The sequence below is a fragment of the Phreatobacter sp. genome (assembly GCF_027532945.1).
In the GTDB taxonomy this organism is placed as follows: Bacteria; Pseudomonadota; Alphaproteobacteria; order Rhizobiales; family Phreatobacteraceae; genus Phreatobacter.
Genome location: NZ_JAPZTZ010000009.1, coordinates 1 through 111,482 on the forward strand (window position 1 = coordinate 1; position 111,482 = coordinate 111,482).

Sequence of the window (111,482 nt, forward strand, 5' to 3'; positions counted from 1 at the left end):
GAGATGGTGATGCCGGGCGACAACATCGCCATGACGGTGAGCCTGATCGTGCCGATCGCCATGGAGGAGAAGCTGCGCTTCGCCATCCGCGAGGGCGGCCGCACCGTCGGCGCCGGCGTCGTCGCCTCCATCATCGAGTGACCTGTCATCCCGAGGACGCGCGGGAAACCGTGCGTCCTCTGTCGCTTTGCCTTTGAAGGGGCGAACCCATGAACCAGAACATCCGGATCCGCCTCAAGGCGTTCGACCATCGGGTCCTGGACACCTCGACGCGCGAGATCGTCAACACGGCGAAGCGCACCGGTGCCCAGGTCCGCGGGCCGATTCCGCTGCCGACGCGGATCGAGAAGTTCACGGTGAACCGCTCGCCGCACATCGACAAGAAGTCGCGCGAGCAGTTCGAGATCCGCACCCACAAGCGGCTTCTCGACATCGTGGACCCGACCCCGCAGACCGTGGACGCGCTGATGAAGCTCGACCTGGCCGCCGGTGTTGACGTCGAGATCAAGCTCTGAGTCCTGCGACAGGCCGATGACGGCCTGGCGAAAAGTGTCCCGATGCCCCGCAAGGTGCATCTCAAGTTGAACCCGGGTCCTCTCCGGTCCGCCAAGTCGGTCACGGACGACCCCAAAACGAGGAATGCGCGCGATGCGTTCCGGTGTGATTGCCAAGAAGATGGGGATGACCCGCATCTTCAACGACGGTGGTGAGCACGTCCCTGTGACGGTGCTTCTGCTCGACGACTGCCAGGTCGTCGCCCACCGCACGGCCGAGAAGGATGGGTACACCGCCCTGCAGCTCGGTGCCGGCCTCGCCAAGGTCAAGAACACGTCCAAGGCGCAGCGTGGCCACTTCGCCATCGCCAAGGTCGAGCCGAAGCACGAGATCGTCGAGTTCCGTGTCGACGACCAGGGCGTGGTGCCGGTGGGTGCCCGCTTTGCCGCAGACCATTTCGTCGCCGGCCAGTTCGTCGACGTGACCGGCACCAGCCAGGGCAAGGGCTTCGCCGGCGCCATGAAGCGTCACAACTTCGGCGGTCTGCGTGCCACCCACGGCGTCTCGGTCTCGCACCGCTCGCATGGTTCGACGGGTAACCGCCAGGACCCCGGCAAGGTGTTCAAGAACAAGCGCATGGCCGGCCACATGGGTGTCGTGCGTGTCACCACGCAGAACCTCAAGGTCGTCCGCACCGACGTCGAGCGCGGCGTGATCATGGTCGAGGGCGCCGTTCCCGGCTCCAAGGGCGGCTGGATCCTCGTTCGCGACGCGGTGAAGAAGCCGCTGCCGAAGGATGCGCCGCTGCCGGGCAGCTTCAAGCTGCCGGGTGCCGAGGCTGCTCCGGCTGCCGCCGAGACTTCGGAGGGTTGAACATGAAACTGACCATCAAGACCCTCGACGGCGTCGACGCCGGCTCCGTGGATCTCTCCGACGAGATCTTCGGCCTGGAGCCCCGCGCCGACATCCTGCACCGCGTGGTGCGCTGGCAGCTCGCCAAGCGCCGCGCCGGCACCCACGACGTCAAGAACCGCGCCGAGATCCATCGCACCGGCAAGAAGATGTACAAGCAGAAGGGTACGGGTTCCGCCCGTCACTCCTCCGCTCGTGCCAACCTCTTCCGCGGTGGTGGTCGCTCCTTCGGTCCGACCCCGCGCTCGCATGAGCACGATCTGCCGAAGAAGGTCCGCGCCCTCGGCCTGAAGCATGCCCTCTCCGCCAAGGTGAAGGCCGGCTCCATCGTGGTGCTCGAGAAGGCGTCCACCGAGGCCGCCAAGACCAAGTCGCTGAAGGCGCAGTTCGAGAAGCTCGGCTTCAAGAGCGTGCTGGTCATCGACGGCGCCGAGGTCGACAAGAACTTCGCCCTCGCGGCCCGCAACATCCCGCTCGTCGATGTCCTGCCGATCCAGGGCATCAACGTCTACGACATCATGCGCCGGAACACCCTGGTCCTGACCAAGGCGGCCGTCGACGCACTGGAGGCGCGCTTCAAATGAGCACGGTCGATCCGCGTCACTACGACGTCATCAAGGCGCCGCTGATCACCGAGAAGGGCTCGGTGGTTGCGGAGCATAACCAGGTCGTCTTCAAGGTCTCGGCGGACGCCACCAAGCCGCAGATCAAGGCGGCGGTGGAGAAGCTCTTCGACGTCAAGGTCAAGAGCGTCAACACGCTCGTCCAGAAGGGCAAGACCAAGCGTTTCAAGGGCGTTCTCGGCCGTCGGTCGGACGTGAAGAAAGCGATCGTGACCCTCGCCGAGGGCCACTCCATCGACATCACGACCGGTCTGTGAGGCGAGGGGTAAACCATGGCACTCAAGACCTTCAAGCCGATCACGCCGGGCCTTCGTCAGCTCGTCCTGGTCGACCGTTCGGACCTCTACAAGGGCAAGCCGGTCAAGACGCTCACCGAGGGCAAGTCGTCCACGGGCGGCCGTAACAACCTCGGCCGCATCACCTCGCGCTTCCGCGGCGGTGGTCACAAGCGTTCCTATCGCCTCGTCGACTTCAAGCGTCGCAAGCTTGACGTCGCCGCGACGGTGGAGCGGATCGAGTACGATCCGAACCGCTCGGCCTTCATCGCGCTCATCAAGTATGTCGATGGCGAGCTCTCCTACATCCTGGCGCCGCAGCGCCTGGCGGTCGGCGACACCGTCATCGCCGCCGAGAGCGCCGACGTGAAGCCCGGCAACGCCATGCCGATCGCCAACATCCCGGTGGGCACTATCGTGCACAACGTGGAGCTGAAGATCGGCAAGGGTGGCGCGGTCGCCCGCTCCGCCGGCACCTACGCCCAGATCGTCGGTCGCGACGAGGGCTACGTGATCCTTCGCCTGAACTCGGGCGAGCAGCGTCTCGTCCACGGCCGGTGCTTCGCCTCGATCGGCGCGGTGTCGAACCCGGACCACATGAACGTGTCGATCGGCAAGGCCGGTCGTAACCGTTGGCTCGGCTGGCGCTCGCATAACCGCGGCGTCGCGATGAACCCGATCGACCACCCGCACGGCGGCGGCGAAGGCCGTACTTCCGGCGGCCGTCACCCCGTCACGCCCTGGGGCTTCCCGACCAAGGGCAAGAAGACTCGTTCGAACAAGCGGACCGACAAGTTTATCGTGTCGAGCCGTCATTCGAAGAAGAAGTAACAGAGGCCCGTCATGGCACGTTCCGTCTGGAAAGGTCCGTTCGTCGACGGATACCTCCTGAAGAAGGCCGAGGCAGCCCGCTCGTCGGGCCGTCACGATGTCGTCAAGATCTGGAGCCGTCGCTCCACGATCCTCCCGCATTTCGTCGGACTGACCTTCGGCGTCTACAACGGTCAGAAGCATGTCCCGGTGCAGGTCACCGAGGAGATGGTCGGCCACAAGTTCGGCGAGTTCTCGCCGACCCGCACCTTCTACGGCCATGCGGCCGACAAAAAAGCGAAGCGGAAGTGAGCCATGGGTAAGCCCGCAACACCCCGCGCCCTCGGCGACAACGAGGCCAAGGCGGTCGCGCGCATGCTGCGCGTTTCGCCCCGCAAGCTGAACCTGGTTGCCGCGCTCATCCGCGGCAAGCCGGTCGACACGGCGCTCGCCGATCTGGAGTTCTCGCGCAAGCGGATCGCCGGCGACGTCAAGAAGTGCCTCGAGAGCGCCATCGCCAACGCCGAGAACAACCATGATCTCGACGTCGACGACCTGGTGGTCGCCGAGGCCCATGTCGGCAAGGCCTTCGTGATGAAGCGTTTCCATGCCCGTGCCCGCGGCCGCGGCGCCCGGATCGAGAAGCCTTTCTCGCACCTGACGATCGTCGTTCGTCAGGTCGAGGCGGCCAAGGCCTGAGGAGAGAGCGATGGGTCAGAAGATCAATCCGATCGGTTTTCGCCTCGGCATCAACCGCACCTGGGATAGCCGCTGGTTCGCCAACAAGGGCGAGTACAGCAAACTGCTGCACGAGGATCTCAAGATCCGCCGTGAGCTGATGAAGCTGCTGAAGCAGGCGGCGGTCTCCAAGATCGTCATCGAGCGTCCGCACCGGAAGTGCCGCGTCACGATCCACTCGGCTCGCCCGGGCATCGTCATCGGCAAGAAGGGCGCTGACATCGACAAGCTGAAGAAGGCCGTCTCGCGGATGACCGACGCCGAAGTCGTCATCAACATCGTCGAGATCCGCAAGCCCGAGACCGACGCGACCCTGGTGGCCGAGTCGATCGCTCAGCAGCTCGAGCGTCGTGTCGCCTTCCGTCGCGCCATGAAGCGGGCCGTCCAGTCCGCCATGCGCCTCGGCGCCGAGGGCATCCGCATCAACTGCTCGGGCCGCCTCGGTGGCGCCGAGATCGCCCGCCTCGAGTGGTATCGCGAAGGTCGCGTTCCGCTGCACACCCTTCGCGCCGACGTCGATTACGGCACCGGCACCGCCTACACGACCTACGGGACGTGCGGCGTGAAGGTGTGGATCTTCAAGGGCGAGATCATGGAGCACGATCCCATGGCCCAGGACAAGAAGATGTCCGAGGGCGAGGGTTCGACCCGCCGTTCGCGCGGCCAAGACCGCGACGCGGCGTGAGGATGAAGGTCTAGAACCATGCTTCAGCCCAAGAAGACCAAGTTCCGCAAGCAGTTCAAGGGGCGCATTTCCGGCGCTGCCAAGGGCGGCACGGACCTGAACTTCGGCCAGTTCGGCCTGAAGGCCCTCGAGCCGGAGCGCATCACCGCGCGCCAGATCGAGGCCGCCCGCCGTGCCATGACGCGCGAAATGAAGCGCGCCGGCCGCGTCTGGATCCGCATCTTCCCGGACGTCCCGGTGTCGAAGAAGCCCGCCGAGGTCCGCATGGGCTCGGGTAAGGGCGGCAACGAGTACTGGGCCGCCAAGGTGGCTCCGGGCCGCATCATGTTCGAGCTCGACGGCGTTCCGCTGGACGTCGCCAAGAAGGCGCTCGAGCTGGCGGCTGCCAAGCTGCCGATCAAGACGCGCTTCGTCCAGCGCATCGCCGAGTGAGGAGAGGGGTCATGAAGGCCGAAGAGATCCGGACCAAGACCCTCGACGAGCTCGAGGGCCAGCTCGGTGAGCTGAAGAAGGAGCAGTTCAACCTGCGCTTCCAGAAGGCCACCGGCCAGCTGGAGAACGTCGCCCGCGTCCGCCAGGTGCGCCGCGACATCGCCCGCGTGAAGACCGTCGCCGCGCAGAAGCGCGGCGAGAAGAAGTAAGGAGAGGGCATATGCCGAAGCGTGTGCTCGAGGGCATCGTCGTCAGCGACAAGCAGGACAAGACGGTCGTGGTGAAGGTGGAGCGTCGCTTCACCCATCCGCTGCTCAAGAAGACGGTGCGCCGCACCAAGAACTATCACGCCCATGATGAAGGCAACGCCTTCAAGGTGGGTGACGTGGTGAGCATCGAGGAGGGCAAGCCCTTGTCGAAGCTGAAGCGTTGGGTCGTGCTGCCGAAGGCGTGAGCCCTCGGTGATCGTTAGAACAGCGCGCCGCCGTCGGGGAGACCCGAGACGGGCGCGAAAGGAAGAGGTTGCGTCATGATCCAGATGCAAACCAATCTCGACGTGGCGGACAATTCGGGCGCACGCCGCGTCATGTGCATCAAGGTGCTCGGCGGCGCGAAGCGTCGTTACGCCCATGTGGGCGACATCATCGTCGTGTCGGTCAAGGAAGCGATTCCGCGTGGCCGCGTGAAGAAGGGCGACGTCATGAAGGCGGTTGTCGTTCGCACGGCGAAGGACATCCGTCGCCTGGACGGTTCGGTGATCCGCTTCGACCGCAATGCGGCCGTGCTGATCAACAACCAGAAGGAGCCGATCGGCACCCGTATCTTCGGACCGGTTCCGCGCGAGCTGCGCGCCAAGAACCACATGAAGATCATCTCGCTGGCTCCGGAGGTGCTGTGATGGCCGCCAAGATCAAGAAGGGTGACAAGGTTGTCGTCCTTGCCGGCCGCGACAAGGGTCGCACCGGCGAGGTCATCCAGGTCATGCCGACCGAGGGCCGTGCCCTCGTCCGCGGCGTCAACATTGTGAAGCGCCACCAGCGCCAGAGCCAGACGTCGGAAGGCGGGATCATCTCGAAAGAGGGCCCGATCCACCTGTCCAACCTGGCCTATGCCGATCCGAAGACCGGCAAGCCGACCCGCGTCGGCTTCAAGATCCTCGCCGACGGCACCAAGGTGCGCGTGGCCAAGAAGTCCGGGGAGACCATCGATGGCTGAGGCGGCCCACACCCCGCGCCTCAAGGCGCATTACGACAGCGTGATCCGGCAGCAGCTGGTGACCCAGTTCGGCTACAAGAACCCGCTCGAGATCCCGCAGATCGAGAAGGTCGTGGTCAACATGGGCGTCGGCGAGTCCACCGCCGATTCCAAGAAGGCCTCCGTCGCAGCGGCCGACCTCGCCCTGATCACCGGCCAGAAGCCGGTCATCACCCGGGCCCGGCAGGCCATCTCGAACTTCAAGGTTCGCGAGAACATGCCGCTCGGCTGCAAGGTCACGCTGCGCAAGCAGCGCATGTACGAGTTCCTGGACCGCCTGGTCACGATCGCGCTGCCGCGCGTCCGCGACTTCCGCGGCCTGAACCCGAAGAGCTTCGATGGCCGTGGCAACTTCGCCATGGGTCTGAAGGAGCATGTCGTGTTCCCCGAGATCTCCTATGACAAGGTGGATCAGATGTGGGGCATGGACATCATCGTGTGCACCACCGCGAAGACCGACGAGGAAGCTCGCGCTCTCCTCAAGGCCTTCAACTTCCCGTTCCGGCAGTGAGCCGGGTTTCTCAAAGCTAGAAGCCCGTCTCAGACGCGGAAACCAGGAGAATCCGATGGCGAAGAAGAGCTCCATCGAAAAGAACAACCACCGCCGTGCCCTGGTCGCACGGGACGCCAAGAAGCGCGCCGCGCTGAAGGCGACCGTGATGGACCAGTCGCTCTCCATCGAGGAGCGTTTCGCGGCCACCGTGAAGCTTGCGAGCCTGCCGCGTAACGGCGCCAAGGTCCGCATCAAGAACCGTTGCGAAGTGACCGGTCGCCCGCGGGCGTTCTACCGCAAGCTCGGCATGAGCCGCGTGGCACTGCGTGACCTCGGCAACAAGGGGCTCGTTCCGGGCCTCGTGAAGTCGAGCTGGTGAGAGGAGACAGATCATGGCTCTCAACGATCCGCTCGGCGATATGCTGACCCGCATCCGCAACGCGCAGATGCGCCGCAAGACCCGCGTCCTGACGCCGGGTTCGAAGCTGCGCGCCCGCGTCCTCGACGTGCTCAAGTCGGAAGGCTACATCCGCGATTACATGACCGTCACGCACCCGAACGGCCGTTCGGAGTTCGAGATCGAGCTCAAGTATTTCGACGGTGAGCCGGTCATCCGTGAGATTGCCCGTGTGTCGAAGCCCGGCCGCCGCGTTTACGCCGGCGTCGGCAACACGCCGCGCGTCTCCAACGGCCTCGGCATCACCATCATCTCGACCCCCAAGGGCGTGATGGCGGACCACGAGGCTCGTGAACAGAACGTGGGCGGGGAGGTGCTCTGCACGGTCTTCTGACCTGGCAGAGCTCCCATTCGACAAAGGACGACATCCAATGTCTCGTATCGGTAAGAAGCCGGTCGACCTGCCGCAGGGCGTCACTGCCCAGCTGTCCGGCCAGACCGTCAAGGTGAAGGGTCCCAAGGGTGAGCTGTCGTTCACCTGCCCGGACGACGTCATCGTGAAGATCGACGGCAACGTCATCAAGATCGACCCGCGCGACCAGGGCAAGCGCGCCCGCTCCATGTGGGGCATGGCTCGCACCCGCGTCGCCAACCTCGCCGTCGGCGTGACCAAGGGCTTCGAGAAGAAGCTCGAGATCACCGGCGTCGGCTATCGTGCCGCGGCTCAGGGCAAGGTTCTGAACCTCGCCCTCGGCTTCAGCCACGATGTCAACTATTCCGTCCCCGAGGGCATCACCATTGCGACCCCGAAGCCGACCGAGATCCTCATCTCCGGCATCGACAAGCAGCAGGTGGGTCAGGTCGCCGCCGAGATCCGCGAATATCGTGGTCCGGAGCCCTACAAGGGCAAGGGCGTCCGCTACGCGGGCGAGTTCATCTTCCGCAAGGAAGGCAAGAAGAAGTAAGGCGGAGGCCCCGGCTACGGGGCCTCACCGTCTACCGGGGCGCGGGTCCGTCCGGCACCGCGCCGATCAAAGGAGCTGGCTATGGCCAAATTCAAGGATGCAACGGAGCGTCGCAAGGCGCGTGTCCGCCGTGCCCTGCGCACTGCGGCAAATGGGCGTCCGCGGCTGAGCGTCTTCCGTTCGTCGAAGCATATCTATGCGCAGATCATCGACGACGCGAATGGCGTGACGGTTGCGAGTGCCTCGTCACTGGAGAAGGACCTGAAGTCTTCGCTGAAGACCGGTGCCGATCAGGCCGCGGCGTCTGCCGTCGGCAAGCTCGTCGCCGAGCGCGCAGTGCAGGCTGGGGTGTCCGCCGTGGTGTTCGACCGCGGTGCCTATCTCTATCACGGGCGCGTCAAGGCGCTCGCCGACGGCGCCCGCGAGGGCGGCCTGAGCTTCTAACGGATACGGGCGGCTCCGCCGCCGAAAGGACAGAACATGGCTCGGGAACGTGAACGCGAGCGCAACCGCGAAGAGCGCGACAGCGAATTCACCGACAAGCTCGTGCACATCAACCGTGTCTCCAAGACGGTGAAGGGCGGCAAGCGGTTCGGTTTCGCCGCGCTCGTCGTGGTCGGCGACCAGAAGGGCCGCGTCGGCTTCGGCCACGGCAAGGCCCGTGAGGTGCCGGAGGCGATCCGCAAGGCCACCGAGGCTGCCAAGCGCGGTTTCATCCGCGTGGCGCTGCGCGAGGGCCGCACCCTCCATCATGACGTGCACGGCCGCCACGGCGCCGGCAAGGTCATCCTGCGCGCCGCTCCGGCCGGCACCGGCATCATCGCCGGCGGTCCGATGCGCGCCGTCTTCGAAACGCTCGGCATGGCCGACGTGGTCGCCAAGTCGATGGGGTCGTCGAACCCCTACAACATGGTGCGCGCCACGTTCGACGCGCTGAAGAACCAGGACAGCCCGCGCTCCGTCGCGGCTCGCCGTGGCCTCAAGGTGTCGGTCCTCCAGGCCCGCCGCCAGGAGGAAGGCGAGGGCGACGCGTAAGGATCGGATCCATGGCCAACAAGACTGTCACCATCGAGCAGGTCGGCTCGCCGATCCGCCGGGAGAAGTCGCAGGAAGCGACCCTCATCGGCCTCAAGCTCAACAAGCTGCACCGCCGCGCCACGCTGGAGGACACCCCGAGTGTCCGCGGCATGATCGCCAAGGTCGCTCACCTCGTGAAAGTGGTGGATTGATCCCATGAAACTCACGGACATGAAGGACAATGCCGGCGCGACGCATCGCAAGATGCGCGTCGGCCGTGGCATCGGTTCGGGCAAGGGCAAGACCGCCGGTCGCGGCGTGAAGGGCCAGAAGTCCCGTTCGGGCGTCGCCATCAAGGGCTTCGAGGGTGGCCAGATGCCGCTGCATCGGCGCCTGCCGAAGCGTGGCTTCAACAACATCTTCCGCCTCTCCTATGTCGAGGTCACGCTCGCCCGCATCCAGCGCGCGATCGACTCCGGCAAGCTGCAGGCCGGCAAGGTCGACGAGGCTGCCCTGGTGTCGAGCGGCGTCGTCCGCCGCGCCCGTGACGGCATCCGTCTCGTCGCCACCGGCGAGCTGAAGGCGAAGCTCGAGCTGACCGTCTCCGGCGCCTCCGCCGGCGCCGTTGCGGCCGTCGAGAAGGCCGGCGGCTCGGTCACCGTGCTGAAGGCGAAGGACGAGGCGGCGGCCTGACGGCCGGCGCATCGCTCTCCCGACACGACGATCACAGCTTCAAGGGGGCCGGTTCGACGAGGACCGGCCCCTTTGCATCGATAGACAGCCCTCCCGCCTGCGACGTCGGGGGGCTGGCGAAGGCGGCCCCAGGCCGTTAAGTGAAGGCGACTTTTCCGGATGGACCCGTTCCGTCCCTGAGGCATCGGAGCCACCATGGCATCGGCAGCGGAACAACTGGCAGCCAACCTGAATTTCGGGGCTTTCGGCAAGGCCGAGGACCTCAAGAAGCGGCTGTGGTTCACCCTCGGCGCGCTGCTGGTCTATCGCCTCGGCACCTATATCCCGCTGCCGGGAATCGATCCCGAGGCCCTGCGCCAGGTCTTCAACGCCAACCAGGGCGTTCTGGCCATGTTCAACGTCTTCGCCGGCGGCGCGGTCTCGCGCATGGCGATCTTCGCGCTGAACATCATGCCCTACATCTCCGCCTCCATCATCATCCAGCTGCTGACCGCCGTCGTGCCGGAGCTGGAGAAGCTGAAGAAGGAAGGCGAGCAGGGCCGCAAGCAGATCAACCAGTACACCCGGTACCTCACCGTGGTGCTGGCGCTGTTCCAGTCCTGGGGCATCGCGGTTGGCCTCCAGTCCTCGGGCTCGGTCGTCGCCAACCCCGGCCTGTTCTTCATCATGTCGACGGTCATCACGCTGACCGGCGGCACCATGTTCATGATGTGGCTCGGTGAGCAGATCACCCAGCGCGGCATCGGCAACGGCATCTCGCTGATCATCTTCGCCGGCATCGTCGCCGAGCTGCCGAGCGTGCTGGCGCAGGCCTTCGAGCTCGGCCGCCAGGGCGTCATCTCGACGCCGCTGCTGCTCGGCCTGCTCGTGCTCATCGGCGTGACGATCGTCATCATCGTCTTCTGCGAGCGTGCCCAGCGCCGGCTGCTGATCCAGTATCCAAAGCGCCAGCAGGGCAACAAGGTGTTCGAGGGCAACTCCTCGCACCTGCCGCTGAAGATCAACACGGCCGGCGTCATCCCGCCGATCTTCGCCTCGTCGCTGTTGCTGCTGCCGACCACGGCCCTGTCGTTCCAGACCAATCCGTCGGAATGGCTGCGCCTGACCGCCCAGCTCCTCGGGCATGGGCAGCCGCTGTTCATGGCGCTCTATGCGCTGCTGATCATCTTCTTCTGCTTCTTCTACACGGCGATCGTGTTCAATCCGACCGAAACCGCCGACAATCTGCGCAAATATGGCGGCTTCATCCCCGGTATCCGCCCGGGCGAGAAGACGGCGCAGTACATCGACTACGTCCTCACCCGCATCACCGTCCTCGGCGCGGCCTACATCACCATCGTCTGCCTATTGCCCGAAATGCTGATTTCGCAGCTCGGCCAAAGCTTCTATCTGCTGGGAGGCACCTCGCTGCTGATCGTCGTCACCGTGACGCTCGACACGGTGGCGCAGGTTCAGGGGTACCTGTTGGCCCATCAGTATGAAGGGCTGATCAAGAAGTCGCAGCTCAGGGGGAAACGTCGATGAAGCTGATTCTGCTCGGGCCTCCCGGGGCGGGGAAGGGGACCCAGGCACAGCGGCTGGTGGAGCGTCACGGTCTCGTGCAGCTCTCCACCGGTGACATGCTCAGGGCCGCGGTGAAGGCCGGCACGCCCATCGGCCTGAAGGCCAAGGACGTCATGGCGCGCGGTGAGCTCGTCTCCGATGCCATCGTCGTCGGCATCATCGCCGACCGCATTGCCGAGCCGGATTGCGCCAAGGGCTTCATCCTCGACGGCTTCCCGCGCACCGTCGCCCAGGCCGAGGCGCTCGATGCCATGCTGGCCGAGAAGGGCATGAAGCTCGACGCGGTCATCGAGCTGAAGGTGGACGAGGGCATCCTCGTCGGCCGCATCGAGAAGCGAGTCGCCGAGATGACCGCCCGCGGCGAGCCCGTGCGCGCCGACGACAATGCCGAGGCCCTGAAGAAGCGCCTCGACGCCTATCGCGAGCAGACCGCGCCCGTTTCCGGCTACTACGCGTCGAAGGACGCGCTGAAGACGGTGGACGGCATGGCGCCGATCGACGACGTGACCAAGGCCATCGCCGCTCATCTGGGCGTGTGAGGCGAATTCGGCCCTTTCGGGCTTGACGCAGGGACGAGGGCGGGCTATGCGGCCAACCTTCGTCCAAAAGACGGTTGAGCCGGTCCGTCTGCCGTGCAGGCGGGCCGCTCCGTTTCGAGGACATCCGTGCAAGGGCCGACCTCCACCGGACGCACGGTTTCATCATCTCCCGCGGCGACGCGGACCACATGGAGACGAGACATGGCTCGTATTGCGGGTGTCAACATCCCGACCAACAAGCGCGTGGTTATCGCGCTGCAGTACATTCACGGCATCGGCCCGAAGTTCGCGGCCGAGATCTGCGACAAGGTCAAGATCCCGGCCGAGCGCCGCGTGAACCAGCTGACCGACCAGGAAGTGCTCACCATCCGCGAGACCATCGACCGTGACTACATGGTCGAGGGCGACCTGCGTCGCGAAGTCTCGATGAACATCAAGCGCCTCATGGACCTCGGCTGCTACCGCGGCCTGCGTCACCGCAAGGGCCTGCCCGTCCGCGGCCAGCGCACCCACACCAACGCCCGCACCCGCAAGGGTCCGGCGAAGCCGATCGCCGGCAAGAAGAAGTAATCCGGACGGGGCGCCCCAGCCGCGCCCCTTGCCGTTTCCCGAGCGCCTGGCACGACGGGCGCGCCTGAAGGACAAGGATTAGAGAATGGCCAAGGAAGCCACCCGCGTTCGCCGCCGTGAGCGCAAGAACATCGCCTCCGGCGTCTGCCACGTGAACGCGTCGTTCAATAACACGATGATCACCATCACCGACGCTCAGGGCAACACCATTGCCTGGTCGTCGGCCGGCACCATGGGCTTCAAGGGTTCGCGCAAGTCGACCCCGTATGCTGCCCAGGTCGCTGCCGAGGACGCCGCCCGCAAGGCCTCCGAGCACGGCATGCGCATGGTCGAGGTCGAGGTGTCGGGTCCCGGTTCGGGCCGTGAGTCGGCGCTGCGCGCCCTCCAGGCTGCCGGCTTCACCGTCACCTCCATCCGCGACGTGACGCCGATCCCGCACAACGGCTGCCGCCCGCGCAAGCGTCGCCGCGTCTGAGTTTCATTGTTTCTCGCAATCGCGGGCCGGCCTGTGGCGGCTCGGGATTTTCCGCCTCTCGCCGCAAGGCGAGGGACACCGGTCGTCAGGGTCCTGCAGGGGACGAGACAGCGGCCAGATTGAAGCGAAGGTAACACCCGTGATCCAGAAGAACTGGCAGGAACTGATCAAGCCGGAGAAGCTCAACATCGTTCCCGGCGATGACCCGAAGCGTTTCGCGACCGCGACCGCCGAGCCGCTCGAGCGCGGCTTCGGCGTGACGCTCGGCAACGCCCTGCGCCGCGTCCTCCTGTCCTCGCTCCAGGGCGCCGCCGTCTCGGCCGTCCAGATCGATGGCGTCCTGCACGAGTTCTCGTCGATCCCCGGCGTGCGTGAGGACGTCACCGACATTGTCCTGAACATCAAGGACATCTCGATCAAGATGCAGGGCGACGGTCCGAAGCGCATGGTCGTGCGCAAGGAAGGCCCGGGCGTGGTCACCGCCGGCGACATCCAGACGGTCGGCGACGTCACCGTGCTGAACCCCGAGCTGGTGATCTGCACCCTCGACGAGGGCGCCTCGATCCGCATGGAGTTCACCGTCAACACCGGCAAGGGCTACGTCCCCGCCGAGAAGAACCGTGCCGAGGACGCGCCGATCGGTCTCATTCCGGTCGATAGCCTCTACTCGCCGGTCAAGAAGGTCTCCTACCAGGTCTCGCCGACCCGCGAGGGCCAGGTTCTCGATTACGACAAGCTGACCCTGACGGTGGAGACCAATGGTTCGGTCTCGCCCGAGGACGCGATCGCCTATGCGGCGCGCATCCTCCAGGACCAGCTCGAGATCTTCGTGAACTTCGAGGAGCCGCGGAAGGAAGTCGTCCAGGAGTCGATCCCGGATCTCGCCTTCAACCCGGCACTGCTGAAGAAGGTCGACGAGCTCGAGCTCTCGGTCCGCTCGGCGAACTGCCTGAAGAACGACAACATCGTCTATATCGGCGACCTGATCCAGAAGACGGAGGCGGAGATGCTCCGCACGCCGAACTTCGGCCGCAAGTCGCTCAACGAAATCAAGGAAGTGCTTGCCCAGATGGGCCTCCACCTCGGCATGGAGGTCACGGGTTGGCCGCCGGAGAATATCGAAGAGCTCGCCAAGCGCTTCGAGGACCACTACTGAGTTTTCATCCTCGCCGACCGTGAGGTCCGCGAGCCACCGGAGGACAAGGCGATGCGTCACGGCAAAGCCCACCGCAAGTTCAACCGCACGGCCGAGCATCGTCAGGCGATGTTCGCCAACATGTGCGCCGCGCTCATCAAGCACGAGCAGATCGTCACCACCCTGCCGAAGGCGAAGGACCTGCGTCCGATCGTCGAGAAGCTGGTGACGCTCGGCAAGCGCGGCGACCTGCACGCCCGCCGCCAGGCCGTGTCGCAGATCCGCGACATCGCCATGGTCAAGAAGCTGTTCGAGGTCCTCGGGCCCCGCTACCAGGCGCGCCAGGGTGGCTACACCCGCGTCCTGAAGGCCGGCTTCCGCTATGGCGACAACGCGCCGATCGCGGTCATCGAGTTCGTCGATCGCGACGTCGACGCCAAGGGCAAGGACTCCGGTCCGGTCCAGGCGAAGACAGCCGAGGCGGCCTGATCAACGGAAAGTCGGGGCCGTCCTGCGGGGCGGACCCTTTGCAGGGGCGGCCGTGAGGTCGCCCTTTTGCGTTGACCGGCGGCCGTGAGGTCGCCCTTTTGCGTGTCCGCGTGGCTGTCAGGGGGCGGCGCGGGGCGCCATACGCGCGGTCGCGAGTTCGAGCGCAAGGCCGCTCGCGATGATGGCCCCCGCCAGCGAGAAGACCAGCGCGTGACTGCCCGTCGCGGCGAGCAATGCCGTGAAGCCATAAGCCGCCCCCGCCTGGATGATGGCGAAAGCCACCGTCTGCAGCGCCCAGGCGGCGGTATGCGCCTCCGGGCCGACGATCTCGCGGGTGCGCCCGGAGGTCGATGATCCAAGCCCGATCATCAGCCCGCCCGCCATCATCGCCGACAGCGTCAGCAGCACGAGATTGTGGGTCAGGGCTGGCAGGGCGGCGCCGATCGCCATCAGCGCCACGATGATGCGCAGAACCGGCCCATAGCCGAAGCGGTCGGCGGCGACACCCGCCACCATCGGCGCGAGGACGGCCGTGATGCCGGCGGCGACCCAGATCCAGCCGCCGATGGCGAGGCCGAAGCCGAGGTCGCGGGCGACGTGGTCGACGAAGAAGAGGGTGTGGGGCACATAGCCCGCCGCCGCGCCGCCATAGGCCGCAGCGAGGCCGAGGAAGGCCGGCGCACGCCGCCAGGCAGGCGAGGGAGCGCCGCGCTCCGCCGCCACGGGCGGGGCCGAACGCGGCAGCAGCGCCATCATCACGACGCTGGCGACTGCCAGCGCCGTTGCCAGCGCCAGCCAGGCCGCGGCAGGTCCGGAGGCGGCGAAGGCCGGCACCGCGGTTCCCGAAAGGACGAAGCCCGTGCCGACCCCGGCAAAGGCGAGACCATTCGCCCGGCCGCGATGGGAGGGGGCGACGACATTCGCCACCACCGGCGGGATGACGATCATCAGGATGCCGCCGGTCGCCCCCGAAAGGGCGCGGAGCGCAATGAAGGCCGGGGCGGGCAGGGGCACGGCCGAGGCGGCGAAGGCGAAGACGGCAAGCGCCGCAGCGAGCGCGATGGCCGGCCTGACGCCCATCAGACGCGCCCCCGCGAGGGCCGTGCTGGCGCCGAGGATATAGCCGGCGAGGTTGAAGGCGCCCGCGAGGTGAAGCGTCGTAGGTGTCGCCCAGCCGGCCTCGACCATGGCCGGGATGAGCGGCGGATAGCCGAAACGGCCCATGCCGACGCCGATGAGCAACCCGCAATAGCCGGCGAGGATGGGCCCGAAAAAGCCCTGCCAGCGCCCGAGCGGCGATGCGCTCACAGGCTGCGCTCGACCGCGACGCTCCGGCAGTCCATCTCGTAATCGAGGCCGATCACCGGCGGGCGGTTGTAGTGCCAGGTGATGCCGGCCCGCGCCGCACCGCGCCGGACGATCTCGTCGGCGAGGAAGGGGTGGATGTCGTGGACGCAATAGACCTGCGCCGCGGTCGTGTCGGCCCAGCCATGGCCGAAGGCCGCCATGCGCTTCTCCATCTGCTCCAGCACGAAGACGCCCTTTTCGCGCAGGCCGCCGGGGCTGGTGTCGTTGAGCCGGACGATCCGCTCGGCATAGGCGCCGGCGCCCTCGCGCGCCTCACCCGAGCCGGCGATGACGAATTGCGGCGCCCCGCCTGCATCACCCTCGACGACGAAGGAGAAGGCGTGGAAGGAGGGCTCCGGCGGCCCGCCGATCTCCGGACAGACATTGGAGCGCGCCACCGGATTGGCCTTGGTCTCCGCATTGTAGATGCCCCAGGCCGCCAGCGTGCCGACATAGACCTCGTTGAAGGCCTTGAAGCCGGCATCGTCGAAGGGGGCGGGCGAGCGCAGCTCGCAGGCGCAGAAGGCGGTGAGCGGGCGTCCCGCGCCCTGGATCAGTACGGCGATACGCTCAAAGCCGTCCTTCAACGGCACCGGCTTGCGGAACATCACCCGCTGGATGTGATAGCCGGGCAGGGCGGCGGCGCCGGCCGAATACTGGAAGACGCTGGGCACATAGCGGTAATTGCCGGGCAGGAAGTCGGTGGTGGCCATGGGCGTGTCCTCGGGTCGTTTTGACGGAGCGTCACCGCTCGCCCCCGCCCGGTCAACCGCCGCGGGCGCATCGGGCGCCTGCCTTCCCTTCCGGGCTCGGGGTAGCGCGCCTATATTGCCGCCATGACCAGATTCACCGCCTTCGCCACCGCCGCGGCCGTCGCGCTCCTCTCGGCCGCGCCCGCCCTTGCGCAGGCGCCCCGCCAGGCACCTGCGACCCGCGCCGAGGTTCAGCTCTCGTTTGCTCCCGTGGTGAAGCGGGCCGCGCCCGCCGTGGTCAATGTCTATGGCTCGCGCGTCGAGCAGGTCCAGGCCCATCCCTTTTTCGATGACCCGATCTTCCGCCGGTTCTTCGGCGACCGGGGCGGGCAGGGCCGCCAGGGCGGGCCGCAGCGCGCCGAGGTCGCCCGCTCGCTCGGCTCCGGCGTCATCGTCGAGCGGTCCGGCCTCGTCATCACCAACAACCACGTCGTGGAAAACATGACGGAGGTGAAGGTGGCGCTCGCCGACCGGCGCGAGTTCGAAGTGGACATCGTGCTCCGCGATCCCCGCACCGACCTTGCGGTCCTCAAGCTGCGCAACCCCCCGCCGGAACTGGCGGTGATCGAGGTCGGCGATTCCGACGCCCTTGAGGTCGGCGACATCGTCCTCGCCATCGGCAATCCCTTCGGCGTCGGCCAGACGGTGACGCAGGGCATCGTCTCGGCGCTCGCCCGCACGCAGGTCGGCGTTGCCGACTACCAGTCCTTCGTGCAGACGGACGCCGCCATCAATCCCGGCAATTCCGGCGGCGCGCTGGTCGACATGAGCGGCCGCCTCATCGGTGTGAACACCGCCATCTTCTCCCGCTCCGGCGGCAGCCACGGCATCGGCTTCGCCATTCCGACCGCGCTTGTCCGCCTCGTCGTCGAATCGGCCAAGGCCGGCAGCCAGACCGTCCGCCGGCCCTGGTTCGGCGGCCGGCTGCAGAACGTCACCGCCGATGTCGCGGAGAGCCTTCGCCTCGCGCGGCCCACCGGAGCGCTCGTGGTCTCGGTGGTCCCCAACTCGCCCGCCGCCCGCGCTGGGCTCCGCGCCGGCGACCTCATCACCGCCGTCGACAATCAGGCGGTCGAGGATCCCGACGGCTTCGGCTACCGCTTCGGCGTGAAGCCCATCGGCGGCATGGCGAGCATCGCCGTCACCCGCAACGGCCGTGCCCTCGTCGTTCCGGTGGCCCTCGAGCCGGCCCCGCCCGGCGGCCAGGACGCCATCACCATCACCGGCCCGTCGCCCTTTGCCGGCGCCCGCGTCGCGACGCTGGCCCCGGGCATGGCGGACGAGCTGCGGGTCAGCCATCGCAGTGATGGCGTCGTCGTCATGGCCGTGGAGCCCAATTCCGCCGCGGCCCAGGTCGGCCTCCAGCCCGGCGACGTCGTGGTCGGCGTCAATGGCCGCGAGATCGCAAGGCCTGACGACCTACGCGAGGTCACCGCCCAGCGCGCCCGGCTCTGGCGCTTCCAGATTGACCGCGGCGGCCAGATCATCTCGTCGATGCTGGGCGGCTGAAGGTGGACCTCTTCGAGGCCGCCGGCCCCGACCCCAAGGCGCCGCGGCCGCTTGCCGACCGCCTGCGGCCGCAGACGCTGGCCGAGGTCGCCGGACAGGAGCACCTGACCGGCCCCGACGGGGCGCTGACGCGGCTCCTGCGCTCGCGCTCCCTCGGTTCGCTGATCTTCTGGGGACCGCCGGGCACGGGGAAAACCACCGTGGCGCGTCTGCTCGCCGGCGAGACCGATCTCGCCTTCGACCAGATCTCGGCGATCTTCACCGGCGTCGCCGACCTGAAAAAGGTGTTTGAACAGGCCCGCTCCCGCCGCATGCAGGGCCGCGGCACGCTGCTCTTCGTCGACGAGATCCACCGCTTCAACCGCTCGCAGCAGGACGCCTTCCTGCCCGTGGTCGAGGACGGCACGGTGACGCTCGTCGGCGCAACCACCGAGAACCCGTCCTTCGAACTCAACGCCGCGCTGCTCTCCCGCGCCCGCGTCCTGACCTTCCGCGCCCTCGACGACGAGGCGCTGGAAAAGCTCCTCGCCCGCGCCGAGGTGCTGGAGGACAAGCCGCTGCCGCTCGATTCCGAGGCGAGGGCCGCGCTGGTCCGCATGGCCGATGGCGACGGCCGCGCCATCCTGACACTCGCCGAGGAGGTCTGGCGCGCGGCGGGCGAGGGCGAGGTCTTCGACACGGCCGGCCTGTCGGGCGTCGTCCAGCGGCGCGCGCCGATCTACGACAAGGCGCAGGAGGGGCACTACAACCTCATCTCCGCGCTCCACAAGACGGTGCGCGGCTCGGATCCGGACGCGGCGCTCTACTATCTCGCGCGGATGCTCGACGCCGGCGAGGACCCGCTCTTCATCGCCCGCCGCGTCGTGCGCATGGCGGTGGAGGATATCGGCCTCGCCGATCCGCAGGCGCTCGTCGTCGCCAATGCCGCCAAGGACGCCTATGACTTCCTCGGTAGCCCCGAGGGCGAACTCGCACTCGCCAATGCCGTCGTCTATGTCGCCACCGCGCCGAAATCCAATGCCGCCTACACCGCCTGGAAGGCGGCGCAGGCGCTGGCCAAGGAGCGCGGCAGCGTCATGCCGCCGAAGACCATCCTCAACGCCCCGACCAAGCTGATGAAATCCGAGGGCTATGGCGAAGGCTATCGCTACGACCACGACGAGCCCGACGCCTTCTCCGGCCAGAATTACTGGCCGGAGGCCATCGGCCGGCAATCGCTCTACAGGCCGGTGGAGCGCGGCTTCGAGCGCGAGATCGCCAAGCGCATGGACTGGTGGGCGAAACTCCGGAAGGAACGCGGCCGCTGACGCTTCACGGCCGGCGCGCCATCCGCTACGCCTTCATCCATGACCAAGGTCCTCCTCGTCTTTATCGGCTCCGGCATCGGTGGTTCGCTGCGCCACGGCGTCAACATCTGGTCGCTCAAGGCCTTCGGACCGGGCTTTCCCGCCGGCACGCTGATCATCAATGTCGTCGGCGGGCTGCTCATGGGCCTGATCGCGGGATGGCTCGCTTTCCGCGCCGAGATGGCCTGGAGCCAGGAGCTCCGCCTCTTCCTCACCACCGGCATCCTCGGCGGCTTCACCACCTTCTCCGCCTTCTCCCTCGATGCCATGACCCTGGTCGAGCGGGGTGACTATGCCGGCGCCGCCCTTTATGTCGGGGCCTCGGTGGTTCTCTCGATCGCGGCCGTCGCGGTCGGCCTTGCAGTCATCAGGAGCTTCTCATGAAGGGCAGGGGCAAACCGCCGGGTCGCGGATCGAAGCCGGGAGCGCCGGCAGGTCCGCGCGGACCCGCCCGCGCCGGGTCCGGGCGTCCGCCCGCCAAGGGGGGCAAGCCCGCCTTCGCCAAGGAGGGCCGCCCCGCCGCCAAGCGCCCGCCGCGCAGCCCCGAGGAGGCCGATAGCCGTCCGCGCCGCGGCCCCGAGGGCGAGGCCGGCCGCCGCGACGAACGCCGCCCGCGCTTCGACGGTCCTGACCGCGCCGAGCGTCCCGCGCGCCGCGAGCGGCCGGACCCATCGGAGCTCCGCTCGTTTGACGGATCGCCGCGTCGCGGCCGCGCCGATGACTGGGACCTGCCCGAGCCTTCCTGGTCGCCGGAGGCGGATCTCGACATGGTCGGCTTCGAGGAAGAGCGCCCGAGCCGCCGGCCGGCGCGTCCCGCCCGCGACGAGCGTCCCTCGCGTCCGGATCGCCCGTCCCGTGCTGCGCCTCGCGAGAGCCGTGCCGAGAGGCCGGTGCGGTCCGCCCCGTCCGAGGATCGTCCGGCCCCGCGCCGCGAGCGCCCGGCAGCCCCGCCGCCGGCGGGTCCCACCCGCGCCGAGCTGAAGGCCGCCGCCACCGAGACATTGCAGACCGGCGTCCAGACCCTCACCGTCACGGATGACGAGGCGGACATGCGCGTCGACCGCTTCCTCGCGGCGCGCTTTCCCCAGCTCTCGTTCAGCTACATCCAGCGCATCGTCCGCAAGGGCGAGCTGCGCGTGAACGGCCGCCGCGTCGAGACCAAGGACCGGCTCGAGGCCGGCCAGGCCGTGCGCGTGCCGCCGCTGAAGCTCGACCAGGCGCGCCCCATGTCGGCCAAGGTCGGCGAGGATGTCGCCGGCTTCCTCGCCTCCATCACGCTCTATGAGGATGCCGACGTCCTCGTCCTGTCGAAGCCGGCGGGCCTCGCCGTGCAGGGTGGCTCCGGCACCAAGAAACATCTCGACGGGATGCTGGCGGTGCTCACCGACGAGGACGGCCAGCGTCCGCGCCTCGTCCACCGCCTCGACAAGGACACGTCGGGCTGCCTGCTCGTCGCCAAGAGCCGCTTTGCCGCGGCCGCGCTGGCGAAAACCTTCCGCACCCGCGCCGCCCGCAAGATCTACTGGTCGGTGGTGGCCGGCGTGCCGAAGCCCCGTCAGGGCCGCGTCTCCACCTATCTTGCCAAGGAAGAGCGCGAGGACGAGAGCTTCATGCGCATCGCCAAGCACGGCGAGAAGGGCGCCAGCCACGCGGTGAGCTACTACGCCGTCATCGACACCATGGCGCAGAAGCTGTCCTGGCTGTCGATGAAGCCGGTCACCGGCCGTACCCACCAGCTGCGCGTTCACGCCGCCGAGATCGGCCATCCCATCATCGGCGACCCCAAATATTTCGACGTCGAGAACTGGGAGATCCCCGGCGGTATCCAGCACAAGCTGCATCTTCATGCCCGCCGTCTTGTCGTGCCGCATCCCCGCGGCAAGGGCACGATCGACGTCTCGGCGCCGCTGCCGCCGCACATGGAGCAGACCTTCAACCTCCTCGGCTGGGATGTGTCGCGCTACGATCCCATCGTCGAGGCGCCGGAGGAGTGATGTCCCTGACGGGCTGGATCTACGTCACCGCAGCGGCCCTTTTCGCCATCCTCGCACTCATCGTCATGGTGACGCGGCGGGTGATCCGCACCGTGCCGGGCGGCGATCGCGCCATGGCCGACCTCGTCGCCGAACTCCGCCGGGCCAACGACCTCGCCGAGCGGCGCATCGCCGCTCTCGAGACCCGTGTCGAGACGCTGGAGCGCGAGCGCCGCTGAACGGCGGATTCAGGTGAGGTTCAGCAGGCAAGGCCGACAAGCGGCCATCACCCCGCTCTGGAGACCTCCCATGATCCGCTCGACATCAGGCCTTCTGCTCGCCGGCCTCCTCGGCCTCTCCGCCATCGCGCCAGCCAGCGCCCAGCCCTTCGGCTATGGCCCCGGTCCCGGCCGCGGCAATCCCGAACTGCGCGCCGAGCGCTTCGAGTGCCGGCAGGAGGCCCGCGCCCGCGGCTATCGCGGACCCGCCGTCCGCGCCGCCGTCCTCGACTGCCTGCGCGCCCGCCGCCCGGATCTCGCCCGCATCGTCGAGTGCCGTCAGTCCGTCCGCGCCCATGGCTACATCCCGCGCACGCCGGAGTTCCGGATGGCCGTGCGGTCCTGTCGCTTCGGCTGACCCGTTGATCTTCGTCGCGCGACAGCCCACAAGGCGCTCCGGTTCCCCGGAGCGCCTTTCGTGAAGCTCGTCATCTTCGACTGCGACGGCACCCTCGTCGACAGCCAGCACCTTATCGTCGCCTGCATGGATGCGGCCTTTCTGTCGCTAGGCCGCACCCCGCCCAGCCGCGAGGCGACGCTCTCGATCGTCGGCCTGTCGCTGTTTGAGGCTTTCGCGGTCCTGACCAGCCCGGACGATGCCGACATTCCCGCGCTGATCGAGGCCTACAAGGGCGCCTTCCATGCCGAGCGGCAGAAGCATGGCCATGCCGAGCCGCTCTATCCCGGCTGCCGTGAGGTGATCGAGTGGGTGGCGGCTGAGAAGGCGGCCCTCGGCATCGCCACCGGCAAGTCGCAGCGCGGCGTCCGCATCGTCATGACCCATCACGGGCTCATCGACCACTTCGCCACCATCCAGACCGCCGATGACGCGCCGTCGAAGCCGCATCCCGGCATGATTCTTCAGGCAATGGCCGAGGTCGGCGCGGTCCCCGAGGACACGGTGATGATCGGCGACACGACCTATGACATCGACATGGCCCATGCGGCCGGCGTCGGCTCCATCGCCGTCACATGGGGCTACCATGCGTCGGAGGCGCTGCTCCGCTCCCGCCCAAACGCGATCGCCGGAACCTATGGAGAGGTCCCGGCGATCCTGAAGCGTCTATGGGGCGTGTGAGGCTGGACTCGGCTGCGCTCAGGCCTTGTCAGCCTTCGCGGCCTCGCCGGCGAGGAACTTCTCCAGCCAGTGGATGTCGTAGTCGCCGGCGATGATCGAGGGGTTGCGCACGAGGGTGCGGAACAGCGGCAGCGTTGTTTCGATCCCGTCCACCACGAACTCGTCGAGGGCGCGGCGCAGGCGCGCCAGGCACTCGGCCCGCGTCCGGCCATGGACGATCAGCTTGCCGACCAGCGAGTCGTAATTCGGCGGGATCGTGTAGCCCTGGTAGGCGTGGCTGTCGACGCGCACGCCGATGCCGCCGGGCGTATGGAACAGGTTGAGCTTGCCCGGCGAGGGCCGGAAGGTCGCGGGGTTCTCGGCGTTCACGCGGCACTCGATGGCATGGCCCTCGATGACGATGTCCGACTGCTTGACCGAGAGCTTCTGGCCCGAGGCGATCTTGATCTGCTCGTTGACGAGATCGACACCGGTGATCATCTCGGTCACCGGATGCTCGACCTGGATGCGGGTGTTCATCTCGATGAAGAAGAACTGCCCGTCCTCGTAGAGGAACTCGATCGTGCCGGCACCGACATAGCCCATATCGGCCATGGCCTTGGCGCAGATGCCGCCGATCTCGGCCCGCTGCTCCGGCGTGATTACCGGGGAGGGGCCTTCCTCCCAGACCTTCTGGTGGCGGCGCTGCAGCGAGCAATCGCGCTCGCCGAGATGGATGGCATTGCCCTGGCCGTCACCGAGGATCTGGATCTCGATGTGGCGGGGCTTGCCGAGATATTTCTCGATATAGACCGCGTCGTCGCCGAAGGCGGCCTTGGCCTCGGTCTTGGCGGTCTGCAGGGCGACCTCCAGCTCATCGGCCGAGCGGGCAACCTTCATGCCGCGCCCGCCGCCGCCGGCAGCCGCCTTGATGATGACGGGGAAGCCGATCTCGGCGGCGACCTTGCGGGCCTCCTCGTCGTCGGAAATGCCGCCTTCCGAACCCGGGACGGTCGGGATGCCGAGGCGCTTCGCCGTGCGCTTGGCCTCGATCTTGTCGCCCATGATGCGGATATGCTCGGACTTCGGCCCGATGAAGGTGATGCCGTGGCTCTCGAGGATCTCGGCGAAGCGGGCATTCTCGGAGAGGAAGCCGTAGCCGGGATGGACGGCCTCGGCGCCGGTGATCTCGCAGGCCGCAAGCAGCGAGGGAATGTTGAGATAGCTCTCGCGGGCCGAGGGCGGGCCGATGCAGACGCTCTCGTCGGCGAGCTTCACATGCATCGAATCGGCATCGGCCGTGGAATGGACGGCGACCGTGGCGATCCCCAGCTCCTTGCACGCCCGAAGGACGCGCAGGGCGATCTCACCACGATTGGCGATCAGCACCTTGTTGAACATGGCGCTGCGCTCACTCGATGATCATCAGCGGCTCGCCGTATTCGACCGGCCGGCCGTCGTCGAACAGGATGCGCGTCACCGTGCCGGAGCGCGGCGCGACGATGTCGTTGAAGGTCTTCATCGCCTCGATGAGGCAGATGCGCTCGCCCTCCTTCACCACCGAGCCGATCTCGACGAAGGGCTTGGCGTCCGGCGAGGCGCGACGATAGGCGGTGCCGACCATGGGCGAGGGCACGGCGCCGGGATGCTTGCGCGGATCCTCGCCCGAGGCCGCAGGAGCCGCGACGGCGGCGGGGGCCGCAGCGGCCGCCACCGGAGCCGGCGCGGGGGCTGCGGCCACCGGCGCCGCCACTGTCGCATGGACGGTGACCTGGCGGGCGACGCGGATCTTCAGCGCCTCGAGCTCGATCTCGATCTCGGTGAGGTCCGTGTCGGCCAGCACCTGGGCCAGCTCACGAATCATCGCCGTATCGATGGAGGATTTGCCTTTGTTCATGGTGGCCTCTTGGGGCTCGGCGCGGCGGGGGCCGCTCACGCCTTGGCCGGAAGCGCCGCGACGGCGGCGATGGCGAGCGCGTATCCCATGGGGCCGAGCCCCACGATGATGCCGCGCGCGACGGGTGAAAGGAAGGAATGGTGCCGCACCGCCTCGCGCGCGTGCACGTTGGTGATGTGCACCTCGATCATCGGCACCCCGGTGCCGCGGACGGCATCGGCGAGGGCGAGCGAGGTGTGGGTATAGGCGCCGGCATTGAAGATGACGCCCTTGAGCGTGCCGGCGGCAAAAGCGCGGCCGGCCTCGTGCAGCCAGTCGATGAGCACGCCCTCGTGGTTGGACTGGCGGAAGTCCGAGGTCAGGCCGTGCTTTGCCGCCTCGTCCCGGCACATCACCTCGACATCGGCGAGCGTCGTCGCGCCGTAGATGGCCGGTTCGCGCGTGCCGAGGAGATTGAGGTTCGGGCCGTTGAGGATGAGGACGGTGCTCATGCGCCGGGGTCTTGGATCCGCGTCGAGGGTCCGTGGCGCGACCGGGCCGGCGGGCCGGAATCGATCACGCGCCCTGCGGCGGAAGCCGCGTCACGGGCGGGCCCTTATAGGCGCAACGGCGGCGGAAGCAAAGCGAGGGTGTGGATGGGCGGCCCGGCCTCACGCCGGCCTTGCCAGTGCCGCCCCCGGCCAGACCTTCTTGGCGACCCGGGCATATTGCGGCGGATAGGTCAGCTCGACGCCGAGCTCCTCGGCCGCGTGCCAGCCCCAGCGCGGGTTGTCGAGGAGACCGCGGCCGATGGCGACCATGTCGGCGGCACCCGAGGTGATGACCTCCTCGGCCTGGCTCGGCGTGTTGATGAGGCCAACCGCGCGGGTGCCAATGCCGCTGCCGGCCTTCACCGCCGCGGCAAAGGGCACCTGATAGCCCGGCTTCACGGCGATGCGGATGCGCGGGGTGACGCCGCCTGAGGAAACGCAGACGAAATCGAGGCCGGCGCCCTTGAGCTCGGCGGCGAGCGCCACGGCGTCGGCGACCTGCAGGCCCTCATCCGTCCAGTCCTGCCCGGTGATGCGGGCGCCGAGCGCCACATGGGCGGGCAGCGCCGCCTTAACCGCCGCGGCGATGGACAGGGGCCAGGCAAAGCGGTTGTCGCGGCTGCCGCCGAACCCGTCGGTTCGGGTGTTGGAGATCGGGCTGATGACGGAGTGGAGCAGATAGCCGTGGGCCATGTGGAGCTCGACCGCGTCGAAGCCGAGGCGCACGGCGCGCTTGGCGGCATCGACGAAGGCCTGGGCGATCCGCAGCTTGTCCTGCGCGGTCATCTCGCGCGGCATGTGCCAGCCCTCGTCGAAGGGGATGGCGGAGGGCCCGACCGTCGCCCAGGGGTCGGCATTGTCCTTCAGCGGGCCACCGCCCTCCCAGGGGCGCTCCGACGAGGCCTTGCGGCCGGCATGGCCGATCTGGATGCCGAATTTCGTGCCGGGCAGGGCCACCGCCCGTGCCGCGTCGAGGACACGTTTCAGTGCCCGCTCGTTGGCGTCGTTGTAGAGGCCGACGCAGCCATGGGTGATGCGGCCGAGCCGCTCCACCGCCGTCGCCTCGACGACCACCAGCCCGGCGCCGGACATGGCGAGGTTCATGAGGTGCTGCAGGTGCCAGTCGTTCATGCAGCCATCGTCGGCCGAATACTGGCACATTGGTGCCACGACGATGCGGTTCGGCAGGGTGACGGGGCCCATGGCGAAGGGCGTGAAGAGCTGGCTCATGATGGTCTCTGGCGGCGGCTGGGAGGCGAGGGGACCTGAAAGGCCCGGCGCCCGCAACTAGCTGGGGCGCAGAGCTCGTCTGCCAAGGGTGACGCATGGGGAGCTGCGGGCGGTGCATTTGCCGCATGTGCTGGGCGCAGCCCTCTCCCTCCTTCGATCCGATGGCAGGTGGGGCCAAATCACACTAGAGAACCATCATCTGTCCCTGGCTTGTCCGGGAGATCGTCTCTCCTGCGGTGCCCCGCATGGCGATCCGATCGTCCCGCCCCGCGTGATGCCCATGACCGCCATGACCTCCGACGCCGACGCCATGGGCGACCGCCTCGCGCGGCGCAACGCCGTCATCCTCGCAGTGGCGACCGCGCTCGCGGGCGCCAACACCACAGTGATGTTCGCGACGGGCGCCATTGTCGGCGCGCAGCTCGCCCCGGTCCGGTCGCTGGCCACGCTGCCGATCTCCATCTTCGTCGTGGGCCTCGCCGCGGCCTCGCTGCCCGTCGGCATGCTGGTGCGCCGCTATGGCCGCCGCACCGCCTACCAGCTGGCGACCTTCGCCGGCATGCTCACCGGCCTGTTCGGCTATCTCGGCGTCACGCTGGCAAGCTTTCCGATCTTTTGCATCGCGACCTTCTGCGCCGGGTTCTACGCCTCCGCCGCCCAGAGCTATCGCTTCGCCGCCGCCGATACCGCTTCGGATGCCTTCCGGCCCAAGGCCATTTCCTGGGTGATGACCGGCGGCGTCATCGCCGGCGTGGTCGGTCCTCAACTCGTGGTCTGGACAAAGGACGCCCTGCCGCCGGTCCTTTTTGCCGGCACCTATATCGGCCAGGCCGTGGTGGCGCTGCTCGCCGGCGTCATCCTGTCCTTCATCGACATTCCCAAGCCGAAGCCGGCGCCGGCCGGCACGGTGTCGCGCCCCACGATCGAGTTCTTCAAGAACCCCGCCTTCCTCACCGCGGTCATCTGCGGCGCGGCCACCTACATGCTGATGAACTTCGTCATGACGGCCGCCCCGCTCGCCATGATCGGTTGCAACCATTCGATCGACGATGCGGCCTACGGCATCCAGTGGCACGTCATCGCCATGTATGCGCCGAGCTTCTTCACCGGCAGCCTCATCGCCCGCTATGGCGCACCGCGCGTGGTGGCGGTCGGCCTCGTCCTGACCGCGCTCTCGGCGGTGGTGGCGCTTCTCGGGATCACGGTGCCGCATTTCTATGTGGCGCTCGTTCTGCTCGGGCTCGGCTGGAACTTCGGCTATATCGGCGCCAGCGCCATGGTTGCCGCGACCGCGCGGCCCGAGGAGCGCACCCGCGTTCAGTCGGTCAACGATTTCTGCGTCTTCGGGGTGATGGCCATCGGCTCGTTCTCCTCGGGCAAGATCGTCACGACCTATGGCTGGGACATGGTCAATTGGGTGGTCTTCCCCATCGTCGCGGTGGCCGCCGTGGCCCTTGTTGTCGGCGCTCGCCGGCAGCCCGTCCCGGCCTGAGCCGGCGCTTCGACCTCTAATCGTTCCAAATCCCTGCATAACCGCCGAAAGGACGAGCCCAGGAGCCCCTGGGCGCGTTGCTTCGCCGCAGGGACTTTGGCAGAAATGTGCCCGGACTCGCGGTGAGGTCGGCTGTCAGCCGTCCCGCCTCAAAACAAGACGAGCAGCCAACTCCGCCCCCCGAGGCAGGACGGCGGCCCCCATGGGCCGACGGGACAGAGGAAACATCGATGAATACAGCTTTGTGGGTCATCATCGGCTGCGGACTGTTGTCCGTGGTCTATGGCGTCTGGGCGACCAAGTCGCTCATGGCCGCCGACGCCGGATCGGCGCGCATGCAAGAGATCGCCGGTGCCATTGCCGAAGGCGCCTCCGCTTACCTGAAGCGACAGTACATCACGATCGGCATCGTCGGTGCGGTGATCCTCGTCCTGGTCGGCTGGCTGCTCGGCACGATCGTCGCCCTCGGCTTCCTGATCGGCGCGGTTCTGTCGGGCGCTGCCGGCTTCATCGGCATGAACGTGTCGGTGCGCGCCAATGTCCGCACCGCACAGGCGGCCTCCCAGTCGCTGGCCGCGGGCCTCGACATCGCCTTCAAGGCGGGCGCGGTCACCGGCCTCCTTGTTGCCGGCCTCGCCCTGCTCGGTGTTGCGGTCTACTTCTGGGCCCTGACCGGTCCCGGCGGCTACGCCCCGACCAGCCGCACCGTGATCGACGGCCTTGTCGCCCTCGGCTTCGGCGCCTCGCTCATCTCGATCTTCGCCCGTCTCGGCGGTGGCATCTTCACCAAGGGCGCCGATGTCGGCGCCGACCTCGTCGGCAAGGTCGAGGCCGGCATCCCCGAGGATGACCCGCGCAACCCCGCCACCATCGCCGACAATGTCGGTGACAACGTCGGTGACTGCGCCGGCATGGCCGCCGACCTCTTCGAGACCTATGCGGTGACCGTCGTCGCCACGATGGTTCTCGCGGCGATCTTCTTCGCCGGCACCTCGGCCCTGCAGTCGGCGCTGATCTATCCGCTCGCCATCTGCGCGGTCTGCATCGTCACCTCGATCGCCGGTACCTTCTTCGTGAAGCTCGGCGCCGACAACTCGATCATGGGCGCCCTCTACAAGGGCCTCATCGTCACCGGCGTGCTGTCAATCGGCGGCCTCGCCATCGCGACGCAGTTCGTCACCGGCTGGGGCCCGATCGGCACCGTCGGCGGCAAGACGATCACCGGTTCGGCCCTGTTCGCCTGCGGCCTCATCGGCCTCGTCGTCACCGGCCTGATCGTCTGGATCACCGAGTACTACACCGGGACCGGCAAGCGCCCGGTGGTCTCGATCGCCCAGGCCTCCGTCACCGGCCACGGCACCAACGTCATCCAGGGCCTCGCGGTCTCGCTGGAATCGACGGCGCTGCCCGCCATCGTCATCGTCGGCGGCATCATCTCCACCTTCCAGCTGGCCGGTCTCTTCGGCACGGCGATCGCGGTGACCACCATGCTCGGCCTCGCCGGCATGATCGTCGCGCTCGACGCCTTCGGCCCGGTGACCGACAATGCCGGTGGCATTGCCGAGATGGCCGGCCTGCCGAAGGAAGTGCGTCACTCCACCGACGCGCTCGACGCGGTCGGCAACACCACCAAGGCCGTCACCAAGGGCTATGCGATCGGTTCGGCCGGCCTCGGCGCCCTCGTTCTCTTCGCCGCCTACAGCTACGACCTCAACTACTTCATCACCGAGGCCAACAAGGCGGGCTCGACGGCCTACAGCTACTTTAAGGGCATGACGCCGGTCTCGTTCGACCTGTCGGACCCCTATGTCGTCGCCGGCCTGATCTTCGGTGGTCTCATCCCCTACCTGTTCGGCGGCATCGCCATGACCGCGGTCGGCCGCGCCGCCGGCTCGGTGGTGGAAGAGGTCCGTCGCCAGTTCAAGGAGAAGCCGGGCATCATGGCCGGCACCGACAAGCCGGACTATGCCCGCGCCGTCGACATGCTGACCAAGGCGGCGATCAAGGAGATGATTATCCCCTCGCTGCTGCCGGTCCTGGCCCCCATCGTCGCCTATTTCGCGGTGTTGGCCATGTCAGGCTCGAAGGCTTCGGCCTTCGCGGCCCTCGGCGCCTCGCTGCTCGGCGTGATCGTCAACGGCCTCTTCGTCGCCATCTCGATGACGTCCGGTGGCGGCGCCTGGGACAATGCCAAGAAGAGCTTCGAGGACGGCTTCGTCGACAAGGACGGCGTCCGGCACCTGAAGGGCTCCGACGCGCACAAGGCCTCGGTGACCGGCGACACTGTCGGCGACCCCTACAAGGACACGGCGGGTCCCGCCGTGAACCCGGCCATCAAGATCTGCAACATCGTGGCGCTGCTGCTCCTGGCGATCCTCGCCCACTGAGCCTCGCCCCGGCGTGACATGCGAAGCCCCGCGGGAGCGATCCCGTGGGGCTTTCGTTTGGCTGGCGTGGCAGGGGATTTTCCCCACGAAAAAGCCCCGCCGAAGCGGGGCTCGACCGAACCAGCGGATCTGTCCGCCGTCAGGTGCGCGGGCCAGAGATGATCTGGCGCAAAAGGTTCGCCTCCTCGCCGCCGGTGACCGTCGAGCGCGAGATGAAGTCGAAGACCTTGCCGTCCTGCAGGCCGTAATTGGCGATGCGCTCGACCTTCCGCTGGCCGTTGAAGTAGACGGCGAGGACGTTGCGCTCCACCGTCTGCGGGGTCTGGAAGGTGAAGGTGCGGGTCTGCTTCTCGGAGATGTAATAAAAGACGTCGCCATTGATAGTGGAGATCGTCGTCGGCGTTCCGAGCGCGATCATCACCTGGTCCTGGCTGTTGCCTTCCTTCACCTGCGCGAGGGCTTCCTCGTTAGGAACATAGCCGCGGTTGAAGGTCTCGCCGACCCGGAACTGCGTGGGGGAGGGCAGGCTCGGCGTAAGCGACGACATCGACGGCCCCTGCGAACAGGCGGCGAGAAGTGCGCCAAAGCCGGCGACGGCCATCACCTGCAGGGAACGAGACGGAACGGACTTCATGCGCGAACGACCTTTTCCCACCGGACGCCACCTCTGGCGGACGCCCTCGCTTGACACGCGGGCGCGTTGACTTAACTCCCGTCCGCCACCATTTCAACCCGAAGGCGGAAAACCGGATGATACTCGGCCTGTTTCGGCGGAAGAAGAGCGAGCCGACCATCGATAGCCTTTACGGCACCATCGTGGCGCAGGCTCGTGAGCCCGTCTTCTACACAGCCTGCGGCGTGCCGGATACGCTCTGGGGCCGCTTCGAAATGGTGGTGCTCCACGCGTTCCTCGTCCTGCATCGGCTGAAGGGTGAGAGCGAGGAGCGGCGCGAACTCGGCCAGGCGCTGTTTGACCGGCTGTTCCTCGATTTCGACCGGGGTCTGCGCGAAGTCGGGGTGTCCGACACCAAGGTGCCGCGCAAGATCCGGCAGATGGGCGAGGCCTTCTATGGCCGCGTCCAGGCCTATGACGAGGCCCTCGCCGCGGAGGATCCTGGCCTTCTGGAGGCGGCGCTGGCCCGCAACGTGCTGGCCTCGCCCGGTGCGGACACGCAGGAGCTCGCGGCCTATATGCGGCGGACCGCCGCGCATTTCGCCGCCGTCCCCTACGAATCGTTCCTGGCGGGCGAGGTTGCCTTCCCGCCGCCGCCCCAAGGAGACGCGGCATGAATGGAGACGCGGCATGACTGGAGGAGCGGCATGACCGGAGAGACCGGGCGCCCCCGCGCCGAAACGCCACAGATGCCGCGCTGGCCGGTGCGGCTGGTCGACGTGCCCGCGGGCGGGCTCCATGTGCGCCGCCGTGACCTCAATGAGGCCGACCGCGCAGCTCTCGCTGCCCAGATCGGGGTCGCCGCGCTGCGAGCCTTCGACCTCGACATCCATGTGCGGCCCTATCGCGGCGACGGCCTTGCGGTAGAAGGGCGCGTCACCGCAGAGGTCGACCAGACCTGCGTCGTCACGCTCGAGCCGATGGTGAGCCGCATCGACGAGGAGGTGGAGATCAGCTTCCGTCCGGAGGACAAGATCACCACCAAGCTCGTCGAGGACGAGGAGGATGGCCTGTCCATCGACGCCTCCCATGCGGCCGATGATCCGCTGGTCGGCGGGGCCATCGACGCCGCCGCCATCGCCGCGGAATTCCTCGCCCTCGGTGTCGATCCCTATCCGCGCAAGCCCGACGCCGTCTTCGAGAAGCCTGAGGGCATGGGCGAGGCCTCGCCCTTCGCGGGACTTTCCAAATTGAAGCGCGGGACCTAAACAGGCGCCGCGGACCGCCTGCCTCTTGTGCAGGCAGTCCCAGACGCTATTGTCCCGGCTCCCGCGGCCCCGGGGTCGTGCTGTCTCCCGACGGTGCGCCATGGCGGCCCACGCAACGGAACGTCGTATGTCCGATAAGGTACGGCTGGCCCTCGACGCCATGGGGGGAGATTTCGGCCCCTCCGTCGTCGTGCCGGGAGCGGAGATCGCGCTGTCGCGTCACGCGGACCTCGAATTCGTCCTGGTCGGGGACGAGCGTCAGATCACGCCGCTTCTCGCCGCCAATCCCCGCGTCAAGGCGCGTTCGACCATCGTCCATGCCGACGTCGCCATCCGCATGGACGACAAGCCCTCGCGCGCGCTGCGCTACGGTCGTCGCGTCTCCTCGATGTGGCGGGCCCTCGACGAGGTGAAGTACGGCCGTGCCGACGCCGCGGTCTCCGCCGGCAATACCGGCGCGCTGATGGCCATGGCCGCCTTCAACCTCAAGACCATGGCCTATGTCGAACGGCCGGCGCTGGCGGCGCTCTGGCCGACGCTGCGCGGCGAATCCATCGTGCTCGACATGGGCGCCTCGATCGGCGCCGATGCCGCGGCCCTTGTCGACATGGCGGTGATGGGCGCAGCCATGGCGCGCGTCGTCTTCGACCTGGAGCGCCCGACCGTCGGCCTGCTCAATATCGGCGTCGAGGAGGTCAAGGGCCTCGAATTCATCCGCGAGGCCGGCCAGATCCTCCGCGAGGCGAATCTGCCCTCGCTCGACTATCGCGGCTTCGTCGAGGGCGACGATATCGGCAAGGGCGTCACCGACGTCATCGTCACCGAGGGCTTCACTGGCAATATCGCGCTGAAGACCGGCGAGGGCACCGCCAAGCAGATCGGCGAGTACCTGCGCTCGGCCATGTCGCGCACGTGGCGCGCCCGCCTCGGCTATCTTCTCGCCCGCAACGCCTTCGCGACGCTGCGCGAGAAGATGGACCCCCGGAAGAGCAACGGCGCGGTCTTCCTCGGCCTCAACGGCATCGTCATCAAGAGCCATGGCGGCACCGACGCGCTCGGCTTCGCCAGCGCCGTCGACCTCGCCTATGACATGGCGCGTTACGATCTCCAGGCGAAGATCCGCTCCATGCTCGAAGCCTATCACGCCCTGCGTCCGGTTTCCCCGGCCGCTCCTGTCGAGGCCGCATCGTGACCCTTCGCACCGTGGTGCGCGGCGTGGGCAGCTATCTGCCCGCCCGCGTCATGACCAATGCCGAACTCTCCACCATCGTCGACACCTCCGACGAGTGGATCGTCCAGCGCTCGGGCATCCGTGAGCGGCACATCGCCGCGGAGGGCGAGACGACCTCCGATCTCGGCCTTGCCGCCGCCCGCAATGCGCTCGCTGCCGCCGGCCTGGATGCGCAGGACATCGACCTGATCGTTCTTGCCACCTCGACGCCCGACCGGACCTTCCCGGCCAGCGCCACGACGATCCAGGACAAGCTCGGCATCCGCCACGGCGCGGCCTTCGACCTGCAGGCTGTCTGCTCCGGCTTCGTCTTCGCGCTCGCCACCGCCGACAAGTTCCTGCGCTCGGGCAGCCACAAGCGCGCCCTCGTCATTGGCGCCGAGACCTTCTCGCGCATCCTCGACTGGACCGATCGCACCACCTGCGTGCTGTTCGGCGACGGCGCCGGCGCCGTCGTTCTGGAGGCGCAGGACCAGCCCGACGGGCCGGGCGGCCGCGGCATCCTCACCACCCATCTGCGCTCCGATGGCCGCCACACCGCCAAGCTCTATGTCGACGGCGGCCCCTCGCTGACCCAGACGGTCGGCCACCTGCGCATGGAGGGCCGCGAGGTCTTCAAACACGCCGTGGGCATGATCACCGACGTCATCAACGACGCCTATGCCGCCACCGGCACGACCTCGTCCGACCTCGACTGGTTCGTGCCGCACCAGGCCAACAAGCGCATCATCGACGCGTCCGCCGAGAAGCTGAAGATCGCCCCGGAGAAGGTCGTCATTACCGTCGACCGTCACGGCAACACCTCCGCCGCCTCCATTCCGCTCGCTCTCGACGTGGCGGTGCGCGACGGCCGCATCCAGCCGGGCCACCTCGTCATGCTCGAGGCCATGGGCGGCGGCTTCACCTGGGGCTCGGCGCTGGTCCGCTGGTAGCAGGATCGTCGGCGAACAATGGGTTGACCGTCGCGGAGCGACCCCATAATGATAGCAAAATCAGAGTGATAAGGAGCTGTCCCCGGCTGTCTTGCCGCAAGGGATGCCCGATCAGAAGCCGATGCTGGGGGTGAACATGGCGGGCAGGACGGTCACGCGTGCGGATCTGTGCGAGGCGGTCTATCAGAAGGTCGGCCTGTCGCGGACGGAATCCGCCCAGCTCGTCGAACTCGTCCTGCGCGAGATCACCGATTGCCTCGCCGATGGCGAGACGGTGAAGCTCTCCTCCTTCGGGTCCTTCGTCGTCCGGTCCAAGGGCGAGCGCATCGGTCGCAACCCCAAAACCGGCCAGGAAGTGCCCATCGCGCCCCGCCGGGTCATGGTTTTCAAGCCTTCGAACATCCTCAAGGCCAAGATCAACGGCCAGAGCGCCGAGGGCCTGAAGGACTGACACATCCCGCGGTCCGCGAACCTTGCGGCCGCGATTGCCCCGACGTCACGAATCCGCCACCGTTGCGCGGCCCGATGTCCCTTTGCCATCGCGCCTTTCAGTAAAGCACGACGAGCGTGGACAAGGCCCCCGACGCATACCGCACGATCAGTGAGGTCGCTGATGACCTCGACCTGCCGCAGCACGTCCTGCGGTTCTGGGAGACGCGGTTCAGCCAGATCCGCCCGCTGAAGCGCGGCGGCGGCCGTCGCTATTACCGTCCCGAGGACATCGATCTCCTGAAGGGCATTCGCCACCTTCTCTATGGCGAGGGCTACACGATCCGCGGCGTCCAGCGGATCATCAAGGAGAACGGCGTCAAGGCGATCCAGGCGCTGGGCCGGGGCGAGGGGGCCTCTCCGCTGCAGAAGCCGCGCGGGCCCGAGATCATCGACCCCGGCCGCGAGCCCGACGCGGCACCGGCCCGCGCCGGCACCCGCGTTCCCGTCTTCGCCGAGGCCGCCTATCCCGCGCCGCCCTTCATCCCCGCCGATCTCGGCGAGGACGACGAGCCGGAGATGGAAGACGACGAGCCGCTCGACCTGCCGCCGACGACCATCGCCCGGCCGGCGCCGGCAGCGCCTCCGCCCGCGCCTGTTTCTGCGCCTGCCGCCATGGCGGCGCCTGTCGACCCCCGGCCTCTCGTCGCCCGCCCGGCGGTGATCCCGCCGGCCCGGCCGGCACCGGCGCCCCGCGTCGAGCCACCTTTCGTCGCGGTTCCGGCGTCCGCGGCCCATGCGGCGCCGCCCTCCGCAGTCGCGGCCCCCCTTGCCGAGCCCCCGATCATCCCGGCGGCCGCGCCGCCGGCGCCCATGCCCTCCATGCGGCCGGTCTTGCGCGACGCCGCGCCTCCACCGCCCGCGGCCCGGCTTGCCGCCGACGACATCCGCCGTCTTCAGGCGGCCCTCTATGAACTGCTGGAATGCCGCAAGCGCCTCGACGAGGCCTTCGACCCGCGCTGAGGATCAGCGCCGCCAGGGCGGTGCCGGTGGAGGCGGCGGCGCCTTGGCCTGTTCCTCGATGCGGCGGGCCATGTGGTCGGCCACCTCGCGCACCGTCTGCAGCCCCTGGTCGAGCTGTCCGGCCTGCTGGTTGGCAAATTCGAGCTCGGCGATGATCTTGTCGATGCGCGACAGCGCCTCCGGGTCGGGGCGGCTCACCGCCTCGCTGCCGAAGATGATGCAGAGCGGGCCGACGGCAATGAGAAGGCTGAGCCCGATCGTCACCTGCCACAGCAGGTTGCGGTCATCGAAGCTTGCCGCATTCAGCGCGCCGACATAGGCCGCGCCGATGGCGCCCGGCAGGACGAGGACAATGACAATCCCCGCCCAGCCGATGAGCCGAGGCCTCAGCCGCGTCGACACCTGCATGATGACACCCGCTCCAGTCCCTCCACGAAGTGTGGGGCGAGAGCCGGCGGCATTTCAAGAGGATGGCGTGGCGCGGCCTAGCGATGGGGCAGTCGGACCGGCTCCGGGGTGCTGCACGCCGGCGGATTGGGCACATTGCCGGAGGCCGGGCTGCGCCGTCGGAGCGGGCTGGCTCGCCTGCGTCGTCGCATTGTTGCCGGCGGGTTGGCCGCCGATCATCGAGAAGATGATGAGGCCGAACACCAGGACGGCCGCGAGGCCGCCGATCATGCCCCAGTTGCCGCTGGTCGAACGGCCGATACGCGGGTCGGTCGGCGGGTCGAGATCGGCACGACGGCCGCCGTCAAGCCGTGTCGGTTCCACCGGGATGCGGTCGGGATTGCGCGGGTCGATAAGGCTCATGACGGGGTCCTCCTGGCCGGGGAGAACCCCGGACAGGGGGATGGGTTCCGCGAAGCCTCAATCCCTGCCGAGTTGTCGTAGATCGAACCGACGCCGTCGACGCCGATGTTGACGGCCGTTTCTTTCGATCGATCTGCTTCGGCGTCTAGGCAGCGCCTTGCTCGATTAGCCATTTCAGGATCTCAAAAAGGATCTTGAACACATATTCGACGATGAACTTCCAATCGGGCTTGAAGCGCATGGCGCCATCTCTCGCGTGTGAACACGTGAGGAGGCTGATCGAGCTGGCGATGCGGCGCTATGAACCGAGGGCAATGAGTTTGCGCCCTCGCACACATCGGCAGAACGGGTGACTGGAGGTACAGACCGTCCCAATGCGCGTCTGCAGGCGCTTTTATGTGTTTGGAGCTTTTGGAAAATTGGTCGGAGTGCAGAGATTTGAACTCTGGACCCCTTGCACCCCATGCAAGTGCGCTACCGGGCTGCGCTACACTCCGACCGTGGGGGGGATTTAGGACGTTTCGCGCGCCACTGCAACCCGGTTCGCGAGGGCGAGGCCCCAGAGCAGGCCGGCCAGCACCCAGAAGTGCCGCCAGTGGTCGCTGTCGATGATCTGGCCCTCGAAGGCGAGGCCGCAGAAACAGGCGAAGACGGCGATCGCAGCGGGCCTGACGGGCGAGCGGCCGAGGGCTGCAACGAGGCCGACGACCAGCGTCGCGCCGATGAGGACGTGGTAGGCGATGCCACCCGTCCAGCCGCCGGACATGAAGGCGTTGAGATAGACGTTGTGGACGTCCTCCGGGAAGAACCTTGTGAATTGCAGCGGCCCGATGCCCATGGGCAGGTCGAGCGCCATCTGCCAGCCATAGGCATGGCGGCCGAAGCGGCCCATCGGGCCCGAATCGTAGCTCTGGTTGAAGCTCGCCCGCTCCTTCATCAGCTCGGCGACCTTGTCGATCGAGAGCAGCACGCCGACGAAGGCGGCCAGCAGGATGGCGCCGAGGCCGACGACGACGAGAATGCGCAGCCGCTCGGCGCGGCTCTGCGCGGTCAGAAAGAGCAGGGCGGTCATGATGACGGCCGACAGGCCGAAATGGATCCAGGCGCCCCGCGAGAAGGACAGCAGCAGCGCCACGAGCAGGACGGCGAGAACGCCGCCGGCACGGACCATCTGGCCGGCATTCCCGCGGAAGAAGGCCTGCATCGCCATCAGCATGGGCAGGATCAGGAAGGGGCCGAAGACATTGGGATCGTTGAACGTGCCCTTGGCGCGGGCATAGAGGGTGAAGAGGTCGAAGGCGCCGGGAAAGAGGCGGAAATAGCCGGCAATGCCGGCCGCCGCCGCGATGAGGGCGGCGAGCGTCCAGGCTTTCAGAATGACCTCGAGGCGCCCCTCCGTCTCGTCCGCCAGGATCACCGCGAAGAAGATCATGGTGAGCGCGAGATACCAGGAGACGACCACCCAGACGGCGACCTTCGGCGCCCACAGGACAGGGATCGCCGCCGTCGTCAGCCCGAGGCAATAGATGACGAGAATAAGGACGAGGGGGCCGTGAACGGGGCGCAGGCGCAGCCCGCCCGTCGCCATGAAGGTGAGGATCGCCACCAGCGCGCCGATCTCGTATGGGCTCGGCTCGGCGAAGACGAAGGCGCCGCCCACCAGCATCAGCCAGAGGACGGCGCGGCGCAGCGGCTCGGCGCGGTCTATCCCCCCGGCGGCGGTCGCGGGGAGGGCGAGGGTCAAAACGCGTTCTCGCGGTGCTTGGCCAGCGAGATCGGCGTCATCGCGAGGATGTAGAGGTCGAACAGCACCGACCAGTTCTCGATGTAGTAGAGGTCGTGCTCGACGCGGCGCTGGATCTTCTCGGGCGTGTCGGTCTCGCCGCGCCAGCCGTTGATCTGCGCCCAGCCGGTGATGCCGGGCTTCACCTTGTGGCGGGCGAAATAGCCATCGACGACGTCGTCATAGAGCTTGTCGGCGGCCTTCGCATGGGCGGCGTGGGGGCGGGGGCCGACCAGCGACAGGTTGCCCTTGAACACCACGTTGAAGAGCTGCGGCAGCTCGTCGATCGAGGTCTTGCGGATGAACCGGCCGACGCGGGTGACGCGCGGGTCGCCCTTGCTGACGAGCTTGGAGGCGGTGGCGTCGCTCATGTCGGTATACATGGAGCGGAACTTGAAGACCTCGATCATCTCGTTGTTGAAGCCGTAGCGCTTCTGGCGGAAGAAGACCGGGCCACGGCTGTCGAGCTTCACCGCGATGGCGGTGAGGATGAAGAGCGGCGCGAGCGCGATCAGCGCCGCCGTGCCCACCACCTTGTCGAACACCCATTTCAGCACGACGTCCCAGTCCTGGATCGGCTTGTCGAAGACGTCGAGGACGGGGACGTTGCCGATGTAGGAATAGGCGCGGGGGCGGAAGCGCAGCTTGGCGGTGTGGGCGGCGAGGCGGATATCGACCGGCAGCACCCAGAGTTTGCGCAGCATGTCCAGAACGCGCTTCTCCGCCGTCATCGGGATGGTGACGATGACGAGGTCGACGCGGGTGCGGCGGGCGAATTCGAGGAGATCGTCCACCGTGCCGAGCTTCGGCACATGGGCGGCATGGGCGGGCGAGCGTTCGTCGGTGCGGTCGTCGAAGGTGCCGCAGATCGTCACGTCGGAATCGGACTGGGCGAGGATGGAGCGGATGAGCTCCTCGGCCGGTTCGCCACCGCCGACGACGACGGCGCGGCGCTGCAGGCGGCCGGCGCGCGACAGGGTCCGCACCATCTGGGCGAGGCCGACGCGGCCGGCGGTCAGCGCGACGAGGCCGATGCCGTACCAGGTGCCGAGCCAGAGCCGCGACAGCTCTTCGCCGGCCTTGAGGAAGAAGGCTGCCGCCATCGCCACGAGGAAGACCAGCGTCCAGGTGAAGAACAGCCGGCTGAACTGGGCGACGTGGGTGCGGAAGACGTGGATGTTGTAGAGACCTGCGGCCTGGAAGGCGGCGAGCGTCAACCCCGGGACCACGCAGAGCCCGATCAATGAGGGCCATTGCACCCCGTAGGTCGGGAAGACCCAGGCAAGATAGATCGTGGCGCCAAGGGCGAGGACCGCCGCGAATTCGACGAGACGGACCAGCCCGGACAGCACCACCGGCGAATAGACGGGCCCGACGGCCTCGTCGGCAATGCGGGTGGCGAGCTCCGATAGCGGGCGTCGCTCGTCGCTCGACCCTGGCGACGGGGCGGTCTCGGCCGCCTTCAGTATGTCGCGTCCCGTGATCCCCAGCATGGCTGCGGCGCTCCCTCTTCCCTATGGTCGTGGATTAACCGGAAAAGGTTGCTTTTCGCTTGCGACCGGCCGCGCTTAGGCGCGCGCCGCGAGGGCGTCGGCATAGGCGGTGAGCACCCCGTCGGTCATGGCGCGGACGGAGAACTGCGCCTCCACGCGCTCGCGCAGGCGCGCGGCGAGCGCCGCCGTCTCGTCGCGCTCGTCGAGCGCGCGCGCGATGGCCTCGGCCAGCGCCCAGTCGCTGCCGGGCGCGACGAGTGCGCGCGCATCCGGCCCGAAGATCTCGGCGATACCGCCGACCGCCGTCGTCACCAGCGGCACGCCGGCGGCCGCCGCTTCCAGGATGATGTAGGGCAGCGATTCCGCCCGCGACGGCGCGATGAGAATGCGGCCCCGGGCGAAGGCCTCGCGCGCCGGCAGGACGCCGGCGAAACTGACGCTGGCCGAGAGATCCTTGTCGATGACGCGCTGGCGGAAGGCCGCCGCATCAGGCCCATCACCCACCAGAGTCGCGGTGAGTGACCGCCCTCGCGCCTTCAGGAGGGCGAGCGCGTCGATGAGCAGGTCGACCCCCTTCAGCTGCCGCAACTCGCCGACGAAAAGGAGGTCGGTCGCATCGTCGCGCAGAGGCACGGGGGCGAATTCGCCGGCGCTCACCCCGTTATGGACGACGCGCACGAGGCCCTTGGGCTTGCACACCTTGGTCTCGAAGGCGCCGAGGCCGTAGCGGCTCTCGAAGAGGAAGAGGTCGGTGCGGGCGGCGAGCACCTGCTCGAGCGTCAGATAGACGAAGCCAACCGGCGTGCCGCGCGAATAGTGCAGGCTGCCGCCATGGGGGGTGTAGGCCTTGACCCTGCCACCGCCGACGAGGCGGGCGAAGGCGCCGCCCTTGGAGCCATGGCCGTGGACGACGTCGACCTGATGCCTTGCAAGCACCTCGGCGACCGCCCGCCCGGCCGACCAGTCCGAGGGTCCGAGCTCGCGCGCCATGGGCACGCGCGTGAGGCCGAGGGCGAGCAGCGGCGCCAGTCCGGCGAAGATCGCCTCGGCGCGGTCCCCGCCGGTGGTGGAATCGGCGACAATGCCGACCCGGTGGCCGCGCGCCGCCTGCTCGCCGGCCAGGTCCACCACGTGGCGGAACAACCCGCCGACAGGCGAGCGCATGACATGGACGATGGAGAGGGGGCGATCCAAGGCCAGTCGCCGCCTAGAACCAGCGCTCGCGAACGACCACCGTGTCGCCGGGCGCCAGCGGATGGGTAAGCGGCACGTCGGCGCGGTAGAGCTGGCCGCTGACCTTCCGCGTCACCTCGACATTCCAGCGATTGGCGCGCGGCGTGAAGCCGCCAGCGATGGCAATGGCGTTCTGCGCCGTCATGCCGGAGACGAAGGGGAACTGGCCGCCGGCCGTGACCTCGCCCATGATGAAGAAGGGTCGGTAGGTCTCGACCTCGACGGAGACGCTGGGCTCGCGGATGAAACCGCCGCGCAGCCGGCCGGCGATCTCCCGGGCGAGGCTGTCGGTCGACTTGCCGGCGGCTGGGACGAGGCCGATCAGCGGCATGGCGATGGAGCCCGTGGCATCGACCGCATAGGAATTGGTGAGGCCTTCCTGGCCGAAGACCACGACCCGCAGGCGGTCACCGGTGTCGAGCAGGTAAGGGCCGCGCGGCAGGATCTGCTCATGCGGAACCAGCGTGCCTTCCCGGCCCACGGGGCCGACCGGCCCGCGTGTGGTGTCGACGATAGTTCCAGGGCCCGTGCCAGGCCGGCCGGCGCAGGCCGCCAGCAGCAAGGCTGTCGTCAGGAGAAGGATGGAACGCGTCACGCCTGTGCCCCATGAGAGCGCTGAAGCCATGGCCGCACTATCGGCGGTCGTGGTTAACAAAGGCTCAAGGCGCGCGTTTCGCGTGTGGCCGGTTAACCCGATGGCAACCCTAATGTTTTCTAATCAGCCCATTGATGTTGACGTGCATTTGGCGGGAGTGGGTTGTGGCAGGTAATGACATGCCGTTGCGGGATCGGGCGCCTCTGGTCGACCTCGACCTGAAGGGCCTTGTCGAGGCGCTCTGGGCCCGCCGGGTCTGGATCGTCGCGCCGGCGCTCGTCGCGCTCGCCGGTTCCTTCATTGCCGTCACCCTCACCACCCCGACCTATCGCTCCGAGACCCGCCTCCTCGTCGAGAGCGGCGAGTCGCCCTACACGCGCCCCGAAAGCGACCGTTCGTCGGGTGACCGCACCGCGGTCGACCAGGAGGCCGTCCTCAGTCAGGTCCAGCTGGTCCTGTCCCGCGATGTCGCCAAAGCCGTCGCGGAAAAGCTCGAACTCTCCGGCAAGCCCGAATTCGATCCGGCCCTGCGCGGCTTCAATCCCGTCAAGCAGGTCTTCATCGCCCTCGGGCTGATGGAGAATCCGCTTCGCATGACGGCCGAGGAGCGGGTGCTGCGCTCCTATTTCGAGAAGCTTTCGGCCTTCCAGGTCGACAAGAGCCGCATCGTCGCCGTGCAGTTCGAATCGCAGGATCCGCTGCTCGCCGCGCGCGCTGCCGACACGATTGCCGCGGCGGTGATGGAGGCGCAGCAGGCGAACAAGCGCAGCCAGACCCGCAATGCCAGCCAGTGGCTCTCTGGCGAGGTCGATGGCCTGCGCCGCAAGGTCGAGGAGGCCGAGGGTCGCGTCGAGACCTTCCGCGCCCGCGCAAATCTCTTTGTTGGCTCCAACAACACCAGCCTCACCGCCCAGCAGCTCGCCGAGGTGAACAGCCAGATCGCCTCCGCCCGCGCTCAGCAGTCCGACGCCCAGACCCGTTCGCGCCTGCTGCGCGATTTCCTGCGCTCGGGGCGCCCGATCGAATCGGGCGACGTCATCAATTCCGAGATCATCCGCCGCCTGACCGAGCAGCGCGCCGCAGTCCTCGCCCAACTCGCCGAACAGTCCTCGACGCTCGGGCCCCGCCATCCCCGCATCGCCGAGCTGCAGGCCCAGCGGTCGAGCCTCGAGACGCAGATGCGCTCGGAGGCCGAGAAGCTGGTGCGCGTTCTGGAGAACGACGCCCGCTTTGCCGGTGCCCGCGTCGAGGCGCTGCAGCAGACCCTCGACCAGGTGAAGCGCCAGGCGAGTCAGGCGAGCGAGCAGGAGGTGCAACTCCGCGTGCTGGAGCGCGAGGCAAAGTCTCTGCGCGACCAGCTCGAGACCCTGCTCGCCCGCTACCGCGACGCCTCCGCCCGCGACACGCTCGCCGCCCTGCCGGCCGATGCCCGGATCATCTCGCGCGCCCTTGTCTCTAATGTCCCGGCCTTCCCGAAGAAGGTGCCGACCATCCTCATCGTCACGCTGGGCACGCTCATCCTCGCGATTGCCGTGGCCGCGACCCTTGCACTGCTGGCAGGCGAGGGGCGTCCTGCGACCCCCGCATCAGCGGAGGATGAAGCGCATCCGGCAGACCAGCATCTCGACGGGGCGATTGCCGCGCCGCCGCTGGCCGCGACCGGCGACGACCATGGCCTCGGCGTGCCGGTGGCCCAGCCCGACAGCATTGGCGAACTCGCCCGCCTGCTCGACGCCGAGCCGCATCCCGGCGCGGCGCGCCGCACCCTGGTCACCGGGGCGATGGACGCGCTCGCCGCCTCAGCCGTGGCGCTGGCCCTCGCCCGCGAGCTCGCCGGCGCCGGCCGTCGCACTGTCCTCGTCGACTGCGATCCGGCCGAGGCGCCGCTTTCCGGCCTTGCCGGACCTGCGGCCCCCGGCCTGTCCGACCTTGCCGCCGGCCAGGCCGGCATCGGCGCCATCATTCATGAGGATCCCATGTCCTCGGCCCATCTCGTGCCCTGCGGCACGCTCGGCGCGGTGGAGCCCGACATGGCGGAGTTCGTCATCGACGCGCTCGCCCGGTCCTATGACGCGGTGGTGATCGCCGCCGGTCGCCTGCCGGCGAGCCCCGCCGATTTCGACGCGCTCTGCCGCCTCGGCGACGACGCGGTGGTGGTGGCCGAGGGCGATGCCCGCAATCCCGCGGTCGAAGCCGCCTATGCGCGGCTCGTCGGCGCCGGCCTGAAGCCGGTCGTGGTGATGCTGGCGGCGGAAGAGGACGAGGCGGTCGCGGCCTGAAGGCTCAGGCGGAGAGGCGGCCGCGCAGGCGCCGCAGCCGCACGATCAGCGGCCAGAGGCGCGGCGACTGCTTGATGCGGCGCTTCACCTGACCGGCGACATCCTGGACGAGGGCGGCGATGCGGCCCTTGGCGGTGACCGGGACGGCGAGGTCGAACAGCGCATCGGTGCCGTCGCAGATATGGCTCTTGTAGTCGGCTTCGCCGGCGCCGAGGTCGAAGACCGTGAGGCCGCGCTCGCAGCAATGGCGGATGAGATGATGCAGCAGCAGTTCGCCGGGACTGTGGCGCTGCTGCGGGCCGGGCGCCATGGCGTTGAACATGCCTGAATAGCGCCCGGCGGCGATGGTGCCGCCGAACAGCGCCACCGGCTCGTCGCCGACCATCAGCGCGCAGAGTTCGATGGCTGGGGTGTCGCCGGCCGCTGCCGTGAGGATGAACGCGCGCGTGCCGGGCTCGGCGAACACATTGGGGATGCCGAGTTCGGCGAAACGGGCCGCCTTGTGGGCGAGGAAGGCATCAGTGAAGCGGGCGATGGTCGTAGCGTCCCGGGCAACGGTGAACGTGACCGCGCCCTCATCGGCAAGGGCGCGCTCCTTCTTGCGCAGCTTGCGGCGGGAGGAGGATGAGACGACGCGCTCCAGCACGGCCTCCGCGTCCGGACCGAGCGCCAGATGATAGCCGAAGGAGGGTGAGGGACGGTGCGGCAGCAGCGCCAGCGGATTGGACTGGCCGGCCCAGGCGAGCGGCTGGTTGGCGAAGGCGAAGACATCGATCGCGGCGGGGGCCTTGTTGGCGACCTCCAGGAGGATGGACCTCACGGCCTGAGCGTCGAGCGAGCGGGCAAAAGCCGGCCGCCACAGGCCCATGGCGAAATTGACGTGCTTGCCGCCGATGAACGACGCCGTGGCCACGCCGCGCCGCCGGGCGATGGTGAGCGGCAGCAGCGCCTGCGGCCGGCCGGCCGGATCGCTGACGATGGCGATGCAGGTCGTCTCGCCGGCGCCGAGATGGTGCTGGAACGCCTCCTGCCAGGCGAAGAGCTGGTAGCCGCTATGCGGCGCCTCGGCGATCAGCGCCTGCCAGGCCTCGCGTGCCGCGCCGAAATCCGCGACGATGCTGACCGCGAAGGGCAGGGCGGGCGCGGCCGTTCGCGAAGGCGCGTCGGTGATCTCGGCGACCAGGCTCATCAACTCCGCCCTCGTGTCAGGGTTGTAGGCTGTCAAAGAAGTCTCAAGAAATGGTTGGCACCATCGGAGTCCGGGTTTTTGCTGAGAAGCTGATGGGAGGTGCTCGGGAATGAGCGGGGTCAGGACGTCCGTCTTCAAGGCTGGTCTGGAAGCGCTCTACCTGACGGGGGCGCACCGCATGCTGCGCCCGATCACCGGTGGCATCGGCGCCATCCTGATGCTCCATCACGTCCGCCCGGGCGAGGCGCGGGACTTCGCGCCCAATGCACTTCTCGAGGTGACGCCGGACTATCTCGACGGCGTCATCGAGCGCGTCCGCCAGTCCGGCTTCGATATCGTCACCATGGACGAGGTTCCCGGCCGCATCGCCCTCGGAGGCGAGGGGCGGCCCTTCGTCGCCTTCACCTTCGACGACGGCTATCGCGACAATGCCGAATTCGCCTATCCGATCCTGAAGAAGCACGGCGCACCCTTCACCATCTACCTGCCGACTTCGTTCATGGACCGGCGCGGCGAGCTCTGGTGGCTGGTGCTCGAACATACGGTGCGCACCCAGCGCGCCGTGACCGCCACCATTGCCGGCCGCTCCGTCCATTTCGACTGTTCGACCGCGACGTTGAAGACCGAGGCCTTCCGCGAGATCTACTGGTGGTTGCGGTCGCTGCCCGAGACAGAGCTGCGCGCCTATGTCCGCGACCTCTCCGCCCGCCATGGCATCGATTTCCGCGACATCTGCCGCGACCTCTGCATGACCTGGGACGAGGTGAGGGCGCTCGGCGCCGACCCTCTGGTCACCTTCGGCGCCCATACGGTCGAGCACCTGATGCTCGCCAAGTTCCCGGAGGAGACGGTCCGCCAGGAGCTGGTCGCTTCCAAGGCGCGGGTCGAGGACGAACTCGGCAGGCCGGTATGCCATTTCGCCTATCCGGTGGGGGACCCGACCTCTGCAGGGCCGCGCGAATTCGCCCTTGCCCGGGAGGCGGGCTTCACGACAGCGGTGACGACCCGCCCCGGTGTGCTCTTCGCCGAGCATGCCGACCATCTGACCGCTCTGCCCCGCGTGTCGCTCAACGGCCATTTCCAGTCGCTGCGCTATCTCGACGTGCTGCTCTCGGGGGCGGCCTTCGCCTTTTTCAACAGGTTCCGCAGGGTGAATGCGGCCTGAGCGGCCTCCACCGGATTTTCCGCTGCGCCCCCGTCGCGAGAAGGCCTGAATCAGATAGTTTGTGACGCGGGCCGCCCGTCGCGGTCAGCCCCAGCATGAACGGTCGATGTCAGACGCCAACGGAACACGCCCCTTTTCCGCCTTCGAGTGGATGCTGTCGCTGCGCTATCTCCGGGCGCGGCGGAAGGAGGGATTCATCTCGGTCATCGCCGGCTTCTCCTTCGTCGGCATCATGCTCGGCGTTGCGACGCTGATCATCGTCATGGCGGTGATGAACGGCTTCCGGAAGGAGCTGCTCGGCAAGATCCTCGGCGTCCAGGGCCACATGGTCCTCCAGCCCATCGACACGCCGCTGACGGACTATGCGGCCGTTGCGACGCGCCTCATGCGGATCCCGGGCGTCAGGCTCGCCGCCCCGGTGATCGAGGGCCAGGCGCTGGCCTCTTCCGCCTTCAATGCCGGTGGCGCCATCGTCCGCGGCATGCGCGCCGAGGACCTGAGGCGCCTGCCGCTGATCTCCACCAACATCAAGCAGGGCGGGCTGCAGGATTTCGACACGACCGAGGGCGTCATGGTGGGCCAGCGGCTCGCCAACCAGCTGTCGCTGCGCCTCGGCGACAGCCTGACGCTGGTCTCGCCCAAGGGCTCCTCGACGCCCATGGGCATGACGCCGCGCATCAAGGCCTATCCGATCGTCGCCATCTTCGAGGTGGGCATGACCGAGTATGACTCGGCCTTCGTCTTCATGCCCTTCACCGAGGCCCAGGCCTATTTCAACCGCGACGGCGACGCCTCCTCCATCGAGGTCTATACCGACAATGCCGACCGCATCGAGGAGTACCGTCGCCGCGTCTCCGAAAGCGTCGAGCGGCCGGTCTTCATCGTCGACTGGCGCCAGCGCAACGCCACCTTCTTCTCGGCCCTGCAGGTCGAGCGGAACGTCATGTTCATGATCCTGACGCTCATCGTCTTCGTCGCGGCGCTGAACATCATTTCAGGCCTCATCATGCTGGTGAAGGACAAGGGCCGCGACATCGCCATCCTGCGCACCATGGGCGCGACGCGCGGCGCGGTGATGCGCATCTTCCTCATCACCGGCGCCTCGATCGGCGTGGTCGGCACGCTCGCCGGCTTCGCGCTGGGCGTCCTCGTCTGCCTCAACATCCAGTCGATCCAGGAATTCGTCTCCTGGATCACCGGCACCACGCTGTGGGACCCGACGGTGCGCTTCCTCACCCAGATCCCCGCCGACATGTCCACCGGCGAGACGCTCTCGGTTCTGGTGATGGCGCTCACCCTGTCGCTGCTCGCGACGCTCTACCCGTCCTGGCGGGCCGCCAAGCTCGATCCGGTCGAGGCGCTGCGCTATGAGTGATGTCGTGAACGCCGACCGCCCGGCCGCCAGCGCCCCGAAAGAGGAGGCGCCGGTCCTCTGGCTCGACAAGGTCGAGCGCCGCTACACCGAGGCCGGCGCGCCGCTCGAAATCCTTAAGGGCGTCGATTTCGCCATCTGGCCCGGCGAGACCGTGGCCCTCATCGCGCCCTCCGGCACCGGCAAGTCGACGCTGCTCCACGTCGCCGGCCTGCTTGAGGCGCCCGATGCCGGCGAGGTCTATATTGCCGGCAAGGCCACCTCGAAGCTTGCCGACAAGGACCGCACCCGCATTCGCCGCAACGAGATCGGCTTCGTCTACCAGTTCCACCACCTGCTGCCGGAATTCTCGGCGCTGGAGAACGTCGTCCTGCCGCAGATGATCCGCGGCCTCAGTTACAAGGAGGCCAAGGCGCGGGCCTCCGAGCTTCTGACCTATCTCGGCCTCGGCGAACGCCAGACCCACCGGCCCGCCGAGCTGTCGGGCGGCGAGCAGCAGCGCGTCGCCATCGCCCGCGCCGTCGCCAACGCCCCGAGCATCCTCCTCGCCGACGAGCCGACCGGCAATCTCGACCCCAAGACCGCCGATCACGTCTTCTCGGCGCTCGGCCAGCTGGTGCGCGCCTCGCGGCTCGCCGCCGTTGTCGCGACCCACAACATGGACCTTGCCGCCCGCATGGACCGGCGGGTGACCATCCGCGACGGGCTCATCGTCGAGCTGTGACAATCTTTACGGTTTGGTAACCGGATGTGTTCGCGCTTCGTTCTCTTCACTGGACATGAGAACAAAAAAGGAACATGCTGTTCTCGTCGCTGAAAACGGAGGACGACATGATCCGCAGTTTCATCGAAGACGCCGCTGCCCTTGTGGCCCTCGGCCTTTTCACCGGCATGCTCACCGTCTGGGCCCAGGCCTTGAATGGCTGACCTCAACGGCTGAGAGGAGACCACACAGCCTGTGCATAGCGGGAGGCCGGCTGTCGCCGCGCTTGTCGTGAGCCGCCTTCGGGCGGCAAGGTCCGGGGAGACGAGTCGCGCGGCACGGGCCGCGCCGCCGGGAGGTCGGATGTCCGCGCAAGCCTTCGTGCATCTGAGGGTCCATTCCTCCTTCTCGCTGCTCGAGGGGGCTCTCTCGGTCGGCAAGCTCGCCAAGCTCGCCGGGCACGACCGGATGCCGGCGGTGGCCATCACCGACACCAACAATCTCTTCGCCGCGCTCGAATTCTCCGAGAAGCTGAAGGGCGAGGGCATCCAGCCCATCGTCGGCCTCACCCTCGGCCTCGACTGCGGCGACCGGGCGGTCGATCCGCGCCGCTCCAATCTCCAGGCGGTCAAGCCGCGCATCGCCGTCCTCGCCGCCTCCGAGGAGGGCTATCGCAACCTCATGGCCCTCACCACCAGGGCCTTCATGGACAGTCCCGACCCGGCCGACGCGGGCGTCACCTTCTCCGTGCTGGAGGCCCATGCCGGCGGGCTCGTCGCGCTGACCGGCGGGCCCGGCGGGCCGGTCGACCAGGCCTTCCGGGAGGGGCAGGGCGATCTTGCCCGCGCCAGGCTCGAACGGTTGCATGCCGCCTTCGGCGATCGCCTCTATGTCGAGCTGCAGCGCCACGGGCTCGACGAGGAGAAGGCGGTGGAGCCGGACCTGGTCGAGGAGGCCTATCGCCGTGGCCTGCCGCTGGTCGCCACCAACCAGTGCTACTTCGCCTCGCTCGGTGATTATGAGAGCCACGACGCGCTCATCGCCATTGCCGAAGGGCGCATCCTTTCCGATCCGGAGCGGCGGCGGCTGACGCCCGAGCACCGGTTCAAGACCCAGGCCGAGATGGTGGCGCTCTTTGCCGACCTTCCGGAGGCGGTGGCCTCGACGGTCGAGATCGCCCGGCGCTGCCACTACCGGCCGAAGACCCGCAAGCCCATCCTGCCGACCTTCACGGAGGAAGCCGGCGGTGTCGCGCTCGACGAGGCGGCGGCGCTCGCCCGCCAGGCGCGCGAGGGGCTGGACAAGCGCCTTGCGGCCCATGGGCCGGCGCCGGGCCTCACCGAAAAGGACTATCGCGACCGCCTCGACTTCGAGCTCTCGATCATCGAGCGCATGAAGTTTCCCGGCTATTTCCTCATCGTCTCCGACTTCATCAAATGGGCCAAGGCCCATGAGATCCCAGTCGGCCCCGGCCGCGGCTCGGGCGCCGGCTCGCTCGTGGCCTATGCGCTCACCATCACCGATCTCGATCCCTTGCGCTTTGCCCTGCTCTTCGAGCGCTTCCTCAACCCCGAGCGCGTGTCGATGCCCGACTTCGACATCGACTTCTGCCAGGACCGCCGCGACGAGGTGATCCGCTATGTGCAGGAGCGCTACGGCCGCGCCCAGGTGGCGCAGATCATCACCTTCGGCACGCTGCAGGCGCGCGGCGTGCTGCGCGATGTCGGGCGCGTCCTCGAACTGTCCTATGGCCAGGTCGACAAGCTCTGCAAGCTGGTGCCGCAGAACCCCGCCGCTCCCGTGACGCTCGACAAGGCGATCGAGGGTGAGCCGAAGCTGCAGGCGGCGCGCGACGAGGACCCGGTCATCGGCCGCCTCTTCGACGTTTCCACCAAGCTCGAAGGCCTCAACCGCCACGCCTCCACCCATGCCGCCGGCCTCGTCATCGGCGACCGGCCGCTGGTCGAACTCGTGCCGCTCTACCGAGACCCCAAGACCGACATGCCGGTCACCCAGTTCAACATGAAATGGGTGGAGCAGGCGGGCCTGGTGAAGTTCGACTTCCTCGGCCTCAAGACGCTGACCGTGCTGCAGAAGGCCGTCGACCTCATCCGCCGCCGCGGCATCGACATCGACCTCGCGGCCATTCCGATCGATGACGCGAAAACCTACGAGATGCTGGCCAAGGGCGAAACGGTCGGCGTGTTCCAGGTGGAAAGCGCCGGCATGCGCAAGGCCCTCGTCGAGATGAGGGCGAGCCGCTTCGAGGACATCATCGCCCTCGTCGCCCTCTATCGCCCGGGCCCGATGGCCAACATTCCCGTCTATTGCGCCCGCAAGCACGGGCTGGAACAGCCCGAATATCCCCATCCCCTGCTGGAGCAGGTGCTCTCCGAGACCCACGGCATCATCGTCTACCAGGAGCAGGTGATGCAGGCAGCGCAGATCCTGTCGGGCTATTCGCTGGGCGAGGCCGACCTCTTGCGCCGCGCCATGGGCAAGAAGATCAAGGCGGAGATGGACAAGCAGCGCGAGCGCTTCGTCTCCGGCTGCGTCGAGCGGTCGATCCCCAAGGCCAAGGCCGACGAGATCTTCGACCTGCTCGCCAAATTCGCCGACTACGGCTTCAACAAGAGCCACGCGGCGGCCTATGCGCTCGTCTCCTACCAGACGGCCTATCTCAAGGCGAACTATCCCGTGGAGTTCATGGCCGCCTCCATGACCCTCGACCTCTCCAACACCGACAAGCTCTCGGAATTCCGCCGCGAGGCGCTGCGTCTCGGCATCGCCGTCGATGCGCCGAGCATCAACCGCTCGGGTGTGCATTTCGACGTCGCGGACGGGCGCATTCTCTATGCGCTCGCGGCGGTGAAGGGGGTTGGCGCCCAGGCGGTCGAGGCCATCGTCCAGGCGCGCGGCGACAAGCCCTTCCGCGACCTCGGCGACTTCGCCCAGCGCATCAATCCGCGCATGCTCAACCGCAAGACGCTGGAGAACCTCGCCTCCGCCGGCGCCTTCGACGACCTCGAGCCGAACCGCGCCGCCGCCTTCGCCGCCATCGACCAGGTGCTGGCCGAGGCGCAGCGCCAGGCCGAGGGCAGGGCGCTCGGCCAGGACGAGCTTTTCGGCGGCTCTGGCGCGCCGCTCATCCGCGTTCCGAAGGTCGAGCCCTGGCTGCCGGCCGAGAAGCTCGACGAGGAATACAAGGCCATAGGCTTCTTCCTCTCCGGCCATCCGCTCGATGACTACCAGGCGGCGCTGAAGCGGCTGCGCATCGAGCCCTATGCCCAGTTCGCCCGCTCGGTGCGCCAGGGGGCGAGTGCCGGGCGCCTCGCCGGGGTCGTCACCGCCCGGCAGGAGCGCCGCACCAAGACCGGCAACAAGATGGGCATCGTCACCTTCTCCGACCCGTCAGGCCATTATGAGGGCGTGCTCTTCTCGGAAGGCCTTGCCCTCTACCGCGACCTGCTGGAGCCCGGCCGCGCCGTGCTGATGGCGGTCGGCGCAGAGGTGCAGGGCGAGGACGTGCGCATCCGCATCCAGTCGGTCGAGCCGCTCGATGAGGCGGCGGTGCGCGTCCAGAAGGGCTTCCGCGTCTTCATCGAGGATCTCGGCGCCGTCGACAGCGTGGCGAAGCGCCTGCCCGGCAAGGGCGACGGCGAAGTCAGCCTCGTCATCCGCCTCGCGGATGCGGCGAGCGAGGTCGAGGTGAAATTGCCCGGCCGCTTCGCCGTCTCGCCGCAGATCGCCGGCGCCATCAAGGCGGTGCCCGGCGTGCAGGCGGTGATGGAGCTCTAGAGGCCCACGGCGGTCGGCGCCCGCCGCGGCCCTGAGGTGTGTCAGGGATCGAGCCCCGCCAGCCGTGCCGGCAGGCCGGCGATGGCGGCCTCGTCGGCATTGGCGAAGGCGAAGCGCAGGTGATCCTGCTGGCCCGGGCCGAAATAGGAGCCGGGCAGGCCGAGAACGCCGCGCTCCCGCGCGAGGCTCTCCGCCACACGCTCGGCCGGCACACCGGCGAACGGGTGCCGCACATAGGCGAAATAGGCGCCGATCGAGGAGATGGACCAGCCCGGGCAGGCCTGAACGACACGGGCGAAGGCGGCGATGCGGCCGTTGATCGTCGTGCGCATCGCGGCGCGCCAGTCCGCCGTGCCATCGATCGCCCAGGCAAGCGCCTCCTGGGCGGGGCGTGCGGCGCAGATCTGCACGCTGTCCAGCACCTTAAGAATCTCGCCCATGGCCTCCGGCCCGGCGGTGATCGCGCCTGCGCGGTGGCCGGGCACAGCATAGCTCTTCGAGAATGAATAGAGCTGGATCACCGTGTCGCGCCAGGTCGGCTGGGCGAGGAGGCCATGGGCGCGGTTGGCGCCGTCGGCGAGAAAATCGCGATAGGTTTCATCGATGATCAGCGCGAGGCCACGCCGGCGGGCGAGTTCCGCGAAGGCGGCGATGACCTCCTCCGGATAGATCGCCCCGGTCGGATTGTTCGGCGTGACCAGCACCAGCGCCCGCGTCGTCGCGTCGATGAGGGCTTCCGCAGCGGCGACGTCCGGCACGAAGCGATCCTCGGGACGGCAGGGCAGGGGCGTGACGCCGATGCCGAGCATCTGCAGGGTCATCTGGTGGTTGAAATACCAGGGCGCGGGCAGGATCACCGAGGATCCCGGCCCCGCCACCGCGAGCACCGCCGCGAGAAAGGCGAGGTTGCATCCCGCGGTGATGGCGACATCGGCAGGGCCGATATCGCCGCCATAGGCCGCCGCGACATCCCGCGCATAGGCCTCGCGCAGCGCCGCATCGCCGAGGATCGCGCCATAGCGCGCGACCTCCGGCTTTGCCGCCGCCGCGCCGAGCCGGGCCAGCAGTTCCGCCGGGGGCGGCGCGCCGGGGGCTGCCTGCGAGAGGTCGATGGCAGGGCCACGGCTGCCATCATAGGAGGCCATCCAGGCGCGCGCCGCGGGGATCGGCGGCGTGCCGGTGTCGACGACCTGCGGATTCAGCGCGAACAAGGGCTCACCAGGCCCCGGTATTGGGCATCGAGGCCCAGGGCTCCGCCGGAGCCTTGGCATCGCCCTTCTGCAGGATCTCGATGGAGATGGCGTCGGGCGAGCGGACGAAGGCCATGCGGCCGTCGCGCGGCGGGCGGTTGATGGTGACCCCCGCCTTCATCAGCTTCTCGCAGGTCGCGTAGATGTCATCGACCTCATAGGCGAGATGGCCGAAATTGCGCCCGCCCGAATAGGCTTCCGGGTCCCAGTTATAGGTGAGCTCCAGCATGGGCGCGTCGCGACGGCCGGCAGCGATCGCCGCTTCCGCCGCCGCCTTGTCCTCGGGGGCGCAGAGGAAGACGAGGGTGAACTTGCCCTGCGGAAAGTCGTTCTTGCGCACCTGAACCAGGCCGAGCTTGTTGCAGTAGAAATCGAGTGACTGGTCGAGGTCGGTGACGCGGACCATGGTGTGCAGGTAACGCATTGGGGGAAGCCCTTCGTGCGGGAGGTGTCGATGGCGGATGCGGAGTTGAAGACGGCGGCGGACGAACTTGCAAGCCTCCTTGCACAGTCCAGCCGTGCGGTCGCCTTCACGGGCGCGGGAATCTCCACCGAATCCGGCATTCCCGATTTCCGCTCGCCGGGCGGCCTGTGGACGCAGAACAAGCCGATCCCGTTCCAGGCCTTCGTGGCGAGCCGCGAGGCGCGCGCCGAAGCCTGGCGGCGCAAGTTCACCATGGATGACAGCTATCGCGGCGCCGCGCCGAACCGCGGCCATCTGGCGCTCGCGGCGCTGGTGCGCGCCGGCCGGCTCGACGCGATTATCACCCAGAACATCGACAATCTGCACCAGGATTCCGGCGTTCCGGAGGAGCGGCTGATCGAGATCCACGGCAACGGCACCTATGCGACCTGCCTTGCCTGCCAGCGCCGCTATGATCTCGGCTGGGTGCGTCAGCGCTTCGAGGCGCGCGGCGAGCCGCCGAATTGCGAGGCCTGCGAAGGGCCGGTGAAGTCCGCCACCATTTCCTTCGGCCAGGCCATGCCGGAGGACAAGATGCGCCGCGCCGCCGCACTCGCCACCGATTGCGACCTGTTCCTCGCCATCGGCTCCTCGCTCGTCGTGCACCCGGCCGCAGGCCTGCCGGCGGCGGCCGCCGAGCGCGGCGCGTCCCTCGTCATCATCAACCGGGAGCCGACGCCCCTCGACGACCTCGCCGCCATGGTCCTCAGGACCGAGATCGGGCCGCTGCTTGAGGCTGTGATGGAACGGCTGCAACTCCCGCAGGTTTCGTGACGGCGCGTCAACGCCTCGTCCACCAAAGGTGTGGGGACGACGCGGGAAACCTGAATTTTGGGCTTTGCCGGCGCAAGGCGGGTGCTATCCTCATGGTGAGAATCAGGGTTGGCAGGGATCGAGGCCAAGATCCCGAGAGCGCGGCGGTGAGTGTGATGACGTCGGATAGTTCCGATGCGAATGGCCCCGTGAACAAAGACGGTCAGCGGCTGCGGGACGATGCGCAGCTGTCCCCGGAAGCCGTTCCGACTGATCTCGTCGAAGTCGCCGGCGCTATCAAGTGGTTCGACGTGGCCAAGGGCTACGGCTTCATCGTGCCGGATGGCGGCGGACCTGATGTTCTGCTGCACGTCACCACGCTGCGCCGTGACGGCTTCCAGACGGCCTATGAGGGCGCCCGCATCGTCGTCGAGGCGACCGCCCGCCAGCGCGGACTCCAGGCCTTCCGCGTCCTGTCCATGGACGAATCGACCGCGGTCCATCCGGCCCAGCTGCCGCCGCCGCGCACCCATGTCCACGTCGTGCCGACCTCCGGGCTGGAGCGCGCCGAGGTGAAGTGGTTCAACCGCCTGCGTGGCTTCGGCTTCCTGTCGCGCGGCCCGGGCACCCCGGACATCTTCGTCCACATGGAGACGCTCCGGCGTTATGGCATGACCGAGCTGCGCCCCGGCCAGTGGGTGCTGGTGCGCTACGGCGACGGCTCGAAGGGACTGTGGCCGCCGAGGTGCGGCCCGACGGTGCACCCTTTCCAGCCTCCCATTGACGGGCTAGAACCGCGGCCATGCCCAGCGCCGTGACCACCGACCTTGCCCTCGCCGACCTTCGGCTCGACCGCCGCCGCCTCCTTGGCGCGGCGCTCCTGCTGCCGGCCGTGCCGGCTTTCGCAGCCGATGCGGCCTTCGCCCAGGGTGAAACCGGCCAGCTCGCCATCGTCACGCGATCCGGCGCCCGCCATCCCTTCGTCGTCGAGATCGCCAACACGCCGGAGACGCGTTCGCGCGGCCTGATGTTCCGCCGCGAACTGCCCGAGGGCCGCGGCATGCTCTTCGAATTCGGCGCGCGGGAGACCGAGGTCTCCATGTGGATGAAGAACACCTACATTCCGCTCGATATGGTCTTCATCCGGGCGAACGGCCTCATCAACCACATCGCCGAGAACACCACGCCCTTCTCCGAGGCGACCATCTCCTCGAATGGGCCGGTGAAGGGCGTGCTGGAGGTCATCGCGGGCACGGCGAGACGCCTCGGGATCGCCGCCGGCGACCGGGTCGAGCACCCGTTCTTCCGCGGCTGAGGCGGGAGCCGCCGCGCCGCTTGCCGCTGCCGCGGCGCTCGGTTATTGCCTTGCATCACGGGGCGTAGCGCAGCCTGGTAGCGCGAGAGTTTTGGGTACTCTAGGTCGCTGGTTCGAATCCAGTCGCCCCGACCAGCCTTCGGAGGAATGCCGTGGTCGCCCGTATCTACAAGCCCGCAAGGACCGCCACCCAGTCCGGACAGGCCAAGACCGGTCAGTGGCACCTCGAATTCGAGCCGGCCGCCCCGCGCACCGTCGAGCCGCTGATGGGCTACACCAGCTCCACCGACATGGCGCAGCAGGTGAAGCTCTCCTTCGCGACGAAGGAGGAGGCCATCGCCTATGCCGAGAAGAACGGCCTCGCCTATCAGGTCTTCGAGGCCGAGGAGCCGAAGAGACGCCTCGCCGCCTATTCCGACAACTTCAAGTTCAACCGCGTCGGCGCCTGGACCCATTGAGGGCGGGGCGGCGGCGGGCTCCTTCGGTCCCGTAGCTCAGCTGGATAGAGCATCTGCCTTCTAAGCAGAATGTCGCAGGTTCGAGCCCTGCCGGGATCGCCATTATCCCAAAAACAGCTCCATAGGCGACGTCGGACGTCAACACCAACCTCCTGAGCAACTGGAGGAGTTGACCGCCGCCCAAAAGTTGCTCAACGCTAGCAGCACAATCAAGGAGGTCTGCTGTGCTTGAGAGTTTTGCATTCTCGCTTCTTGAGGAGGGAGCAAAAAAAGGAGCCGGTATCGTTGCCAGCAACCTTCTAGACGGTTTTTTCAACAATAAGCATAGGAAAAGCAAAAAGGCGATAGATACGGTTTTAAAATCATATGCCGAAAAGACCTATGAGAGATGTACGCAGATAAAAACACTTATTGAAAAAGATGAACCAATAAATATATTTGACGTATACGTGCCACTAAACTTCGAAACGTCAAAGAAATCGCAGATTGACGACTTTGCTGCGATCGAATTAATCGAAAAAAAGAAAAAAGTAATGATAGTGGGCAGTGGAGGAACTGGGAAAAGCGTGTTTATGAAGTTTCTGTGGACCGCGATGGCTGTGCGCTCAGCCTCTCGGATTCCGATATTCGTCGAACTGCGGAACTATGTCGATAGTGCACCCGAGAAAATCGACGAGTTTATATACAGTACGATATTTTCATCGAGTGTGGTGCCTGAGGGCTCGCGCGAGATATTTACATCAATGCTTCGAGATGGAAGCTTTATAATATTATTGGATGCTCTAGACGAGGTGCCTCTAGCTCGACAGCAGGCTGCAGAACGAGAAATACTTCGCTTGGCTGATGAGTATGGAGATAATATTATAGTTGTCAGCACTCGCGAAAAAGAAGATGGGCCAAGCTGGGAGCGATTTACGATATTCCGTATGTGCCCGTTGTCCAAGGAGTCAGTTATAACTCTCATACAAAAGACCGATTTTGATGTCGTCGTAAAGAAGCGTTTTATTGAAGCAATAGAATCAGACCTTTTTAATACACACAAATCCTTTCTTGAAATTCCGCTCCTTGCTTGTCTCATGCTGATCGCGTTTGATCAATTTGCAGACATACCCGCGGACAGGCACTTATTTTACGAACGTGCATTTATTACGCTATTTCGTCGCCATGATGCAAGTAAAGGAGCTTTTAGGCGTCAACTGAAATCGTCGCTTCCGGAGGAGAGGTTTCGAGAAATTTTAGCATACACATGCCTGTTGAGCTACTTAGATGAGAAATTCAGATTCACGGAAAGAGAATTAGATCAGTATCTCGAAAAAGCTATTGATGCAGCGGAAGTCAGATGCGAGCCGCGAGACGTCCGTCAGGATTTGTACGAGAATGTGTGTATAATACAGAGAGACGGGCTTGAGTACGTGTTCTCTCACCGCTCGTTTCAGGAATATTTTGCTGCTCTTTGCATGGCAAGTTTTGACGATGATATGATGACGAGAACTGCTGAGAAGGTAATAACGGCTCGTTATGATATGGTAATGCCTATGCTGTACGGTATTGGACGGCGACGATTTAACGCAACAATTGCAAAATCTGCATTGGCAAACGCAGCGGTTGTTACAAAAATGCCAGAAGCGCAGAGAGTCTATAAATTGTTAGACGTTGAAGGGGCAGTATTTTACATTCACGGAGTGTTTAGTCGAAATAGGAAATTAAAAAAAGGTGTCAAAGACATATTATCCAATGGTTGTGAATTCGAGGATGCTTGAATTTCTATCCATATACAATCGATCAATTAACAAAGAGGAGCGTTCATACAACTTCGGTATGGGAGAAGCAAAATTTGATCAAAAACGATGGCCGAGAGTATCGGAAATATTTAACAGATATATGAGCGACATGGGCGCGGGAAAGGACCAGGATTTATTCGGCGTAGCATACTACGTGGACGGCAAGTGGTATAATGGGATCGATGAGGCAGATATTTCTAATATGGGGTCCGAGCTCGAGGACATTGTGAGGCATTCAGGGAGTTATGATCATTACGTTAAGCTTATCGATGAGTGCGCAAAAGTGCTGACAGATGTTGAGAAGGATGCCGCGGAGTATGGTAAAAAACTGTCGGATCTGCTTGGGTTGTAAATCTCACCCCGCGAACCCACCACCATCCAGGAACGCATGTTCCTCCGCCGTCGTTGTTCGGCCCAGCATCGCGTTGCGGTGCGGAAAGCGCCCGAACCGCGCGATGACGTCGCGATGGCCGATGGCGTGGGCATGCGTGTCGCCGCCAATGGCGCGGGTGAGGTCCACCGCGCGATCCTGGTCCGCCAGCACCTCCGAATGCGAGTAGGGCAGGGACAGGAACACCCGCAGGGCCGGATCGACATGGGCGGCATCGCCGCGCTTGTCCGCGATTCCGGCGAAGGAAAGGGCTAGCGGATCCGTCGCATACATGTGGCCGGTGCCGCGGAAGGCGTTGCGCGGGAACTGGTCGAGCAGGATCATCAGGGCGAGGGCGCCCTCCGGACTTGCCATGAAGCCGTCGAGCGCGCGGCGCGCCGCGGCGAAATGCGCCTCCCAGAAGCGCTCGCGGAACCGCGCGTCGAAGGCCTCGTCCTTGGTGAACCAGGCGTCCTCGCCCGCCTCGCGCCAGAAGGCGACGACCTCGGCAGCGGCGGGCAGGGCGGTCGTTGCGGTCATGCGCATGTCCTCTCGTTCAGGCCGTCATTGTCGCATGGCCCCGCTGTTGGACAGGACCCAAGGCCATCATCCCCGTGCTGCGGCGCAAAATTTCGGTGGGATACGCATAAATCCGTATGCCACAGCATGGAACCGCCCACCTAGAGTGCGGGCAGTAGCGGCTCTTTCCAAGACGGCCGCCAGAGGAGAACAACCATGTCGCAACCGTCCACCCTGCGCCGCCTCCTGGCCGGCGCGGCGCTTGGCCTCGGTCTCGCCGTCGCGGGCCCGGCCTTCGCCCAGACCAAGGTCGCCATCGGCATTTCCGGCTGGACCGGCTTCGCCCCGCTGACCCTTGCCAAGGAAGCCGGCATCTTCGCCCGCAACGGCCTCGACGTGACGATCCGCAAGATCCCTCAGGCCAGCCGCCACCTCGCCATCGCCTCCGGCGACATCCAGTGCGCCGCCACCACGGTCGAGACCTGGATCGTCTGGAACGCCAACGGCATCGCCACCACCCAGCTCTTCCAGCTCGACAAGAGCTATGGCGCCGACGGCATGGCCGTGCGCAACGGCATCAATTCGATCCGCGACCTGCGCGGCAAGACCGTCGCCGCCTCGGCGCCGGGCACCGCGCCCTATTTCACCCTCGCCTGGATGCTGCGGGAGAACGGCCTCTCCATCCGCGACGTCACCATCGTCAACATGGAGCCGGGAGCCGCCGCCCAGGCCTTCGTCGCCGGCCAGAACGATGCCGCCATGACCTACGAGCCGTTCCTGTCCTCGGTGCGCAATGCACCGCAGGCCGGCAAGATCATCGCCACCACCCTCGACTATCCGATGGTGATGGACACGTTCGGCTGCACCCCGGCCTTCATCCAGGCCAACGAGGCCGCCGTGCGGGCGCTTGCCAAGAGCTATTTCGAGGCTCTGGAGATGATCAAGACCAACCAGGCCGAGGCCTTCCGCATCATGGGCGCCGATGTGCGCCAGACGGCGGAGCAGTTCGGCAATTCCGCCCAGTACCTGCGCTGGCAGGACCAGGCGGCGAACAGGACCTTCTTCGCCGGTGAGTGGCGCACCTTCTCCGAGAAGGCCGCCGACCTTCTGCTGGAGCTCGGCATCATCCGCAACAAGCCGAACTTCGACACCATGGTCGACACGCGCTTCATCCAGTAAGCGGAAGCGCCGGTCGGCGGCAGATGTCGCCACTGCTCAAATCGTCATGCCCGGCCTTGTGCCGGGCATGACGCGTTCCGTGCCTTGTCTACCTTCTCGGTCCTCCGGATGACCCCATGAAACCCCTCGAGCCCGTATCGCCGGCGGCGCGCGTCGTCCTCGGCATCGCCTTCTTCGTGATCTTCTTCGCGGCCTGGGCAGCGGTCACCTTCGGCGGCCTGGTGCCAAAAATCTTCCTCGCCGATCCCGTCACCATGCTGCGCGAGGGCTGGTACCTCATCACCAATCACGGCTTCCTCGTCGATATCGGCGTGACGGTCTGGCGCGTCGTCGGCGGGTTCATCCTCGCGGCCCTCGTCGCCGTGCCGCTGGGGCTCGCCATGGGTGCCTACAAGCCGGTCGAGGCCTTTTTCGAGCCCTTCGTCTCCTTCGCCCGCTACCTGCCCGCCTCGGCCTTCATCCCGCTCTTCATCCTCTGGGCCGGCGTCGGCGAGAAGCAGAAGCTCCTCGTCATCTTCGTCGGCTCGGTCTTCCAGATCGTCCTCATGGTGGCGGTGGCGGTCGGCTCCATCCGCCGCGACCTCGTCGAGGCGGCGCTCACCCTCGGCGCCCGCGACCAGGGCATCGTCGCCCGCGTCATGGTGCCCTATGCCGCCCCCCAGATCGCCGAGATCCTGCGCCTCGTCCTCGGCTGGGCCTGGACCTATGTCATCGTCGCCGAGCTCATCGGCTCATCCTCGGGCATCGGCCACATGATCATCGAGAGCCAGGCGCTGCTCGCCACCGGCCAGATGATCTTCGGCATCATCGTCATCGGCGTCATCGGCCTCATCTCCGACTTCGTGTTCAAGGCCGTGAACCAGAAGCTGTTTCCCTGGAGCACCATATGAGCGGCGTCGTCGTTGCGGGCGTCTCGCGCACCTTTCCGGGCGTGCGCGGGGGAGCTCCCGTCCAGGCGCTCGCGCCGGTCGATCTCACCGTCACCGAGGGCGATTTCGTCGCCATCCTCGGCCCCTCCGGCTGCGGCAAGTCCACGCTGCTGCGCATCGTCGCCGGCCTCGACCGGCCGACCACCGGCACGGTGACCCTCGATGGCAAGCCCGTCTCCGGTCCCGGCGCCGACCGCGGCATGGTGTTCCAGAGCTACACGCTCTTCCCCTGGCTGACGGTGGCCGAGAACATCGCCTTCGGGCCGCGGGAGCGCGGCACGCCGTCGGCCGAGCGCCGCGCCATCGCCGAGAAGCTGATGGCGCAGGTCGGCCTCACCCAGTTCGCCAACCATTACCCGAAGCAGCTCTCAGGCGGCATGCAGCAGCGCGCCGCGCTCGCCCGCGCGCTCGCCAATGACCCGAAGGTCCTGCTGCTCGACGAGCCCTTCGGTGCGCTCGACCACCAGACCCGCTCGCTGATGCAGGAACTGCTGCTCTCCATCTGGGAGGAGCACCGCAAGACCGTCCTCTTCGTCACCCACGACATCGAGGAGGCGGTGTTCATGGCGAACCGCGTGCTGGTGATGAGCGCGAGGCCCGGCCGCTTCAAGAGCGAGGTCGCGATCCCCTTCGCCCATCCCAGGTCCTACAAGCTGAAGACGACGCCGGATTTCAGCCGGCTCGAGGAACAGCTCACCGAGGACATCCGCTCCGAGACGATCATTGCGGTCCAGGCCGGCTTCTGAGGCACGCCAGCGCGTCAATGGGGAGCGCCAACGGCTCCTGCGTCGGCAGGGGCTGACCATGCCGCATGTCCTCCGGCATGGCATGTCTGCTGTCGTCTCATTTCGCTGGTCGCGGCACCGTGCGCAGCCAGGCGAGGCCGTCGGCGATGAAGCGGCCATCCATGTCGTGCCCGCCGGGATGGGTGCAGAAGGTGAGCGCGCCGCCGCGGCAGCCGCGCCATGTGGTGCAGGTCTCGCCCGCCATCTCCGCCACCTCCGGCACCGGCGCGCAGTGGTTGGTGACGAGGGCAGTGGCAAGGCTCGCCCGCATGTCGCCCTGCCGCGCCCCGCCGGAGAGCGCCCGCCCGGCGAGCGGCACGGTGCGGTCGGCGCGGCCATGGACATGGCGGATCGCCACCGGCCCGCCGGGGCAGGGGCCCTCCGGCACGGGGTCCCAGAACCCGCCGGCGATGGGGAGGAAGCCGGTGAACCGGCCGGGCCGCTCGCAGGCCAGCGTCCAGGTGAGGAAGGCCCCGGCCGAGAAGCCGCTGGCGACCACCATCGCGGGGTCGACCGGGTGGCGCGCCATCACGTCCTCCGCGACCGCCGCGGCGAAAGCGAGATCATCGCGTGGCCGCGGACTGCCGGGGCGGACGAACCAGCGGGCGTCGATGCCTTCCGGCACGGCGAGGAGAATGCGCCTTTCCTCGACGATGCGCATCATGTCGGTGCGCGACAGTACGGCCGCGGGCGTGTCGCCGAGGCCGTGGAAGAAGACGACGAGGGGCAAAGGGGTCTTGCCGTCCCAAGCGGAGGGCGCCGCCAGCGCGTAGCGGCCCTCGGCAAGGCGGCAAGGATCGGCCGGCGGGCAATCGGCGCGGGCGACCGGGGCGGTGAGCGCCGCGAGGGAGAAGGCGATCGCGGCGGCGCGCAAGGCAGGGCTCCCGGATGAGGCGCGCGGCAGTCTGGCCCGCCGCCGCCCCACCGGGAAGGGCCTTCGCCCTCACGCTTCCTTGAAGCCGTAATCCGGGATGCCCTGCTCGTTGCCGTAATATTTGAACGGCAGGAACTTGCCGGACATGGTGATCTTCACCCGGTCGCCCTTGGGGTTGGGCTCGCGTTCGAACTCCATGTTGAAGTCGATGGCCGACATGATGCCGTCGCCGAACTCCTCCTCGATGATCGCCTTCCAGGCCGGGCCGTTGACCAGCACCAGCTCGTAGAAGCGGTAGATCAGCGGGTCCGTCGGCGGCATGGAGGTGCCGGTGCCGCGATAGGGCACCTCGTTGAGCATGGCCTCCTCGGCGCTCGTGAGGCCGAACAGCGCCGCGGCTTTCTTCGCCAGCGGCTTCACCAGCTTGTGCTGGCCGAGCAGCGCGCCGATGACGAGGACCGGCGACATGCCGCCGATCTCGTCGGTGATGTGCTTCCAGGTCCAGCCCTTCTCGCGCTTGATGTCGAGGATCTTTTCCGTGAGCTCTTCGCGGATCATCGTCCGTCTCCTTGGGGTGTTTTGTGGTGGTCGGGGTTGTCAGACGGCGCGCGCCAGCGGCGGCGTCGGATCGGGGGCGCCGGGCGTGACCAGCGGCGGCGAGCGGCGGTTCCACACCTTGCCGGGGGTGGCGAGCTCGGCGGCAAAGCTCTTCGAGCGGGTCACCAGGAAGTCGATGATGTGGTTGCGCACGGGATAGAAGGCCGGGTGCTTGTGCACGTCGTGGCGCGAACGGTCAGCCGGCAAAGGATTGACCACGATCTCGGCGATGCGGGCATCCGGCCCGTTGGTCATCAGCACGATCTTGTCGGCGAGATAGATGGCCTCGTCGACGTCATGGGTGATCATGAAGACGGTCTGGCCGGTGGTGCGGCAGAGACCCCGCACCTCGTCCTGCAGCGTGCCGCGGGTCAGCGCGTCGAGGGCGGAGAAGGGCTCGTCCATCAGCATGATCTTCGGCTCGATGGACAGCGCCCGGGCGATGCCGACGCGCTGCTTCATGCCGCCCGAGAGCTGCGAGGGCTTCTTCATCTCGGCGCCGGCAAGACCCACCGTGGCGATGGCCTTGCGCGCATGCTCCTCCACCTTCGCCTTCGGCCAGTCGCGCCATTTCGACGCGACGGCATAGGCGACATTGCCGAGCACGGTGCGCCACGGCAGCAGGCCATGGCTCTGGAAGATGACGGCGCGGTCGAGGCTCGGGCCTTCGATGGCCTTGCCGTCGATGATCACCGCACCCTCGGTCGGCTCGTCGAGGCCGGCGAGGATGTTCAGCACCGTCGTCTTGCCGCAGCCGGAATGGCCGATGACGCAGACGAACTCGCCGCGGTCCATGCCGAACCAGAGGTCCTCGAAGATCGTGGTCTTGCCGCCCTCGGGGGCGGGGAAGCGGCGGGCGATGCCCTCGATGGAAATGTAGGACGAGGCCACGCGCGTCACTCCTGATAGGTCACGAGGCGGGTGAGGCGGGCGAGGATCTGGTCCAGCACCATGCCGACGAGGCCGATCAGCAGGATGGCCGTGATGATGTCGGTCAGCGACAGGTTGTTCCACTGGTTCCAGACGAAGTAGCCGATGCCGGTGCCGCCCACGAGCATCTCGGCCGCGACGATGACGAGCCAGGCGATGCCGACCGAGATGCGCATGCCTGTGAGGATGGTGGGCGCCGCGGCTGGCAGGATCACCGTAAAGGCCTTGCGCACCGGCCCGACCTCCAGCGTGCGGGCGACGTTCAGCCAGTCCTTGCGGACCGAGGCGACGCCGAAGGCGGTGTTGATCAGCATCGGCCAGAGCGAGCAGATGAAGATCACGAAGATCGAGGAGAGCGAGGAATCCTTGATCGTGTAGAGGGCGAGCGGCATCCAGGCGAGCGGCGAGATCGGCTTCATCACCTGGATGAAGGGATCGAGCGCCCGATAGACCAGCGGCGACATGCCGATGAGGAAGCCGAGCGGCACCGCCACGGCCACGGCGATGCCGAAGCCGAGCAGCACGCGGGCGAGCGAATAGGCGAGCTGGATGCCGATGCCCATGTCGTTCGTGCCGCGCACGTAGAACGGGTCGGAGAGGTGCTTCCAGATCGTCCGGCCGACATCGATCGGGCCGGGCATCGGCGTCTGGCCGCCGGTGGCGGCCGCAGCGCCGACGAGCTTGGCATATTCCGGATCGACCGTCTGGCCGCCACCGCCGCCGCCGCTGACCGCGACGTGCCAGGCGGCGAGGAAGATGGTCAGGATCACCAGGGACAGGACGAGGGCGCGAAGGCCGATCGAGCGCGTCATGGCCGGACCTCGATGGTTGGAAGGACGGGTGTCACAGGCCGAGCTCCGTCAGGCCGGGGAAATCGGCAGGGCGGATGCCGAGCGGCCAGGTGAAGCGGCGCTCGGCTTCCGTGATCGGCACGTCGTTGATGCTGGCCTCGCGCCGCTCCATGTAGCCGTCGGCGTCGAACTGCCACTGCTCATTGCCGTGGGAGCGGAACCACTGGCCCGCAGCATCGTGCCACTCGTACTGAAAGCGCACGGCGATGCGGTGCTCGTGGAACGCCCAGAGCTCCTTGATCAGCCGGTAGTCGTGCTCCTTCGCCCATTTGGCGGCGAGGAAGCTGCGGATAGCCGGCCGTCCGGCGAAGAACTCCGAGCGGTTCCGCCAAGTGCTGCCCTCGGTATAGGCGAGGGCGACCCGGTCGGGATCGCGGGTGTTCCACGCGTCCTCGGCGGCGCGCACCTTCTGGCGCGCCGTCTCGAGGGTGAACGGCGGGACGGGAGGCCGGGACATGGGAGCTCCGATGGCGGTGGGCCGTCGCCTCAGCTGCGCTTGATGGCGAAGGAGGCGATGTACTCCTCGGGCTTTGCGGGATCGAAGGTCTTGCCCATCACCGAGAAGCTCTTGCTGGATGTGGCCGGCGGGGTGAGGCCGAGCTCTCGCATCATCGCGGCGGCGTCCGTGGCGAGGAAGACCTGACGGGCGATGCCGTTATAGTCCACGTCGCCCCGGATCTGGCCCCAGCGCTTCATCTGCGTGAGGATCCAGACCCCGAAGCTCTCCCACGGGAACGGGTCGAACTGGATGCGGTTCGGATCGCGCTTCACCTGGCCGAGGCCGTCAGCGAAAGTGCCGGTGAGGATCTGCTCCAGCACCGTGACCGGCTGGTTGAGGTAGTTCGGCGCGGCGATGGCCGCGGCGATCTCCCTGCGGTTCTCGGCCTTCTGCGCATGGGCCGTGGCGTCGATGATCGCCTTGAGCAGCGCCCGGTAGGTGTTCGGCATGGTGGTGACGAACTCGCGGCTGGCTGCGAAGGCGCAGCAGGGATGGCCGTCCCACAGTTCCTTGGAGAGGATGTGGATGAAGCCGACGCCATCGAAGACCGCGCGCTGGTTGAACGGATCGGGGCCGAGGAATCCGTCGATATTGTCGGCGCGCAGGTTGGCGACCATCTCCGGCGGCGGCACGGCGCGGATCTGCACGTCGCGGTCGGGATCGAGGCCGGCCTCGGCGAGGTAGTAGCGCAGCAGGTAGTTGTGAATCGAGAAGTCGAAGGGCACGGCGAAGCGGAAGCCCTTCCAGTCCTTCGGATCCCGCTTGTCCTTGTGCTTGTTGGCCAGCGTGATCGCCTGGCCGTTGATGTTCTCGATCGCCGAGACCGAATAGGGGATCGGGTTCGAGCCGACGCCCATGGTGATGGCGATCGGCATCGGCGCCAGCATGTGGGCGGCGTCATATTCCTTGTTCAGCGTCTTGTCGCGGATGACCGCCCAGCCGGCGGTCCGCACCACTTCGACGTTGAGGCCGTGCTTCGAATAAAAGCCCAGCGGATGGGCCATGATGATGGGCGTGGCGCAGGTGATCGGGATGAAGCCGACCTTGAGGTCCTTCTTCTCGATCGGGCCGGTCTGGGCGAGCGCCTCGGTCGCCGCGCCGATGGGGAAGAAGCTGGCGATGGCGGCAGCGGCGGTCGTGGCGCCGACGGTCCGCAGGAAGGCGCGGCGGTGCGTGTCATTGGGAAAGAGCGCGCGCATGACCGCCTGCTCGACGATCCGGCGATAGCGGCTCTCCTCGCCGGCCGCCTCGACGGCGGTCGCCTCGGCGCGGATGGAGGCCTCGTGCTCGGCATCGGAGCCATGGCGGCCGCAGACGCAGCCCTTGAGGGAACGCTTCGCGGCATTGAACGGATTGTCGAACAGGGCCATGGGGTCATCCTTCGGCTTGCGGTGGACGGCGATCGCAGGCGAAGGGCTAGCAAGGGTGAGGCCAACCCGGCCGGGCTGGCGCAAAGCCGCAGATTTCGGGGATTGGGAGTGACCAGCCGAATTCACGAGAATTCGTGATTGACGAAAGATCGTGAAAGCGATCACGATAAATCGTCATCATCTGGAGGTCCGCCGTGATCCCGACCGCTTCACCCGCCGGAGCCGCCTTCACCGCGCTCGCCGAGGCCGCACTGGTCATCGATCCCGGCTCGGCCGCCATCGTCGACGCCAATCCGGCTGCCGAGCGCCTGCTCGGCTATCCCGCAGCCGCGCTCCGGGCGCTGCGCGTCACCGATCTCCACCGCGGCCAGCGCCCGGCCCTCGTCGTTTTCACCGAGGAGGTTCTGCACAAGGGCGTCGCCCACACCCGCAGCCTCTCACCGCTGAAGGCCGGCGGCGGCACGCTGCGCGTCGAATATGCCGCTACCGTCCTGCGCGCCGGTGCCGAGCCGCTCATCCTCCTGACGATGGTCGACCTCGAGGCCCGCCTTCGCCGTGACATCGATGCCGATGCCGACGGCACGCTCCGCCAGGGCATCGACGAGTGGAAGCGGGTCGAGCGCCTGTTCCACACGATCGAGAAGGAGAACCAGCTCATCCTGAAGGCGGCGGGCGAGGGGATCTATGGCGTCAATGCCGATGGCAAGACCACCTTCGTCAATCCCGCCGCCGAGGCGCTGCTCGGCTGGACGGCGGACGAGCTGGTGGGCAAGGACATGCATTCGCTTGTCCACCACCACCGCGCCGACGGCTCGCCCTACCCGAACCAGGCCTGCCCGATCTACGCCGCCTTCCGTAATGGCGCAGTGCAGACGGTCACCGACGAGGTCTTCTGGAAGAAGGACGGCACGCCCCTCTGGGTCGAATATACCTCGACGCCCATTCGCGAGCGCGGCGCCATCATCGGCGCCGTGATCGTCTTCCGCGATGTCAGCCAGCGTCGCGAGGCGGAGGAAAAGCTGCGCCAGGCCCTCGCGGAGGTCGACAGCTTGCGTGAGCGGTTGGAGCGCGAGAACGCCTATCTCCAGGAGGAGATCCGCCTCGAAAGCAATCACCGCGGCATCATCGGCCGCTCCGCCGCCATCCAGAAGGTGCAGCGGCAGATCGACCTCGTTGCCCCGACCGACGCGACTGTTCTCGTCACCGGCGAATCCGGCACCGGCAAGGAGCTGATCGGCCGCGCCATCCACGAGGCGAGCAGCCGGCGCGATCGGCCGCTGATCCGCGTCAACTGCGCCGCCATCCCGCGCGAACTCTTCGAGAGCGAGTTCTTCGGCCATGTGCGCGGCGCCTTTACCGGCGCGCTGCGCGACCGCATCGGCCGGTTCGAGCTTGCCGATGGCGGCACGCTCTTCCTCGATGAGGTCGGCGAGATCCCGCTGGAGCTCCAGGGCAAGCTGTTGCGCATCCTCCAGGAGGGCCAGTTCGAGCGTGTCGGCGAGGAGCGCACCCGCAGCGTCGACGTGCGCGTCATCGCCGCGACCAACCGTGACCTCCGTGCCGAGGTGCGGGCAGGGCGCTTCCGCGAGGATCTCTATTTCCGCCTCGACGTCTTCCCCATCCACTCCGCGCCCCTGCGCGAGCGGATCGACGACGTCGCCCCGCTCGCGCTGCATTTCCTTCGCCATGCCGAGCGCAAGCTGAAGGTCTCCGGCCTCGGCCTGTCGGAGGGCGATGTCCGGCGCCTTGCCGCCTATGACTGGCCCGGCAATGTCCGAGAACTACAAAACGTGATCGAGCGCGCGGCGATCCTCGCCCGCAACGGCCGCCTTGCCATCGACCTGCCGGGGAGTGCGCCGCGCCGCACCGCTCCCGAGCCGATCGTGGTGCCGGCCGATGGTCTCCTCACCGAGGAGGAGCGGCGCCAGCGCGACCGGCGCAGCCTCGTCGCGGCCCTTGAACTTGCCGGCGGCAAGATCTCCGGTCCGGGCGGCGCGGCCGAGCGGCTCGGCCTCAGGCCCACCACCTTCGCCTCGCGTCTCAAGGCCCACGGCCTCGACCCCCGAGCCTGGCGCGGCATGTCCTATTCGTCCGTCTGAGCATGGCAGATACCCGTTGACGTTGCTGCGACGGATCGCCGCAACGCTCACTCATCCCGGCCCGAGCCGGCTACAGACTTGCGGCCTGTCGCCTCATCCTTGGGCACGGGGGCCGACATGCAACGGTGTCGTGGCACCGTGATTCCGGTCATTTGACGCAATGCGTGACGCCTGAAGCGGCACGCACCTCGGTACGTTGCCACCGATCAGCTCAGCTGATGCAAATTGTCACAGAGATTGATGGGCCCGTTGAAAAGCTGGCCGTCATGGGCAGACCTTGGCGCAGCTTCCGGGACGCACCGGTGGCCAACGATTGCCCCGCCGACCCCTCGTCCGGCGAGCGGGACCTCATCAGGAGAGTTGGGAATGATAAGGAACTTCGTCCTGGCGGGCCTCGCGGCCTCCGCCCTCGTCTTCGGCCCGACGGCCGCCGAGGCCGGCCGCGATCTGGACGCCATCAAGGCCCGCGGCACCATCCGCTGCGGCGTTCAGGGCCCGTCCAACCCCGGATTCGGCGTGCCGAACGCCCAGGGCGTCTGGGGCGGCTTCAACGTCGAGATCTGCCGCGCCGTCGCCATCACCATCTTCAACGACCCCTCGAAGGTCGAGTTCGTGCCGGTGACGACCCAGTCGCGCTTCCCCGCGCTGACCAATGGCGAGGTCGATATCCTCTCCAACAACTCCACCTGGACGCTGACCCGCGACACCGGCGTCAACCGTTTCAACTTCCCGGCCATCGTCTTCTTTGACGGCCAGTCCGTGATGGTGCCGCGCCGCCTCAACGTCACCTCGGCCAAGCAGCTCAACGGTGCCACCGTCTGCGTGCAGCCGGGCACCACCACCGAGCTGAACCTCGCGGACTATTTCCGCCAGAACAACATGACCTTCCGCCCGGTGGTCATCGAGGCGCTCGACGAGCTGCGCCGCGCCTATGACCAGGGCCGCTGCGACGTCTTCACCAACGACTTCGCCGCGCTCGCCGCTGCCCGCGTGCTGCTCACCAACCCGCGCGACCACGTGATCCTGCCCGAGCGCATTTCGAAAGAGCCGCTCTCCCCCGTCGTCCGCCAGGGTGACGAGGAGCTCACCAACATCGTGGCCTGGACCGTCTTCGGTCTCATCGACGCCGAGGAGTTCGGCATCACCCAGGCCAATGTCGACCAGATGGCCACCACCGCCACCGATCCGCGCATCCGTCGCCTGCTTGGCACCGAGCCCGGCATGAGCGCTGCCCTCGGCGCCGCCGATGCGGGCTACATGCGCGCCATCATCAAGGCCTTCGGCAACTACGGCGAGATCTTCGAGCGCCATCTCGGCACGAACACGCCCCTTGGCCTGGAGCGCGGCCTGAACCGCACCTGGACCAACGGCGGCCTGCTCTACGCCCCGCCGGCCCGCTGATCGCGCCTCACATGACCGTCGGCCCCGGGGCGCGCCACGCGCCCCGGGGTTCGCCATACCGGGCACGGGATTTGCGAAGCCCCGTCGCCAACCGCCGCCGCCCCGGGACAGTGCCATGACCACAACCGACCGCCCGACTGCGCCGAAGACGGCGTTCTGGAACGATCCCGTCAAACGCGGGCTCGCCCTGCAGGCGGGGCTGGTGCTCTTCGTCGTGGTCGTCGTCTGGGCCGCCTTCAACAACATGTCGGCCAATATGCTGGCCCGTGGTCTCACCTTCGGCTGGGACTATCTCGGGCGGCAGGCCAACTTCGCCATTGGCGAGGGGCTGATCAGCTTCGCGCCCACGGATACCTATGGCCGCGCCATCGTGGTCGGCCTGCTCAACACGCTGCGCATCGCGGTCGTCGGCATCGTTCTGGCGACGCTGCTCGGCGTCGCGGTCGGCGTGATGCGCCTGTCCTCCAACCCGCTGCTTGCCCGCATCGTTGCCGGCTATGTCGAGGTTGTCCGCAACACGCCACTGCTGCTGCAGCTCTTCCTCTGGTACGCCATCATCAACGCCCTGCCGGGCCCGCGTCAGGCCTTGCCGGTGGGACCCGGCATGTTCCTGTCGAACCGCGGCATGAAGATGCCTTGGGTCGAGTGGTCGCCGGCGCTTTGGCCGGCCATCTGGGCCCTCGTCGCCGGCATCGTGGCCAGTGTCGTCGTGGCAAAGGCCCTGAAGCGCCGCCGCGAGGCGACCGGTGATGCCCCGCCGGTGCTGCCCATCGCCGCCGGCCTGATCCTCGGCCTGCCGTTCCTCGCCCTCGCGGCCCAAGGCTTCCCGGCAACGCTCTCGGTGCCGGTTCTGCAGGGCTTCAACTTCTCCGGCGGCGTCGAGCTGTCCCCGGAATTCGTGGCGCTGCTGCTCGGCCTGGTGCTCTACACCGCCGCCTTCATCGCCGAGATCGTCCGCGGCGGCATCGTCTCGGTGTCGAAGGGCCAGTGGGAAGCCGCCAATGCGCTGGGCCTGCCGGCACCGCGCATCATGCGTCTCGTCATCCTGCCGCAGGCGCTCCGGGTCATCATCCCGCCGCTCACCAGCCAGTATCTCAACCTCACCAAGAACTCGTCGCTGGCGGTGGCAATCGGCTATCCCGACCTCGTCCACGTCTCCAACACGACGATGAACCAGACCGGCCGGGCGGTGGAGGTGATCCTCGTCTTCGCCGTGGTCTACCTGACCATCTCCCTTGTCACCTCGGCCTTCATGAACTGGTACAACGGCCGCGTCGCGATCCGGGAGCGCTGACCCATGAACCCTCCCGTCGCCCCCGCCACCTTCACCGCCTTCGTCGCCAGCGAGCGGCTCGCCGACCTGAAGCCGCCGGCGAGCGTCCGGCCCTCCTGGCCTGTCGCGCTCCTGCGCACCTATTTCGGCACACCCGGCAACGCCGTCATCACGCTCGTCTGCCTCGGGCTCCTCGCCTGGCTGCTGCCGCTGTTCCTGTCCTGGGCGCTGTTCAACGCCACCTTCGTCGGCACGGCCGCCCAGTGCCGCGAGGCGGGCGGCGCCTGCTGGGCCTTTATCGGCGAGAAGTTCTGGTTCTCGGTCTTCGGGCTTTATCCCTTCGAGCAGCGCTGGCGGCCCGCAACCGTCCTGGTGATCTTCGCAGCCATGGTGGCGCTCTCGACGCAGCGCGCCTTCTGGCGGCGCGAACTCGTCTATGGCTGGCTCGGCGTGCTCGCGGTGATGTGGGGCCTGATGGGCGGCTCCGTCCTCGGCATAGGCATTCCCGGCCTCGAGCCGGTGGCGACGCGGCTGTGGGGCGGCTGGCTCGTCACCATCTTCCTCTCGGTCTTCGGCCTCGCCATGGCCTATCCGATCGGCATCATGCTGGCGCTCGGCCGCCGCTCGAAGCGGCCGATCGTCCGCGCGCTGTCGGTGGCCTGGATCGAGTTCATCCGCGGCGTGCCGCTGATCTCGCTCCTGTTCATCGCCACCTTCATCGTGCCGCTCTTCATGCCGCAGGGCGTCGAGATCGACCGGCTGATCCGCGCGCAGATTGCCTTCATCGTCTTCGCCGCGGCCTACATGGCCGAGGTCTTCCGCGGCGGCCTCCAGGCGATCCCCAAGGGCCAGTTCGAGGGCGCCGCCTCGGTCGGCCTGAACTATGCGCAGACCATGCGCTTCATCATCCTGCCGCAGGCGCTGAAGATCACCATCCCCGCCCAGGTCAACACCTTCATCGGCCTGTTCAAGGACACGACGCTGGTGCTGATCATCGGCATCTTTGACTTCTTCACGACGCTGCGCTCGGCGCTGGGCGACTCCAACTGGCTGGGTTTCGCGACGGAGGCCTATCTCTACGCCGCCTTCGTCTATTTCATCGCCTGCTACACGATGAGCCGCTATTCCCAGCGCCTCGAAAGCGATCTCAGCCCGGAAAAGGTGCGCTAGCGGCCGGTCACAGCAGCAGCGTACCCGACGCCTCCGCATCCAGCGGCCATTTCGGCCGGGCGATGCGGGAATAGGCATGGGTCTCGTAGCGCTGGGTCGAGGGGCCTTGCGTCTCCGAATAGAAGACGTGCGAGGCGATCGGGCCATAGCCGGCCATGAAGTGCTGGGCGGATTTCAGCACCAGCAGGCGGTAGGATGACGGGTCGAGCCCGAGGGCAGTGAACAATTCGCGTCCGAGCGCCTGGCAGCGGTTGGTGTTCATGATGACGGTGACGCCGCCGATCCGCACAGCGGCGAGGTCGCCGACCGGCGCCTTGGCCTCGCCGAAGCTCTGATGCTGGTCGCGGGCGACCGCCAGCACCTCGCAATCCGCATCGACCGGATCGCCGGAGAGGTCCGAGGTCTTGCCGCCGATGCGCAGCCGCAGCCGCGCGCCGGGGCCAACGGCGAGGCAGAAGGCCACCGCCTGAGGGTCCCAGAGCGGCGCGACCGCGACATTGTCGAGGCCGCGGGCGATCAGCTCCCGCAGCGCCAGCGTGTTGTCGGACGCCGATCCACCGCCGGCATTGTCGGCAGGCTCCGCGATGATCGCGGGGCCTTTTGCCGTGTCTGCGGCGAGGGCGAGATCCAGCGCATCGACGAAGTCGAGATTGGGCGGAGCCGTCCTGCCGCGCAGCGCGATGATCTCCTCGCCGAGCTGGCTGGCAAGGACCGCGCCTTTGGCCTTGTCACCGTCGCTGTAGACCAGCATTCGCGAGCCCATGTCCGGCACATCCGCATGGGGGAAGCCGTGGACGAAGGATACGGACAGGATGCCGTCGCGTCCCTCGAAGCTCTTCTGTCGCGCCACGAAGGACAGGTTTGGCTCGGAGGTAGTCGGATAGAAGGCGATCATGCCGCAGTCGTAGAGCGATGCGACCGGCCGGATCTCGCCGCGGATCGTCTTCAGCACCAGGGTCAGCAGTTCTTCCGCGCGCGGCAGGATGTCGACATGCGGATATTCCTTGAAGCAGACGATGATATCGGCGAGGCCGACGCGCTTCGCGGTCATGTGGCAATGCGGGTCGAGCTCGACGCCGATGACGCAGGTCGGCCCGACCAGCGCCCGAACCCGCTCGAGCATGTCGCCCTCGCAGTCGTCATAGCCATCGGCCACCATCGCGCCGTGCATGCCGAGGAGGACGCCGTCGACGGGCAGCGCGGCCTTCAGCTGGGCGAGGATCTCCTCGCGCATGGTTTCGTAAGCGATGCGTGTCGTCGGTCCGGCCGGCTGGGCGAAGAAGCACGAGCCCTCCACCAGCATGAAGCCCTCCTGCTGGGCTCTTTGGCGGGCGACGAAGAGCGGCGCGGTGCAGAGCGTCGGTTTGTCGGTCGGGTGCTCGCCCGGTCGGAACGCGATGCAGGTCAGATAGCTGTCGAGCGAGGTGGGGATCGGCGAGAAGGTATTGGTCTCCGTCGCGATGCTGGCCGTGAAGATGCGCATGGCTGCCGTGTTCCCTGAGGGTCTGCCCAACGTTTCGCCTTGACCCTTTCATGGGCGAACGTGCTTTTCCACGCAGGCGCTGGCGCGGAGGCCATCCGTTCCGCGCATGCCTCAATCAACAGGGAAGGGGATCCCGTTGAGTGCATTGACCATCGGCGTCGTCGGCCTCGGGCGCATGGGCCTCGGCATGGCCGCCAACGCGGCGGCCAGGGGCTTCCGCACCCTCGGCAGCGATCCTTCGCCCGAGCGGGTCGCCCTCGCGCAGGCGAAGGGCGTTGTCGCCCTCAGGCTCGCCGACCTCTTCGCCGCGAGCGACGTCGTGATCGCCTCGCTCCCCACCGCCGATGTGGTGGCGACAGTGGTGGAGGCTCCCGATGGTTTCCTCGCCAAGGCGCCCGAGGGCGCCGTCTTCGTCGATACCTCGACCTCCGAGGCCGGGGTCTCGCGCCGGCTCGCGGTCCTTGCGGCTGAGAAGGGGCTCGGCTTCATCGATGCACCTGTCTCCGGCGGCCCCGCCGGTGCCGAGGCCGGCACGCTCACCATGATGATCGGCGGCGAGGCCGGTCACCTCGCCCGCGTCCTGCCGGCCCTGGAGGCCATCAGCGCCAAACGGCTCCATGTTGGCGGTCCGGGTGCGGGCAATGTCGCCAAGCTCGTCAACAATCTCCTCGTCGGCGCTCACCTGCTGACGGTCTCCGAGGCCGTGCGCCTGTCGGAGGCCGCCGGCGTTCCCGCCGCCGACGTTCTGGCGGTGGTCAATGCCGCCTCCGGCCGCTCGGCCGTCTCCGAGGTCAACTATCCCCGCTGGGTGCTGAACGGCGGCTTCGATTCCGGCTTCACCATGGGGCTGATGCGCAAGGATGTGCGCCTCGCTGCAGCCCTCGCGACCGAGGTCGGCGTGGACCTGCCGGTGAGCGACCTCGTCGCCCGCATCTGGGCGGACAGCGCCGCGCTGATCGCCGATGGCGAGGACTTCAACCGCATCGTCGAGGACAGGCAGGCCCCATGACGCTCCATCACCGTCCCGACACCGCCGCCCGTGTCGCGGCGCTGTTCGCCTCCCTCGTGCCGGGCGGCGTCATCGGCTCGCGCATCGCCGGCGAAACCGTGGCAGGGGCCGGCGAGACCATCACCCTCGTCGATCCCGTCACCGGAGCGCCCTTCGCGACATTCCGCGACGGCGGCGAGGCGGTCGCGGCGCAGGCGCTGGAGGCCACCGTGCCCGCCTTCGCCGCATGGACCGCCACGCCGGCTTCCGCGCGCGGCCGCATCATCTGGGCCATCGGGCAGGGGGTGCGCGCCAAGGCGGCGGCCCTCGCCGAACTCGAGACCCTCGCCTCCGGCAAGCCGATCCGCGACACCCGCGTCGAGGTCGCCAAGGTCGCGGAGATGTTCGAGTACTATGCCGGCTGGGCCGACAAGCTGCACGGCGACGTCATCCCGGTGCCGACCTCGCATCTCAACTATGTGCGGCGCGAGCCTTTCGGCGCCGTGGTGCAGATCACCCCGTGGAACGCGCCGATCTTCACCGCGGGCTGGCAGATCGCTCCCGCCATTGCCGCCGGCAATGCCGTGGTGCTGAAGCCCTCCGAACTGACACCCTTCACCTCGCTGGCGCTCGCCGTGATCTGCAAGGAGGCCGGCGTGCCGAAGGGCCTCGTCAATGTCCTCGCCGGTCTGGGGAGCACGACAGGCGCCGCCGCAGTCGCCCATCCGCTGACCCGGCTCGTGGTCTTCGTCGGATCGCGCGAGACCGGCGCGCGCATTGCCGCGACGGCGGCGAAGCGCGTCGTGCCAACCCTGCTGGAGCTTGGCGGCAAGTCCGCCAACATCGTCTTCCCCGATGCCGATCTCGACCGCGCCGTGCTCGGCGCGCAGGCGGCGATCTTTTCCGGCGCCGGCCAGTCCTGCGTCGCCGGTTCGCGGCTGTTGGTCCACCGCTCCATCCACGCCGAGTTCGTCGAGCGCCTCGCCAAGGCCGCGCCGCGCATCCCCGTCGGCGATCCGCTCGACGAGGCGACCCAGATCGGCCCCATCGTCCATGGCGGCCAATGGGCAAAGATCGACGACATGGTGAAGGCCGGAGTGGGCGAGGGCGCGGTCATCGCTGCCGGTGGCGGCCGGCCGGAGGGCCGCGGGGAGGGCTTCTTCTACGCGCCGACCGTCCTCGACCGCGTCGCGCCCACCATGGAGATCGCCCGCGAGGAGGTCTTCGGCCCCGTTGTGGCGGTCACGCCCTTCGACTGCGAAGAGGCGGCCGTGACGCTCGCCAATGCCACCGACTATGGCCTTGCCGGCGCGGTCTGGACCCGCGATGTCGGCCGCGCCCATCGCGTCGCCGCCAAGGTGCGGGCCGGCACGTTCTGGATCAATTCCTACAAGACAACCAATGTCATGAGCCCCTTCGGCGGCTTCGGCCAATCCGGCTACGGCCGGTCGTCAGGGCTCGAGGCGCTCCACGCCTACACCACCACCAAGAGCGTCTGGGTGGAGACGGCCGAGGCGCCGGCCGTGGGCTTCGGCTATGCCGGCTGATCCCGTGGCCCCGATGACCGAGATCCTGACTGTCGCCGGCGACAGCCGCCTCCTCGCCAACCCGGACCTCGACCGGACCTTGCCCTATGGGCCGGAGCAGCGGGCCATCCTGTCGCTGGAGGGTGGCCGGGCCGCCCATGCCGCCATCTCGGCCTGGGACGGCTATGCGCCGACGCCGCTCCTCTCCTTTGACGCCCTGGCGCGCGAGGCGGGGGTCGCCTCGATCCTCTACAAGCACGAGGCCCATCGCTTCGTGCTCAAGAGCTTCAAGGCGCTCGGCGGCGCCTATGCGGTGGAGCGGCTGGTCGCCGGCCGCGGCTCGGCGGAGGGCCTCACCGTTACCTGCGCCACCGACGGCAACCATGGCCGCGCCGTCGCCTGGGGCGCGCGCCGGCTCGGGGTCCGCGCGGTTATCTATGTCCACGAGACGGTGAGTGAGGGCCGCACCGACGCCATCGCCGCCTATGGCGCCGAGGTGCGACGGGTGCCCGGCAATTACGACGATGCCGTGCGGGCATCGGCGGAAGCCGCGGCGGCGAATGGCTGGACTATCGTCTCCGATACGTCCTGGCCGGGTTATGACCTCATCCCGCGCGATGTCATGCAGGGCTATGCGGTGCTTGGCATCGAGGCGGAGGCGCAAGGGGCACGTCCGACCCATGTCTTCGTCCAGGGCGGCGTCGGGGGCATTGCCGCGGCCATCCTGTCCTGGACCTGGGAGAGCTTTGGCGCCGACCGGCCGGTCCTCGTCGTGGTCGAGCCAGATCGCGCCGCCTGCCTCCTTGAAAGCGCCGCCGCCCGCCGCTGGACGACGGTTGGCGGCGACCTCGACACGATAATGGCGGGTCTCGCCTGTGGCGAACCCTCCGAACTCGCTTGGGCGCTGCTGTCACCCGGCGCCGACGCTTTCATGGACATCCCCGACGGACGCGCAGCCGACACGATGCGCCGTCTCGCCGATCTTGGCGTGGCCGCCGGTGAATCGGGCGTCGCGGGCCTTGCCGGGCTCATGGCAGCCGCCGCCGACCCCGCGGCGCGGGCGCTGCTCCGGCTCGACGCCACCTCGCGCGTCCTCTGCATCGGCACCGAGGGCGCCACGGACCCCACCATCTATCGCAAGATCGTCGGCCGCAGCGCCGAAGAGGTCGAAAGGGACGCCGCATGAGCCGCATCGTCACCGTCGGGGCCGCACAGATGGGCCCCATCCAGCGCGCCCATTCTCGGGCGCAGGTGGTCGCTCGCATGGTGGAGCTGATGCGTGAGGCGGCCTCCCATCGCTGTGACCTCGTCGTCTTCCCCGAACTGACGCTCACCACCTTCTTTCCGCGCTGGTGGATGGAGAGCCAGGAGGAGATCGACGCCTTCTTCGAGCGCGAGATGCCCTCGAACGAGACGGCGCCGCTCTTCACCGAGGCCAGGCGCCTCGGCATCGGCTTCTCGCTCGGCTATGCCGAACTCACCCCCGAAGGGCGGCACTTCAACACCGCCATCCTCGTGAACAAATCCGCAGAGATTGTTGGGAAATATCGTAAAATTCATCTGCCGGGCCATGCCGGTCACGAGCCGTGGCGGGCCTTCCAGCACCTCGAGAAGCACTATTTCGAGGTCGGTGACCTGTCCTGGGGCACCTGGGACGCCTTTGGCGGCACCATGGGCATGATGATCTGCAACGACCGCCGCTGGCCGGAGAGCTACCGGGTCATGGGCCTTCAGTCGGTCGAGATGATCCTGCTCGGCTACAACACGCCGCGGCACAATCCGCCGGCGCCCGACCATGACCGGCTCTCCGAGTTCCACAACCAGCTGGTCATGCAGGCCGGCGCCTACCAGAACGGCACCTGGGTCGTCGGCGTCGCCAAGGCCGGGGTGGAGGAGGGCTGCGAGATGATCGGCGGCTCGTCCATCATCGCCCCCACCGGCGAGGTGATCGGCCAGGCGCTGACGCAGGACGATGAACTCGTCGTCGCCCGCTGCGACCTTGACCTCACGAAGAGCTACAAGGCGACGACCTTCAATTTCGAGATGCACCGCCAGCCCGAGCAATACCGCAGGATCGTCGAACAGCGCGGCGCGGTGAAGGCGGGGGGGGGGTGAGGCCTACTCCGCCGCCTGGCTGGCCTCGGCCTCCCAGCCCACCAGCTTGCCGGGATTCATCAGCCCGTAAGGGTCGGCGAGGCGCTTGAATTCGGGCTGCGGCGCATCGATCCGCTTCCAGCCGGCATTGTTCAGCACATAGGAATGGGCGTTGGAGGATTGCACGCCGCCCTCCGTCGCCCGCGCCATGATGGCGTTCAGCCGCTCGGTCGTGGTGTATTTCACCAGCGCCAGCGAGGAGGTGATGACCTTGCCCTCGCGCCGCTGGAATTCGAGGTGCAGCAGCACGTCCTCGTCGAATTCCTTCGCGGTCCATTCCACCAGCGCCACATTGTTCGGCGCGGGGAAGCGCAGCTGGATGTAGGTGATGGCGGGGTCCATCTTCAGCGCGTGCAGCGTCGTGTGGTTCCAGGTGTATTCGTAGAGCGGCCCCGGCCCGCCGCGCCCGTGATGGGTGCCGAAGGCGACCGCCTTGGCCTCGGCCGCACCGCGCCGGAACGTCACCTCGCCCTTGTGGTCGGCGATCAGCAGGTCGAGCGTGTCCGCCTGCGGCTCCGAGACCATGAGGATGGCGAAGGCCCGGCCCTCCGGCAGATAGGGCGCGAGGCGCTTCAGGTAGGGCCCGATCCGCGCGTCGTGGACCGAGACGAGCTTCTTGGCGATTCCCTCGCATTCCATGAAGGCCTGGCCGAAGCGGGCGGCGGCCATGAAACTGTCGAAGGTGACGATTCGCTCGGCCCAGTCATGGGCGGGGGCTGTCGGCATTTCCACCTCGGTGATGATGCCGTTGACCCCATAGGCATGCATGACCTTGAGGATCTCGCGGCCACGCAGCTCGATGAGCCGCGGCTCCTCCTCCACCGTCATCACCTCAAGCGCCGTCACCGCGCCGAGATTGTCGATCTGGCCCCAGGTGCAGGAGCCGACGCCGGCCGCGCCGCCCGCGACGAAGCCGCCGATGGTCGCCTGCGCCCGGGTCGAGGGATGGAACCGCAGTTCCTGCCCGTCGGCATCGAGCATCTTGTCCATGTCGAGCATGTTGGCGCCGGCCTCGAAGCGGCAGCCGCCGGGCCGGGCGAAGATCTTCCGGTCGAGCTTGCGCATGTCGACCACCACGCCACCGGCGAGCGGGACGGCCTGGCCGTAATTGCCGGTGCCGCCGCCGCGGATGACCAGCGGCACCCGGTGGCGCGCGCAGGCCGCGGCGATGCGACGGAGCTCGTCCTTGGTCGCCGGCGTGACCACGAGGTCGGCCACCTTGCCCTCGAGTTCGGGTTTGAGCACCGGCGAGAACCAGAAGAAGTCGCGGCTCGCCATGCGGAGCGTTGCGGCGTCGTCCGCGATGGCGAGGCCGGCGAGGTCGGCGCGCAGGCGGTCGAGGGCTGTCATGGGCGAACTCGGGGCTACCAGGGCGAGGGCAGGGGAGGGTCGCACAGTGCCAAATCCTGATCCATGCCGCCATGCCCGTCGGTGCAGCCGTGGCCCGCTGTCGCAGGGGAGCCTATTCGCCGCCTTCAGTGGCAGATTGCCTGAACCTTAGGCATTCCGCCGACGCCGCCCCGCGCTATAAATGGAGGATAAGTCGGCACGGGCGTTGCTCCCGTCGAGATCATCGCGTTCAAGGGCCGGCAAGGCCCGCACCAGGAGAGGTCGCAATGCCCGCCACGTTCCCCCGCACCAGCATGACCCGTCGTAGCGCCCTCGCCCTCGGCGGCGCCGTTTCCGCCGCCTATCTGATGCGGTCGGGGATGGTCTCCGCCCAGGGCCTCGACAAGGTGTCCTACCAGACCAATTGGCGCGCCCAGGCCGAGCATGGCGGCTTCTACCAGGCGGTCGCCGCCGGCATCTATCGCAAGTACGGCATCGACGCCGACATCCGCATGGGCGGCCCTCAGCAGAATCCCTCGCAGCTCCTGCTTGGCGGCCGCGTCGACATGATCATGTCGAACTCCTTCGAGGCCGTCCGCTACGTGCAGGAGAACCTGCCCTTCCTCTGCATCGCCTCGATCTTCCAGAAGGACCCGCAGGTCATCATCTGCCACCCCGGTGTCGGCAATGACAGCCTCGCCGCACTGAGGGGCAAGACCATCCTGGTGGGCGCCGGCGGCCGCACCTCCTACTGGCCCTATCTCAAGGCCCGCTTCGGCTTCACCGACGAGCAGGCGCGCCCCTACACCTTCAACATGGCGCCGTTCCTCGCCGACAAGAACATCTGCCAGCAGGGTTTCCTGTCTTCCGAGCCCTTCGCCATCCAGCAGCAGGGCGGCGTGAGGCCGCTGGTTCATCTGATCGCTGACGCCGGCTTCGCCAACTACAACACCACCATCAACATCTCGAAGAAGATGGTCGACGAGCGCGCCGACGTGGTGCAGCGCTTCGTCACCGCCTCGCTCGAGGGCTGGGCCGAGTACATGAAGGGCGGCCCCGCCGTCGCCGAGGCCAACAAGCTGATCATGCGCGACAACCCGGACATGGATCAGGCCAAGATCGACTATGCGATCAGGGTCATGACCGAGAACGGCATCGTCATGTCCGGCGACGCCACGACGCTCGGCATTGGTGCCATGACCGATGCGCGCTGGCAGACCTTCTACAACCAGATGCGCGATGCCGGCGTCTTCCCCGCGGGCGTCGACTTCAAGCGGGCCTATGACCTGCGTTTCGTCAACAAGGGTGTGGGCAAGTCCTGATCGTGAGCGACGCCATTCCCGACGGGACCCCGGTGGCGGCGGGCGGCAGGCCGCTCGTCGCCATCCGCAATGTCTCCAAGCAGTTCGCCAACGGCACCATCGCCGTCCGCGACGTCAATCTCGACCTCGCGGCGGGCGAGTTCGTCAGCCTTCTCGGCCCGTCGGGCTGCGGCAAGTCCACGCTGCTGCGCATGATTGCCGGCCTCGGGGATCCGAGCGTCGGCACCATCGACTGGATGGGCTCGGCCCATGACGCCTGGGGCAAGCCGGCGCGAGAACTTGGCTTCGTCTTCCAGGACCCGACGCTGATGCCCTGGGCCACGGCGCTGGACAATGTCGTCCTGCCGCTAAAGCTCGCCGGCACCAACCGTGGCGAGGCAGCCGCCCGCGGCGCCGAGATGCTGTCGCTCGTCGGCCTCAAGGGGTTCGAGACAAGCTATCCGCGCGAGCTTTCGGGCGGCATGAAGATGCGCGTGTCCATCGCCCGCGCGCTGGTGACTCATCCACAGATCCTGCTGATGGACGAGCCCTTCGCGGCGCTGGACGAGATCACCCGCCACAAGCTCAACGACGATCTCCTGCGCCTGTGGGAGGCGAACCGCTTCACCGCAGTCTTCGTCACCCATTCGGTCTTCGAGAGCGTGTACCTGTCGCAGCGCATCGTGGTGATGGCGGCGCGCCCCGGCCGGGTGATGGCCGACCTCAGGGTCGGCGCGCCCTATCCGCGCGACGACATGTTCCGCACCTCCGCCGACTACGCCCATTGGTGCCGCATCGCATCCGAGACCCTGAAGGAGGCGATCTCCGCATGACCGACGCGACGCTTCCGCAAGCCACGGTCCCGCATGACGGCACCGACGCCGAGGCACGGCCGATCTTCCGCGAGGACCGAAAGGTCCTGGGCATCTCGACCGAGACCTGGCCGGGCATCCTTGCCCCGCTCGGCATCGGCATTCTCGCCCTCTCGGCCTGGGAGTTCATCGTCTGGTGGCGGGCGATCCCGCCCTTCATTCTTCCCGGCCCGCTGCTGATCGCGAAGACGCTGGCCGCCGACTGGACGACGCTCTCGGCCTCGCTGTGGATCACGCTGCGCATCACCGCTGCGGCCCTGATCGCCGCCGTCACGCTCGGCGTCGGCCTCGCGATCCTGTTCACCCAGTCGAAATGGCTGGAAAAGTCGCTCTTCCCCTATGCGGTCATCCTGCAGGTGACGCCGGTCGTCTCCATCGCGCCGCTGATCATCATCTGGGTCGGCGACATCAACCTGTCGCTGCTGATCTGCGCCTGGATCGTCGCCTTCTTCCCGATCCTGTCGAACACGATCCTCGGCCTCAACTCGGCCGACCACAATCTGCGCAACCTCTTCGAGCTCTATGGCGCCTCGCGCTGGCAGACCCTGCGCTACCTGCGCCTGCCGGCGGCGCTGCCTTACTTCCTCGGCGGCCTGAAGATCTCGGGCGGCCTCGCGCTGATTGGCGCCGTCGTTGCCGAGTTCGTCGCCGGCTCCGGCGGCAATGCGTCGGGCCTCGCCTATCGGATCCTCGAGGCCGGATATCAGCTGAAGATCCCGCGCATGTTCGCCGCGCTCATCATGATTTCGGCCTCGGGCATCGCCATCTTCCTCGCCATCAGCTGGGTATCGCACATGCTCCTGCGGCGCTGGCACGAGAGCGCGCTGAAGCGGGAGAACTGAGGGCGGGGGGCGAGCCCGCGAGGGGCGCGTTGCACCACGCAAGTGCGTCCTTCGAGGCTCGCCGTTGCATCGGGCGAACGCGACAGGCGTTCGCCTCTCGCGACCGCTCGCACCTCAGGATGAGGCAGGTTGCGCCTTGCGGCCCCGGCGGTATGCGGGCGCCGCAACGCTCTGAGCGTGCGATTTGCCACGCACTGTCCTTCCTCATCCTGAGGTGCGAGCGAAGCGAGCCTCGAAGGACGCACTCGGGTGCTGCTAGTCACACCATCGGGGGGAGTGTTGCGGGCAAGGATCTTGCGGCAAGGCCGCCCGGACCCTTCGCCTGTCCCCCGAGCCTTCACACGCCCGCCATCGCCGCCTTTACCTTGGCGATGAACCCAGCCCGCTTCTCCGGCGTTGCGACGTTCATGTGGTAGAGCGCGCAATAGCAGCGGCGCGCCTTCCAGCCGGTGAACCACCAGAGGTAGCGCATGACGATCTTCTTCGGCGGATCGCCCATCCACATCGCGTACCAGAACGGCCGGCCATAGGTGACGATGCCGGTGATGGACCTGATGTTCCCGAGCAGCGGCTTTACGGCCGCGGGGTCGGAGATGTCGAAACCGACACCCGGCATGAACATCCGGTCGAAGAAGCCCTTGAGCATGGCGGGCGGGCCAAAACTCCAGGTCGGAAACTGGATGACGATGGCTTCGGCCGCGCGCAGCCGGGCGATGGTGGGCTCGAGCCCTTCCTGGTTGCGGCTCTCGTCGTGATAGCGACGCCGCGCATCGGCGGAGAGGACCGGGTCGAAGCCCTCTGCATAGAGGTCGAGCAGATCGACCTCGTGCCCAGCTGCGGCGAGGGCTGCGAGCGCTTCCGTGCGGATCGCCGCGTGGAAGCTCTCGGGGAGGGGGTGGCAGTAGAGATAAAGGACGCGCATGGATCAGCCTGAACGGGGAGGGGCGTCGTGCCGTCGCAAGCCGCGTGCCGTCGTCAGCGCACAGGCACGTAGCTTTCCATCTTGCCGGGATTGAGCAGGCCCATCGGGTCGACCTCGGCCTTGAAGCCGAGTTGGTCGGCCTCGGCGCGCTTGTGCCGCGAGCCGCCCTCCAGCCCATAAACATGGGGGTTCGCCACCATCACGCCGCGCTCCTCGTGCATGCGGATGATCTCGAAGAGCCGCTCCGGTGTGGTGTAGCGCACGATCGGCAGGGCCGAGCAGGTGATGCGCCCGGCAAAGCGGATGAATTCGAGATGCGGCAGCACCTCGCCCTCGAACAGAGCCGCCATCTCCATCACGCTCTCCTCCAGGCGGTCCTGCGGATAGAGAAGCTGGAGATAGGTGACGGAGCGGTCGGTCTTCAGCCACTGCAGCGTCGTGTGGTTCCAGGCATATTCGTAGAGCGGCGTCTCGGTCGGCTCCTCGCGCGACGGCGCGGCATAGGTCTCGCTCCCCCTTCCGGCGAGGATCGCCCGGAAACTGTCGAGGAACGGCGCGGCGATCATGCAGACCAGGATCGACTTCCCCTCCGGACAGGCCTCGGTCAGGGCCGTGAACTGGGACGGGATCGGCCAGGCAATGGGGGTGACGAGCTTCTTGACCACGCCATCGGCATGGGCGACGTCGCGCCCGGCGCGGAAGGCCTCGGCGAAGCTGTCGAAGGCGACGATGACATCGATCCAGGGCCAGGCCGGCGCGGTAGGCATTTCAAGCTCGGTGATGATGCCGGTCGTGCCATAGGCACGGTTTACCTTCTGTGCAGCGTCCTGCCGGAGTTCAAGGATCCGGGGTTCCTCCTCGATGGTGACGATGCGCGCGGCGAGAATGTTGCCGGGCTCGCGCAGGCCCCCATAGGCGACGGAGCCGACGCCGCCGGAGCCGCCGGCGACAAAGCCGCCGATGGTGGCGGTGCGCTTGGTCGAGGGGTGCATGCGCAGCTCAAAGCCGTTCGGCCGGATCGCCTGGTCGAGGGCAAGGATGTTGGTGCCGGCCTTGACCCGCACCGAGCCCGGCTTCTGCCAGACGACGCCGGTGATATCGGTCATATCGAGCAGGACCCCGCCGGCGAGCGGCATGGCCTGGCCGTAATTGCCGGTGCCGCCGGCCCGCGCCGTGACTGGGATCCGCAGCTTCGCGCAGGCCGCAACCGTCCGCACCACGTCGCTCTCGTCCCGCGGCTTCACGACGATGTCGGCCGAGACCTCCTTCAACTGCTCCGCGAGGATCGGCGAGTACCAGAAGAAGTCGCGCGAGCGGCGACGGATCAGGATCGGGTCGCGAATGACGGGGATGTCGCCGAGAAGGGCCTCGAGGGCCGCAAGGTCGTGGGAGGCGCGTTCGGGGCGCTGATGCAGGGTCATGGGGAGGATCCGGATGATCGCGGACCATCGCAGGAGGGACGCCATCCTGCAACCTCACCCGCAGAAAACGCATGTGCAGTTAACGTGGAGGAAAGAGAATTAGCAGAAGGTTACGGGAAATTCTGGAGGAAAATTGTGCAGATCAAGGCCAAGCTCTTTGCCATCGTTGGTGGTTTGACAGCTGCATCGCTCATTGTTGGCGGAGTCGCCGCCTACGGCTTCCAGCGCTATCAGTCGGTTGTGGAGGAAAGCCAGCGCACCGCCCGCGTCACGCAGCTGGCCGAACAGGCCAACGGCCTGATCTACGCCGTGGTCATGGAGTAGCGTGGCATCTACATGTCGGCCGACAAGGCCGTGCTCGAGCGCTTCGCCGCCAACCAGGATCGGGAACTGACCAAGTTTCGAACGGTGATCGGCGAATGGGCGGGCCTCGCCCGTCCCGAGGACGAGGCGATCAAGCAGCGCCTCCTCGCCCAGACCGAAACCTTCGTCCGCCTGCGCGGCGAGCTCGCCGCCGCAGGTCGCCAGTCCGGCAACACGGCCGCCCGCGCCATTGGCGACAATGATGCCAACCGCACGACCCGGCAGCAGCTCAACACCGAAATGGCGGCTTTCGCCGATGTGAATGCCCGCCGCGCCACGGCTCTCGCGGCGGAAGTGGAGGCGACGCGCCGCCAGCTGACCTGGCTCATCGCGGCGACCGTCGCCCTTGCCCTCCTTGCCGGCCTTGCTGCCTTCTGGACCATCCTTTCCGGCGTCACCCGGCCGCTCGGACGCCTCACCGCGGCGGTGGACGGCGTCGCCCATGGCGATACCGCGGTTGCGGTGTCCGACACCGAGCGCAATGACGAGATCGGCGGTCTCGCCCGCTCCGTCCTCGTCTTCCGCGACAATGTCCGCGAGGTCGAGCGGCTCAAGGCCTCCGAGGCGGAACGCGAGGCCGAGGCCCGCGCCCAGCGCACCCGCGACATGGCAGCGCTCGCCGACGAGTTTTCGGCCACCGTCCAGTCCGTGGTCACCACCGTCACCCGCTCGGCCGATGCCATTGTCGGCAATGCCTCCCGGGTCGGAGAGGTCGCCGCCAACGTCAACGACCTCGGCCGCACGGTTGCCACGACTTCGGCGGGCGCCACCCAGTCGGTGGAGAGCGCTGCGACCTCGGCCCAGGAACTCGCCAGCTCCATCGGCGAGATTTCGAGCCGCACCGCCCAGGGCCAGCAGATCGCAGCCTCCGCGGTCGAGCAGGCCTCCCGCACCGGCGAGATCGTCGGCACGCTGGTCACCTCGACCCAGAAGATCGGCGAGGTGGTGAGCCTCATCAATGCCATCGCCGCCCAGACCAACCTCCTCGCCCTCAACGCCACCATCGAGGCGGCGCGGGCAGGCGAGGCGGGCCGGGGCTTCGCGGTGGTTGCAACCGAGGTGAAGAGCCTCGCCGCGCAGACCTCCAAGGCGACGGAGGAGATCGCCAGCCAGATCGGCGCGGTTCAGGCCGTGACCGGCCAGGCGGTGGCAGCCATCGAGGCGATCAACAAGACGATCGGCGAGATCAATTCGGTGTCCTCCTCGATCATGGCGGCGGTGGAGGAGCAGTCCGCCGTCACCAACGGCATTGCCGGCTCGGTTGCGGATGCTGCCGACGGCACCCGTTCTGTGGGCACCGATATCGGCCGCGTCACCCGCGCCGCCGCCGAGACGAGCGACGCCGCCCGTGCCATGACCGAAGCCGCCCGCCAGTTGGAAGCAGGGTCGAGCCAGCTTGGCACCGCCGTCTCGGGCTTCCTTGGCCGCATTCGCGCGGCCTGATCGCGCCGGGCACTCTCAAAAAAGCAAAAGGCCCGGCTCGAGCCGGGCCTTTTCGTTGTGACCAGGCGGGGTGATCAGGCGGCGCTGAGCTTGCGGAACTTGTTGGACCGCTTGGGGTGCCACCACTTGCCGGCGACGACCGTGCCCTCGGAGACGATCTTCTTGTCGCCGATCAGGTGCTCGCCGACCACGTCCACGTAATCGAACTTGCCGTCCTTGATGGTCAGGATCGTCGCATCGCCGACCGAACCCGGCTTCAGTGTGCCGAGTTCGGGGCGCTTCAGCGCCATGGCCGCATTGACCGTGGAGGCGGCGATGACCCGATCCAGCGGCATACCCATGCACAGGAACTTCGACAGGGTCGTCACCTGATCGAAGGCCGGGCCCTCGATGCAGAGCGTGTGAACGTCGGAGGAGATGACGTCCGGCTCGAAGCCGCCGGCCAGCATGGCGCGCGTCGTCTTGAACGAAAACGAGCCCTTGCCGTGGCCGATGTCGAAGATGACGCCCTTCTTGCGGGCGGCGATGACCTCCGGCTTCACCGCCCCTTGCGCGGTGCAGGGGGCGTTGGGGAAGGGGCGGAAGGCGTGGGTCAGCACATCGCCCGGGCGCAGGCGGCCGATGACATGCTCATAGGACGGCGGCGGATGGTCGATATGGGCCATCAGCGGCATCCCCACCTCGTTGGCCACCTGCAACGCCATGTCGAGGGCCGCCTCACCATTGGTGCCGGAGGAGTTGCGGCCGACGCGCACCTTGATGCCGACGATGAGGTCGCGGTTCTCGTCGGCGACGCGGGCGCAATCCGCCGGGTTGAGCATGTCGATCTCGCGGCTCTCGCCGACCATGACCTTCTTGTCGAAGCCGTAGATGCCGGCATGGCTGACATGAAGATAGGCGAGGATTCGCACCTGGCTCTTCTCGATGACGTGCTTGCGGAAGCCCATCCAGTTGCCCGGACCCGCCGAGCCCGTGTCGATGGCGGTGGTGACGCCGGAGGTGCGGCAGAACTCCTCGGCATCGATGCCGAGCGAGGTGCCGCCCCAATAGACATGGGTATGCAGGTCGATGAGGCCGGGCGTGACGATATAACCGGACACGTCGCGGATCTCTGTGCCAGCATCCGGCTTCAGGTCCTTGCCGACCGCCGCCACCTTGCCGCCGGCGAAAGCGACGTCGCGGATGCCGTCGATCTTCTGCGAGGGGTCGATCACCCGGCCACCGCGCAGGATCAGGTCGAAGGTCATGGAAGGCTCCGCTAGCTGTGGACGGTCGGATGGGCCCGTTGCCGCATCTCGCCGCGGGCGTCAGATTGCGCGGCGGGCAGCGGCTTGCCAACAGCCGCGACATGAGATTTGCGGAGACCTCCCATGCCGGCGCGCCACTGGGGTGACCTCAAGACCACCGACTTCGACCGGCTGGACCCCGCGACGACCGTCGCCGTCCTGCCGCTCGCCGCCATCGAGCAGCATGGGCCGCATCTGCCGGTCTCCACCGACACGTCCATCATGCAGGGCATGATCGAGACGGCTTTCCCGCTGGTGGGGGAGGGTGTGACCGCGCTCTTCCTGCCCATCGAGGCCGTGGCGAAGTCCAACGAGCACCTCCATTCCAAGGGCACGCTGACGCTCTCGGCCGAAACGGTGCTGCGCGGCTGGATCGACATCGGCGAGAGCGTCAAGCGCGCCGGCATCTCGAAGATCGTGCTCATGACCTCCCACGGCGGCAATCTCGACCCGATGCGTGTGGTGGCGCGCGAGCTGCGCGTGCGCTTCGGCCAGCTGGCGGTGGTGACGAGCTGGACCGCCTTCGGCCGCCCGCCAGGTCTCTACGGCGATCTCGACATCAAGCACGGCATCCATGGCGGCGATGTCGAGACATCGCTGATGCTGCATTTCCGGCCCGATCTCGTGGACATGGCCCAGGCCAAGCTCTTCGAGCCGATCATGGTCGCCATGGAGAAGGAGTTCACCTATCTCCGTCCTACCGTGAACCACGCCTTCGGCTGGATGGCGCAGGACATCCATCCCGACGGGACCGCGGGCGATGCCTCGCTGGCGACGCCTGAGAAGGGCCGCGCCACCGCCGCCTGGCAGGCCGGGGAATTCGTCAAGCTGCTCGACGACATGGCCCGCTTCGACATCAGGCGCCTCTATAAGGCGACCTGACCGTTTCAGCCGACGAGGTCGTCGCCGTCGACGCGGTGCAGGTCGAAGGCGAAGATCCGCGTCGCTGCTTCCGGCCGCTGGAAGGCAAGGTCATAGGCCTTCCAGCGCACGTCGCGGACCTGGCCGGCATGGAAGGTTGCGACCGCATGGCCGGCAATGGTGTCGTGCGACAGCAGCACGCCGCGCAGGATGCCGTCCATCCGGTCCGATACACGGCTGAACAGCTCGACGGCATTCTGGCGGATCACCAGCTTGCGCTCGCGGATGTTGAGGAATTTGAGGAAGGGCGGATTGCAATTGAGGATCGTGCCGTCGCGCGCCAGCACCAACATGCAGCTCGTGGATTCCGCCACCAGCGTGTCGAGGCTGGAGCGCAGCGCCTGGACCATGCCGGCCTGGCGCGCCTCGCGGTCGCAGGACCGGTAGAGGCCGATCACCACGGGATGGCCGTGGATCCGGCGCAGCACACAGACCGATTCGATCTCGATGCCGCTCTGGTCGAGGTCATCGAAACGGAACCGGACCGGGCCGGAATGCCCCTCGTCGATCGCCTGCTTGAGGTGGCCGCGGAACGTCGCGGAATCCGCGTCATTGGCCTGCCGGAGCAGATCGGTCAGCGTCGCCCGCACGACGAGGGCCGCACCCGTCGGGCCCACCCGTTCCCAGCGCACGGCCTCCGTCTTCAGGTCGATGGACCAGCTGTGGATGCCGAGCCGGGAGAGGAGTTCGCTGTGCCGTTCCTGGTGGCCGCCGGCCTCCGGCGCAAGCGGCGGGGCGGCGACGATCGGCGGGTCGGACTGCGCGGCGACGAGCATCAGGGACATGAAAGCGCCCTTTCGATGAGCTGATCATCGCGCAAATCCATAAAACAATGCGGAAAGAAGACGGACAACGAAGGCTGAATTGTTGACCTCGGGCTGGATGAACCGATCTTCATCCTGTCGTATCGGGTGGGCACCAAGGCTCGTTGCGAAAGCCGACAATGGTCGGCAGGGCCGGTCACCCGCGCAATGCCCCAGCGCTTGTCCGATGTTCGGCTGCGATCACGTGGTTGGCCGCTGAACGGCGATCAACGGCAAGTCGTCTGGCGGTCATGGCGCGCGGTGACCGGGCGCCGAAGACCGCCCGGAGGATCGGGCGGTCCGGCAGTCATCTGTTGTCCCGCTGATCGCCGTGGCGATCATGCCGCCCGGACGGTGGCCAGGAAACTGTCGACCTGCGTCTTGAGGCTGGAGCCCTGGACCGCGAGTTCCTGGGCGGCCGACAACACCTGGGCCGAGGCCGAGCCGGTTTCAACGGCGCCGCGATTGACCTGGGAGATGTTGGAGGCGACCTCCGTCGTCCCCTTGGCGGCCTCCTGGACGTTGCGAGCGATCTCGAGGGTCGCGGCGCCTTGCTCCTCGACAGCTGCGGCAATGGCCGTGGAAATCTCCGACACCTCGACAATGCTCGTCCCGATCGTCCGGATGGCGGAAGCGGCCTCGCGCGTTGCATTCTGCATCGAGATGATCTGGGCAGAGATCGCCTCGGTCGCCTTGGCCGTCTGGCTGGCCAGAGCCTTCACCTCGCTTGCCACGACGGCGAAACCCTTGCCGGCCTCGCCGGCGCGCGCGGCTTCGATCGTCGCGTTCAGCGCCAGGAGGTTGGTCTGGTCGGCGACGGCGGTGATCAGCTTGACCACCTCACCGATGCGCCCGGCGGAGTCGAGGAGCTCGGTGACTTTGGCATCGGTCGAGTTCGCCAGTTGCACGGCCTGCTGCGCCCGGCGCGAGGATTCCTGCACCTGGCGTCCGATCTCGCCGACCGACGAAGACATTTCGTCGGTCGCCGCGGCGACGGACTGGACATTGCCCGCTGCCTCTTCCGAGGCGGCCGCGACGATGGTCGAAAGCTGCTGCGCCGATCCGGCCGTCTGTGTCAGCGTCGCGGCCGCGGCCTCGAGTTCCGAGGAGGCCGAACTCACCGTGCTGACGACTTCGCCGATCTGCTTTTCGAACGCAGCCACGGCACCGGAGACGACGTTGGCGCGACGCTCCTTCGCGGCCCGCTCTGCTTCCTGCTCGGCGGCCAGGCGTCGGCTCTCCACCAGATTGCTCTTGAACGTTTCGAGGGCGCCCGCGAGGTGACCCACTTCGTCCTTGCGGCCAAGGGCCGGCACATCGGCTTGGGCGTCACCGTCGGCGACCTTCAGCATGGCGGCTGTGATGGATTTCAGCGGCCTCGTGACCATGCCCACGACGATGGCCGCCATCAGACCGCCACCGGCAAGCAGGCCGAGGATCGTCGTCGCGATCATAAGCCAGACGGCGCGCTCGAAAACCTCATCGGAACGCTGCAGCATTTCCTTCTTGCGGGCTTCATTGCGGTTGTCGAATGACGCCAGTGTCTGACGCTCCTGATCGACGGCAGGGTGGGCCTCGCGAGCGGTCTGGGCAGCGCCCTGCAAATCCCCACTGCGGGCCTGGGCGCGCAGTCGCTGATGAGCGGCCTCGTACCGTTCGGCAGCCTGGCGGATCCGGCCGACCTCGGTACGCCCGGCCTCGGTGAAGGTCATCGGCATCAATTCATCCAGCCGGGCGAGCAGCTGCCTGTACTGCTGGTCGGCCGCCGCCTCGTATTGCTGGCGTTGGGAGGGCTGCAGGTCCTGGCTCTGCGACCGCGCATCGGTCACGTAAGCCAAGAGGTGGGTGGCGACGCGGCCGGCGACGAAAAGCCTCTCGCTTGCCTGGTGAAGATCCCTCTTGGCGTCGTACATCTGTTTCAGCGATACAAATGCAACGGCACCAACAGCCACCATGGCGACAATCAAGATGGCCGCAGCGGCCATGATCTTCGTGGCAATGGCGCGGTTTTGAAACCAAACCAACATCGAGCATTTCCCCTTTCAGCCATACGCCTCTCTGGCGTTGACGTGAGGTAAGGCTGCGCCCAAACAACAAAGTATGAACGGCAATTGAGGAGAATCTTTCCTGTTGTTCAGAAGGGGACAACTCGCGCGGTCAAGATGATGGCCACGGTTCCGATAGGTGTTTTTGCGTAGGGGGGTTGCGTATTGTGCGCTTGTGCAACGGATAGATACGGCGTCCGAGCGAAGAAGGCCGTCATGCAGAATTGCATGGCGGAAATTGGCATCGGCGCCCCTGAACGGGGCGCCGATCCATGGTGACAGGTCGCGTTCTTCTTCTATGGGTGACGTCGCGTGACGTCTGCGGGCCTTTCGAGCCGGGAGCGGTCTGCGCCCGGACGATGTCAGTCCCCGTGAGCCCCCCGACCGATGCAAACTCCCGCCACCCCATTGTCGAGCAAGGGGGACCCGGCGCCAGCGAGCCGGATCTGGCCGCGTGGACAGACAGCTCAGGCGAGCGAACGGGAGGCGGTGCGCACCTTGACGGTGGCTTGGTCGATCTCGGCGGTGGAGCTGGCGATCTTCTTCATGCTGTGGGAGATAGCTTGAGCGCCCTCCGCCGCCACCCGCATGTTCGAGGACATGTCGGCCGTGACCGCGCTCTGTTCCTCCACTGCCGCGGCGATGGTGGTCGAGATCTCGCTGATGCTGAGGATAGTCGAGGAGATCTCGCCGATCGCCCCGACCGCGCCATCTGTGGAGGCCTGGACGGAGGCGATCTGGGCGGCGATCTCCTCTGTCGCCTTGGCGGTCTGGCCGGCGAGCGATTTCACCTCGGATGCGACCACCGCGAAGCCGCGGCCGGCTTCGCCGGCGCGCGCCGCCTCGATCGTGGCGTTGAGGGCGAGCAGATTGGTTTGGGCAGCAATGCCGTTGATGAGCTGGACCACGTCGCCGATGCGCGCGGCAGCGGCCGACAGCCCGGCGACGATGTCGCCGGTGCGGGCAGCCTGCTCCACCGCCGCGCCGGCGATGTCGCGGGCGCGGGCGACCTGGCGGCTGATCTCGCTGACCGAGGCGGCGAGTTCCGAGGCGCCCGAGGCCATGGCCTGCACCTTGCCGGACGTCTCTTCCGAGGCATCCGCCACCTCCGTCGCCTCGTTGCGAGCGACGGTCACGGCCTGGGAGATCCCGGTGAGCCCGCCGCCGATGTCCCGCACCGCGGCCTCACGTTGCTGCGCGGCGAGAACCTCCGCCGTCACGTCGGAGGCGAACTTGACCACCTTGAACGGTCGGCCGCTCGCATCGATGATCGGGTTGTACGAGGCCTGGATCCAGATCTCCCGGCCGCCGTTGCCGCTGCGGCGGTAGCGCCCGGCATGGAACTCGCCCCGCCCGAGCTTTTCCCAGAACGCGCGATACTCGGCGCCCTCGCGCTCCTTGGGATCCATGAACATGCGGTGGTGCCGGCCGCGGATCTCGTCGATCCCATAGCCGACCGCGCCGAGGAAATTGGGGTTGGCGGCGATGATCGTGCCGTCCGGCTCGAACTCGATCACGGCCAGCGATCGGTTCAGCGCCTCCAGCTGGCCGGCGGCCTCGGCCGTTTGCCGTTTGGCCGCGGTGATGTCGGCGGCATACTTGACCACCTTGAAGGTGCGGCCGCGGCGGTCCTTCAACGGATTGTAGGAGGCCTGGATCCAGATCTCGCGGCCCCCCTTGCCGATGCGGCGAAACTCCGCGGCGCGGAACGCGCCGGCCGCGAGATCCCGCCAGAGCGCACGATAGGCCGCGCTCTCCCGCTCCTCGGGCACCACAAACATGCTGTGGTGGCGGCCGCGGATCTCGTCGAGGCCATAGCCGACCGCCGCGAGGAAATTAGCATTGGCGCTGAGGATCGTGCCATCCGGCTTGAACTCGATCACGGCTTGCGAGCGGTCGAGGGCGGCGACCTTGGCGGCGGTGTCGGAGGAGAAGATCGGCATGGACGTACCTTTGGAAATGCGAGCCGTGTCAGCTTGGCTTTACATTCCCTTGGGTAAGCCTTGTCTCTTGACAGATACTGAATGTGGATTGAGGCGGCGTGCGACAATCTGTCCGTCTCGGTGTCGCAGGTGCGAGCAGTCGTCTCGGCTCAGAAGGACCGCACCATACACAGGACCGGTGCCAGGCCGCGTGCGGCCTGGCCTATGGTTGGCCTCAGGCGAGCGAACGGGATGCCGCCCTGACTTTGCCCGTCGCCTGGTCGATCTCGGCGGTGGAGCCGGCGATCTCCTTCATGCTGTGGGAGATGGCCTGAACGCCCTCGGCCGCCACGCGCATGTTCGAGCTCATCTCGGCCGTCACCGCGCTCTGTTCCTCCACCGCCGTGGCGATGGCCGTCGAGATCTCGCTGATGCGCATGATGGTCCCGGAAATGTCGCCGATGGCGCTCACCGCATCCTGGGTGGAGGCCTGGACCGAGGCAATCTGGGCTGAGATTTCCTCCGTCGCCTTGGACGTCTGGGTCGCAAGGCTCTTCACTTCGGAGGCCACCACCGCGAAGCCCTTGCCGGCCTCACCCGCGCGTGCCGCCTCGATCGTGGCATTGAGCGCGAGCAGATTGGTCTGGCCGGCGATGTTGGTGATCAGCTGAACGACATCGCCGATGCGCGCAGCGGCCGAGGTGAGGCCGGAGACGATATCGCTGGTGCGCGTCGCCTGGGCGACGGCCCCCGCCGAGATTTCCCGGGCGTGGGTCACCTGGCGGCTGATCTCGCCGACCGAGGCCGCAAGCTCCTCGGCACCGGCCGCCACTGCCTGGACGTTGCCGGAGGTCTGGGTCGAGGCTGCCGCGACCTGCGTCGCCTCGTGGGTGGCCTTGGAGACCGCCTCGCCGATGCCGGTGAGGTCGCCGTCGATCTGCCGCTGGACCACCGTGCGGCGCTCCTGCTCCTTCACCTGCGCGGTGATGTCAGTGGCGAATTTCACGACCTTGAACGGTTTGCCGTTCATGTCGAAGATCGGATTGTAGGTGGCCTGGATCCAAACCTCCCTGCCGCCCTTGCCGAAGCGCTTGTACTGGGCGGCCTGGAACTCGCCGCGGGCGAGGGCGGCCCAGAAGTCGCGATAGGCGGGGCTCTTCGTCTCGGCCGGATCGACGAACAGCGAGTGGTGCTTGCCGCGGATCTCCTCCAGCCCGTAGCCAACCGTCGACAGGAAGTTCTGGTTGGCGGTGATGATCGTGCCGTCGAGATTGAATTCGATGACCGCCTGCGCCTTGTGGATCGCGGCAAGCTGGCCCTCGATATCGGCATTGCGCAGCTTCTGCGTGGTCACGTCGGTTGCATATTTGGCGACCATGTAGACCCGGCCGCGCTTGTCGACGATCGGGTTGTAGGAGGCCTGGATCCAGACCTCCTTGCCGCCCTTGCCGATGCGCTTGTACTCGGCGACCTGGAACTTGCCGGACCGAAGCGCGTCCCAGAAGGCGCGGTAGCCTGGGCTGTCCTTTTCCTCGGGCGCAACGAACATCGAGTGATGCTTGCCACGGATCTCCTCGAGCCCGTAGCCCATGGCCTTGAGGAAGTTGTCGTTGGCCGTCAGAATCGTTCCGTCCGGTTGAAACTCGATGACGGCCTGGGACCGATCGATCGCTGCCAGCTTGTCGGCCGCGCCATCACGAAAAAACATCTGTCCCCCCTCGGAACGTCCTTGCCGTATTCGGCGTGACGCTAGGGAACAGCGTTGATCTTGAAGGGATTCTGAATCGGATTATCGACAAACCTCTGAGAATTTGACGGAGCGGCAACCATTGGCCGCATCAGGGGCGCAAGGTGCCGAAATGTCGCAGCTGTGGAAGGCTTGAACAAACTACAGTTGTGCAATGGCTACGCAGAATCGGTGGGCGCCGTGGCGAGCCATGCGCCTGTGCATGGTGTTTTTCGCCCATCGAAAAGAGGAGCCCGGCGGACAGTGGGTGGAACAATCGACATATCGCGCCTGTCGCAGCTCACGGGGGTCAACGTCTCGACCCTGCGCAGCTGGGAGTCGCGCCATGGATTGCTGCGGCCCGCGCGCTCGTCCGGCGGTTACAGGCTCTACGCGCCGGAGGATGTCGAGCGGCTTCTGGTCATCAAGGACCTGCTGGCGCGCGGCAGCCGGTTGCCCGAACTCAAGAACCTGTCGCTCGACGAGCTGAAGGCGCTCCACGCCGCGGCCCCGGCCGACGATCCCTTCTCGCGCGACGCGATCATCCATCTTGAACGGGCAGTGGACGAGCGTGACGTGGACCGCTTCGCCATCCTCCTGCGGATGTCCTTCGCGTCCTTGCCGGCCGCGGTCGCCGTTGATGTCTTCTCCCACGCGCTGCGCCATGTCGGTCGGCGCTGGGAAGAGGGCGTGATCGGCGTCGGCCTCGAACATCGCCTCTCGGCGCGGGCCCGTGAGGTCGTCCAGTCGGCCACCCAGGCGCTCGCGCCGGCGGCTCACCGACCGGCCCTGGCCTTTGCGACCCTGTCCGGCGAGCAGCACGAGCTCGGATTGCTGGCCGGGGCCTACACCGCGGCCGCCCTCGGGCACGCCGTCATCTATTATGGCGCGGGCATGCCGCCCTCCGACCTCGCCCGCAACGTGGGCGAGTCGAGCGCCGCGGCCCTCATCCTGAGCATCGTCCACGCCGATGGACCGGGCGCGATCGAACGACAGATCGCCGAGGTCGTTGCGCATCTGTCGGTGGCGACTCCCGTCTGGATCGGCGCCCATGCCAGGACGTTGGCCGGCGTGACGCTGCCCGAGCGCGTCGTGGTGATGAGCGGCTATGCGGACCTGCGCCGCCGTCTCACGCTTGCCTTCGGGGCGTGACGCCTCACGCGGCGACTGGCACCACATCGACCGCTACGCCAATCTCCTGTTCGCCGGCGGCAATGACCACGCCGCCATTCGGCGCCACATCGACGAAGTCACGGCCGATGGCGAGTACGATATGGTCCTCGCCGACGATCAGGCCATTGGTCGGATCGAGGCCCCACCATCCGAGCTCGGCTCCGCACCAGACCGAGACCCAGGCATGGGTGGCGTCCGCGCCTTCGAGCCGCGGCTGACCCTTCGGCGGGATGGTGCGCAGGAAGCCCGAGACATAGGCCGCCGGCAGGCCGAGGCCGCGCAGCCCCGAGATCATCACATGGGTGAAGTCCTGGCAGACCCCCTTGCGCATGGCGAAGGCCTTGGCGGCCGGCGTCGAGGCGTCTGTCGCCCCCGGCGCATAGGTGAAATCGGCCTGGATGCGCTTGGCGAGGTCGAAGGCCGCTTCCAGGATCGGCCGGCCCGGCGGGAATGAGGCACTGGCATAGGCGCGGATGGCGGGATCGCGCGGCACATAGGTCGAAGGGAAGAGCGCGTGGACGGGCGAGGTGGCCGACAGGTCGGCGCTGGCGAAGGCGGTCTCGCGCACCCGCTCCCAGGGCGGGTCCATGCCGGGCAGGGGGCGTCCCTGTCCCGTCACCTGGACGCGCGCGCGCATGTCGATGATGAGTTCCCGGTGCGGCCTGTCGAGATCGAGAAAGACGCGGCGATTGCCGAAGAAGTCGATGTCGTCGCGCCGCTTGGCGGGGGCCGGCGAGATCGTCACATCGCAGCCGACGACGCGCTGGCCCGGCCGGTCCACGGGCAGGATCCGCAGCACGTGCTGGGCGAAAACGACGGAGCGCGCATAGCGGTAATCGGTGACCTGGCGAACGTCGTAAAGCATCAGAACAGATCCCCGGCACCGCGTGGCAGGGCCCCGTCGCGATGGGTGAAATAGTGCTCGGAGATTTCGTCGGAGACGGCCATGAGCCGCTGCTCCACCGCCAGGATCTGCTTGGCATCGAGCGTGTGGGCATCGGCGGTTTGCAGATCGACGCGGGCGCGGGCGATCAGCTTCTCCGGCAGGTTGAGCCGGCCATCGTTCAGATGGTTCGGCAGGTGGCCGAGATGGTCGGCGATGCGCTCCACCTGGAAGGCGACGGAGCGCGGATTGTTCGGGTCGAGCATGACGAGGTCGAGCACCGGCGCGCGGGCTGCGATCATCACGTAGCGACGGCGATAGGTGATCTGGCTGTCGGCAAGCGCCAGCATCAGGTCGAAGCCGCCGGTGCCGGCCCGTCCATCGGCGAAGGTGCGGGCGAAGCGGCAGGTCGCGAGCGCCCGCTCGATCCGCTTGCCGATCTTCATGAAATGCCAGCCCATGAGCTGGCTCATGTTCTCCTGGACCAGGCCGGAAAACACTGCCGCGAGCCGCAGCCCCGCCTCGACGCGGTCGAGGGCCGAGCCTTCAGGTTTGGCGCCGCTTTCGGCGAGGCGCACCATGTCACCGATGGTCTTCCAGGCGTCCGGCGAGAACCGGTCGCGGATGACCGACGCCGCATGGAGCGCCGCCCGCGACAGGGCGAGCAACCCGCCGGGCGCATGACCATGGAGGACGACCGCGGCGACGGCCTGCGGATCCGCCACTGTCGGCTCGCGCGGCAGCGCCTCCCATGACACGAGGAGTTCAACGATGCGGCGTACCACGTCGGCGCTCATCGCCTCGCCGCCACCGACCTGGTCGCCGAGCACCCGGATGAGGCGCAGCGTGCCCTCGGCGCGCTCCATGTAACGGGCGAGCCAGAAGAGATTGTCCGCCGCCCGGCTCGGCAGCGAGGCTGTGGCGCGCCTGAGCTCGATCTTGTCCGGCGTCGGCATCAGCGTCGTTTCCACGACAGGGCCGTCGCTGAGCACGCAGACATCCGCCGAACGCCCGCCGGCCTGCATCGTCACGGCCCGGGCATCCACCCGGTCGCTGATGCGGCAGAAGCCGCCCGGCATCACCTCCCAGCGGCCGTCCACGCGGGCGAGGAAGAGGCGCAGGATGAAGGGGCGGGGTTCGAGATAGCCGTCGGTCCAGACCGGCATGGTCGACAGCTTCACCGCCTCCTGGGCTACGAAATCGGAGCCGCGGATACGGATTTCCTCGGCGAGCCGCAGCTTGCGCTCGGCGTCGAGGTCGGAGGCGAGCACCGCCCCCTCGGGAAGCAGGCCGGCGATGGTCTGGGTGAAGGCCGGGGCGATGACGAAGGAATCGAGATCGGCGATGACCGCGCCGCGCTCCAGCGGCTGGCCGCACCACCAGGTCGCGACATGCGGGATGGCGAGGTCGCGGCCAAGGCGGGCGCGGGCGATGGAGGGCAGGAAGGCGAGGAGAGAGCGGGCCTCGACCACGCCCGAGCCCAGCGCATTGGCGAGCGTCACAGTGCCGGAGCGGATGGCGTGGACGAGGCCGGCGACGCCGAGCTGCGAGCGCGGGTTGAGCTCGAGCGGATCGGCGAAATCGGCGTCGAGCCGGCGCCAGACCATTTCGAGCTTCTTGAGGCCCGAGACGGTGCGGACGTAGAGGCTGTCGTCGCGCACCGTCAGGTCGGCGCCTTCCGCGAGGAGGAAGCCGAGATAGCGCGCCAGGAAGGCGTGTTCGAAATAGGTCTCGTTCAGCGGCCCGGGTGTCAGCACCGCAACGCGCGAATCTGTCGCCTGCGCATGGGAGGAGAATTCCGAGCGCAAGGCCTGGAAGAAACCAGCGAGCCTTTCGACCGGCAGCGTGCGATGGATCTCGGGCAGGGCCCGCGACATGGCGAGGCGGTTCTGCAGGGCATAGCCGGCACCGGACGGTGCCTGCGCGCGGTCGCCGAGCACCCACCAGCGTCCGTCCGGGCCGCGCCCGACATCGACGGCGTAGTAGAGGAGGTGCGAACCGCCACGCGGCGGGATCCCGACGAGCGGGCGGAGGAAGTCCGGCGATCCGGCGAGCGTGGCGCCCGGCAGCAGCCCGTCCCGCACCAGTTCAGCGGGTCCAAACAGGTCCTTCAGAACCATGTCCAGCAGTTCGGCGCGCTCGGCAAGGCCCGCGCTCAGCGCCTTCCATTCGTCCGGGGCGATGACGAGCGGCATATGGGCGAGGGGCCAGGTCCGCTCGCTGTTCTGCGGGTCGTCATAGACCCGGTAGAAGACGCCGGATTCGCGCAGGTAGCGGTCTGCGCCCGCAAAGCGGCGCTCCAGTTCGCGCGGGCCGAGATCGGCCAGCGTCGCCAGGATCGGCTTCCAGTGCTCGCGCGGCTCGCCGTCCGCGTCCAGCATCTCGTCATAGACGCCGGGCACGGGCTGATAGCGGGCCAGCATCGCCAGGATGCGTTCGGCGCGGGAATCGGTCGTGCGGTGGCCCCTGACGGTCATGCGGCCTCAATGCACCGGAGGACGGCGCAGGTCGAGCGTGGCGGGGAACTCGCCGGACCTTTCGGACCGCGGTGGATCGACGAGGCCGGGCGTGTGGCCGTGGTCCTGGAACCGGGCACGGCGACGCGCCTCCGCCTCATAGGCATTGACGGGGAAGGTGTCGTAGTTGCGCCCGCCGGGATGGGCGACGTGATAGACGCAGCCGCCCATGGAGCGCCGGCTCCAGGTGTCGACGATGTCGAAGGTCAGCGGCGCGTGGACGGGAATGGTCGGATGCAGGCCGGAGGGCGGCTGCCATGCCTTGTACCGCACCCCGCCGACAAATTCGCCGGTGCGGCCTGTGGGGGTGAGCGGCACGGGCCGGCCGTTGCAGGTGACGGTGTGGCGCTCCGGCTGGAGGCCGAGCAGGCGCACCTGCAGGCGCTCCACCGAGGAATCGACATAGCGCACGGTGCCGCCGATGGCCCCTTCCTCGCCGAGCACGTGCCAGGGCTCCAGCGCCTGGCGGATCTCCATGCGGACGCCGGCATGGTCGACCTGGCCGGCAAGGGGGAAGCGGAACTCGAACTGCGCCTCGAACCAGGTGGGATCGAAGGCATAGCCGGCCCGCTCGAGGTCGCCGAGCACGCCGAGGAAATCCTCCCAGACGAAATGCGGCAGCATGAAGCGGTCGTGCAGGGACGTGCCCCAGCGCACCAGCGGCCCGTCCTGCGGCTCCTTCCAGAACCAGCCGATGAGGGCGCGGATGAGGAGCTGCTGGGCAAGGCTCATGCGCGCGTCCGGCGGCATCTCGAAGCCGCGGAACTCCACGAGGCCGAGCCGCCCCGACGGGCTGTCGGGCGAGAACAGCTTGTCGATGCACAGTTCGGTGCGGTGGGTGTTGCCGGTGGAATCGACGAGAAGGTTGCGGAACAGGCGGTCGACCAGCCAGGGCGTCGGAGCCTCGCCCTCGCCGGGCTTCGGCACCATGGCCATGGCGATCTCGAGCTCATAGAGCCCGTCATGGCGCGCCTCGTCGACGCGCGGCGCCTGGCTGGTCGGGCCGATGAACATGCCCGAGAAGAGGTAGGACAGGGACGGGTGGCGCTGCCAGTACAGCACGAGGCTCTTCAGGAGGTCCGGCCGTCGCAGGAAGGGCGAATCCGCCGGCGTCGCGCCGCCGACCACCACGTGGTTGCCGCCGCCGGTGCCGGTGTGGCGGCCATCGAGCATGAACTTCTCGGTGCCGAGCCGCGACTGCCGCGCCTCCTCATAGAGCGTGCGGGTGATGTGGACGCAGTCGCGCCAGGAGGTGGCGGGCTGGACATTGACCTCGATGACGCCGGGGTCCGGGGTCACCTTGATGACATTGAGGCGCGGATCGGTCGGCGGCGGATAACCCTCGACATGAACGGTGAGGCCGAGCTCCTTGGCCGTTGCCTCGGTGGCGACCAGCAGCTCAAGATAATCCTCCAGCCGCTCGGTCGGCGGCATGAAGACACAGAGCTTGCCGTCACGCGGCTCGACGGCGAGCGCCGTGCGCACGGAATTGCCCTCGCCCAGCACCTGTTCGACCTGCTGGGTGCGCTCGGCCTCGCGCTGGCGCTCCGCCGAGATGCGCTGGACGATCCGTCCCTCGATCTCCTGCGGATCGGGCAACTCGGCCGGGACCGAGCCGGGATCGGCATTGACCACGTAGGGGTAAGCGGCTGGCGCGACATAGGGCAGGGACGCCAGCGGCAGGCGATAGCCGACGGGGCTGTCGCCGGGCACGAGGAACAGCCGCTCCCGCTTCAGCTTCCACTTCTCGGTCATCCAGTTCGACCGTGAGGCGGCGGCATTCCAGCGCTGGACGGGGAGCACATAGCCGGAGGGCTCGGTCAGGCCGCGCTCGAAGACCCGCGCGATGCGGGCCCGGGCCTCGGCATCCTCGAGCTTCGAATCCAGCGGATCGACATTGACTGGCAGCTCCGCCTCTTTCAGCACCCAGTGGGCCGGATCCTCCCAGGCGGGGATGGCGGATTCGCTGTCGAGGCCGAGCTTGTCGGCGATGCCGGAGACGAGGGCCGCCGCGCCGTCGATGGTGGCGGCAACGTCGCCCGTCTCCTTGGCGATGAGGCTCTCGTCACGCCAGATCGGCTTGCCGTCACGCCGCCAGTAGAGGGCGAACGTCCAGCGCGGCAGGCTCTCGCCCGGATACCACTTGCCCTGGCCGTAATGCAGGAAGCCGCCGGGAGCGAAGGATTCGCGCAGCCGGCGGATCAGCACGTCGGCGCGGTCGCGCTTCATCGGCCCGACGGCGCCGGAATTCCACTCCTCGCCCTCGTAATCGTCGATGGAGATGAAGGTCGGCTCGCCGCCCATGGTGAGGCGCACGTCGTTCGCCACGAGATCGGCATCGACGGCCGCGCCCAGGGCATCGAGCTTGTCCCAGGCATCGTCGGAGAAGGGCGCGGTGACCCGCGGTTTCTCGTCGACTCGGTCGACGCGCATGTCGAAGGCGAAGCTGACCTCTGCCGGATCGACGGCTCCCGAGATCGGCGCGGCCGAGCGGTAGTGCGGCGTCGCGGCGAGCGGGATATGGCCTTCGCCGCAGAGCAGCCCCGAGGTCGGGTCGAGGCCGATCCAGCCTGCGCCCGGCACATAGATCTCCGTCCAGGCATGGAGATCGGTGAAGTCCTTGTCGGTGCCGGCCGGGCCGTCGAGCGCCTGGAGGTCGGGCTTCAGCTGGATCAGGTAGCCGGAGACGAAGCGGGCCGCGAGGCCAAGGCGGCGGGCGAGCTGGACGAGGAGCCAGGCCGAATCGCGGCAGGAGCCCGAGCCGCGCTCGAGCGTCTCGTCGGGGGTCTGCACGCCCGGCTCCATGCGGATGACGTAGCGGATTTCCTCCTGCAGCCGCTGGTTCAGCGCCACGAGGAAATTCACGGTCTGCATCGGCTCGCGCGGGATGGCGGCGAGATAGCGTTCGAAATCCTCGCCCGCCGGCTCGGTCACGAGGTAGGGCGCGAGCTCCTCGGCGAGATGCGGCGCATAGGTGAAGGGGAAGCTGTCCGCATAGGCCTCGATGAAAAAGTCGAAGGGATTGACCACCGCCATGTCGGCGACGAGGTCGACCGTCACGGAGAATTCCGTGGTCTTCTCGGGGAAGACGAAGCGCGCGAGCCAGTTGCCGTGCGGGTCCTGCTGCCAGTTCACGAAATGCTGCTCGGGGACCACTTTCAGCGAATAGCTCGGCACGGCGGTGCGGCTGTGCGGCGCCGGGCGGAGCCGGATGACCTGGGGGCCGAGGGTGACCGGCCGGTCATAAAGATAACGCGTGACGTGATGGAGCTTCGCGAGAATGGCCATGGGTCCGATGGGTAACGGGTGCTGCGCGACCGGTCAAAGAAAAGAGCCGCCCCGCTCGTCGCAAGCAAGCTTCGCGCCGCAGCCATTCCTACGACGGGGTTTCCAAGCTCGCGCGCTCGCCCGATAAACCCGGCGCGGAGACACGACCATGCCCATGACCATTCCCGGACCCGACGATCATGCCGACCTGCGCGAGGCCGTGCGCGACCTCTGCGGGCGCTACGACGACGCCTACTGGCGCAAGATCGACGAGGAACGCGGCTATCCCGAAGCCTTCACCGAGGAACTGACCAAGGCCGGTTGGCTCGCCGCCCTCATCCCCACCGACTATGGCGGCTCCGGCCTCGGGCTGACCGAAGCCTCGATCATCATGGAGGAGATCAACCGCTCGGGCGGCAATTCAGGCGCGGTCCACGGCCAGATGTACAATATGGGCACGATCCTGCGCGGCGGCTCGGATGAGCAGAAGGCACGCTACCTGCCCAAGATCGCGGCGGGCGAGCTGCGCCTGCAGACCATGGCCGTGACCGAGCCGACCACCGGCACCGACACCACGAAGCTGAAGACGACCGCGGTGCGCAAGGGCGACCGCTACGTCGTCAATGGCCAGAAGGTCTGGACCAGCCGCGTCCAGCATTCCGACCTCATGGTGCTGCTCGCCCGCACCACGCCGCTCGATCAGGTGCGCAAGAAGTCCGATGGTCTCTCGGTCTTCCTCGTCGACCTGCGCGAGGCCATCGGCAAGGGCATGACCGTCCGGCCCATCCGCAACATGGTCAATCATGAGACCAACGAGGTCTTCTTCGACGATCTCGAAATTCCGGCGGAGAACCTGGTCGGCGAGGAGGGCAGGGGCTTCAAGACCATCCTCTCCGGCCTCAATGCCGAGCGGACGCTGATCGCCGCCGAGTGCATCGGCGACGGCTATTGGTTCATCGACCGCGCCAAAAAATACGGCAGCGAGCGAATCGTCTTCGACCGACCCATCGCCCAGAACCAGGGCGTGCAGTTCCCCATTGCGCGGGCCTATGTGAACATCCGCGCCGCAGACCTCATGCGCTTCAACGCCGCGGCGCTCTGCGACTCTGGCGCGGAATTCGGCGCCGAGGCCAACATGGCCAAGCTCCTGGCGGCGGATGCCTCCTTCGAGGCCGCGAATGCCTGTATCCAGACCCATGGCGGCTTTGGCTTCGCCGCCGACTATGATGTCGAGCGCAAGTTCCGCGAAACGCGGCTCTATCAGGTCGCGCCCATCTCCACGAACCTCATCCTCGCCTATGTCGGCGAGCACGTGCTCGGCATGCCGCGCTCATACTAGCCCTGCGCCCGAAGGCCGTGCCGCAACGCGGTTCGGCCTTGACGCCGCCGCGTTTTTCCGGCCTTCGATGGCTGCACACCCGGATCGGGGATCGTCGTGCAGCTTTACCTTCCCATCGCCGAGATGCCCGTCAACATGCTCCTCATCCTGGGCATGGGTCTGGCGATCGGATTCATCTCCGGCATGTTCGGGGTGGGGGGAGGCTTCCTCCTGACGCCCCTGCTCATCTTCATCGGCATTCCGCCGGCGGTCGCCGTTGCATCGGTCTCTGGCCAGATCGCCGCCTCCTCGCTCTCCGGCACGCTGAGCTACTGGCGCAAGAATGCGGTGGACGCCAAGCTGGTGGGAGTCTTGCTCTCCGGCAGCATGGTCGGGACGGCGGCCGGCGTCATGGTCTTCTCGCTGCTGCGCCGGGAGGGCCAACTCGACCTTTTCATCGCGCTGTCCTACGTGACCCTGCTCGGGGGCATCGGCCTGCTCATGGTCATCGAGAGCGGCCGGGCGATCAGGCGCGCCCGGTCGGGCGAGCCGCCGAAGCTGCTGCCGGCCCGCGACCGGCGCATCGCCTCGTCGCTGCCCTTCGTCATGCATTTCCCGCGCTCGCGCATCACCGTCTCGGCCATTCCCGTTGTCGCCATCGGCCTCGGCATCGGCTTTCTCGGCTCGATGATGGGCATCGGCGGCGGCTTCCTTCTCGTGCCGGCGCTCATTTACCTGCTGCGCGTCTCCACCACCGTCGTCATCGGCACGTCGAGCTTGCAGACACTGGCCACCATGCTCATGGCGGTGGTCTTCCACGCCATGACCAATGCCTCCGTCGACGTGGTGCTGGCCCTTCTGCTGATGATCGGCGGGGTCATCGGCGCGCAGTTCGGCGCCCGCACCTCGCTCGCCATGAAGGGCGAGGAACTTCGGCTCCTCCTCGGCCTCGTCGTGCTGGCGGTGGGCATCCGCTTCCTCATCGACCTCGTGGTGCAGCCGGACGATCCCTTCTCCAACACCGTCATCGAATGGGTCGGCCGGACATGACCCGTCTCGCCGCCATCCTCGTGCTGCTGTTGGCGACCGGGGCGGCGCGCGCCGAGACAATGATCACCTCGCTCTCGACCCACCGCCTGCAGATCACCTCCAACTTCGTCGGCTCGCAGATCGTCCTGTTCGGCGCCATCGAGCGCGATGCCCAGACGATCTCGCGCGCTGGCGGCTATGACCTCGCCGTGGTTGTCCGTGGCCCCAAGGCCCGCGTCATCACCCGCCAGAAGTCGCGGGTCTTCGGCATCTGGATGAACACCGACGGCCGAGAGTTCATCGATGTGCCGAGCTTCTATGCGCTGCTTGGCAACAAGGCCGCCTCTGACCTCGCCGATCTCGACCTGCGCGCCCGCCAGCAGATCGGTATCGACGCCATCACCGCCATCACCCCGCGGCTCGGCACCAATCCCGGCATGACACCGGCCTTCCGTGAGGCCTTCCTGCGCATCAACCGGGCCAAGGGCCTTTATGTCGAGAACCCGACCGGCGTGACGTTCCTCACGCCCAATCTGTTCCGCGCCAACATCCCGATCGTGCCGAACACGCCGGTGGGCACCTTCGATGTCGACATCTTCCTGATCTCGGGCGGTGTCATCCTGGCCCGGGAGAGCACCAATTTCGAGGTGGCGAAGACCGGCTTCGAGGCCTTCGTCGCCAATGCGGCGCGCGACCAGGGGCTGTTCTACGGCCTTGCCGCTGCCATGCTGGCACTGGTCACCGGCTGGGTCGCCAGCGTCGCCTTCCGGCGCGACTGACATGCCGTCATCGCCCCGTCTCGCCATCATGGCACGCCCCGTCACGCGGCACAGGATGCGGGCATGACCGAGGACATCGACAGGAACTGGCGCGAGCGCTGGGCGGGGCGCTGGTTCCTCTATGCGGCCGGCCTCACGCTCGCCCTGGTCCTGCGCTTCGTCGGGGCGGTCGACTGGCCCTTCGCCCTCGGTGCTGGCCTCGCTCTCGTCGCCGCCGGCTTCGTCGTGCGCCTGAGACCCCGCGGCCGGGCGCCTCTCGAGGAGACGCTGCTCGCCCGCCGTGCCGCCCGCCTCACCGATCTCACGGTCGAGGGCCTCATGGCGGCGCTGCCTGTGCCGGCGGTGCTGCTCGATCCCAAGCTCGTCGTCCGCACCCACAACGGGACGGCAGCGGCGCTGCTGCCGGGCCTGCGGCGCGGCGAGCCGCTGATGCTCTTCCTGCGCGCTCCGGAGGTCGTGGAGGTGGTGCGCCGGGCGCTCGCCACCAACGCGCACCAGGTCATCGACTACCAGGAGCGCGTGCCGGTCGCCCGCTGGTTCAGCGTCGATGCCGTTCCGGTCGCTGTGACCTCGGAGGCCCGCGACGGGGAGCGGCCCGACTACATCCTCATCGTGTTGCGCGACCTCACCGAGGAGCGCCGGCTGGAGCGCCTGCGGGCCGACTTCGTCGCCAATGCCAGCCACGAACTGCGCACGCCGCTCGCATCCGTTCTCGGCTTCATCGAGACGATCCAGGGGCCCGCCCGCAACGATGCCGCGGCCCGCGACCGCTTCCTCGGCATCATGCTCACGCAGGCGCGCCGCATGTCGCGCCTCATTGACGACCTGCTGTCGCTGTCGCGGGTCGAGCTCAACGAGCATGTCCGCCCCACCGACACCGTCGATCTCGTCGCGCTCATCGCACAGCTGCGCGACACGCTCGGGCCGGGCGCGGCTGAACAGGGGGTGACGATCGAGGTCAGCGCGGCTGCGCCCTCGCTGACCGTACTGGGGGACCAGGACGAGCTGTTCCGCCTTTTCGAGAACCTCGTCCAGAACGCGGTGAAGTACGGCGCCGACGGCAAGCGCGTCGTGGTGAGCCTCGAGAGCGAGGGGCGCGATGGCCGGCCGACCGAAGCAGTCGTGACGGTGCGCGATTTCGGACCCGGTATCCCGGCCGAGCATCTGCCTCGCCTCACCGAGCGATTCTACCGCGTCGATGTGGCGTCCAGCCGCGACAAGGGCGGCACGGGCCTTGGCCTTGCCCTCGTCAAGCACATCGTCAACCGCCATCGCGGCAGGCTGGCCATCGCCAGTCCGCCAGGGCAGGGCGCCTCGTTCACCGTGCGCCTCGAACTTGCCGGCGCCGCTGAACCTGCGCCACAGGCGGGCTCCGAAGCTCGCGGAGCAGCCTGAGGGCGGTTTCGTCTTAAACCTGTCAAGACATTGAAATAACACTGTTACAAGTGTCATTGATGCGTCACGGGAGGGGCCTAGAAGAAGCCTCGCGGTCGCGATGGCGCGACCCGGCCGCCTGCCGCTGGAGCCTGTCATGACCGAACATACCGTCAGCGCCTACGAGAACGAGCTCAAGGGTCTCGCCCAGCGGGTGGCGGAGATGGGCGGCCTGGCCGAGAAGCAGATTGTCGGCTCGATCGACGCTCTCATCCGCAACGACCACGAACTTGCCCAGCAGGTGCGCGCCGCCGACCCGCAGATCGACGCCCTGCAGCGGCAGATCGAGGAGACCGGCATCCTCATCATCGCCAAGCGCCAGCCCATGGCGGTGGACCTGCGCGAAATCGTCGGTGCGCTGCGCATCGCCACCGATCTCGAGCGCATCGCCGACCTCGCCAAGAGCAATGCCAAGCGCGTTCTCGCCATGAACGGCGCCCAGCAGCTGCCCAAGGTCACCGGCGGCTTCGACGCCATGGCCCGCCTCGCCATGGAGCGGGTGAAGCAGGTGCTCGACGCCTATGCCCAGCGCGACGTCGCCGCGGCCCTCGAGGTCTGGGGCGCCGATGGCGACATCGATGCCCTCTACAATTCGCTGTTCCGCGAGCTGCTCACTTACATGCTCGAGGACCCGCGCAACATCGGTCCCTGCACCCACCTCCTGTTCTGCGCCAAGAACCTGGAGCGCATCGGCGACCACGCCACCAACATCGCCGAGACCATCCACTACATGGTCAATGGCGTCGCGCTCGTCGATGAGCGCCCGAAGCTCGACACGATCAGCATGGTTCCGGTGGCGTGAGGCACGCGCCGTACCGGACCCGCGAACGGAGCGATTGATGACCGCACGCATCCTGGTGGTCGAGGACGAGGAACCGATCACCGTCCTCCTGCGCTACAACCTCGAGGCTGAAGGCTATCAGGTCGAGGTCGTCGGGCGCGGCGATGAAGCCGAAGTGCGACTGCGCGAGGCCGTCCCTGACCTCGTGCTTCTCGACTGGATGCTGCCCGGCCTCTCCGGCATCGAGCTTTGCCGCCGCATCCGCGTGCGCCCGGAGACCGAGCGCCTGCCGGTGATCATGCTCACCGCACGTGGCGAGGAGGGCGAGCGCGTCCGCGGGCTCGCCACCGGTGCGGACGATTATGTGGTGAAGCCCTTCTCGGTGCCTGAGCTTCTCGCCCGCATCCGCGCGCTGCTGCGCCGGGCGAAGCCAGAGCATCTGTCCAGTGTGCTGAAGTCCGGCGACATCGAGCTCGACCGCGAAACGCGCCGCGTTCACCGTGCCGGCCGGGAGATCAATCTCGGCCCGACCGAGTTCCGCCTGCTTGAATTTCTCATGCAGTCGCCGGGCCGCGTCTATACCCGCGAACAGCTGCTCGACGGTGTCTGGGGCCGCGACGTCTATATCGACGAGCGCACGGTTGACGTCCATATCGGGCGTCTGCGCAAGGCGGTGAAGCGTGGCCGCGAGGCGGATCCGATCCGCACGGTGCGCGGCTCCGGCTATTCCTTCAACGAGCGCTTCGCCGGCGGGGCGGCCTGAGGCCTCACGCCTCGAGGCTCTCCTTGAGGATCTCCAGTTCCAGCCAGCGGTCCTCGGCTGCCGAGAGTTCGCCCTGCGCCTTGGTCATGGCGGCGCTGGCCTTGTCGAAGGCGGCGCGGTCGCGTGCATAGAGCCCGGGATCGGCGAGGATCGCCTGGAGCTTGGCGATATCGCGGCCGAGCGCATCCATACGTGCGGGCAGGGTGTCGAGGTCGTGCTTGTCCTTGAAGGACAGTTTTCGGCGCTGCTGGTCCGCAGGCTTTTCGGTGCGCGGCGTGGGGGCTGTCGGGCTCTCCGCCTTCGGCTTCTCGACCGTGCGGGCGGACACGCCCGCCCCGCGCTGCATCACCATGTCCGAATAGCCGCCGGCATATTCGATCCAGCGTCCCGCGCCTTCGCTCACCAGCACGGAGGTGCAAACGCGGTCGAGGAAGTCGCGGTCATGCGAGACGAGGATCACCGTGCCGGGGAAGTCGGTCAGCATTTCCTGCAGCAGATCGAGCGTCTCGAGGTCGAGATCATTCGTCGGCTCATCAAGAACGAGGAGGTTGGCCGGGCTCGCCAGGGCTCGGGCCAGCATCAGCCGGCCGCGCTCGCCGCCGGAGAGCACGCCGAGCGGCGTGCCTTTCTGTTCGGGGGCGAAGAGGAAGTCCTTCATGTAGCCGACCACGTGGCGGTTCTCGCCATTGATCGTGACATAGTCGCCGCGTCCGCGCGTCAGCGCCTCGGCGAGCGGCATGGCCGGATCGAGTTCGTCGCGCTTCTGGTCGAGATTGGCCATGGCGAGATTGGTGCCCAGCTCGATCGACCCTGAATTGGGCTCGAGCACGCCGGTCAGCATCTTGACCAGCGTGGTCTTGCCCGCGCCGTTCGCCCCGACGATGCCCAGCCGGTCGCCGCGCAGGATGCGGATGGTGAGACTGTCGACGATGGTCCGGTCGCCGAAATGTTTGGAGATGCCGCGCGCCTCGACCACCCGCTTGCCGGAGAGGTCGGCATCGCTCACCGTCATCGACACCGTGCCGACGGCCTTGCGGTGCTCGCGAAAATCC

At 67.4% G+C, this 111,482-nt stretch carries 112 protein-coding genes, 3 tRNA genes and 2 pseudogenes (1 of these 117 running past the window's edge); 80 read left to right on the forward strand and 37 right to left on the reverse strand.

Annotated elements, in window-relative coordinates; genetic code table 11:
- The 28 genes and pseudogenes from tuf to rplQ all read left to right on the forward strand — a co-directional run.
- Window positions 1–141: pseudogene (gene tuf / locus O9344_RS06635) on the forward strand (elongation factor Tu); the annotation flags it as partial.
- 68 nt (window positions 142–209) lie between these two features.
- Window positions 210–515: a 30S ribosomal protein S10 gene (gene rpsJ / locus O9344_RS06640; protein WP_106748008.1), complete on the forward strand. Its 306-nt coding sequence runs from the start codon at window positions 210–212 to the stop codon at window positions 513–515.
- Window positions 516–648: 133 nt separating this feature from the next.
- Window positions 649–1,368, forward strand: a complete 720-nt coding sequence (gene rplC / locus O9344_RS06645; protein WP_298474479.1) for a 50S ribosomal protein L3 — start codon at window positions 649–651, stop codon at window positions 1,366–1,368.
- A gap of 2 nt (window positions 1,369–1,370) precedes the next feature.
- Window positions 1,371–1,991: a 50S ribosomal protein L4 gene (gene rplD / locus O9344_RS06650; protein WP_298474480.1), complete on the forward strand. Its 621-nt coding sequence runs from the start codon at window positions 1,371–1,373 to the stop codon at window positions 1,989–1,991.
- Window positions 1,988–2,287 carry a 50S ribosomal protein L23 gene (locus O9344_RS06655; protein WP_108174380.1) on the forward strand — a complete coding sequence of 100 codons (300 nt, stop codon included), beginning with the start codon at window positions 1,988–1,990 and terminating at the stop codon, window positions 2,285–2,287. The genes rplD and O9344_RS06655 overlap by 4 nt, the downstream gene beginning before the upstream one ends.
- Window positions 2,288–2,302: 15 nt before the next feature.
- Window positions 2,303–3,136, forward strand: a complete 834-nt coding sequence (rplB, locus tag O9344_RS06660) for a 50S ribosomal protein L2 (RefSeq protein ID WP_298474484.1) — start codon at window positions 2,303–2,305, stop codon at window positions 3,134–3,136.
- A 12-nt stretch (window positions 3,137–3,148) separates the two neighbouring features.
- Entirely contained in the window at window positions 3,149–3,427 is a 279-nt protein-coding gene (gene rpsS, locus O9344_RS06665) for a 30S ribosomal protein S19 (protein WP_108174382.1), read from the forward strand.
- 3 nt (window positions 3,428–3,430) lie between these two features.
- Window positions 3,431–3,814: a 50S ribosomal protein L22 gene (gene rplV, locus O9344_RS06670; protein WP_108174383.1), complete on the forward strand. Its 384-nt coding sequence runs from the start codon at window positions 3,431–3,433 to the stop codon at window positions 3,812–3,814.
- A 10-nt stretch (window positions 3,815–3,824) separates the two neighbouring features.
- The gene (gene rpsC / locus O9344_RS06675; protein WP_298474488.1) at window positions 3,825–4,538 is read left to right on the forward strand and encodes a 30S ribosomal protein S3; all 714 of its coding nucleotides are present in this window, start codon (window positions 3,825–3,827) and stop codon (window positions 4,536–4,538) included.
- 18 nt (window positions 4,539–4,556) lie between these two features.
- Window positions 4,557–4,970, forward strand: coding sequence for a 50S ribosomal protein L16 (gene rplP / locus O9344_RS06680; protein WP_108174385.1), 414 nt, complete (start codon window positions 4,557–4,559; stop codon window positions 4,968–4,970).
- A gap of 11 nt (window positions 4,971–4,981) precedes the next feature.
- The gene (gene rpmC / locus O9344_RS06685) at window positions 4,982–5,179 is read left to right on the forward strand and encodes a 50S ribosomal protein L29 (protein ID WP_298474491.1); all 198 of its coding nucleotides are present in this window, start codon (window positions 4,982–4,984) and stop codon (window positions 5,177–5,179) included.
- An 11-nt stretch (window positions 5,180–5,190) separates the two neighbouring features.
- Window positions 5,191–5,424 (forward strand): 30S ribosomal protein S17, encoded by a 234-nt coding sequence (rpsQ, locus tag O9344_RS06690; RefSeq protein WP_108174387.1) that lies wholly within the window; start codon window positions 5,191–5,193, stop codon window positions 5,422–5,424.
- A gap of 75 nt (window positions 5,425–5,499) precedes the next feature.
- Entirely contained in the window at window positions 5,500–5,868 is a 369-nt protein-coding gene (gene rplN / locus O9344_RS06695) for a 50S ribosomal protein L14 (RefSeq protein ID WP_038312231.1), read from the forward strand.
- A complete protein-coding gene (rplX, locus tag O9344_RS06700; protein WP_108174388.1) occupies window positions 5,868–6,185 on the forward strand; it encodes a 50S ribosomal protein L24 in 318 nt (105 codons plus the stop codon). The genes rplN and rplX overlap by 1 nt, the downstream gene beginning before the upstream one ends.
- A complete protein-coding gene (gene rplE / locus O9344_RS06705; RefSeq protein ID WP_298474496.1) occupies window positions 6,178–6,735 on the forward strand; it encodes a 50S ribosomal protein L5 in 558 nt (185 codons plus the stop codon). Before rplX ends, rplE begins: the two co-directional genes overlap by 8 nt.
- Before the next feature lie 55 nt (window positions 6,736–6,790).
- On the forward strand, window positions 6,791–7,096 hold the full coding sequence (rpsN, locus tag O9344_RS06710; RefSeq protein ID WP_293424913.1) for a 30S ribosomal protein S14: 306 nt from the start codon (window positions 6,791–6,793) through the stop codon (window positions 7,094–7,096).
- A gap of 13 nt (window positions 7,097–7,109) precedes the next feature.
- Window positions 7,110–7,508 carry a 30S ribosomal protein S8 gene (gene rpsH, locus O9344_RS06715; protein ID WP_108174391.1) on the forward strand — a complete coding sequence of 133 codons (399 nt, stop codon included), beginning with the start codon at window positions 7,110–7,112 and terminating at the stop codon, window positions 7,506–7,508.
- Window positions 7,509–7,545: 37 nt separating this feature from the next.
- Window positions 7,546–8,079, forward strand: coding sequence for a 50S ribosomal protein L6 (rplF, locus tag O9344_RS06720; RefSeq protein WP_298474499.1), 534 nt, complete (start codon window positions 7,546–7,548; stop codon window positions 8,077–8,079).
- A gap of 81 nt (window positions 8,080–8,160) precedes the next feature.
- Window positions 8,161–8,523, forward strand: a complete 363-nt coding sequence (gene rplR / locus O9344_RS06725; RefSeq protein ID WP_298474501.1) for a 50S ribosomal protein L18 — start codon at window positions 8,161–8,163, stop codon at window positions 8,521–8,523.
- 36 nt (window positions 8,524–8,559) lie between these two features.
- On the forward strand, window positions 8,560–9,114 hold the full coding sequence (rpsE, locus tag O9344_RS06730) for a 30S ribosomal protein S5 (protein WP_108174394.1): 555 nt from the start codon (window positions 8,560–8,562) through the stop codon (window positions 9,112–9,114).
- Window positions 9,115–9,125: 11 nt separating this feature from the next.
- Window positions 9,126–9,308, forward strand: a complete 183-nt coding sequence (rpmD, locus tag O9344_RS06735) for a 50S ribosomal protein L30 (RefSeq protein ID WP_298474504.1) — start codon at window positions 9,126–9,128, stop codon at window positions 9,306–9,308.
- Between the two features lie 4 nt (window positions 9,309–9,312).
- Window positions 9,313–9,789, forward strand: a complete 477-nt coding sequence (gene rplO / locus O9344_RS06740) for a 50S ribosomal protein L15 (RefSeq protein WP_108174396.1) — start codon at window positions 9,313–9,315, stop codon at window positions 9,787–9,789.
- A gap of 195 nt (window positions 9,790–9,984) precedes the next feature.
- A complete protein-coding gene (gene secY, locus O9344_RS06745; protein WP_298474507.1) occupies window positions 9,985–11,313 on the forward strand; it encodes a preprotein translocase subunit SecY in 1,329 nt (442 codons plus the stop codon).
- On the forward strand, window positions 11,310–11,891 hold the full coding sequence (locus tag O9344_RS06750; RefSeq protein ID WP_298474509.1) for an adenylate kinase: 582 nt from the start codon (window positions 11,310–11,312) through the stop codon (window positions 11,889–11,891). Before secY ends, O9344_RS06750 begins: the two co-directional genes overlap by 4 nt.
- 201 nt (window positions 11,892–12,092) lie before the next feature.
- The gene (gene rpsM / locus O9344_RS06755; protein WP_108174399.1) at window positions 12,093–12,461 is read left to right on the forward strand and encodes a 30S ribosomal protein S13; all 369 of its coding nucleotides are present in this window, start codon (window positions 12,093–12,095) and stop codon (window positions 12,459–12,461) included.
- A gap of 85 nt (window positions 12,462–12,546) precedes the next feature.
- Complete coding sequence (rpsK, locus tag O9344_RS06760; RefSeq protein WP_298474512.1) at window positions 12,547–12,936, forward strand: 30S ribosomal protein S11; 390 nt, start codon at window positions 12,547–12,549, stop codon at window positions 12,934–12,936.
- 139 nt (window positions 12,937–13,075) lie between these two features.
- On the forward strand, window positions 13,076–14,092 hold the full coding sequence (locus O9344_RS06765; RefSeq protein ID WP_298474514.1) for a DNA-directed RNA polymerase subunit alpha: 1,017 nt from the start codon (window positions 13,076–13,078) through the stop codon (window positions 14,090–14,092).
- A 51-nt stretch (window positions 14,093–14,143) separates the two neighbouring features.
- Window positions 14,144–14,560, forward strand: a complete 417-nt coding sequence (gene rplQ / locus O9344_RS06770) for a 50S ribosomal protein L17 (protein ID WP_108174402.1) — start codon at window positions 14,144–14,146, stop codon at window positions 14,558–14,560.
- A 117-nt stretch (window positions 14,561–14,677) separates the two neighbouring features.
- Here rplQ and O9344_RS06775 read toward each other — a convergent pair whose 3' ends face one another.
- Together O9344_RS06775 and O9344_RS06780 are read right to left on the reverse strand one after the other, a co-directional pair.
- Window positions 14,678–15,868, reverse strand: coding sequence for a YbfB/YjiJ family MFS transporter (locus O9344_RS06775; RefSeq protein ID WP_298474517.1), 1,191 nt, complete (start codon window positions 15,866–15,868; stop codon window positions 14,678–14,680).
- On the reverse strand, window positions 15,865–16,620 hold the full coding sequence (locus O9344_RS06780; protein ID WP_298474519.1) for a hypothetical protein: 756 nt from the start codon (window positions 16,618–16,620) through the stop codon (window positions 15,865–15,867). The genes O9344_RS06775 and O9344_RS06780 overlap by 4 nt, the downstream gene beginning before the upstream one ends.
- A 123-nt stretch (window positions 16,621–16,743) precedes the next feature.
- Between O9344_RS06780 and O9344_RS06785 the strand changes: the two genes are divergently transcribed.
- The 7 genes from O9344_RS06785 (at window position 16,744) to O9344_RS06815 (ending at window position 22,843) form a co-directional block, all read left to right on the forward strand.
- Complete coding sequence (locus O9344_RS06785) at window positions 16,744–18,168, forward strand: Do family serine endopeptidase (protein ID WP_298474521.1); 1,425 nt, start codon at window positions 16,744–16,746, stop codon at window positions 18,166–18,168.
- Window positions 18,169–18,170: 2 nt separating this feature from the next.
- Window positions 18,171–19,475 (forward strand): replication-associated recombination protein A, encoded by a 1,305-nt coding sequence (locus O9344_RS06790; protein WP_298474523.1) that lies wholly within the window; start codon window positions 18,171–18,173, stop codon window positions 19,473–19,475.
- Between the two features lie 39 nt (window positions 19,476–19,514).
- A complete protein-coding gene (crcB, locus tag O9344_RS06795; protein ID WP_298474525.1) occupies window positions 19,515–19,898 on the forward strand; it encodes a fluoride efflux transporter CrcB in 384 nt (127 codons plus the stop codon).
- Window positions 19,895–21,508: an RluA family pseudouridine synthase gene (locus tag O9344_RS06800; RefSeq protein WP_298474528.1), complete on the forward strand. Its 1,614-nt coding sequence runs from the start codon at window positions 19,895–19,897 to the stop codon at window positions 21,506–21,508. The genes crcB and O9344_RS06800 overlap by 4 nt, the downstream gene beginning before the upstream one ends.
- Window positions 21,508–21,726: a hypothetical protein gene (locus O9344_RS06805; protein WP_298474530.1), complete on the forward strand. Its 219-nt coding sequence runs from the start codon at window positions 21,508–21,510 to the stop codon at window positions 21,724–21,726. The genes O9344_RS06800 and O9344_RS06805 overlap by 1 nt, the downstream gene beginning before the upstream one ends.
- 70 nt (window positions 21,727–21,796) lie before the next feature.
- Window positions 21,797–22,123: a hypothetical protein gene (locus O9344_RS06810; protein ID WP_298474532.1), complete on the forward strand. Its 327-nt coding sequence runs from the start codon at window positions 21,797–21,799 to the stop codon at window positions 22,121–22,123.
- A 60-nt stretch (window positions 22,124–22,183) separates the two neighbouring features.
- Window positions 22,184–22,843: an HAD-IA family hydrolase gene (locus tag O9344_RS06815; RefSeq protein ID WP_298474534.1), complete on the forward strand. Its 660-nt coding sequence runs from the start codon at window positions 22,184–22,186 to the stop codon at window positions 22,841–22,843.
- Between the two features lie 18 nt (window positions 22,844–22,861).
- Here the strand turns inward: O9344_RS06815 and accC are convergent, their stop codons facing one another.
- The 4 genes from accC to O9344_RS06835 all read right to left on the reverse strand — a co-directional run bounded on the left by accC (window position 22,862) and on the right by O9344_RS06835 (window position 26,479).
- Window positions 22,862–24,223 (reverse strand): acetyl-CoA carboxylase biotin carboxylase subunit, encoded by a 1,362-nt coding sequence (accC, locus tag O9344_RS06820; RefSeq protein ID WP_298474536.1) that lies wholly within the window; start codon window positions 24,221–24,223, stop codon window positions 22,862–22,864.
- 10 nt (window positions 24,224–24,233) lie between these two features.
- Complete coding sequence (gene accB, locus O9344_RS06825; protein ID WP_298474538.1) at window positions 24,234–24,719, reverse strand: acetyl-CoA carboxylase biotin carboxyl carrier protein; 486 nt, start codon at window positions 24,717–24,719, stop codon at window positions 24,234–24,236.
- Between the two features lie 35 nt (window positions 24,720–24,754).
- On the reverse strand, window positions 24,755–25,210 hold the full coding sequence (gene aroQ / locus O9344_RS06830) for a type II 3-dehydroquinate dehydratase (RefSeq protein WP_298474540.1): 456 nt from the start codon (window positions 25,208–25,210) through the stop codon (window positions 24,755–24,757).
- A 159-nt stretch (window positions 25,211–25,369) separates the two neighbouring features.
- Entirely contained in the window at window positions 25,370–26,479 is a 1,110-nt protein-coding gene (locus O9344_RS06835) for an NADH:flavin oxidoreductase/NADH oxidase (protein WP_298474542.1), read from the reverse strand.
- A gap of 280 nt (window positions 26,480–26,759) precedes the next feature.
- Here O9344_RS06835 and O9344_RS06840 point away from each other — a divergent pair, with 280 nt between their 5' ends.
- Together O9344_RS06840 and O9344_RS06845 are read left to right on the forward strand one after the other, a co-directional pair.
- On the forward strand, window positions 26,760–27,971 hold the full coding sequence (locus tag O9344_RS06840) for an MFS transporter (protein ID WP_298474544.1): 1,212 nt from the start codon (window positions 26,760–26,762) through the stop codon (window positions 27,969–27,971).
- A 230-nt stretch (window positions 27,972–28,201) separates the two neighbouring features.
- Window positions 28,202–30,358, forward strand: a complete 2,157-nt coding sequence (locus tag O9344_RS06845; RefSeq protein ID WP_298474546.1) for a sodium-translocating pyrophosphatase — start codon at window positions 28,202–28,204, stop codon at window positions 30,356–30,358.
- Between the two features lie 139 nt (window positions 30,359–30,497).
- Here O9344_RS06845 and O9344_RS06850 read toward each other — a convergent pair whose 3' ends face one another.
- A complete protein-coding gene (locus tag O9344_RS06850; RefSeq protein ID WP_298474548.1) occupies window positions 30,498–30,992 on the reverse strand; it encodes an outer membrane protein assembly factor BamE in 495 nt (164 codons plus the stop codon).
- A 116-nt stretch (window positions 30,993–31,108) separates the two neighbouring features.
- Between O9344_RS06850 and O9344_RS06855 the strand changes: the two genes are divergently transcribed.
- From O9344_RS06855 to O9344_RS06880, 6 genes are all read left to right on the forward strand, one after another.
- Window positions 31,109–31,648 (forward strand): ubiquinol-cytochrome C chaperone family protein, encoded by a 540-nt coding sequence (locus O9344_RS06855; protein ID WP_298474550.1) that lies wholly within the window; start codon window positions 31,109–31,111, stop codon window positions 31,646–31,648.
- Window positions 31,649–31,678: 30 nt separating this feature from the next.
- On the forward strand, window positions 31,679–32,239 hold the full coding sequence (locus tag O9344_RS06860; protein WP_298474552.1) for a DUF177 domain-containing protein: 561 nt from the start codon (window positions 31,679–31,681) through the stop codon (window positions 32,237–32,239).
- A 127-nt stretch (window positions 32,240–32,366) separates the two neighbouring features.
- Window positions 32,367–33,431 (forward strand): phosphate acyltransferase PlsX, encoded by a 1,065-nt coding sequence (gene plsX, locus O9344_RS06865; RefSeq protein ID WP_298474554.1) that lies wholly within the window; start codon window positions 32,367–32,369, stop codon window positions 33,429–33,431.
- On the forward strand, window positions 33,425–34,402 hold the full coding sequence (locus tag O9344_RS06870) for a beta-ketoacyl-ACP synthase III (protein WP_298474946.1): 978 nt from the start codon (window positions 33,425–33,427) through the stop codon (window positions 34,400–34,402). The genes plsX and O9344_RS06870 overlap by 7 nt, the downstream gene beginning before the upstream one ends.
- Window positions 34,403–34,505: 103 nt before the next feature.
- Entirely contained in the window at window positions 34,506–34,853 is a 348-nt protein-coding gene (locus O9344_RS06875; protein ID WP_298474556.1) for an integration host factor subunit alpha, read from the forward strand.
- 116 nt (window positions 34,854–34,969) lie between these two features.
- On the forward strand, window positions 34,970–35,854 hold the full coding sequence (locus tag O9344_RS06880) for a MerR family transcriptional regulator (RefSeq protein ID WP_298474558.1): 885 nt from the start codon (window positions 34,970–34,972) through the stop codon (window positions 35,852–35,854).
- 3 nt (window positions 35,855–35,857) lie between these two features.
- On the opposite strand, the gene O9344_RS06885 is transcribed toward O9344_RS06880, so the two are convergent.
- From O9344_RS06885 to O9344_RS06915, 7 genes are all read right to left on the reverse strand, one after another.
- Complete coding sequence (locus O9344_RS06885; RefSeq protein ID WP_298474559.1) at window positions 35,858–36,262, reverse strand: hypothetical protein; 405 nt, start codon at window positions 36,260–36,262, stop codon at window positions 35,858–35,860.
- 54 nt (window positions 36,263–36,316) lie between these two features.
- Window positions 36,317–36,664 carry a hypothetical protein gene (locus O9344_RS06890; protein WP_298474561.1) on the reverse strand — a complete coding sequence of 116 codons (348 nt, stop codon included), beginning with the start codon at window positions 36,662–36,664 and terminating at the stop codon, window positions 36,317–36,319.
- Between the two features lie 420 nt (window positions 36,665–37,084).
- Window positions 37,085–37,161, reverse strand: a tRNA-Pro gene (locus tag O9344_RS06895).
- 14 nt (window positions 37,162–37,175) lie between these two features.
- Window positions 37,176–38,408 carry an O-antigen ligase family protein gene (locus tag O9344_RS06900; RefSeq protein ID WP_298474563.1) on the reverse strand — a complete coding sequence of 411 codons (1,233 nt, stop codon included), beginning with the start codon at window positions 38,406–38,408 and terminating at the stop codon, window positions 37,176–37,178.
- Window positions 38,405–39,940 (reverse strand): undecaprenyl-phosphate glucose phosphotransferase, encoded by a 1,536-nt coding sequence (locus O9344_RS06905; RefSeq protein ID WP_298474565.1) that lies wholly within the window; start codon window positions 39,938–39,940, stop codon window positions 38,405–38,407. The genes O9344_RS06900 and O9344_RS06905 overlap by 4 nt, the downstream gene beginning before the upstream one ends.
- A 75-nt stretch (window positions 39,941–40,015) precedes the next feature.
- Entirely contained in the window at window positions 40,016–41,134 is a 1,119-nt protein-coding gene (locus O9344_RS06910; RefSeq protein WP_363321926.1) for a glycosyltransferase family 4 protein, read from the reverse strand.
- A gap of 13 nt (window positions 41,135–41,147) precedes the next feature.
- Window positions 41,148–41,768, reverse strand: a complete 621-nt coding sequence (locus O9344_RS06915) for a polysaccharide biosynthesis/export family protein (RefSeq protein WP_298474568.1) — start codon at window positions 41,766–41,768, stop codon at window positions 41,148–41,150.
- 179 nt (window positions 41,769–41,947) lie between these two features.
- On the opposite strand from O9344_RS06915, the gene O9344_RS06920 reads away from it, so the two are divergent.
- Complete coding sequence (locus O9344_RS06920; RefSeq protein ID WP_298474570.1) at window positions 41,948–44,047, forward strand: Wzz/FepE/Etk N-terminal domain-containing protein; 2,100 nt, start codon at window positions 41,948–41,950, stop codon at window positions 44,045–44,047.
- 4 nt (window positions 44,048–44,051) lie between these two features.
- Here the strand turns inward: O9344_RS06920 and O9344_RS06925 are convergent, their stop codons facing one another.
- Window positions 44,052–45,236, reverse strand: coding sequence for a GNAT family N-acetyltransferase (locus O9344_RS06925; protein ID WP_298474572.1), 1,185 nt, complete (start codon window positions 45,234–45,236; stop codon window positions 44,052–44,054).
- Window positions 45,237–45,345: 109 nt separating this feature from the next.
- Here O9344_RS06925 and O9344_RS06930 point away from each other — a divergent pair, with 109 nt between their 5' ends.
- From O9344_RS06930 to dnaE, 4 genes are all read left to right on the forward strand, one after another.
- Window positions 45,346–46,401 (forward strand): polysaccharide deacetylase family protein, encoded by a 1,056-nt coding sequence (locus tag O9344_RS06930; protein WP_298474574.1) that lies wholly within the window; start codon window positions 45,346–45,348, stop codon window positions 46,399–46,401.
- Between the two features lie 106 nt (window positions 46,402–46,507).
- A complete protein-coding gene (locus O9344_RS06935) occupies window positions 46,508–47,776 on the forward strand; it encodes a lipoprotein-releasing ABC transporter permease subunit (RefSeq protein WP_298474576.1) in 1,269 nt (422 codons plus the stop codon).
- On the forward strand, window positions 47,769–48,497 hold the full coding sequence (locus O9344_RS06940; protein WP_298474578.1) for an ABC transporter ATP-binding protein: 729 nt from the start codon (window positions 47,769–47,771) through the stop codon (window positions 48,495–48,497). The genes O9344_RS06935 and O9344_RS06940 overlap by 8 nt, the downstream gene beginning before the upstream one ends.
- 342 nt (window positions 48,498–48,839) lie before the next feature.
- Window positions 48,840–52,274, forward strand: a complete 3,435-nt coding sequence (gene dnaE, locus O9344_RS06945) for a DNA polymerase III subunit alpha (protein WP_298474580.1) — start codon at window positions 48,840–48,842, stop codon at window positions 52,272–52,274.
- 41 nt (window positions 52,275–52,315) lie between these two features.
- Here dnaE and O9344_RS06950 read toward each other — a convergent pair whose 3' ends face one another.
- Together O9344_RS06950 and gloA are read right to left on the reverse strand one after the other, a co-directional pair.
- Window positions 52,316–53,485: an aminotransferase gene (locus O9344_RS06950; protein ID WP_298474582.1), complete on the reverse strand. Its 1,170-nt coding sequence runs from the start codon at window positions 53,483–53,485 to the stop codon at window positions 52,316–52,318.
- Window positions 53,486–53,489: 4 nt separating this feature from the next.
- Window positions 53,490–53,948 carry a lactoylglutathione lyase gene (gloA, locus tag O9344_RS06955; RefSeq protein WP_298474584.1) on the reverse strand — a complete coding sequence of 153 codons (459 nt, stop codon included), beginning with the start codon at window positions 53,946–53,948 and terminating at the stop codon, window positions 53,490–53,492.
- A 30-nt stretch (window positions 53,949–53,978) separates the two neighbouring features.
- On the opposite strand from gloA, the gene O9344_RS06960 reads away from it, so the two are divergent.
- The 8 genes and pseudogenes from O9344_RS06960 (at window position 53,979) to O9344_RS06995 (ending at window position 58,646) form a co-directional block, all read left to right on the forward strand.
- Window positions 53,979–54,761, forward strand: coding sequence for a Sir2 family NAD-dependent protein deacetylase (locus O9344_RS06960; RefSeq protein ID WP_298474586.1), 783 nt, complete (start codon window positions 53,979–53,981; stop codon window positions 54,759–54,761).
- A gap of 251 nt (window positions 54,762–55,012) precedes the next feature.
- Window positions 55,013–55,524: pseudogene (locus O9344_RS06965) on the forward strand (cold-shock protein); the annotation flags it as partial.
- An 18-nt stretch (window positions 55,525–55,542) separates the two neighbouring features.
- The gene (locus O9344_RS06970; protein WP_298474588.1) at window positions 55,543–56,055 is read left to right on the forward strand and encodes a DUF192 domain-containing protein; all 513 of its coding nucleotides are present in this window, start codon (window positions 55,543–55,545) and stop codon (window positions 56,053–56,055) included.
- Between the two features lie 58 nt (window positions 56,056–56,113).
- Window positions 56,114–56,190: transfer RNA gene (locus O9344_RS06975), tRNA-Pro, on the forward strand.
- Between the two features lie 17 nt (window positions 56,191–56,207).
- Window positions 56,208–56,513 carry an ETC complex I subunit gene (locus O9344_RS06980; RefSeq protein ID WP_298474590.1) on the forward strand — a complete coding sequence of 102 codons (306 nt, stop codon included), beginning with the start codon at window positions 56,208–56,210 and terminating at the stop codon, window positions 56,511–56,513.
- 25 nt (window positions 56,514–56,538) lie between these two features.
- Window positions 56,539–56,615: transfer RNA gene (locus O9344_RS06985), tRNA-Arg, on the forward strand.
- Window positions 56,616–56,737: 122 nt separating this feature from the next.
- Window positions 56,738–58,273, forward strand: coding sequence for a hypothetical protein (locus O9344_RS06990; protein WP_298474592.1), 1,536 nt, complete (start codon window positions 56,738–56,740; stop codon window positions 58,271–58,273).
- Window positions 58,266–58,646, forward strand: coding sequence for a hypothetical protein (locus O9344_RS06995; protein WP_298474594.1), 381 nt, complete (start codon window positions 58,266–58,268; stop codon window positions 58,644–58,646). Before O9344_RS06990 ends, O9344_RS06995 begins: the two co-directional genes overlap by 8 nt.
- Window positions 58,647–58,649: 3 nt before the next feature.
- Here O9344_RS06995 and O9344_RS07000 read toward each other — a convergent pair whose 3' ends face one another.
- Window positions 58,650–59,204 carry a DUF924 family protein gene (locus tag O9344_RS07000; protein WP_298474596.1) on the reverse strand — a complete coding sequence of 185 codons (555 nt, stop codon included), beginning with the start codon at window positions 59,202–59,204 and terminating at the stop codon, window positions 58,650–58,652.
- A gap of 195 nt (window positions 59,205–59,399) precedes the next feature.
- On the opposite strand from O9344_RS07000, the gene O9344_RS07005 reads away from it, so the two are divergent.
- From O9344_RS07005 to O9344_RS07015, 3 genes are all read left to right on the forward strand, one after another.
- Window positions 59,400–60,362, forward strand: a complete 963-nt coding sequence (locus tag O9344_RS07005) for an ABC transporter substrate-binding protein (protein WP_298474599.1) — start codon at window positions 59,400–59,402, stop codon at window positions 60,360–60,362.
- 116 nt (window positions 60,363–60,478) lie between these two features.
- Window positions 60,479–61,252, forward strand: coding sequence for an ABC transporter permease (locus tag O9344_RS07010; protein ID WP_298474602.1), 774 nt, complete (start codon window positions 60,479–60,481; stop codon window positions 61,250–61,252).
- On the forward strand, window positions 61,249–62,037 hold the full coding sequence (locus tag O9344_RS07015; protein WP_298474604.1) for an ABC transporter ATP-binding protein: 789 nt from the start codon (window positions 61,249–61,251) through the stop codon (window positions 62,035–62,037). The genes O9344_RS07010 and O9344_RS07015 overlap by 4 nt, the downstream gene beginning before the upstream one ends.
- A 97-nt stretch (window positions 62,038–62,134) precedes the next feature.
- Here the strand turns inward: O9344_RS07015 and O9344_RS07020 are convergent, their stop codons facing one another.
- The 6 genes from O9344_RS07020 to O9344_RS07045 all read right to left on the reverse strand — a co-directional run bounded on the left by O9344_RS07020 (window position 62,135) and on the right by O9344_RS07045 (window position 67,197).
- The gene (locus O9344_RS07020) at window positions 62,135–62,950 is read right to left on the reverse strand and encodes a PHB depolymerase family esterase (RefSeq protein ID WP_298474606.1); all 816 of its coding nucleotides are present in this window, start codon (window positions 62,948–62,950) and stop codon (window positions 62,135–62,137) included.
- Between the two features lie 69 nt (window positions 62,951–63,019).
- Window positions 63,020–63,508: a cyanase gene (gene cynS / locus O9344_RS07025; RefSeq protein ID WP_108174446.1), complete on the reverse strand. Its 489-nt coding sequence runs from the start codon at window positions 63,506–63,508 to the stop codon at window positions 63,020–63,022.
- A 39-nt stretch (window positions 63,509–63,547) separates the two neighbouring features.
- The gene (locus tag O9344_RS07030) at window positions 63,548–64,438 is read right to left on the reverse strand and encodes an ABC transporter ATP-binding protein (protein ID WP_298474609.1); all 891 of its coding nucleotides are present in this window, start codon (window positions 64,436–64,438) and stop codon (window positions 63,548–63,550) included.
- 5 nt (window positions 64,439–64,443) lie between these two features.
- A complete protein-coding gene (ntrB, locus tag O9344_RS07035) occupies window positions 64,444–65,289 on the reverse strand; it encodes a nitrate ABC transporter permease (RefSeq protein ID WP_298474611.1) in 846 nt (281 codons plus the stop codon).
- Window positions 65,290–65,320: 31 nt separating this feature from the next.
- Complete coding sequence (locus O9344_RS07040) at window positions 65,321–65,785, reverse strand: nuclear transport factor 2 family protein (RefSeq protein ID WP_298474613.1); 465 nt, start codon at window positions 65,783–65,785, stop codon at window positions 65,321–65,323.
- A gap of 29 nt (window positions 65,786–65,814) precedes the next feature.
- Window positions 65,815–67,197 carry a CmpA/NrtA family ABC transporter substrate-binding protein gene (locus O9344_RS07045; RefSeq protein ID WP_298474615.1) on the reverse strand — a complete coding sequence of 461 codons (1,383 nt, stop codon included), beginning with the start codon at window positions 67,195–67,197 and terminating at the stop codon, window positions 65,815–65,817.
- Between the two features lie 194 nt (window positions 67,198–67,391).
- On the opposite strand from O9344_RS07045, the gene O9344_RS07050 reads away from it, so the two are divergent.
- The 4 genes from O9344_RS07050 to O9344_RS07065 all read left to right on the forward strand — a co-directional run bounded on the left by O9344_RS07050 (window position 67,392) and on the right by O9344_RS07065 (window position 73,140).
- Window positions 67,392–69,296, forward strand: coding sequence for a sigma 54-interacting transcriptional regulator (locus tag O9344_RS07050; protein WP_298474617.1), 1,905 nt, complete (start codon window positions 67,392–67,394; stop codon window positions 69,294–69,296).
- Between the two features lie 366 nt (window positions 69,297–69,662).
- Window positions 69,663–70,697 (forward strand): amino acid ABC transporter substrate-binding protein, encoded by a 1,035-nt coding sequence (locus O9344_RS07055; RefSeq protein ID WP_298474619.1) that lies wholly within the window; start codon window positions 69,663–69,665, stop codon window positions 70,695–70,697.
- A 115-nt stretch (window positions 70,698–70,812) separates the two neighbouring features.
- A complete protein-coding gene (locus O9344_RS07060; RefSeq protein WP_298474621.1) occupies window positions 70,813–71,991 on the forward strand; it encodes an amino acid ABC transporter permease in 1,179 nt (392 codons plus the stop codon).
- Window positions 71,992–71,994: 3 nt separating this feature from the next.
- A complete protein-coding gene (locus O9344_RS07065) occupies window positions 71,995–73,140 on the forward strand; it encodes an amino acid ABC transporter permease (protein ID WP_298474623.1) in 1,146 nt (381 codons plus the stop codon).
- A 7-nt stretch (window positions 73,141–73,147) separates the two neighbouring features.
- Here the strand turns inward: O9344_RS07065 and O9344_RS07070 are convergent, their stop codons facing one another.
- Entirely contained in the window at window positions 73,148–74,623 is a 1,476-nt protein-coding gene (locus tag O9344_RS07070) for a M81 family metallopeptidase (RefSeq protein WP_298474625.1), read from the reverse strand.
- Window positions 74,624–74,729: 106 nt separating this feature from the next.
- On the opposite strand from O9344_RS07070, the gene O9344_RS07075 reads away from it, so the two are divergent.
- From O9344_RS07075 to O9344_RS07090, 4 genes are read left to right on the forward strand one after another with little or no spacing between them, the layout of a single operon-like run.
- A complete protein-coding gene (locus O9344_RS07075; RefSeq protein ID WP_298474626.1) occupies window positions 74,730–75,632 on the forward strand; it encodes an NAD(P)-dependent oxidoreductase in 903 nt (300 codons plus the stop codon).
- On the forward strand, window positions 75,629–77,158 hold the full coding sequence (locus tag O9344_RS07080) for an aldehyde dehydrogenase family protein (protein WP_298474628.1): 1,530 nt from the start codon (window positions 75,629–75,631) through the stop codon (window positions 77,156–77,158). Before O9344_RS07075 ends, O9344_RS07080 begins: the two co-directional genes overlap by 4 nt.
- A gap of 13 nt (window positions 77,159–77,171) precedes the next feature.
- Window positions 77,172–78,323 carry a diaminopropionate ammonia-lyase gene (locus O9344_RS07085; RefSeq protein ID WP_298474630.1) on the forward strand — a complete coding sequence of 384 codons (1,152 nt, stop codon included), beginning with the start codon at window positions 77,172–77,174 and terminating at the stop codon, window positions 78,321–78,323.
- On the forward strand, window positions 78,320–79,252 hold the full coding sequence (locus O9344_RS07090) for an N-carbamoyl-D-amino-acid hydrolase (protein WP_298474632.1): 933 nt from the start codon (window positions 78,320–78,322) through the stop codon (window positions 79,250–79,252). The genes O9344_RS07085 and O9344_RS07090 overlap by 4 nt, the downstream gene beginning before the upstream one ends.
- A gap of 3 nt (window positions 79,253–79,255) precedes the next feature.
- On the opposite strand, the gene O9344_RS07095 is transcribed toward O9344_RS07090, so the two are convergent.
- Window positions 79,256–80,641 (reverse strand): FAD-binding oxidoreductase, encoded by a 1,386-nt coding sequence (locus tag O9344_RS07095; RefSeq protein WP_298474634.1) that lies wholly within the window; start codon window positions 80,639–80,641, stop codon window positions 79,256–79,258.
- A 266-nt stretch (window positions 80,642–80,907) separates the two neighbouring features.
- Between O9344_RS07095 and O9344_RS07100 the strand changes: the two genes are divergently transcribed.
- From O9344_RS07100 to O9344_RS07110, 3 genes are read left to right on the forward strand one after another with little or no spacing between them, the layout of a single operon-like run.
- On the forward strand, window positions 80,908–81,942 hold the full coding sequence (locus O9344_RS07100; RefSeq protein WP_298474636.1) for an ABC transporter substrate-binding protein: 1,035 nt from the start codon (window positions 80,908–80,910) through the stop codon (window positions 81,940–81,942).
- A gap of 2 nt (window positions 81,943–81,944) precedes the next feature.
- Complete coding sequence (locus O9344_RS07105) at window positions 81,945–82,754, forward strand: ABC transporter ATP-binding protein (protein ID WP_298474638.1); 810 nt, start codon at window positions 81,945–81,947, stop codon at window positions 82,752–82,754.
- The gene (locus O9344_RS07110; protein ID WP_298474640.1) at window positions 82,751–83,635 is read left to right on the forward strand and encodes an ABC transporter permease; all 885 of its coding nucleotides are present in this window, start codon (window positions 82,751–82,753) and stop codon (window positions 83,633–83,635) included. The genes O9344_RS07105 and O9344_RS07110 overlap by 4 nt, the downstream gene beginning before the upstream one ends.
- A 337-nt stretch (window positions 83,636–83,972) precedes the next feature.
- Here O9344_RS07110 and O9344_RS07115 read toward each other — a convergent pair whose 3' ends face one another.
- Window positions 83,973–84,557 (reverse strand): NAD(P)H-dependent oxidoreductase, encoded by a 585-nt coding sequence (locus O9344_RS07115; protein ID WP_298474642.1) that lies wholly within the window; start codon window positions 84,555–84,557, stop codon window positions 83,973–83,975.
- 53 nt (window positions 84,558–84,610) lie between these two features.
- A complete protein-coding gene (locus O9344_RS07120) occupies window positions 84,611–85,978 on the reverse strand; it encodes an FAD-binding oxidoreductase (RefSeq protein ID WP_298474644.1) in 1,368 nt (455 codons plus the stop codon).
- A gap of 135 nt (window positions 85,979–86,113) precedes the next feature.
- Between O9344_RS07120 and O9344_RS07125 the strand changes: the two genes are divergently transcribed.
- Both O9344_RS07125 and O9344_RS07130 read left to right on the forward strand, forming a co-directional pair.
- On the forward strand, window positions 86,114–86,302 hold the full coding sequence (locus O9344_RS07125; protein ID WP_298474646.1) for a hypothetical protein: 189 nt from the start codon (window positions 86,114–86,116) through the stop codon (window positions 86,300–86,302).
- Window positions 86,303–86,314: 12 nt separating this feature from the next.
- A complete protein-coding gene (locus O9344_RS07130; protein WP_298474648.1) occupies window positions 86,315–87,784 on the forward strand; it encodes a HAMP domain-containing methyl-accepting chemotaxis protein in 1,470 nt (489 codons plus the stop codon).
- 74 nt (window positions 87,785–87,858) lie between these two features.
- Here the strand turns inward: O9344_RS07130 and O9344_RS07135 are convergent, their stop codons facing one another.
- Window positions 87,859–89,031 (reverse strand): amidohydrolase/deacetylase family metallohydrolase, encoded by a 1,173-nt coding sequence (locus O9344_RS07135; protein ID WP_298474651.1) that lies wholly within the window; start codon window positions 89,029–89,031, stop codon window positions 87,859–87,861.
- A gap of 123 nt (window positions 89,032–89,154) precedes the next feature.
- On the opposite strand from O9344_RS07135, the gene O9344_RS07140 reads away from it, so the two are divergent.
- Entirely contained in the window at window positions 89,155–89,952 is a 798-nt protein-coding gene (locus tag O9344_RS07140; RefSeq protein WP_298474652.1) for a creatininase family protein, read from the forward strand.
- Between the two features lie 5 nt (window positions 89,953–89,957).
- Here the strand turns inward: O9344_RS07140 and O9344_RS07145 are convergent, their stop codons facing one another.
- The 4 genes from O9344_RS07145 to O9344_RS07160 all read right to left on the reverse strand — a co-directional run bounded on the left by O9344_RS07145 (window position 89,958) and on the right by O9344_RS07160 (window position 96,469).
- The gene (locus O9344_RS07145; protein ID WP_298474653.1) at window positions 89,958–90,776 is read right to left on the reverse strand and encodes a hypothetical protein; all 819 of its coding nucleotides are present in this window, start codon (window positions 90,774–90,776) and stop codon (window positions 89,958–89,960) included.
- Window positions 90,777–91,132: 356 nt separating this feature from the next.
- A complete protein-coding gene (locus O9344_RS07150; protein WP_298474655.1) occupies window positions 91,133–92,821 on the reverse strand; it encodes a HAMP domain-containing methyl-accepting chemotaxis protein in 1,689 nt (562 codons plus the stop codon).
- A 485-nt stretch (window positions 92,822–93,306) separates the two neighbouring features.
- Window positions 93,307–94,782, reverse strand: a complete 1,476-nt coding sequence (locus tag O9344_RS07155) for a PAS domain-containing methyl-accepting chemotaxis protein (protein ID WP_298474657.1) — start codon at window positions 94,780–94,782, stop codon at window positions 93,307–93,309.
- Between the two features lie 214 nt (window positions 94,783–94,996).
- Complete coding sequence (locus O9344_RS07160; RefSeq protein ID WP_298474659.1) at window positions 94,997–96,469, reverse strand: PAS domain-containing methyl-accepting chemotaxis protein; 1,473 nt, start codon at window positions 96,467–96,469, stop codon at window positions 94,997–94,999.
- Between the two features lie 162 nt (window positions 96,470–96,631).
- Here O9344_RS07160 and O9344_RS07165 point away from each other — a divergent pair, with 162 nt between their 5' ends.
- A complete protein-coding gene (locus O9344_RS07165; RefSeq protein ID WP_298474661.1) occupies window positions 96,632–97,639 on the forward strand; it encodes a MerR family transcriptional regulator in 1,008 nt (335 codons plus the stop codon).
- Window positions 97,640–97,643: 4 nt separating this feature from the next.
- Here O9344_RS07165 and O9344_RS07170 read toward each other — a convergent pair whose 3' ends face one another.
- The 3 genes from O9344_RS07170 to O9344_RS07180 are packed head-to-tail and all read right to left on the reverse strand — an operon-like array spanning window position 97,644 to window position 104,347.
- Window positions 97,644–98,525, reverse strand: a complete 882-nt coding sequence (locus tag O9344_RS07170) for a transglutaminase family protein (protein WP_298474663.1) — start codon at window positions 98,523–98,525, stop codon at window positions 97,644–97,646.
- On the reverse strand, window positions 98,525–101,020 hold the full coding sequence (locus O9344_RS07175) for a circularly permuted type 2 ATP-grasp protein (RefSeq protein WP_298474665.1): 2,496 nt from the start codon (window positions 101,018–101,020) through the stop codon (window positions 98,525–98,527). Before O9344_RS07175 ends, O9344_RS07170 begins: the two co-directional genes overlap by 1 nt.
- A gap of 6 nt (window positions 101,021–101,026) precedes the next feature.
- Window positions 101,027–104,347 (reverse strand): transglutaminase family protein, encoded by a 3,321-nt coding sequence (locus O9344_RS07180; protein WP_298474667.1) that lies wholly within the window; start codon window positions 104,345–104,347, stop codon window positions 101,027–101,029.
- 154 nt (window positions 104,348–104,501) lie between these two features.
- Here O9344_RS07180 and O9344_RS07185 point away from each other — a divergent pair, with 154 nt between their 5' ends.
- From O9344_RS07185 to phoB, 6 genes are all read left to right on the forward strand, one after another.
- Window positions 104,502–105,665 carry an acyl-CoA dehydrogenase family protein gene (locus tag O9344_RS07185; RefSeq protein WP_298474669.1) on the forward strand — a complete coding sequence of 388 codons (1,164 nt, stop codon included), beginning with the start codon at window positions 104,502–104,504 and terminating at the stop codon, window positions 105,663–105,665.
- A gap of 96 nt (window positions 105,666–105,761) precedes the next feature.
- Window positions 105,762–106,694, forward strand: a complete 933-nt coding sequence (locus O9344_RS07190; protein ID WP_298474671.1) for a sulfite exporter TauE/SafE family protein — start codon at window positions 105,762–105,764, stop codon at window positions 106,692–106,694.
- Window positions 106,691–107,452 (forward strand): TIGR02186 family protein, encoded by a 762-nt coding sequence (locus O9344_RS07195; protein WP_298474673.1) that lies wholly within the window; start codon window positions 106,691–106,693, stop codon window positions 107,450–107,452. Before O9344_RS07190 ends, O9344_RS07195 begins: the two co-directional genes overlap by 4 nt.
- Before the next feature lie 63 nt (window positions 107,453–107,515).
- Window positions 107,516–108,847 (forward strand): ATP-binding protein, encoded by a 1,332-nt coding sequence (locus tag O9344_RS07200; RefSeq protein WP_298474675.1) that lies wholly within the window; start codon window positions 107,516–107,518, stop codon window positions 108,845–108,847.
- Window positions 108,848–108,983: 136 nt separating this feature from the next.
- The gene (phoU, locus tag O9344_RS07205; protein ID WP_298474677.1) at window positions 108,984–109,688 is read left to right on the forward strand and encodes a phosphate signaling complex protein PhoU; all 705 of its coding nucleotides are present in this window, start codon (window positions 108,984–108,986) and stop codon (window positions 109,686–109,688) included.
- Between the two features lie 37 nt (window positions 109,689–109,725).
- Entirely contained in the window at window positions 109,726–110,430 is a 705-nt protein-coding gene (phoB, locus tag O9344_RS07210; protein ID WP_298474679.1) for a phosphate regulon transcriptional regulator PhoB, read from the forward strand.
- A gap of 4 nt (window positions 110,431–110,434) precedes the next feature.
- On the opposite strand, the gene O9344_RS07215 is transcribed toward phoB, so the two are convergent.
- Window positions 110,435–111,482, reverse strand: the 3' portion of a protein-coding gene (locus tag O9344_RS07215; protein ID WP_298474681.1) for an ABC-F family ATP-binding cassette domain-containing protein. It continues 767 nt past the right edge of the window; 1,048 of the gene's 1,815 nt are visible here — the last part of the coding sequence; its start codon lies off the right edge, out of view; its stop codon occupies window positions 110,435–110,437.

Coding starts and splice junctions, on each gene's coding strand:
- rpsJ (WP_106748008.1), top strand. CDS start 210: ATGAACCAGAACATCCGGATCCGCCTCAAGGCGTTCGACCATCGGGTC.
- rplC (WP_298474479.1), top strand. CDS start 649: ATGCGTTCCGGTGTGATTGCCAAGAAGATGGGGATGACCCGCATCTTC.
- rplD (WP_298474480.1), top strand. CDS start 1,371: ATGAAACTGACCATCAAGACCCTCGACGGCGTCGACGCCGGCTCCGTG.
- O9344_RS06655 (WP_108174380.1), top strand. CDS start 1,988: ATGAGCACGGTCGATCCGCGTCACTACGACGTCATCAAGGCGCCGCTG.
- rplB (WP_298474484.1), top strand. CDS start 2,303: ATGGCACTCAAGACCTTCAAGCCGATCACGCCGGGCCTTCGTCAGCTC.
- rpsS (WP_108174382.1), top strand. CDS start 3,149: ATGGCACGTTCCGTCTGGAAAGGTCCGTTCGTCGACGGATACCTCCTG.
- rplV (WP_108174383.1), top strand. CDS start 3,431: ATGGGTAAGCCCGCAACACCCCGCGCCCTCGGCGACAACGAGGCCAAG.
- rpsC (WP_298474488.1), top strand. CDS start 3,825: ATGGGTCAGAAGATCAATCCGATCGGTTTTCGCCTCGGCATCAACCGC.
- rplP (WP_108174385.1), top strand. CDS start 4,557: ATGCTTCAGCCCAAGAAGACCAAGTTCCGCAAGCAGTTCAAGGGGCGC.
- rpmC (WP_298474491.1), top strand. CDS start 4,982: ATGAAGGCCGAAGAGATCCGGACCAAGACCCTCGACGAGCTCGAGGGC.
- rpsQ (WP_108174387.1), top strand. CDS start 5,191: ATGCCGAAGCGTGTGCTCGAGGGCATCGTCGTCAGCGACAAGCAGGAC.
- rplN (WP_038312231.1), top strand. CDS start 5,500: ATGATCCAGATGCAAACCAATCTCGACGTGGCGGACAATTCGGGCGCA.
- rplX (WP_108174388.1), top strand. CDS start 5,868: ATGGCCGCCAAGATCAAGAAGGGTGACAAGGTTGTCGTCCTTGCCGGC.
- rplE (WP_298474496.1), top strand. CDS start 6,178: ATGGCTGAGGCGGCCCACACCCCGCGCCTCAAGGCGCATTACGACAGC.
- rpsN (WP_293424913.1), top strand. CDS start 6,791: ATGGCGAAGAAGAGCTCCATCGAAAAGAACAACCACCGCCGTGCCCTG.
- rpsH (WP_108174391.1), top strand. CDS start 7,110: ATGGCTCTCAACGATCCGCTCGGCGATATGCTGACCCGCATCCGCAAC.
- rplF (WP_298474499.1), top strand. CDS start 7,546: ATGTCTCGTATCGGTAAGAAGCCGGTCGACCTGCCGCAGGGCGTCACT.
- rplR (WP_298474501.1), top strand. CDS start 8,161: ATGGCCAAATTCAAGGATGCAACGGAGCGTCGCAAGGCGCGTGTCCGC.
- rpsE (WP_108174394.1), top strand. CDS start 8,560: ATGGCTCGGGAACGTGAACGCGAGCGCAACCGCGAAGAGCGCGACAGC.
- rpmD (WP_298474504.1), top strand. CDS start 9,126: ATGGCCAACAAGACTGTCACCATCGAGCAGGTCGGCTCGCCGATCCGC.
- rplO (WP_108174396.1), top strand. CDS start 9,313: ATGAAACTCACGGACATGAAGGACAATGCCGGCGCGACGCATCGCAAG.
- secY (WP_298474507.1), top strand. CDS start 9,985: ATGGCATCGGCAGCGGAACAACTGGCAGCCAACCTGAATTTCGGGGCT.
- O9344_RS06750 (WP_298474509.1), top strand. CDS start 11,310: ATGAAGCTGATTCTGCTCGGGCCTCCCGGGGCGGGGAAGGGGACCCAG.
- rpsM (WP_108174399.1), top strand. CDS start 12,093: ATGGCTCGTATTGCGGGTGTCAACATCCCGACCAACAAGCGCGTGGTT.
- rpsK (WP_298474512.1), top strand. CDS start 12,547: ATGGCCAAGGAAGCCACCCGCGTTCGCCGCCGTGAGCGCAAGAACATC.
- rplQ (WP_108174402.1), top strand. CDS start 14,144: ATGCGTCACGGCAAAGCCCACCGCAAGTTCAACCGCACGGCCGAGCAT.
- O9344_RS06780 (WP_298474519.1), bottom strand. CDS start 16,620: ATGGCCACCACCGACTTCCTGCCCGGCAATTACCGCTATGTGCCCAGC.
- O9344_RS06785 (WP_298474521.1), top strand. CDS start 16,744: ATGACCAGATTCACCGCCTTCGCCACCGCCGCGGCCGTCGCGCTCCTC.
- crcB (WP_298474525.1), top strand. CDS start 19,515: ATGACCAAGGTCCTCCTCGTCTTTATCGGCTCCGGCATCGGTGGTTCG.
- O9344_RS06800 (WP_298474528.1), top strand. CDS start 19,895: ATGAAGGGCAGGGGCAAACCGCCGGGTCGCGGATCGAAGCCGGGAGCG.
- O9344_RS06805 (WP_298474530.1), top strand. CDS start 21,508: ATGTCCCTGACGGGCTGGATCTACGTCACCGCAGCGGCCCTTTTCGCC.
- O9344_RS06810 (WP_298474532.1), top strand. CDS start 21,797: ATGATCCGCTCGACATCAGGCCTTCTGCTCGCCGGCCTCCTCGGCCTC.
- accC (WP_298474536.1), bottom strand. CDS start 24,223: ATGTTCAACAAGGTGCTGATCGCCAATCGTGGTGAGATCGCCCTGCGC.
- accB (WP_298474538.1), bottom strand. CDS start 24,719: ATGAACAAAGGCAAATCCTCCATCGATACGGCGATGATTCGTGAGCTG.
- aroQ (WP_298474540.1), bottom strand. CDS start 25,210: ATGAGCACCGTCCTCATCCTCAACGGCCCGAACCTCAATCTCCTCGGC.
- O9344_RS06835 (WP_298474542.1), bottom strand. CDS start 26,479: ATGAGCCAGCTCTTCACGCCCTTCGCCATGGGCCCCGTCACCCTGCCG.
- O9344_RS06840 (WP_298474544.1), top strand. CDS start 26,760: ATGACCGCCATGACCTCCGACGCCGACGCCATGGGCGACCGCCTCGCG.
- O9344_RS06845 (WP_298474546.1), top strand. CDS start 28,202: ATGAATACAGCTTTGTGGGTCATCATCGGCTGCGGACTGTTGTCCGTG.
- O9344_RS06850 (WP_298474548.1), bottom strand. CDS start 30,992: ATGAAGTCCGTTCCGTCTCGTTCCCTGCAGGTGATGGCCGTCGCCGGC.
- O9344_RS06855 (WP_298474550.1), top strand. CDS start 31,109: ATGATACTCGGCCTGTTTCGGCGGAAGAAGAGCGAGCCGACCATCGAT.
- O9344_RS06860 (WP_298474552.1), top strand. CDS start 31,679: ATGACCGGAGAGACCGGGCGCCCCCGCGCCGAAACGCCACAGATGCCG.
- plsX (WP_298474554.1), top strand. CDS start 32,367: ATGTCCGATAAGGTACGGCTGGCCCTCGACGCCATGGGGGGAGATTTC.
- O9344_RS06875 (WP_298474556.1), top strand. CDS start 34,506: ATGCCCGATCAGAAGCCGATGCTGGGGGTGAACATGGCGGGCAGGACG.
- O9344_RS06885 (WP_298474559.1), bottom strand. CDS start 36,262: ATGCAGGTGTCGACGCGGCTGAGGCCTCGGCTCATCGGCTGGGCGGGG.
- O9344_RS06890 (WP_298474561.1), bottom strand. CDS start 36,664: ATGAGCCTTATCGACCCGCGCAATCCCGACCGCATCCCGGTGGAACCG.
- O9344_RS06905 (WP_298474565.1), bottom strand. CDS start 39,940: ATGCTGGGGATCACGGGACGCGACATACTGAAGGCGGCCGAGACCGCC.
- O9344_RS06920 (WP_298474570.1), top strand. CDS start 41,948: ATGCCGTTGCGGGATCGGGCGCCTCTGGTCGACCTCGACCTGAAGGGC.
- O9344_RS06925 (WP_298474572.1), bottom strand. CDS start 45,236: ATGAGCCTGGTCGCCGAGATCACCGACGCGCCTTCGCGAACGGCCGCG.
- O9344_RS06930 (WP_298474574.1), top strand. CDS start 45,346: ATGAGCGGGGTCAGGACGTCCGTCTTCAAGGCTGGTCTGGAAGCGCTC.
- O9344_RS06935 (WP_298474576.1), top strand. CDS start 46,508: ATGTCAGACGCCAACGGAACACGCCCCTTTTCCGCCTTCGAGTGGATG.
- O9344_RS06940 (WP_298474578.1), top strand. CDS start 47,769: ATGAGTGATGTCGTGAACGCCGACCGCCCGGCCGCCAGCGCCCCGAAA.
- dnaE (WP_298474580.1), top strand. CDS start 48,840: ATGTCCGCGCAAGCCTTCGTGCATCTGAGGGTCCATTCCTCCTTCTCG.
- gloA (WP_298474584.1), bottom strand. CDS start 53,948: ATGCGTTACCTGCACACCATGGTCCGCGTCACCGACCTCGACCAGTCA.
- O9344_RS06960 (WP_298474586.1), top strand. CDS start 53,979: ATGGCGGATGCGGAGTTGAAGACGGCGGCGGACGAACTTGCAAGCCTC.
- O9344_RS06970 (WP_298474588.1), top strand. CDS start 55,543: ATGCCCAGCGCCGTGACCACCGACCTTGCCCTCGCCGACCTTCGGCTC.
- O9344_RS06995 (WP_298474594.1), top strand. CDS start 58,266: ATGCTTGAATTTCTATCCATATACAATCGATCAATTAACAAAGAGGAG.
- O9344_RS07000 (WP_298474596.1), bottom strand. CDS start 59,204: ATGACCGCAACGACCGCCCTGCCCGCCGCTGCCGAGGTCGTCGCCTTC.
- O9344_RS07005 (WP_298474599.1), top strand. CDS start 59,400: ATGTCGCAACCGTCCACCCTGCGCCGCCTCCTGGCCGGCGCGGCGCTT.
- O9344_RS07010 (WP_298474602.1), top strand. CDS start 60,479: ATGAAACCCCTCGAGCCCGTATCGCCGGCGGCGCGCGTCGTCCTCGGC.
- O9344_RS07015 (WP_298474604.1), top strand. CDS start 61,249: ATGAGCGGCGTCGTCGTTGCGGGCGTCTCGCGCACCTTTCCGGGCGTG.
- cynS (WP_108174446.1), bottom strand. CDS start 63,508: ATGATCCGCGAAGAGCTCACGGAAAAGATCCTCGACATCAAGCGCGAG.
- ntrB (WP_298474611.1), bottom strand. CDS start 65,289: ATGACGCGCTCGATCGGCCTTCGCGCCCTCGTCCTGTCCCTGGTGATC.
- O9344_RS07040 (WP_298474613.1), bottom strand. CDS start 65,785: ATGTCCCGGCCTCCCGTCCCGCCGTTCACCCTCGAGACGGCGCGCCAG.
- O9344_RS07045 (WP_298474615.1), bottom strand. CDS start 67,197: ATGGCCCTGTTCGACAATCCGTTCAATGCCGCGAAGCGTTCCCTCAAG.
- O9344_RS07055 (WP_298474619.1), top strand. CDS start 69,663: ATGATAAGGAACTTCGTCCTGGCGGGCCTCGCGGCCTCCGCCCTCGTC.
- O9344_RS07060 (WP_298474621.1), top strand. CDS start 70,813: ATGACCACAACCGACCGCCCGACTGCGCCGAAGACGGCGTTCTGGAAC.
- O9344_RS07065 (WP_298474623.1), top strand. CDS start 71,995: ATGAACCCTCCCGTCGCCCCCGCCACCTTCACCGCCTTCGTCGCCAGC.
- O9344_RS07070 (WP_298474625.1), bottom strand. CDS start 74,623: ATGCGCATCTTCACGGCCAGCATCGCGACGGAGACCAATACCTTCTCG.
- O9344_RS07075 (WP_298474626.1), top strand. CDS start 74,730: ATGCCTCAATCAACAGGGAAGGGGATCCCGTTGAGTGCATTGACCATC.
- O9344_RS07080 (WP_298474628.1), top strand. CDS start 75,629: ATGACGCTCCATCACCGTCCCGACACCGCCGCCCGTGTCGCGGCGCTG.
- O9344_RS07085 (WP_298474630.1), top strand. CDS start 77,172: ATGACCGAGATCCTGACTGTCGCCGGCGACAGCCGCCTCCTCGCCAAC.
- O9344_RS07090 (WP_298474632.1), top strand. CDS start 78,320: ATGAGCCGCATCGTCACCGTCGGGGCCGCACAGATGGGCCCCATCCAG.
- O9344_RS07095 (WP_298474634.1), bottom strand. CDS start 80,641: ATGACAGCCCTCGACCGCCTGCGCGCCGACCTCGCCGGCCTCGCCATC.
- O9344_RS07100 (WP_298474636.1), top strand. CDS start 80,908: ATGCCCGCCACGTTCCCCCGCACCAGCATGACCCGTCGTAGCGCCCTC.
- O9344_RS07110 (WP_298474640.1), top strand. CDS start 82,751: ATGACCGACGCGACGCTTCCGCAAGCCACGGTCCCGCATGACGGCACC.
- O9344_RS07115 (WP_298474642.1), bottom strand. CDS start 84,557: ATGCGCGTCCTTTATCTCTACTGCCACCCCCTCCCCGAGAGCTTCCAC.
- O9344_RS07120 (WP_298474644.1), bottom strand. CDS start 85,978: ATGACCCTGCATCAGCGCCCCGAACGCGCCTCCCACGACCTTGCGGCC.
- O9344_RS07130 (WP_298474648.1), top strand. CDS start 86,315: ATGTCGGCCGACAAGGCCGTGCTCGAGCGCTTCGCCGCCAACCAGGAT.
- O9344_RS07135 (WP_298474651.1), bottom strand. CDS start 89,031: ATGACCTTCGACCTGATCCTGCGCGGTGGCCGGGTGATCGACCCCTCG.
- O9344_RS07140 (WP_298474652.1), top strand. CDS start 89,155: ATGCCGGCGCGCCACTGGGGTGACCTCAAGACCACCGACTTCGACCGG.
- O9344_RS07145 (WP_298474653.1), bottom strand. CDS start 90,776: ATGTCCCTGATGCTCGTCGCCGCGCAGTCCGACCCGCCGATCGTCGCC.
- O9344_RS07150 (WP_298474655.1), bottom strand. CDS start 92,821: ATGTTGGTTTGGTTTCAAAACCGCGCCATTGCCACGAAGATCATGGCC.
- O9344_RS07155 (WP_298474657.1), bottom strand. CDS start 94,782: ATGCCGATCTTCTCCTCCGACACCGCCGCCAAGGTCGCCGCCCTCGAC.
- O9344_RS07160 (WP_298474659.1), bottom strand. CDS start 96,469: ATGTTTTTTCGTGATGGCGCGGCCGACAAGCTGGCAGCGATCGATCGG.
- O9344_RS07170 (WP_298474663.1), bottom strand. CDS start 98,525: ATGCTTTACGACGTTCGCCAGGTCACCGATTACCGCTATGCGCGCTCC.
- O9344_RS07175 (WP_298474665.1), bottom strand. CDS start 101,020: ATGACCGTCAGGGGCCACCGCACGACCGATTCCCGCGCCGAACGCATC.
- O9344_RS07180 (WP_298474667.1), bottom strand. CDS start 104,347: ATGGCCATTCTCGCGAAGCTCCATCACGTCACGCGTTATCTTTATGAC.
- O9344_RS07185 (WP_298474669.1), top strand. CDS start 104,502: ATGACCATTCCCGGACCCGACGATCATGCCGACCTGCGCGAGGCCGTG.
- O9344_RS07195 (WP_298474673.1), top strand. CDS start 106,691: ATGACCCGTCTCGCCGCCATCCTCGTGCTGCTGTTGGCGACCGGGGCG.
- O9344_RS07200 (WP_298474675.1), top strand. CDS start 107,516: ATGACCGAGGACATCGACAGGAACTGGCGCGAGCGCTGGGCGGGGCGC.
- phoU (WP_298474677.1), top strand. CDS start 108,984: ATGACCGAACATACCGTCAGCGCCTACGAGAACGAGCTCAAGGGTCTC.
- phoB (WP_298474679.1), top strand. CDS start 109,726: ATGACCGCACGCATCCTGGTGGTCGAGGACGAGGAACCGATCACCGTC.